Source organism: Pleomorphovibrio marinus (assembly GCF_003347495.1).
Taxonomy (GTDB): Bacteria; Bacteroidota; Bacteroidia; order Cytophagales; family Cyclobacteriaceae; genus Pleomorphovibrio; species Pleomorphovibrio marinus.
The window spans coordinates 57,672-173,014 of sequence record NZ_QCXY01000012.1 but is presented as its reverse complement, the minus strand read 5'-3'; the positions used below and the strand labels follow the sequence as shown (position 1 = coordinate 173,014).

99 protein-coding genes, 2 tRNA genes and 1 riboswitch (2 of these 102 cut by a window edge) are annotated in these 115,343 nt (G+C 44.5%); of the genes, 49 read left to right on the top strand and 52 right to left on the bottom strand.

The window, feature by feature from the left end; genetic code table 11:
* Positions 1 to 284 carry the 3' portion of a hypothetical protein gene (locus DB520_RS23385; RefSeq protein WP_114752200.1) on the top strand. The gene continues 211 nt to the left of window position 1, outside the view, so the window shows 284 of its 495 coding nt (coding positions 212–495); the start codon falls outside the window, past its left edge; it ends in the stop codon at positions 282 to 284.
* Positions 285 to 1,160: 876 nt separating this feature from the next.
* Positions 1,161 to 2,033 carry an ORF6N domain-containing protein gene (locus DB520_RS23380; RefSeq protein WP_114752199.1) on the top strand — a complete coding sequence of 291 codons (873 nt, stop codon included), beginning with the start codon at positions 1,161 to 1,163 and terminating at the stop codon, positions 2,031 to 2,033.
* Between the two features lie 350 nt (positions 2,034 to 2,383).
* On the opposite strand, the gene DB520_RS23375 is transcribed toward DB520_RS23380, so the two are convergent.
* Together DB520_RS23375 and DB520_RS23370 are read right to left on the bottom strand one after the other, a co-directional pair.
* Positions 2,384 to 2,467, bottom strand: a tRNA-Leu gene (locus DB520_RS23375).
* Positions 2,468 to 2,630: 163 nt separating this feature from the next.
* Entirely contained in the window at positions 2,631 to 3,401 is a 771-nt protein-coding gene (locus tag DB520_RS23370) for an SAM hydrolase/SAM-dependent halogenase family protein (RefSeq protein WP_114752198.1), read from the bottom strand.
* 106 nt (positions 3,402 to 3,507) lie between these two features.
* Between DB520_RS23370 and DB520_RS23365 the strand changes: the two genes are divergently transcribed.
* The 3 genes from DB520_RS23365 to DB520_RS23355 all read left to right on the top strand — a co-directional run bounded on the left by DB520_RS23365 (position 3,508) and on the right by DB520_RS23355 (position 5,613).
* Entirely contained in the window at positions 3,508 to 4,491 is a 984-nt protein-coding gene (locus DB520_RS23365) for a PhoH family protein (RefSeq protein WP_114752197.1), read from the top strand.
* The gene (locus DB520_RS23360) at positions 4,448 to 4,927 is read left to right on the top strand and encodes a GNAT family N-acetyltransferase (RefSeq protein WP_114752196.1); all 480 of its coding nucleotides are present in this window, start codon (positions 4,448 to 4,450) and stop codon (positions 4,925 to 4,927) included. Before DB520_RS23365 ends, DB520_RS23360 begins: the two co-directional genes overlap by 44 nt.
* Positions 4,928 to 5,064: 137 nt before the next feature.
* Positions 5,065 to 5,613 (top strand): DUF3575 domain-containing protein, encoded by a 549-nt coding sequence (locus DB520_RS23355; RefSeq protein WP_114752195.1) that lies wholly within the window; start codon positions 5,065 to 5,067, stop codon positions 5,611 to 5,613.
* Here DB520_RS23355 and DB520_RS23350 read toward each other — a convergent pair.
* A complete protein-coding gene (locus tag DB520_RS23350) occupies positions 5,610 to 6,611 on the bottom strand; it encodes a zinc-binding dehydrogenase (protein ID WP_114752194.1) in 1,002 nt (333 codons plus the stop codon). The two genes, DB520_RS23355 and DB520_RS23350, sit on opposite strands and share 4 nt — an antisense overlap.
* A gap of 27 nt (positions 6,612 to 6,638) precedes the next feature.
* On the bottom strand, positions 6,639 to 8,222 hold the full coding sequence (dnaB, locus tag DB520_RS23345) for a replicative DNA helicase (protein WP_114752193.1): 1,584 nt from the start codon (positions 8,220 to 8,222) through the stop codon (positions 6,639 to 6,641).
* A 238-nt stretch (positions 8,223 to 8,460) separates the two neighbouring features.
* Between dnaB and DB520_RS23340 the strand changes: the two genes are divergently transcribed.
* On the top strand, positions 8,461 to 9,267 hold the full coding sequence (locus DB520_RS23340; RefSeq protein ID WP_114752192.1) for a 3'-5' exonuclease: 807 nt from the start codon (positions 8,461 to 8,463) through the stop codon (positions 9,265 to 9,267).
* Between the two features lie 4 nt (positions 9,268 to 9,271).
* On the opposite strand, the gene DB520_RS23335 is transcribed toward DB520_RS23340, so the two are convergent.
* The 6 genes from DB520_RS23335 to DB520_RS23310 form a co-directional block, all read right to left on the bottom strand.
* Positions 9,272 to 10,528, bottom strand: coding sequence for a metallophosphoesterase (locus DB520_RS23335; RefSeq protein WP_114752191.1), 1,257 nt, complete (start codon positions 10,526 to 10,528; stop codon positions 9,272 to 9,274).
* Between the two features lie 54 nt (positions 10,529 to 10,582).
* Entirely contained in the window at positions 10,583 to 11,446 is an 864-nt protein-coding gene (locus tag DB520_RS23330; RefSeq protein ID WP_114752190.1) for a transglutaminase family protein, read from the bottom strand.
* Between the two features lies 1 nt (position 11,447).
* Entirely contained in the window at positions 11,448 to 12,200 is a 753-nt protein-coding gene (locus DB520_RS23325) for a peptidase (protein ID WP_114752189.1), read from the bottom strand.
* A complete protein-coding gene (locus tag DB520_RS23320; protein WP_114752188.1) occupies positions 12,197 to 13,177 on the bottom strand; it encodes an alpha-E domain-containing protein in 981 nt (326 codons plus the stop codon). Before DB520_RS23320 ends, DB520_RS23325 begins: the two co-directional genes overlap by 4 nt.
* A 12-nt stretch (positions 13,178 to 13,189) precedes the next feature.
* A complete protein-coding gene (locus DB520_RS23315; RefSeq protein WP_114752187.1) occupies positions 13,190 to 14,623 on the bottom strand; it encodes a circularly permuted type 2 ATP-grasp protein in 1,434 nt (477 codons plus the stop codon).
* A 323-nt stretch (positions 14,624 to 14,946) separates the two neighbouring features.
* The gene (locus DB520_RS23310; RefSeq protein ID WP_114752186.1) at positions 14,947 to 17,004 is read right to left on the bottom strand and encodes a S9 family peptidase; all 2,058 of its coding nucleotides are present in this window, start codon (positions 17,002 to 17,004) and stop codon (positions 14,947 to 14,949) included.
* A 143-nt stretch (positions 17,005 to 17,147) separates the two neighbouring features.
* On the opposite strand from DB520_RS23310, the gene mscL reads away from it, so the two are divergent.
* Positions 17,148 to 17,582: a large-conductance mechanosensitive channel protein MscL gene (gene mscL / locus DB520_RS23305; RefSeq protein WP_114752185.1), complete on the top strand. Its 435-nt coding sequence runs from the start codon at positions 17,148 to 17,150 to the stop codon at positions 17,580 to 17,582.
* 15 nt (positions 17,583 to 17,597) lie between these two features.
* Here mscL and DB520_RS23300 read toward each other — a convergent pair whose 3' ends face one another.
* The 3 genes from DB520_RS23300 to DB520_RS23290 all read right to left on the bottom strand — a co-directional run bounded on the left by DB520_RS23300 (position 17,598) and on the right by DB520_RS23290 (position 22,064).
* A complete protein-coding gene (locus tag DB520_RS23300; RefSeq protein WP_232835124.1) occupies positions 17,598 to 19,613 on the bottom strand; it encodes a helix-hairpin-helix domain-containing protein in 2,016 nt (671 codons plus the stop codon).
* Between the two features lie 83 nt (positions 19,614 to 19,696).
* On the bottom strand, positions 19,697 to 20,518 hold the full coding sequence (locus tag DB520_RS23295) for a PorV/PorQ family protein (protein WP_114752183.1): 822 nt from the start codon (positions 20,516 to 20,518) through the stop codon (positions 19,697 to 19,699).
* 82 nt (positions 20,519 to 20,600) lie between these two features.
* Positions 20,601 to 22,064 carry a BamA/TamA family outer membrane protein gene (locus DB520_RS23290; RefSeq protein ID WP_394340954.1) on the bottom strand — a complete coding sequence of 488 codons (1,464 nt, stop codon included), beginning with the start codon at positions 22,062 to 22,064 and terminating at the stop codon, positions 20,601 to 20,603.
* Between the two features lie 71 nt (positions 22,065 to 22,135).
* Between DB520_RS23290 and yidD the strand changes: the two genes are divergently transcribed.
* Positions 22,136 to 22,357: a membrane protein insertion efficiency factor YidD gene (gene yidD / locus DB520_RS23285; RefSeq protein ID WP_114752182.1), complete on the top strand. Its 222-nt coding sequence runs from the start codon at positions 22,136 to 22,138 to the stop codon at positions 22,355 to 22,357.
* A 43-nt stretch (positions 22,358 to 22,400) separates the two neighbouring features.
* On the opposite strand, the gene DB520_RS23280 is transcribed toward yidD, so the two are convergent.
* The 5 genes from DB520_RS23280 to DB520_RS23260 are packed head-to-tail and all read right to left on the bottom strand — an operon-like array spanning position 22,401 to position 27,692.
* Positions 22,401 to 23,516 (bottom strand): prolipoprotein diacylglyceryl transferase, encoded by a 1,116-nt coding sequence (locus tag DB520_RS23280; protein WP_114752181.1) that lies wholly within the window; start codon positions 23,514 to 23,516, stop codon positions 22,401 to 22,403.
* A gap of 30 nt (positions 23,517 to 23,546) precedes the next feature.
* On the bottom strand, positions 23,547 to 25,400 hold the full coding sequence (gene nadE / locus DB520_RS23275; protein ID WP_114752180.1) for an NAD(+) synthase: 1,854 nt from the start codon (positions 25,398 to 25,400) through the stop codon (positions 23,547 to 23,549).
* A gap of 35 nt (positions 25,401 to 25,435) precedes the next feature.
* Complete coding sequence (rnc, locus tag DB520_RS23270) at positions 25,436 to 26,179, bottom strand: ribonuclease III (protein WP_114752179.1); 744 nt, start codon at positions 26,177 to 26,179, stop codon at positions 25,436 to 25,438.
* 2 nt (positions 26,180 to 26,181) lie between these two features.
* Entirely contained in the window at positions 26,182 to 27,435 is a 1,254-nt protein-coding gene (gene fabF, locus DB520_RS23265; protein ID WP_114752178.1) for a beta-ketoacyl-ACP synthase II, read from the bottom strand.
* Positions 27,436 to 27,455: 20 nt separating this feature from the next.
* Complete coding sequence (locus DB520_RS23260) at positions 27,456 to 27,692, bottom strand: acyl carrier protein (protein WP_010855324.1); 237 nt, start codon at positions 27,690 to 27,692, stop codon at positions 27,456 to 27,458.
* A gap of 149 nt (positions 27,693 to 27,841) precedes the next feature.
* On the opposite strand from DB520_RS23260, the gene DB520_RS23255 reads away from it, so the two are divergent.
* Together DB520_RS23255 and pyk are read left to right on the top strand one after the other, a co-directional pair.
* On the top strand, positions 27,842 to 28,270 hold the full coding sequence (locus DB520_RS23255) for an IPExxxVDY family protein (protein WP_114752177.1): 429 nt from the start codon (positions 27,842 to 27,844) through the stop codon (positions 28,268 to 28,270).
* 16 nt (positions 28,271 to 28,286) lie between these two features.
* The gene (pyk, locus tag DB520_RS23250; protein WP_114752176.1) at positions 28,287 to 29,717 is read left to right on the top strand and encodes a pyruvate kinase; all 1,431 of its coding nucleotides are present in this window, start codon (positions 28,287 to 28,289) and stop codon (positions 29,715 to 29,717) included.
* A 76-nt stretch (positions 29,718 to 29,793) separates the two neighbouring features.
* On the opposite strand, the gene DB520_RS23245 is transcribed toward pyk, so the two are convergent.
* The 5 genes from DB520_RS23245 to DB520_RS23225 are packed head-to-tail and all read right to left on the bottom strand — an operon-like array spanning position 29,794 to position 33,537.
* A complete protein-coding gene (locus tag DB520_RS23245; RefSeq protein ID WP_114752175.1) occupies positions 29,794 to 31,362 on the bottom strand; it encodes an NFACT RNA binding domain-containing protein in 1,569 nt (522 codons plus the stop codon).
* A 3-nt stretch (positions 31,363 to 31,365) separates the two neighbouring features.
* Positions 31,366 to 32,127: an MBL fold metallo-hydrolase gene (locus DB520_RS23240; protein ID WP_114752174.1), complete on the bottom strand. Its 762-nt coding sequence runs from the start codon at positions 32,125 to 32,127 to the stop codon at positions 31,366 to 31,368.
* Complete coding sequence (locus DB520_RS23235; protein ID WP_114752173.1) at positions 32,124 to 32,402, bottom strand: hypothetical protein; 279 nt, start codon at positions 32,400 to 32,402, stop codon at positions 32,124 to 32,126. The genes DB520_RS23240 and DB520_RS23235 overlap by 4 nt, the downstream gene beginning before the upstream one ends.
* A 3-nt stretch (positions 32,403 to 32,405) precedes the next feature.
* The gene (locus DB520_RS23230) at positions 32,406 to 32,786 is read right to left on the bottom strand and encodes a response regulator (protein WP_114752172.1); all 381 of its coding nucleotides are present in this window, start codon (positions 32,784 to 32,786) and stop codon (positions 32,406 to 32,408) included.
* Positions 32,779 to 33,537, bottom strand: coding sequence for an Hpt domain-containing response regulator (locus DB520_RS23225; RefSeq protein ID WP_114752171.1), 759 nt, complete (start codon positions 33,535 to 33,537; stop codon positions 32,779 to 32,781). Before DB520_RS23225 ends, DB520_RS23230 begins: the two co-directional genes overlap by 8 nt.
* Before the next feature lie 53 nt (positions 33,538 to 33,590).
* Between DB520_RS23225 and miaA the strand changes: the two genes are divergently transcribed.
* Positions 33,591 to 34,505 carry a tRNA (adenosine(37)-N6)-dimethylallyltransferase MiaA gene (gene miaA / locus DB520_RS23220; protein WP_114752170.1) on the top strand — a complete coding sequence of 305 codons (915 nt, stop codon included), beginning with the start codon at positions 33,591 to 33,593 and terminating at the stop codon, positions 34,503 to 34,505.
* On the opposite strand, the gene DB520_RS23215 is transcribed toward miaA, so the two are convergent.
* The 4 genes from DB520_RS23215 to dinB all read right to left on the bottom strand — a co-directional run bounded on the left by DB520_RS23215 (position 34,490) and on the right by dinB (position 39,097).
* Positions 34,490 to 34,840 (bottom strand): hypothetical protein, encoded by a 351-nt coding sequence (locus tag DB520_RS23215; RefSeq protein WP_114752169.1) that lies wholly within the window; start codon positions 34,838 to 34,840, stop codon positions 34,490 to 34,492. The two genes, miaA and DB520_RS23215, sit on opposite strands and share 16 nt — an antisense overlap.
* 18 nt (positions 34,841 to 34,858) lie before the next feature.
* Positions 34,859 to 35,833, bottom strand: coding sequence for a 6-phosphofructokinase (gene pfkA / locus DB520_RS23210; protein ID WP_114752168.1), 975 nt, complete (start codon positions 35,831 to 35,833; stop codon positions 34,859 to 34,861).
* Between the two features lie 63 nt (positions 35,834 to 35,896).
* Entirely contained in the window at positions 35,897 to 37,708 is a 1,812-nt protein-coding gene (gene typA, locus DB520_RS23205) for a translational GTPase TypA (RefSeq protein ID WP_114752167.1), read from the bottom strand.
* 198 nt (positions 37,709 to 37,906) lie between these two features.
* Positions 37,907 to 39,097, bottom strand: coding sequence for a DNA polymerase IV (gene dinB, locus DB520_RS23200; RefSeq protein ID WP_114752244.1), 1,191 nt, complete (start codon positions 39,095 to 39,097; stop codon positions 37,907 to 37,909).
* A 141-nt stretch (positions 39,098 to 39,238) separates the two neighbouring features.
* On the opposite strand from dinB, the gene DB520_RS23195 reads away from it, so the two are divergent.
* From DB520_RS23195 to DB520_RS23160, 8 genes are all read left to right on the top strand, one after another.
* The gene (locus DB520_RS23195) at positions 39,239 to 39,934 is read left to right on the top strand and encodes an XRE family transcriptional regulator (protein ID WP_114752243.1); all 696 of its coding nucleotides are present in this window, start codon (positions 39,239 to 39,241) and stop codon (positions 39,932 to 39,934) included.
* 49 nt (positions 39,935 to 39,983) lie between these two features.
* Complete coding sequence (locus DB520_RS23190) at positions 39,984 to 40,469, top strand: methylated-DNA--[protein]-cysteine S-methyltransferase (RefSeq protein ID WP_114752166.1); 486 nt, start codon at positions 39,984 to 39,986, stop codon at positions 40,467 to 40,469.
* A gap of 47 nt (positions 40,470 to 40,516) precedes the next feature.
* Entirely contained in the window at positions 40,517 to 40,981 is a 465-nt protein-coding gene (locus DB520_RS23185) for a GNAT family N-acetyltransferase (RefSeq protein ID WP_114752165.1), read from the top strand.
* A 62-nt stretch (positions 40,982 to 41,043) separates the two neighbouring features.
* Positions 41,044 to 41,125, top strand: a tRNA-Leu gene (locus DB520_RS23180).
* 153 nt (positions 41,126 to 41,278) lie between these two features.
* The gene (locus DB520_RS23175; RefSeq protein ID WP_114752164.1) at positions 41,279 to 41,842 is read left to right on the top strand and encodes a type 1 glutamine amidotransferase domain-containing protein; all 564 of its coding nucleotides are present in this window, start codon (positions 41,279 to 41,281) and stop codon (positions 41,840 to 41,842) included.
* The gene (locus DB520_RS23170; protein WP_198675434.1) at positions 41,796 to 43,190 is read left to right on the top strand and encodes a M23 family metallopeptidase; all 1,395 of its coding nucleotides are present in this window, start codon (positions 41,796 to 41,798) and stop codon (positions 43,188 to 43,190) included. The genes DB520_RS23175 and DB520_RS23170 overlap by 47 nt, the downstream gene beginning before the upstream one ends.
* A 130-nt stretch (positions 43,191 to 43,320) precedes the next feature.
* The gene (locus DB520_RS23165) at positions 43,321 to 44,124 is read left to right on the top strand and encodes an FkbM family methyltransferase (protein ID WP_114752162.1); all 804 of its coding nucleotides are present in this window, start codon (positions 43,321 to 43,323) and stop codon (positions 44,122 to 44,124) included.
* 75 nt (positions 44,125 to 44,199) lie between these two features.
* On the top strand, positions 44,200 to 45,072 hold the full coding sequence (locus DB520_RS23160) for a glycosyltransferase (RefSeq protein ID WP_157972218.1): 873 nt from the start codon (positions 44,200 to 44,202) through the stop codon (positions 45,070 to 45,072).
* A 19-nt stretch (positions 45,073 to 45,091) separates the two neighbouring features.
* Here the strand turns inward: DB520_RS23160 and DB520_RS23155 are convergent, their stop codons facing one another.
* From DB520_RS23155 to DB520_RS23145, 3 genes are read right to left on the bottom strand one after another with little or no spacing between them, the layout of a single operon-like run.
* Positions 45,092 to 46,036, bottom strand: coding sequence for a glycosyltransferase family 2 protein (locus tag DB520_RS23155; RefSeq protein WP_114752160.1), 945 nt, complete (start codon positions 46,034 to 46,036; stop codon positions 45,092 to 45,094).
* 1 nt (position 46,037) lies between these two features.
* Entirely contained in the window at positions 46,038 to 47,855 is a 1,818-nt protein-coding gene (locus DB520_RS23150; RefSeq protein ID WP_114752159.1) for an ABC transporter ATP-binding protein, read from the bottom strand.
* 19 nt (positions 47,856 to 47,874) lie between these two features.
* Complete coding sequence (locus DB520_RS23145) at positions 47,875 to 48,858, bottom strand: glycosyltransferase family 2 protein (protein ID WP_114752242.1); 984 nt, start codon at positions 48,856 to 48,858, stop codon at positions 47,875 to 47,877.
* Positions 48,859 to 49,272: 414 nt separating this feature from the next.
* Here DB520_RS23145 and DB520_RS23140 point away from each other — a divergent pair, with 414 nt between their 5' ends.
* Positions 49,273 to 49,899, top strand: a complete 627-nt coding sequence (locus DB520_RS23140; protein ID WP_114752241.1) for a SprT family zinc-dependent metalloprotease — start codon at positions 49,273 to 49,275, stop codon at positions 49,897 to 49,899.
* Between the two features lie 239 nt (positions 49,900 to 50,138).
* Positions 50,139 to 50,348: a hypothetical protein gene (locus tag DB520_RS23135; RefSeq protein ID WP_114752158.1), complete on the top strand. Its 210-nt coding sequence runs from the start codon at positions 50,139 to 50,141 to the stop codon at positions 50,346 to 50,348.
* Between the two features lie 18 nt (positions 50,349 to 50,366).
* Here DB520_RS23135 and DB520_RS23130 read toward each other — a convergent pair whose 3' ends face one another.
* Positions 50,367 to 51,590 carry a Gfo/Idh/MocA family protein gene (locus tag DB520_RS23130; protein ID WP_114752157.1) on the bottom strand — a complete coding sequence of 408 codons (1,224 nt, stop codon included), beginning with the start codon at positions 51,588 to 51,590 and terminating at the stop codon, positions 50,367 to 50,369.
* A 157-nt stretch (positions 51,591 to 51,747) separates the two neighbouring features.
* The gene (hmpA, locus tag DB520_RS23125; protein WP_114752156.1) at positions 51,748 to 52,953 is read right to left on the bottom strand and encodes an NO-inducible flavohemoprotein; all 1,206 of its coding nucleotides are present in this window, start codon (positions 52,951 to 52,953) and stop codon (positions 51,748 to 51,750) included.
* Positions 52,954 to 53,032: 79 nt separating this feature from the next.
* Here hmpA and DB520_RS27100 point away from each other — a divergent pair, with 79 nt between their 5' ends.
* A complete protein-coding gene (locus DB520_RS27100) occupies positions 53,033 to 53,227 on the top strand; it encodes a hypothetical protein (RefSeq protein WP_114752155.1) in 195 nt (64 codons plus the stop codon).
* Positions 53,228 to 53,254: 27 nt separating this feature from the next.
* Here the strand turns inward: DB520_RS27100 and metF are convergent, their stop codons facing one another.
* From metF to DB520_RS23105, 3 genes are all read right to left on the bottom strand, one after another.
* On the bottom strand, positions 53,255 to 54,208 hold the full coding sequence (metF, locus tag DB520_RS23115; RefSeq protein ID WP_114752154.1) for a methylenetetrahydrofolate reductase [NAD(P)H]: 954 nt from the start codon (positions 54,206 to 54,208) through the stop codon (positions 53,255 to 53,257).
* 73 nt (positions 54,209 to 54,281) lie between these two features.
* The gene (gene metH, locus DB520_RS23110) at positions 54,282 to 57,002 is read right to left on the bottom strand and encodes a methionine synthase (RefSeq protein ID WP_114752153.1); all 2,721 of its coding nucleotides are present in this window, start codon (positions 57,000 to 57,002) and stop codon (positions 54,282 to 54,284) included.
* On the bottom strand, positions 56,999 to 58,042 hold the full coding sequence (locus tag DB520_RS23105; protein WP_114752152.1) for a homocysteine S-methyltransferase family protein: 1,044 nt from the start codon (positions 58,040 to 58,042) through the stop codon (positions 56,999 to 57,001). Before DB520_RS23105 ends, metH begins: the two co-directional genes overlap by 4 nt.
* Positions 58,043 to 58,114: 72 nt before the next feature.
* A riboswitch (SAM riboswitch) is annotated at positions 58,115 to 58,215 on the bottom strand.
* Between the two features lie 366 nt (positions 58,216 to 58,581).
* Here DB520_RS23105 and DB520_RS23100 point away from each other — a divergent pair.
* The 4 genes from DB520_RS23100 to DB520_RS23085 all read left to right on the top strand — a co-directional run bounded on the left by DB520_RS23100 (position 58,582) and on the right by DB520_RS23085 (position 65,461).
* Positions 58,582 to 58,974, top strand: coding sequence for a hypothetical protein (locus tag DB520_RS23100; RefSeq protein WP_114752151.1), 393 nt, complete (start codon positions 58,582 to 58,584; stop codon positions 58,972 to 58,974).
* A 501-nt stretch (positions 58,975 to 59,475) separates the two neighbouring features.
* Positions 59,476 to 60,933: an AGE family epimerase/isomerase gene (locus DB520_RS23095; protein WP_114752150.1), complete on the top strand. Its 1,458-nt coding sequence runs from the start codon at positions 59,476 to 59,478 to the stop codon at positions 60,931 to 60,933.
* Positions 60,934 to 61,499: 566 nt separating this feature from the next.
* Entirely contained in the window at positions 61,500 to 63,518 is a 2,019-nt protein-coding gene (locus DB520_RS23090; protein ID WP_157972217.1) for a hypothetical protein, read from the top strand.
* Entirely contained in the window at positions 63,515 to 65,461 is a 1,947-nt protein-coding gene (locus DB520_RS23085; protein ID WP_114752148.1) for a heparinase II/III domain-containing protein, read from the top strand. The genes DB520_RS23090 and DB520_RS23085 overlap by 4 nt, the downstream gene beginning before the upstream one ends.
* A 316-nt stretch (positions 65,462 to 65,777) precedes the next feature.
* Here the strand turns inward: DB520_RS23085 and DB520_RS23080 are convergent, their stop codons facing one another.
* The 5 genes from DB520_RS23080 to DB520_RS23060 all read right to left on the bottom strand — a co-directional run bounded on the left by DB520_RS23080 (position 65,778) and on the right by DB520_RS23060 (position 71,124).
* Positions 65,778 to 67,082, bottom strand: a complete 1,305-nt coding sequence (locus tag DB520_RS23080; RefSeq protein ID WP_114752147.1) for a D-alanyl-D-alanine carboxypeptidase/D-alanyl-D-alanine-endopeptidase — start codon at positions 67,080 to 67,082, stop codon at positions 65,778 to 65,780.
* Positions 67,079 to 68,059: a serine hydrolase gene (locus DB520_RS23075; RefSeq protein ID WP_232835123.1), complete on the bottom strand. Its 981-nt coding sequence runs from the start codon at positions 68,057 to 68,059 to the stop codon at positions 67,079 to 67,081. Before DB520_RS23075 ends, DB520_RS23080 begins: the two co-directional genes overlap by 4 nt.
* 67 nt (positions 68,060 to 68,126) lie before the next feature.
* A complete protein-coding gene (locus tag DB520_RS23070; RefSeq protein WP_114752146.1) occupies positions 68,127 to 69,008 on the bottom strand; it encodes an aldose 1-epimerase family protein in 882 nt (293 codons plus the stop codon).
* A gap of 90 nt (positions 69,009 to 69,098) precedes the next feature.
* Positions 69,099 to 69,701, bottom strand: a complete 603-nt coding sequence (locus DB520_RS23065) for an acetyltransferase (RefSeq protein WP_114752145.1) — start codon at positions 69,699 to 69,701, stop codon at positions 69,099 to 69,101.
* A 196-nt stretch (positions 69,702 to 69,897) separates the two neighbouring features.
* A complete protein-coding gene (locus tag DB520_RS23060) occupies positions 69,898 to 71,124 on the bottom strand; it encodes a DegT/DnrJ/EryC1/StrS family aminotransferase (RefSeq protein WP_114752144.1) in 1,227 nt (408 codons plus the stop codon).
* Positions 71,125 to 71,335: 211 nt separating this feature from the next.
* On the opposite strand from DB520_RS23060, the gene DB520_RS23055 reads away from it, so the two are divergent.
* Complete coding sequence (locus DB520_RS23055) at positions 71,336 to 71,869, top strand: gluconate 2-dehydrogenase subunit 3 family protein (protein WP_114752143.1); 534 nt, start codon at positions 71,336 to 71,338, stop codon at positions 71,867 to 71,869.
* A gap of 41 nt (positions 71,870 to 71,910) precedes the next feature.
* On the top strand, positions 71,911 to 73,620 hold the full coding sequence (locus DB520_RS23050) for a GMC oxidoreductase (RefSeq protein WP_114752142.1): 1,710 nt from the start codon (positions 71,911 to 71,913) through the stop codon (positions 73,618 to 73,620).
* Here DB520_RS23050 and DB520_RS23045 read toward each other — a convergent pair.
* Positions 73,617 to 74,348, bottom strand: a complete 732-nt coding sequence (locus tag DB520_RS23045; RefSeq protein ID WP_114752141.1) for a succinate dehydrogenase/fumarate reductase iron-sulfur subunit — start codon at positions 74,346 to 74,348, stop codon at positions 73,617 to 73,619. The two genes, DB520_RS23050 and DB520_RS23045, sit on opposite strands and share 4 nt — an antisense overlap.
* 247 nt (positions 74,349 to 74,595) lie before the next feature.
* Positions 74,596 to 76,539 (bottom strand): fumarate reductase/succinate dehydrogenase flavoprotein subunit, encoded by a 1,944-nt coding sequence (locus tag DB520_RS23040; RefSeq protein ID WP_114752140.1) that lies wholly within the window; start codon positions 76,537 to 76,539, stop codon positions 74,596 to 74,598.
* Positions 76,540 to 76,769: 230 nt separating this feature from the next.
* On the opposite strand from DB520_RS23040, the gene DB520_RS23035 reads away from it, so the two are divergent.
* The 7 genes from DB520_RS23035 (at position 76,770) to DB520_RS23005 (ending at position 83,735) form a co-directional block, all read left to right on the top strand.
* A complete protein-coding gene (locus DB520_RS23035; protein WP_114752139.1) occupies positions 76,770 to 78,110 on the top strand; it encodes an MBL fold metallo-hydrolase in 1,341 nt (446 codons plus the stop codon).
* Between the two features lie 133 nt (positions 78,111 to 78,243).
* Entirely contained in the window at positions 78,244 to 79,122 is an 879-nt protein-coding gene (locus DB520_RS23030) for a sterol desaturase family protein (RefSeq protein WP_114752239.1), read from the top strand.
* Between the two features lie 132 nt (positions 79,123 to 79,254).
* Positions 79,255 to 79,578: a rhodanese-like domain-containing protein gene (locus DB520_RS23025; protein WP_114752138.1), complete on the top strand. Its 324-nt coding sequence runs from the start codon at positions 79,255 to 79,257 to the stop codon at positions 79,576 to 79,578.
* A gap of 76 nt (positions 79,579 to 79,654) precedes the next feature.
* Positions 79,655 to 81,073: an MBL fold metallo-hydrolase gene (locus tag DB520_RS23020; RefSeq protein WP_114752137.1), complete on the top strand. Its 1,419-nt coding sequence runs from the start codon at positions 79,655 to 79,657 to the stop codon at positions 81,071 to 81,073.
* Positions 81,074 to 81,153: 80 nt separating this feature from the next.
* Positions 81,154 to 82,581, top strand: coding sequence for an OprD family outer membrane porin (locus DB520_RS23015; RefSeq protein ID WP_114752136.1), 1,428 nt, complete (start codon positions 81,154 to 81,156; stop codon positions 82,579 to 82,581).
* Positions 82,582 to 82,617: 36 nt separating this feature from the next.
* The gene (locus DB520_RS23010; RefSeq protein WP_114752135.1) at positions 82,618 to 83,199 is read left to right on the top strand and encodes a YeeE/YedE family protein; all 582 of its coding nucleotides are present in this window, start codon (positions 82,618 to 82,620) and stop codon (positions 83,197 to 83,199) included.
* 17 nt (positions 83,200 to 83,216) lie between these two features.
* Positions 83,217 to 83,735, top strand: a complete 519-nt coding sequence (locus tag DB520_RS23005) for a DUF6691 family protein (protein ID WP_114752134.1) — start codon at positions 83,217 to 83,219, stop codon at positions 83,733 to 83,735.
* A 7-nt stretch (positions 83,736 to 83,742) separates the two neighbouring features.
* On the opposite strand, the gene smc is transcribed toward DB520_RS23005, so the two are convergent.
* Entirely contained in the window at positions 83,743 to 87,300 is a 3,558-nt protein-coding gene (smc, locus tag DB520_RS23000) for a chromosome segregation protein SMC (RefSeq protein ID WP_114752133.1), read from the bottom strand.
* Positions 87,301 to 87,413: 113 nt separating this feature from the next.
* Complete coding sequence (locus tag DB520_RS22995) at positions 87,414 to 87,845, bottom strand: response regulator (protein ID WP_114752132.1); 432 nt, start codon at positions 87,843 to 87,845, stop codon at positions 87,414 to 87,416.
* A gap of 857 nt (positions 87,846 to 88,702) precedes the next feature.
* Here DB520_RS22995 and DB520_RS22990 point away from each other — a divergent pair.
* Entirely contained in the window at positions 88,703 to 89,191 is a 489-nt protein-coding gene (locus DB520_RS22990) for a bactofilin family protein (protein ID WP_114752131.1), read from the top strand.
* Positions 89,192 to 89,427: 236 nt separating this feature from the next.
* Here the strand turns inward: DB520_RS22990 and DB520_RS22985 are convergent, their stop codons facing one another.
* Entirely contained in the window at positions 89,428 to 89,958 is a 531-nt protein-coding gene (locus DB520_RS22985; protein WP_114752130.1) for a redoxin domain-containing protein, read from the bottom strand.
* Between the two features lie 309 nt (positions 89,959 to 90,267).
* Here DB520_RS22985 and DB520_RS22980 point away from each other — a divergent pair, with 309 nt between their 5' ends.
* The 5 genes from DB520_RS22980 (at position 90,268) to DB520_RS22960 (ending at position 95,417) form a co-directional block, all read left to right on the top strand.
* Positions 90,268 to 90,756 carry a hypothetical protein gene (locus tag DB520_RS22980; RefSeq protein WP_157972216.1) on the top strand — a complete coding sequence of 163 codons (489 nt, stop codon included), beginning with the start codon at positions 90,268 to 90,270 and terminating at the stop codon, positions 90,754 to 90,756.
* Between the two features lie 45 nt (positions 90,757 to 90,801).
* Positions 90,802 to 92,073, top strand: a complete 1,272-nt coding sequence (locus DB520_RS22975) for an alginate lyase family protein (protein WP_114752128.1) — start codon at positions 90,802 to 90,804, stop codon at positions 92,071 to 92,073.
* An 83-nt stretch (positions 92,074 to 92,156) separates the two neighbouring features.
* A complete protein-coding gene (locus DB520_RS22970; protein WP_232835122.1) occupies positions 92,157 to 93,317 on the top strand; it encodes an Nramp family divalent metal transporter in 1,161 nt (386 codons plus the stop codon).
* Between the two features lie 21 nt (positions 93,318 to 93,338).
* Positions 93,339 to 94,352 carry an NAD-dependent epimerase/dehydratase family protein gene (locus DB520_RS22965; RefSeq protein ID WP_114752126.1) on the top strand — a complete coding sequence of 338 codons (1,014 nt, stop codon included), beginning with the start codon at positions 93,339 to 93,341 and terminating at the stop codon, positions 94,350 to 94,352.
* A 3-nt stretch (positions 94,353 to 94,355) separates the two neighbouring features.
* Positions 94,356 to 95,417, top strand: coding sequence for a dihydrodipicolinate synthase family protein (locus DB520_RS22960; protein ID WP_114752125.1), 1,062 nt, complete (start codon positions 94,356 to 94,358; stop codon positions 95,415 to 95,417).
* Here the strand turns inward: DB520_RS22960 and DB520_RS22955 are convergent.
* Complete coding sequence (locus DB520_RS22955) at positions 95,414 to 97,102, bottom strand: GDSL-type esterase/lipase family protein (RefSeq protein ID WP_198675433.1); 1,689 nt, start codon at positions 97,100 to 97,102, stop codon at positions 95,414 to 95,416. The genes DB520_RS22960 and DB520_RS22955 overlap by 4 nt on opposite strands.
* 377 nt (positions 97,103 to 97,479) lie before the next feature.
* Between DB520_RS22955 and DB520_RS22950 the strand changes: the two genes are divergently transcribed.
* Positions 97,480 to 99,654 carry a hypothetical protein gene (locus DB520_RS22950; protein ID WP_198675432.1) on the top strand — a complete coding sequence of 725 codons (2,175 nt, stop codon included), beginning with the start codon at positions 97,480 to 97,482 and terminating at the stop codon, positions 99,652 to 99,654.
* Positions 99,655 to 99,710: 56 nt separating this feature from the next.
* Here the strand turns inward: DB520_RS22950 and DB520_RS22945 are convergent, their stop codons facing one another.
* From DB520_RS22945 to DB520_RS22925, 4 genes are all read right to left on the bottom strand, one after another.
* Positions 99,711 to 100,388 carry a 3-keto-disaccharide hydrolase gene (locus DB520_RS22945; protein ID WP_114752122.1) on the bottom strand — a complete coding sequence of 226 codons (678 nt, stop codon included), beginning with the start codon at positions 100,386 to 100,388 and terminating at the stop codon, positions 99,711 to 99,713.
* A gap of 67 nt (positions 100,389 to 100,455) precedes the next feature.
* Entirely contained in the window at positions 100,456 to 101,469 is a 1,014-nt protein-coding gene (locus DB520_RS22940; RefSeq protein WP_114752238.1) for a zinc-binding alcohol dehydrogenase family protein, read from the bottom strand.
* Positions 101,470 to 101,858: 389 nt separating this feature from the next.
* Entirely contained in the window at positions 101,859 to 103,823 is a 1,965-nt protein-coding gene (locus DB520_RS22930) for a DUF3857 domain-containing protein (RefSeq protein ID WP_114752120.1), read from the bottom strand.
* A 5-nt stretch (positions 103,824 to 103,828) separates the two neighbouring features.
* The gene (locus tag DB520_RS22925) at positions 103,829 to 105,655 is read right to left on the bottom strand and encodes a transglutaminase-like domain-containing protein (protein WP_198675431.1); all 1,827 of its coding nucleotides are present in this window, start codon (positions 105,653 to 105,655) and stop codon (positions 103,829 to 103,831) included.
* Positions 105,656 to 105,782: 127 nt separating this feature from the next.
* Between DB520_RS22925 and yiaK the strand changes: the two genes are divergently transcribed.
* From yiaK to DB520_RS22905, 4 genes are all read left to right on the top strand, one after another.
* Positions 105,783 to 106,793 carry a 3-dehydro-L-gulonate 2-dehydrogenase gene (gene yiaK / locus DB520_RS22920; RefSeq protein ID WP_232835121.1) on the top strand — a complete coding sequence of 337 codons (1,011 nt, stop codon included), beginning with the start codon at positions 105,783 to 105,785 and terminating at the stop codon, positions 106,791 to 106,793.
* Between the two features lie 212 nt (positions 106,794 to 107,005).
* The gene (locus DB520_RS22915) at positions 107,006 to 108,049 is read left to right on the top strand and encodes a hypothetical protein (RefSeq protein ID WP_157972215.1); all 1,044 of its coding nucleotides are present in this window, start codon (positions 107,006 to 107,008) and stop codon (positions 108,047 to 108,049) included.
* A 2-nt stretch (positions 108,050 to 108,051) separates the two neighbouring features.
* Positions 108,052 to 109,233: a hypothetical protein gene (locus tag DB520_RS22910; protein WP_114752116.1), complete on the top strand. Its 1,182-nt coding sequence runs from the start codon at positions 108,052 to 108,054 to the stop codon at positions 109,231 to 109,233.
* A 194-nt stretch (positions 109,234 to 109,427) separates the two neighbouring features.
* The gene (locus DB520_RS22905; protein WP_198675430.1) at positions 109,428 to 110,405 is read left to right on the top strand and encodes a DUF6340 family protein; all 978 of its coding nucleotides are present in this window, start codon (positions 109,428 to 109,430) and stop codon (positions 110,403 to 110,405) included.
* Positions 110,406 to 110,687: 282 nt separating this feature from the next.
* Here the strand turns inward: DB520_RS22905 and fdhA are convergent, their stop codons facing one another.
* The gene (gene fdhA, locus DB520_RS22900; RefSeq protein WP_114752114.1) at positions 110,688 to 111,878 is read right to left on the bottom strand and encodes a formaldehyde dehydrogenase, glutathione-independent; all 1,191 of its coding nucleotides are present in this window, start codon (positions 111,876 to 111,878) and stop codon (positions 110,688 to 110,690) included.
* A 90-nt stretch (positions 111,879 to 111,968) separates the two neighbouring features.
* A complete protein-coding gene (locus tag DB520_RS26840) occupies positions 111,969 to 112,112 on the bottom strand; it encodes a hypothetical protein (protein WP_157972214.1) in 144 nt (47 codons plus the stop codon).
* 580 nt (positions 112,113 to 112,692) lie between these two features.
* On the opposite strand from DB520_RS26840, the gene DB520_RS22895 reads away from it, so the two are divergent.
* The 3 genes from DB520_RS22895 to DB520_RS22885 form a co-directional block, all read left to right on the top strand.
* Complete coding sequence (locus tag DB520_RS22895) at positions 112,693 to 114,072, top strand: ABC transporter permease (RefSeq protein ID WP_114752113.1); 1,380 nt, start codon at positions 112,693 to 112,695, stop codon at positions 114,070 to 114,072.
* Positions 114,073 to 114,105: 33 nt separating this feature from the next.
* Positions 114,106 to 115,056: an ABC transporter permease gene (locus tag DB520_RS22890; protein WP_114752112.1), complete on the top strand. Its 951-nt coding sequence runs from the start codon at positions 114,106 to 114,108 to the stop codon at positions 115,054 to 115,056.
* A 77-nt stretch (positions 115,057 to 115,133) separates the two neighbouring features.
* Positions 115,134 to 115,343, top strand: the 5' end (the start) of a protein-coding gene (locus DB520_RS22885) for a Uma2 family endonuclease (RefSeq protein WP_114752111.1). 402 nt of this gene lie beyond the right edge of the window; the window shows 210 of its 612 coding nt (coding positions 1–210); the start codon lies at positions 115,134 to 115,136; the stop codon falls past the right edge of the window.

Below are 115,343 nucleotides of genomic sequence, written 5' to 3'. Positions count from 1 at the left end.
TGGCGATAGTTCGTAAAGCGTTCGATAAAATGATGTCGAGTTGGAACCTGGACATAGACCTGCCGGATGAGCTTCCCATGTCTATTGCGTATTCAATGACGGTGGACACGCTCAATCAAAAAACGGCTATCGTGAATAACGGTTTTATGACTTTTGATTACTGCTCTGGTGCTCCAGAAGAATGCGTTTTCAAGGAATATTGCCCCTGTCTTAAACGTATTGATGATATTCCGGACGAAATGGACATGGACATGGATGATGAAGATGGCGAGCTTCCTTATTGATGGGTTTTTTAAATTAATTGCCCATACTTTAATTGATAAATGTTCAATGGAATCCCTCTCTGAGGTTGAAATAATGTATCCAAAATTCTAGTGGATGTGGTTACTACAAAGTATCCAGTCCTGTCTTAAAAGAGGTAGTGCTAGAATTACCTAACCCGCTTAGCTATTTGGGTCAGAATTCTCCTCCGGTAATATATAATAAAGGCTCCTTCATAAAGGGAGCATTATTGAGGGAAAAGTTAAGGAGCTTAAAGTAGTGTCAATAGTTGGGAATAACATTTTTTTTGTATTTTTGCATTGACAGTACACACCACGCTACCCGTAAGAACAGCGTCCCAGGGTGTGTCTTTTGCTTTTATAGGGGTTTTGTTTTAATTTTTGAGCATGTTTGATAAGGAACCTACAACTTCAGCAATATTTCCTTTCAAATTATCTACAAGAGCTGAATCTGAATCTATTGCCAGGACACTTGTAGGGGAATAGGAATTTTGAATCTGAAAATGGTTTTAAACTATTTTAGTGTTTTTGTCAAAAAAATCTAAAAGTAAACCTGTGGGTTGATGTTTTATGGAAGTTTAACAGTTGAAAGTCTCGTTTTTCAGCAGTCTGTGTAGAGAGAACTTCTTTAAGGTCACAATTTGTGACCTTGATAGCATGAACTTCCAATTAGGCACCTCGAGATCGGTAACTTTTCCAAAGTTCAAAACTCTGGAAAAGGATTAGTTGGGTATATGGATATTGAGGTCACAAATAGTGATCTCAACCGGAATTAGAAAAAATAAAACTGGATTGGGCTGGCCACATTTTATGACTGGTTAGAGAATATAATGGGGGATTTATCATTTGTTATGCAGTAATCGGGTGTAGAAAACCTTAATGAAGCTGGTAAAGGAAAATATTGAAAATAAAATATTCACTATTAGGGGTGTACAGGTAATGCTTGATCGTGACTTAGCTGATATGTACCAGGTTGAAACTAGAATATTGAATCAAGCAGTCAAGCGGAATTTGGATAGATTTCCCGATTCATTCCGCTTTCAATTGACTGAAGTTGAAATTCAAAACTTGAGATCACAATCTGTGATCTCAAGTGAGGAGCATGGAGGAAGAAGGTTTTTACCCTACGCTTTCACGGAACAAGGGGTAGCTATGCTATCAGCTGTTCTGCGAAGTGAGATTGCTGTGAAAGTCAGCATCCAAATTATGCAGGCGTTCGTAGCCATGCGCAAGACCTTGGGGAATCTGCATGGGGTGATCCAACGATTGGAAGGAGTGGAGCTGAAACAGCTACAAACAGACAGCAAGCTGGAACAGATTTTCCAAGCCTTGGAAAAAGACATAAAACCAACACAAGGTATTTTCTTCGAAGGACAGCTTTTTGATGCCCTTGTATTTGCTTCGGGTCTGGTCAAAAAGGCCAAACAGTCTATTGTACTCCTAGATAACTATGTAGATGAAACTACCCTGCTGCTACTCAGCAAGCGGAAGAAGGGTGTCAGCTGCACTGTGCATACTCGGATCAATGTCGTATTGCAGAAGGACTTGGAGAAGCACAACAAACAATATGAACCTATCAAACTGGTAGAAAACAAAGGCAGCCATGACCGCTTTTTGATTTTGGACAATCAGGAGCTGTATCATATTGGTGCATCCCTGAAGGATCTTGGTAACAAGTGTTTTGCATTTTCCAGAATGGATGATCTCTTGGTTACTATCAGATTTAAATTATTGCATGATGGAGGAAACTAAGATGGCTCAAACCGAACAAAATAAGGTAATGCCTGGATATTAGCAGACAGTGGTTGGTGTTATTTCGGAGTATTGGGAGGTGAAGAAACTTGGGGAAATAGGGACGTTTAAAAATGGCATTATTAAGTCCGCATAAGACTCTGGATTTGGGCCTGCAATAAATCCCGAAGTCTTATATTGAAGCAGTACCCAACAACTCAAAAAAGTTTGCTTCCATTCCAAAAAGGTTTATGATTTGGGGTCCGGACTTCATGATATCCGCTTCGCTACGTCGGGATAAACTTCTCCTCCGGCCATTACATTCCATAAAAAAAGCTCCCTCAAGCAATTGAAGGAGCTGTTCCAAAATGTACCCAGAGCCGGAGTCGAACCGGCACGAGTGTTACCTCATTGGTGTTTGAGACCAACGCGTCTACCAATTCCGCCATCTGGGCATGTAGTTTTCCCGTTCCTTGATGAACGGGATGCAAATATGGGCAAAGAATTTTTGACTTACAATAGTTTGCCGCTCTCTAACCCTCTTTTTTTATTATTCACTAAGACAGTAGCCATCTTCAAAATGTGCTGTCCTTTTGTATGTTTTTAGCGTTCAAGCCATTAAGTCTCAAAAAAGATATTTATGGGACTGTCATGCCTTAATCCCAATAAATCGGCTCCATGGCCATGGTTGATGCCGATTTCCAGCAACCCCAGGCTGTTGAAAAAAGCAAAGCAGTCGCCGGGTTCCACCTCGTCGTAGGACTCATGAAGCCCTTCAAGTCTTTCCCGGCTAAAATTAATGGTGAAGCTTCCCGGGTTCAGTTGCTCAAATACCTGTTTGGGGATGTTGGTAATAAGGTTTCCGTAGTGATCCACACGCACCACATATCCTACGATCTGCTTTTTGCTGGCCTTGAATTGACGCGGCACCACTTTTTTGATGGATTTCAATGGCCCTCCAAAGTCATGGATGGCGGCCCCGCTGGCTACCTTGGCGGCTATGGGAGCCAGGATATCCTTTGCCGGAAATGTGCTGTTCTTGACATGGATGTCTGCAAATTTTACGATAATGCCAGGGTCATGATCCGCAAGCATGCTAAGTACCCCGTTGTTGGGGCCTATAAAAATATGTTCGTTCAGTTTTATGCCAATAAATCCATCGGTATGGCTACTGGTGCAATTCATGGCCATCAAATGAACAGTGCCTTTGGGAAAGTCGTTATACACAGACCTAAGGATAAAGGCAGCATTGGCGATATCATATTGCGACACCTGATGAGTGATGTCCACAATGGTGAGTTGGGGGTTTAAGGAAAGCATTTTGGCTTTTACCGAGGCACAGTAAAAGTCCTTGTCTCCAAAATCAGAAGTAAATGTTACCAATGCCATAGCATCCTAGTAAATTAAAAATTCGTACTTTTGTAACAGGTGTGAAACAAAAGTAGGAATTTTATCCTTGATACAAATAGAGAACCCATAAATTGAAGCTTAAGTATTGGTAGAAAAAGTAATAACATTAGAAAATGTCTCGCTGTTGGACTTCCTGGGAAGTGAAAACGAGAATATCAGGCAAATTGCCTCTGCTTTTCCACAAAGCAAGATCGTAAGTCGGGGAAATGAAATCAGGATAAAAGGACAGGCGCCGGAAATTTTACGCATCAATGATATTTTGAACATGCTGCTTGAACACCTCAACAGGTTTGGGCAGGTTACCCCCGAAAATGTCCAAGAGTATATTTCTTTGGAAAGCACCTCTCTCGAGACCCTGAAGACTAAGGAAGAAATCATTTTGTACGGCAACAAAGGCTTGGTGATTAAGGCAAAATCACCCAACCAGAGGAAGCTCGTGGAATCCTCCTATAGGAATGACCTTGTTTTTGCCTTAGGGCCTGCCGGAAGTGGTAAAACCTATATCGCTGTTGCGCTTGCCGTGAGAGCACTTAAAAACAGGGAAGTGAAAAGGATCATAATCACCAGGCCTGCAGTGGAGGCCGGTGAAAATCTCGGTTTTCTTCCCGGCGACTTACAGGAAAAGCTGGACCCTTACCTCAGGCCGATTTATGATGCCCTCGGGGATATGGTGCCATCGGAGAAGCTTAAGTTTTACCAGGATACTAGAGTGATAGAAATTGCTCCCTTGGCCTATATGAGGGGGAGGACCTTGCATGATGCTTTTATCCTACTCGACGAGGCACAAAACACCACCAGCGAACAAATCAAAATGTTTTTGACTAGAATGGGGCCAAACTCCAAGGTAATCGTTACCGGCGACCAGTCACAAGTGGACCTTCCATCCAAGCAAAAATCGGGATTGAGTGAGTCACTTCGTATCCTCCAAGATGTAAAGGGAATTGGGGTGGTGAAACTCACCGGCAAGGATGTGGTAAGGCATAAACTGGTAAAATCCATTATTTCTGCCTATGACAAGCACGAAGATGAAACAATCCCCACAAGAAAGCAAGGGCATTCAAATAGTTAAGGCTGAGTCAAATTTGCTCGCCACGGTATTTCATATCCGTCAAGAAGTATTTGTGAAAGAGCAAAAAGTAGCTCCCGAAGAAGAATACGATGAGTTTGAGGAAAGTGCTGTTCAGTTTTTGGCTTATTGGGAAGAAAAGCCAGTAGGAACCGCCAGATGGAGGTTTACCGACAATGGGGTGAAACTGGAAAGGTTTGCCGTGCTTCCCGATTTTAGGGGCAAGGGCGTTGGAGGGGCTCTGGTGAAGCAGGTTTTGCAGGATATAGAAACCCACCCTGAAGCCAAAAATAGGGTGAGATACCTTCATGCGCAACTTCCTGCAGTGTCTCTTTATGAACGATATGGGTTTGAAAAAGAAGGAGAAATTTTTGAGGAATGTAAGATTTTGCACTACTTGATGAAACATTTAGGCGAAAAGGGCAATTTAATAAAGTAAACATATATTTTAAACTTTCTTTTTAACAGCGATACGAGAAAACATGAAATCGAGCATGACATGAATAAAACCCAAACAGGGGTTTGATAATAATCAGGCAAGAGGCCATGTTTTCAGTAAAAAACAATTATAAACACATGAAAAAGGCGGTATTATTAGTGGGGGTGATGGTTATGGCTTTGACGGTTAAAGCCCAAGTTCAGCATCAATTGCCCAAAAACGAGGTAAAGTTAAATATTTTCAACACTATATTAATTGGTTCTTTAGAGCTGGGTTATGAACACTTCATTGACCAAAACCAGTCTCTTGGAGTGGAAGTGATGTTTTTTGACCGGTTTTCCTATTATTCCACCACTGCCGAGGGGAGGAGTTTTGATGCCAGCAGTGCAGTGATTTCCTACAACTACTATTTCGTGTCGGATATGGATCCTTCTGGTTTTTACCTTTCTCCATTCCTGAAGTACAGAGGAGGGACTTTTGAGGAGTTGGATGAATCGGGACAGCGCATGGAAACCAATATGAACAGCTTTATGATAGGCATTGGAGCTGGCTATAAATGGGTACACAATGAGAAATTTGCGGTAGGTCCCTATGTGAACATCGCCAGGGGGTTTAACAATGATGTTACCGACCGCTTCTCTGCGGTGGAATTCAATGCAGGATTTAGTATAGGCTTCAGGTTTTAGCGGATTTTAATAACTATTTTCCCCATTTGTGCGCCGGCCTTCATCCGGTCAAAGGCTTTAGCAGCTTCTTGTATGGGGAATTCCGCATCAATGATGGGAGTTATTTTATGGTGGTTGGTAAAGGCCAGCATATCCTCGAAGTCCTGATCACTTCCCATAGTGGTGCCCTGTAGTGTGACTTGGGACCAAAAGACTTTCCTTACGTTAAGTCCGCTGGGGTTGCCTAGAGTTGCACCAAAAAACACAATTTTTCCTCCAGGTTTTGCAACATGGAGAAGGTTGTCCAAGGTCTCCCCCATGGCACTGTCTATGATGATATCAAAGCCACCGGAGAGTGCCAAGGCCTCCCGGGTCCAGTTTGGGTCTTTATAGTCAAACCCTGCTTTTGCTCCAATCTCCTTGGCTTTGTAGAGTTTGGAAGGGTCACCACTGCTCACATAAGTGTCCGCTTGGGCAGCAATGGCGAACTGGGCGGCAAATTGGGCAACTCCGCCACCGAAACCCGTAACGAGCACTTTGGCTCCCTTACTCACCTTTGCATGATAAAAAAGGGCTCTATAGGCCGTAAGCCCTGCTAAGGGTAATGCAGCAGCCTGGTAAATATTTAAATGGTTTGGTTTATTATAAATGTTGTCAACAGGGATATGTAGGTATTCTGCAATTGTGCCATGATCTGGCATTCCTAGGATCCTGAAATTTTTGGACTGCGCCTTTTGTTCCTCGCCCCATTCCAGTGCTGGGTTTACCAGTACCTCCTGCCCCAACCAGGATTTGTCCACCTCGGCTCCAACCTCTTCCACCACTCCAGCACCATCGGAACCCAAAACTACCCCATCCTTGATATTTGGGTATTTGCCCTGTCGGCACCATTCGTCCCTATGGTTGAGGGCTGCAGCGTGGATCGCAATCCGGACTTCATCAGGTTTTAGTGGGGGTAATACCACTTCATTAAGAGAAATTTTGTCATCGTGGGTACTGTCTAAGGTTATGGCGTTCATGGTATTTAAGGGTTAAAGGTTAAAACGTCAAAAAGGTGCCTCCTCTCCACTATCCATGCCTCCCGGGAAGGGATCATCGCTGTCGGGCCCGTTGGCTTTACTGCCCAACCTAATCATGTTGTCCTGGTCAAACCCTTGGCCACTGGCTTGGCTGGGAAACCTGCCTCCATACAAGGCATCTTGCGCCTTATAAGGAGTATTGATGTCCAAATCCGTAAATTTGGTATATTTTCCAATAAAACGAAGTTTAACGTTTTCAAGGGAGCCGTTCCGGTGTTTGGCAATGATCACCTCACCCACACCTGCTGTGCTGTGTCCTTCCTCATCTTCTGTGATTCCGTAGTACTCTGGGCGGTAAAGAAACATCACGATGTCTGCATCCTGCTCTATGGCCCCAGATTCCCTAAGGTCAGAAAGTTGTGGTCGCTTGTCCCCACCCCTGGTTTCTACAGCCCTGGAAAGCTGGGAAAGAGCAATGACGGGCACGCTAAGTTCTTTTGCAATTTTTTTCAATGCCCTGGAAATACTCGATATTTCCTGTTCCCGGTTTCCGTTATTTCCGGATTTGGCTTCTCCAGACATAAGCTGAAGGTAGTCTATTACAATAAGCTGCACATCATTTTGGGCCTTCAATCTCCGGCACTTGGCACGAAGCTCCAGGATGGATAGGGCAGGGGTATCGTCCACGAAAATGGGGGCTGTGCTTAGCTTACTGGTTTTGTGCATAAGCTGCTGCCATTCGTATTCCGCTAAGTTGCCCTTTTTTATTTTTTCGGAATCCAGCTCTGCCTCAGAAGAAATTAACCTGTTGACCAATTGGATAGAGGACATTTCCAAAGAAAAGATGGCTACGGGACGACTATGGTCAACAGCTGCATTTCGCAGCACAGAAAGCACAAAGGCTGTTTTACCCATTGCCGGCCTTGCAGCAATGATAACCAGGTCTGACTTCTGCCATCCTGAGGTCACCCTGTCCAGGGAGGTAAAGCCACTGGGAACCCCTGTGAGACCATCTTTTTGCCCTTTTTTACTTTCCAGTTCTACGATCGCCTCCCTCATTATGGAGCGCATATCAGCATAATTTTTCTTGATGTTGTTTTCGGAAATTTCAAAAAGGGATTGCTCCATTTTGTCCAGTAGCTCAAAAACATCGGTGGTTTCCTCGTATGCCTCCTTTTGGATTTCCGAGGCTATGCGGATCATGTCCCTTTTCATAGCCTGTTCGGTGACTATCCTAGCATGATACTCTATATTTGCCGCTGAAGATACCTTGGAAGTAAGTTCGGTAATGTGATAGGCACCCCCGGCCAGTTCCAGATTCCCGTTTTTCCGGAGTTGGTTGGTTACAGTAAGCAGGTCAATGGGTTCTCCTTGGTTAAAGAGGTCAAGGATAGACTCATAGATTAATTTATGGGAGTCCTTGTAGAAACTATCAGGGGAAAGGATGTCCACCACCGTAGTGAGGGCTTCTTTTTCCAGCATCAAAGCCCCAAGTACCGCTTCTTCCAGGTCAAGTGCCTGAGGGGGCATTTTCCCTAATTGAGAGGTTCCCTCGCCGCCTCGGGGTGATTTCCAGTTTCTTGTTTTGTTTCCCGTATTATTTTCTGCCATACCCACAAATGTACCTGCTTTGCCACAAAGGTTTTGAACAATTTATACACGGTATTATCCACAACCCATTCTTTCTCTACATAACAGCATAAGCTACTGAATATTTCCCTTGAAAGCCAATTATTTGCAACTTGTCCAAGAAACTTGGATTTGGCGGTAATTTGGGTATAAACCTGTATATTTGCACCATACAATGATGCAGGTGCATTAGAATAGACACCTATATGAATCTTAAAAAATGAAGCTTAACCTTAGATCGCCATTGGCATTTTTTGACATTGAAGCAACGGGAGTCAATATTTCCACAGATAGAATTGTGGAAATTTCCATCCTAAAAATCCACCCTAGTGGGAAGGAGGAACTAAAGACTTGGAAAATCAACCCGACCATTCCCATTCCAAAAGAATCTTCCTTGATCCATGGCATTTATGATGAGGATGTAAAGGATTCCCCTTTTTTCAAGGAGGTGGCCAAAGATATCTACCAATTCCTTATTGATGCCGATTTGGCCGGGTTTAATGTGGTAAAGTACGATATTCCCTTGCTTGTGGAAGAATTTTTGCGCGCAGGGATAGATTTTGATGTGGACAAAAGGAACCTTTTGGACGCCCAAAAAATATTTTTCCTGATGGAAAAGAGAAATCTTTCCGCTGCATACAAGTTTTATTGTGGAAAGGTCCTGGAAAATGCGCACAGTGCAGAGGCAGATACCCTAGCCACTTATGAGGTGTTCAAAGCCCAAATAGAGCGTTACGAAGGGGAAGAAGTGGAGGATCTACAGGGAAACAGGATAGGTACCCTGGAAAACGACATGAAAAAAATCCATAGTTTGATCAATGAAAGGATGGTTGATTTGGCCGGTAGGTTTATTTTCAATGACGAAGGCCAAGAGGTGTTTAATTTCGGTAAATTAAAAGGTAAAACCATAGAACAAGTACTTGTGGAGGAGCCCGGTTATTACGATTGGATGATGAAAGGGGACTTCCCGCTGGATACCAAGAGGAAATTCACCCAGGTAAAGCTGAGAAGTTTCAATAAAAAATAGCCTCTCACGCCTTTCTCAACTCCAAAACGGTGATTTCTGGCCATATCCCAACCCTCCCAGAGAAGGCATGAAACCCGAATCCCCTGTTTACATATAGGAATTTTCCTGCATCCTCCGCCAGCCCAGCCCAGTTGGGATATCGGAGTTGGGCTGGACTCCATCTAACCAATGGAGTTTCTATACCCAATTGCATTCCGTGAGTATGCCCACTCAGGGTGAGCTGTACCTTTTTGGAATGATGAACCACTTCTCTGTCCCAATGTGAGGGGTCATGAGAAAGCAGAATTTTAAATTCTTCTTTTGGAACATTCGAGAGTGCCTTTTCCAAATCCCCCCTGGAGTGAAAGCCAACCCCCCAATTTTCAACACCGATCAGTCGTATCTGCTGACCATCCTTTTCTATGGTTACCTGTTCATCCAAGAGTAGCCTGAAACCCATTTTCTGGTGCTGAGCCTTTAGTCTTTCAAAGTTTTCCTCTTTGGCTTCCTGACTGGGCCAGGAGATATAATCCCCATAATCATGGTTGCCGAGTATGGAATACTGTCCATAGGTTGACTTGATTTCAGCAAAACTCTCTAAAAACGGGTTTATTTCTTCGGCTTTGTGGTTAACAAGGTCGCCGGTGAAGACGAAAAGGTCCGAGGCCTGTTTCTTTGCCAGGTCTATTCCTTTTTGTACAGCTTCCATATCGGTGAAGCTACCCGCATGAATATCGGAGAGTTGGGTAATGGTGAACCCGTCGAATGCCTCTGGTAAGTCCTCAAAGTAGACCGTTTGTCGAATCACCCGAAAATGGTATTTACCTTTCCATACCCCATATACGAACCCCGCAAATGGAATGGAGGCCACCGCAAATGCTATCTGACTGACGAATTTTCTCCTTTCAGGCATATATCCCTGTGGATCTTCTGAGGAGTTTTTCAGGAAATTAACCGCGGATGCCAAAGTCCTGTAAACGTCTTCACCAAACAAAAATAAGATAATGGTGAGTTGAGTTACCGTCAAAGTTAGCATGACATTAAGCACTTGCTGGGAGCTAGTACTGATTTGCCCATCTCTCATGATACGGATGAAGGCAGCAAGGATCCAAAGCATAATGCCACCCATAAGTAGCCAATAGCCGACTTTGACCCAAAGCCTTAACCTATCGCTCTCCCAGTCCGCTACCATTGTTTTAATGCCTTGGAAGGTATATCCGTTTAGCAAGCCCAAAACACAACATACAACCAGTAGAAAAATCACAGGGCCTAAAGTATTCATTATAAGGATGAAAGGTAATTGGAATAATAAACGAAAACGTGGAAAAAAGTTTGATCAATCCTCCAGTTTTTTTATCTGAACCTTGGTTTCCATTTTTGAAGTTACTTGGTGTTCTCCTCCAGTGGTACCGTGTACAGGTAGGGTGTTTTCAGGATGAAAACTACAGGCAAGTGGGATATAATGTTCATCCACAAGCAGGCCAAGGTTGGGATCTAGGCCCACCCATCCCGCTCCCGGAAGATAGACTTCTGTCCAGGCATGTAGTTCGTGACCACCTTTCAGTTCTGGGTTAAATGCGTATCCACTTACAAACCGACTTGCCATTCCTAGGCTTCGGGTGATATGCATCATCATCCAGGCCAAGTCCCTGCAGGATCCCTGCTTTTGGTCATAGGTAAAGGTGGGGTTCCAAAGGTTTTCCTCCTCCCGAATGATGTGTTCCCAGTTTTCATGAATTGCGGCGTTTAGGGAGGTGAGAATGGAAAGAGGATCCCTTTGGGATAAAAATTGCTTTCCGAAATCCATAAGATCGCCTGAAGCCTGATGCTGGAGATAGGGATGAAGAATGGGCATGTCCTTTTCTTCGTAACTGAAATGCGGTTCTTCAAGAAGGTTGAGCGTCCTTACAAAGGCGTTGGAAATGATAAAGCCAAAGGGGTTAAATGGCAAGCTAAGAATCCTTAAATTTATTTTAATGGATAATTCCTGATGTTGGCCGGAAAACCATGCCAGAAAGTAAGGGTTGCCTTCAATACTGTACCTCTCATTAAATCCATCAGGTTGAGGGTCGAAAAAAATTTCATAATTTTTTAAAATGAGGTTATGCCTTTGTAAAGGCCTAAGGAAAACCTGGTGAGGGTTAAACTGGACTTTTTCCTGGTACCTGTACAGGGTGAGGTGATCGATGTCTAAAAGCATTTCATTGGTTGGATCTTAGTGGTTCAATTAAGGGTTCATGGTAGAATGCCTTGTTTAACACATCCGCCGGGAGTTTGTTTATTGCCTCTTTCAGGCAATCGTTCCAGTATTCCGAAATGTGCTGAAGTTCCCCTTGATGAAACCTGTTTTCAATGATGTTGTAGGTGTCATTTTCCAGGACTACAGTATCTATGGGGTAGTCCACATCATTGGAGCTGATCCTTGTAGCGTCAAAGGCAAGAAATGCACTTTTTAGGGCAAATTCTAGGGGCTCGTCGAAAGTGAGGGAACGGCGGATCACGGGGTTTCCAAACCCGGTGTTTCCTATAATGACAAAAGGGGTCCCTTGCCTCACCTCTATCCAATTGCCTTGAGGATACAGAAGGTAGAGTTTTGGTTCCTTGTCTTCCTCTAGCTGCCCCCCGATGATGGAAAATAGGTTGAAAGTCAATCCCGATTCCTCCAAGGACGCCTTGTCCTCCCTGGCTACTTGCTTGACCTGGTCGGCAAACCCATTTACCGCCTTGTATAGTTTATCATAATTGGCATCCTCTTTCTCAATCAGCTCTCCGAAATAAGTGATAGCCTTGTCCCGAACGGAACGCAGCCCGGAGGTCATTATAAAGAATGAATGATTTTTCCTGTTTACGGTATAAACCTTTTTTGAGGTGGTGGTATCACTACCAGAGGTTATACGGGTGTCTGCTAACCCAATTATACCGTATCTGGTCTTAATTCCTATACAAAATGTCATCCCTGCCTATTCGATTGACTTACAAAGTTATCCTTTATTTGAAAATAATTGTCATCTATTTTGTTTGATATTGTATTAATTTTCCCAAGTAGGCTCTCTAGGTATTCATGCAGCCCGGTCCCTATCACGTCAGAAACATCGTCAAACTCCAGCTTCGAGCGTAGCTCACCCATGGCCTTCTCAGCACTATTGGAAAATCCTGTCCCATTAGATCCAGAAATCTTAAACAGACAGTTTTCCGCTTCCTTCATGCAATAAAACACGGATCGGGGAAAGTATTTGTTGAGCACAAGGAACTCCACCACACCTGAGGGGTCAATGTTTCCATATAGTCTTTTGTAGGTGTTGAAAGCAGTCACGGACTTAAGTAGGGCCATCCAGTGCAAAAAGTCCAGTGGAGAACCAATCTCTTCTACAGAAGGCAATAGAATGTGGTATTTCACGTCCAAAATCCTGGAGGTTTTATCCGCTCTTTCAAGGAAGAGTCCCAGTTGCCTGAAGTACCAACCTTCTGTTCTGGCCACGGTATTTTCCGCTAGCCCGTAAAGAAGGAGGATTTGGTTTTTCACACTCTCAAAAAAAGCCCTCGGGTCTTCTTTTTTCCATTCCTTTCTTTCGGCCCCCTTTTTGACGAAGTGGTAGGTTTCGTTTAGCTTTTCCCAGGTTTCCTTGGTGAGGTTTTCCCTTATGATTCGGGCATTTTCCCTGGCTGCGGTCACGGAAGAAATTATAGAGTTGGGGTTGTCGGTATCGAAGGCAAGAAAGTAGATGACTTCCTTTTTGTCAAAACGATCGAACTTGCTTCTAAAGATGGTGTCGTCACCTGTTGCCAAGATGAGAGGTTCCCACTGTTCTTGTAGGTCTCCGGGAAGATCCAGCATTAAGTTGAAATTCACATCGATAAACCGGGCGTAATTCTCGGTTCTTTCCAGGTATCTTCCCAGCCAATATATGGAATTTGCTACTCTACTTAACATGTATTAATTGATTTAGTCATTAAACAATACCCATGTGTCTTTGCTTCCCCCACCTTGGGAGCTATTTACCACTAAGGATCCTTTTTTCAACGCTACTCTGGTAAGTGCGCCTGGTACTACTTCTATATCGCTTCCATACAATATATATGGTCTCAGATCAACATGCCTTCCTTCCACACCTTGGTTGTCAATTAGGGTAGGAACGGTAGAAAGTGAAAGGGTAGGCTGTGCGATATAATTGTTGGGATTGCTTTGGATAAGCTTTCGGAATTTTTCGTGCTCCTCCTTCGTGGATTTTGGGCCTATCAGCATGCCATAACCCCCGGCTGCATTGGTTTCTTTTACCACTAGATCCTCAATATGCTCTAGAACGTATTTGCGGTCTTTTTCTTCCCGGCAGAGATAGGTAGGTACATTCTGCAAAATGGGATCCTGATCCAAATAGTATTTTATAATCCTAGGTACGTAAGCATATACGGCCTTGTCGTCAGCCACTCCCGTTCCGGGAGCATTGGCAATGGCAATGTTGCCCGCCTTATATGCCTCAAACAAGCCAGGTACCCCTAAAAGTGAGTCTGGGTTAAAAGAAAGGGGGTCAAGGAAAACATCGTCTATCCTTCTATATAAAACGTCGATTTGCTCCAAGCCCTTGGTAGTCTGCATGTATACGAATTTATCCTTGACAAGGAGATCCATCCCAGAGACAAGTTCTACACCCATTTGCTGGGCCAGATAGGAATGTTCAAAATAGGCGGAGTTATGTATGCCAGGAGTCAAAACACCTATCACTGGCTTACTCTTGTCAGAGAGATGTTGAAGCATATTGAAAAGGCGTGCAGGGTAATTAGAAACTGGCCTGACACCTAACCGATTGAAAAGATCGGGAAATGCCCTCTTAATTATTTCTCTACTCTCCAGCATGTAGCTTACACCGGAAGGGCACCTAAGGTTGTCCTCCAGGATAAAGTAAGCACCTGAGCTATCCCTTACCAGATCGGTTCCGGTGATGTGACACCATATGCCTTTGGGTGGGGTAAGTCCCTTACAGGGGCTTAGGTAATCCTTACTTCCCAAAATTAAATCCTCAGGGATGATTTTGTCTTTCAGGATTTTCCCTTCATTATAAATGTCTTGAAGAAAATGATTCAGTGCATCGATTCGTTGGATTAGTCCTTTTTCCAATAATTTCCATTCCGAACCAGGAATGATTCTAGGGATGATGTCAAGGTGAAGGATTTTCTCAATGCCCTGTTTGTCATGATAAACGTTAAATGTCATTCCCATAGCCATTTGAGCTTTGTCCGCTGCAAATTGCAGCCGACTCAGCTTCTTCTTAGGGCTATTTTTCAGCAAGTCGTCGAATTTTTGACAATGAGGTCTGACATTACCCTGTTCATCGTACATCTCGTCAAAGAAACCGTCTTGGATAGTGGGTTCAAATTTCATGCGTTAACGATTAAAGTTTTATTTCGAATACGCCTCAGCCAACTTCCACTATATTTTTAATTGATGTGTGTGTAGGTACTCCTCTGTAAACCAATGAATAAAACAAAGCTAATGGTAGTTATCAAAGGTTTATGGACTATAGGATGTTTAAACCAGATAATAAATTAATCAAAAAAAACAATACTTGCAAAAAAATCTTTGCGACCATAAAAAAACACCATCAAAACTAATTGAGCCTAAAATTTTTGGAATATACCCTTTTATTTAAAGTTGATTTGTTTAATATGGTAGCTTATTGACGTTAATCCTCTTTTCAGAAAACTTCAGGCAGATGGGTTAAGACCTGCCAAATCCAATAGAAAAGCATATTCCATTGCCAGTTCCTTCAAAGCCTTGAACCGACCACTTGCTCCCCCATGACCAGCATCCATGTTGGTGTAAAGCAACAGCAAATGGTCGTCCGTTTTCATTTCCCTAAGTTTGGCAACCCATTTTGTGGGTTCCCAGTATTGAACTTGGCTGTCGTGAAGCCCTGAGGTCACCAAAAGATGGGGGTATTCCTGGGCCTTCACATTATCATAGGGCGAATAGGAAAGCATGTAATCATAATAAGTCTTATCCTTCGGGTTTCCCCATTCGTCAAACTCTCCGGTCGTCAAAGGAATGGTTTCGTCCAGCATTGTTGTCACCACATCTACGAATGGCACAGCCGCTACCACCCCCTTGAATAAATCTGGCCTCCAATTTATCACTGTTCCCATAAGTAAGCCCCCTGCGCTTCCCCCCATACCAAACAGCTTATCCTTGGCCGCATACCGTTCCTTAATTAAGTGCTCTGCGCAGGCAATATAATCGGAAAAGGTGTTTTTTTTCTGCAGCATTTTGCCCTGCTCATACCAGTACCTTCCCATTTCCTGACCCCCTCGAATATGTGCAATGGCAAAGACCATCCCTCGGTCCAGTAAGCTAAGCCTGTGGGAGCTAAATGTGGGATCCATGCTCAATCCATACGAACCATAGCCATAGAGTAAGAGGGGAGCGGTCCCGTTTTTTTCGAACAAAGACTTTTTATACACCAGAGAAACGGGAATTTCTGTGCCGTCCTCAGCCCTTGCCCACAACCGTTCTGAGCAATATGCCGATGGATCATGGCCTCCTACTACCTCCTGTTGCTTCATCAAAACCCGTTCATGGCTGACCATATCATAATCAAAGACCGAACTGGGGGTGGTAAGGGAGTTGTACCCAAACCTTAATACTTGTGTGTAATATTCTGGGTTATTCCCTATCCAAACCGTGTATGCAGGGTCATCCATGCGAATAGTGTGTTTTTCCCTTCCTTCTGAATTTCTGACCTCAAGCCTGCTTTGTCCGTTAAACCTCTCTTGTAAAACCAGGTGATTCTTGAAGACTTCGAAACCCTCCAACAAAACATTTTCGTTGTGCGGAATAAAATCCACCCAGTTTTCAATACCAGGTTGGCCAATCGGCGCTTTTACCAATTTGAAGTTCTTGCTTGAATGAGCATTGGTAAGTATTAAAAAATCACCCTCCCCATGATCCACATCATACTCCAAATCCCTTTTTCGGGACTGGATCAGCGTGGGGGCTTTCTCCGGGGTGGAGGAAGGAATAAAACGGTACTCACTGGAAACTGTGCTTTGAGAAACCAGGAAAATATATTCCTTGGATTTGGATTTACTTACATGGCAGGTGAAGGTTTCGTCGGTTTCTTCATAGATCAATTGGTCATCTGCCTGGGAGGTGCCCAAAACATGTCTATATATCTGATATGCACGTAGGGTATTTGGGTCTTGTTTGCTGTAGAATATACTTTTGCCTTCACTGTCCCATACGAAATTGCCAGTAACTTCCCCGATTTCATCTCGCAGGATTTCGCCATCATTTAGCTTTTTGAAAGTCAACTGATAAATTCTCCTACCTACATTGTCAAAGGCAAAACAGAGCATGTTCTGATCCTCTGTGGTACCTAAGCCCCCAATTTGGAAAAACTCATGTCCCTTGGCCAATTCGTTAACGTTCAAAATCACCTCCTCCTCAGCCTCCAAAGTGCCCTTTTTTCTGCAATAAAGAGGGTATTCGCCTCCTTTTACATATTTATGAAAATAAAAATACCCTCCCTTGAAATAGGGGACACCTTCATCATCCTCTTTTATCCTGCTTTTCATTTCTTCATACAGGGAATGCTGTAGCCTGTCCGTGTACGCCAATTTGCTCTTATGGAAGGCGTTCTCCTCATTAAGATAAGCAATCACCTCAGGGTTGTCACGCTCCTTTAGCCAGTAATAGGGATCCTTTCTGGATTCCTCATGCGCAAAAATTTCACTGATTTTTTTTGTTGCAATGGGGGGTTGGTCCATTCTTTAATTTTTCAATAAGTGGTGTAGCCTACCTATTTAAAAAGAAATTAAATAGAACAATTTGCTAATTTCAATTAAATAAGGTAGTTTTTTAGAATTTTATGTTGCTGTTCGGAATCTTCACGCTTTAATCTTACAAATGTATGAGTTTACTTAAAGAATTCAAGGATTTTGCTGTCAGGGGTAATGTGGTAGATCTTGCAGTTGCAGTAATCATAGGTGCTGCATTTGGAAAAATCACAGCCTCACTTGTAGCGGATATTTTGATGCCTCCTATAGGGCTATTGATTGGAGGGGTGGATTTTTCGGATTTGGTGGTAGTTTTAAAGGAAGCATACATTTCACCCGCAGGTGACCAAATTAATGCCGTTACGATCAATTATGGCAAATTTATTCAGGTTTTAATTGACTTTATAATTATTGCCTTTTCCATTTTCTTGGTCGTTAAATTGATTAATAACCTAAAAAGAAAAGAGGAGATGGCAACAACCCCTCCTCCACCCACCGTAAACAAACAAGAAATCCTGTTGGAAGAAATTAGAGATTTGTTAAAGGGAAATTCCAAACCTGATCATTAATAGGCTTTGCACCTCTTATCTATTGAATTGATACCTAAGTTGCATGGTGGTCTCGCTGAGGAAACTTCCTTCAATTTGTTGTAGTCCGGTACCTATTTGTCTCCGGTCTGTAAAGGAAGTCCTTGCCCATCTCCCCCAAAAGGTGAGTTGTTGATTTATTCTCCACTGCCCCAGCAAATAATACCTTAGTCCTTGCCCATAGTAATTGGGTAAGGAAAATGCCCATAATACATTCTTTTCGTAGATGTATTGGCGATTTTCAAAGTCTTCTGTGTCAAAAAGGGCCATACGGCCGCTCAGTCTTATTTTACCCAAGTCTGCATTGAGGTCTTGAGCGAGCGCAAACCCCTTGGAGTACTGCGTTCCCAGAAGAAAGTCACTGGCTTGAACGCGCGATTTAATCTGCCAGGTGTTGTTTAGCTTATGCTCAAGACTAAACACCAAATTTCTTCTTCTTCCTGTACCCACCAAGTGGGAGACCCCATTCTGAGCCAGGTTAGGGAGGTTTCTTCCTTTGCTCTCATTTCTGGCCTGCAAAAACAGGAAGGTGTTCTTGGACGGGGAATAAGCTATACGGCTTAGCCATTCTGTGCCATGGGAAGGTTGGTAAACCCGGAACCGTAACCAAGGAAACCTAAATTGGTCATGGTAGATGGACCATGTAAATTTCCTGTTGGGCTTATATCGAAGCCCGAGGTATAAACCCGTTTCGTTGATGGGTCGGGTTCCTTCAGAAAAGGCATTTCCATACAAGGTGTGAAAATTCCTGTCAAATTGTCTCCAGAGCATAGAAAAGTCGACTTTGGGATGTAGACTACTCATTAAACCCAACACAGTACCATGCCCCCCACTTTTTGATCGGGCCGATTCACCAAAAAAGAAATAGTTGTGGAGGTTGTAAGAAAAATAGGTGCTGTAGATATGATTAGTACTTCCAGTGAATTCGAAGGCATTGTAAACCCTTGGGTTAGGCTGAAAAGGTTGGCTGAACTGCGTATGCAAAGCATTAGATCCCCATTGAAAATTTTTGTTTGGGCTGTTGAAATGTATATTCCCGCCCAAGTTTTGTTCCCTCGCCTGGGCTTTGGCCTCGATTTCTGAGGGGGTACGATGTAAACCACTTCTAAGCAGGGATGAAATATATGCCTCGGGTCTCTCCATGGTGTCATTTTCAACCTGGATACGTGCGTCTCTGGGTGCGTTGCTATACATGGCAGTAAATTCCCAGCCCCCTTTTCTATAGGTAGCAGCGCCTCCCCTGAAAAACCCGAATTCCAAAACGGATGTGTAGGGCCTTATCCCCACTGAACTCCTTCTTACTGTGGTAATGGTTTCCGCTCCTTTCCCTACGCTAAAACCAGCTCCAAAAACCAGTCCCTGTCCGAACTGGAGTTGATAATCTCCTAGGGATATGGTTTTCCAAGGTCCTTTGTCATAAAGTGTGGCATGATAAGAAATAAAATTAAAGCCATAACGCTGAGTTGCAGGATCCCAAGTGAATGTCTCACCTGGGTCTTTGTCCATGGTGAACCCCACGCTGAAATCGCGAACGTGTTGTATACGAAATCTCGCATAGAGGTCATTGGGGTCACCTTGGTACCTGGTACTTAAACTCCCCGAAGCAAGTGTGTCCGCCGGAAGAAACCCCCTTCTAGTTTCCCACACCCTTCGGTGTCTTAGTATCAAATAGGCGTCCCTTTCCGAGATAATCCGCTGAAATAGGGGTTGCTGACGTAAATGGGTGTTTTCGGCAAGCGTGACAAATGGCAATACCCTTTGAATGGTTTCCAAATCCCAATGAGGGATTGCTTGTAGCTCATAAAGGGAAAGAAGGGGGCCAAATGCCGCCCTGTAGGTCAAAAATGAGGTAATTTGAAGGGGTGTTAAAACAAAGAGAGACTGCAGCTCTTCGTTTCCTGCCCTATTCAGGGATATGGGGTTAAGTTGCATTTGAAGAAGGCCTTCGTATAAGTCCTCGTAATTGATTTCTTCTTCCTGGATGGCAAACAGTTCTTCTATATATGCTTCCATATCGATTTCTTTAAACCGATGCTGCTGGGCCCACAATGGCGAAAAAAGTGCCACAAGCGAAAAGAAAGAAAGCAAAGCGACTTTCAAGGGTTATTCCAAAGGTAGTTGAAAGAAAAATGATGGGTAAAGCCCAGCTGTATGTGCTGGCTCAAGGCATAGTCCACATGGAAGTTTTTTGGCCTGAAACCAATACCGAAAAAGATGTTTTTTGGTTGGGTATTGATACCGGTGCGTGCCCAAAGCTTTTCTTGGATGCCGTATTCCATCCCTGCCTTAAACTGGGGGGCCAACATTACCTCCTTTTCTGCTTCCAGGTTGATCAGGAGATAGGAAGCCGGTCTGTAGGAAAGCCCTGTTTTTACCACCATGGGCAGGTGTTCAAGGGTAAGCTTGCTTAATTTAGCTCGGGAGAGGTTATAAATATGGGCTCCGAAAACCAATTGAGGGCCAAGTTCGGCCACCCCTCCCAGTTCAAGAATTGGTGCTGCACTCCGCCCGAACCCTTCTATGTTGGTTTGGAAGTAGTTGACTTTCAGGCCTAGGCTGGCTAGACCCAACTGTCTTGCATACCCCACCCCAAGATTCTGCTGGTTAAAGAGTTCCCCTCCATAATTTGAAATCCCAATACCTATATTGCCCTCTTGACTGGAAAAAGCTAAACCTGCCGAAAGTGTGGTAAGCTCCTGTAGCCCTAACCTATGGTCGAATCCGGCAAAGGCTTGATTATTTTCTACCAATCCTAGTCCGCCAATATTGTTAAAAACACTCCAAGCGTCACCCAGGGTTACACTGGCATTTCCCATCCCAAGGCTTCTAGCACCTTTGGGGAGGACTTCGGTACCATTCTGCGCAAACGCAATAGGTATTATCCAAATAGTGATCCCTATCAAAAATAGCTTAACCATAAAAATACGGCTAGTGAAAAATTAAGAATACCTACGAAGTATAATACAAAAAAATGTATTTTAAAAACAAAAAAATGATTTTTTACAAAGGAGCCCTCACATTGATGAAGAAGTTACCAATACCTTGGTTGTTCAAGCTATATTCAAACCGGAAAACCGTATCGTACAAGGCTACCAAATCCAATCCTAATCCATAGCCAAAAAGGTATTTATTGGTAAGCATGAGGTTTTCCGGGATGCGATTTCGGTCATTGACATAGCCATGGTCGAAATTGCCACTGAGATATGCCCGGATAGGGAAAACCGAGAACTCCTCGATGGGCATGATGGCAGAAATATCAAAGGCTACATTTAGCAATTCGTACCTGAGGCTGTTTTTGTGTACCAATACCTGTTGGCCTTCTATCACATTTACCTCGTAGCCCCTGATGAAGTCAGGTTTATATCCAACGCCCCTTACCAAGGTGTAGGGTTGAAGGGGGCTGAAAAAGAGGTTGGCCGACAATCCGGACACGAAATGAAATTTCTTGCCTAAGGGTGTGTATTTGCTGGCGATAACTTCAAATTCCGTTTCGTGAATGTCATCACTGCCAAAAATCCCATATTGGGTTAGACTGAGGTTGAGCAGGGCTCCATCGGTAGCGTAGGCCACATTGTCCCGTCGGTCATGTCTATAGCTGTAGGATGCATAGAAATAGGATAGGTTTGTGTCCCCGTGTGGAAAGAAAACCGGGTTTTGACTGAAAACATCCTCATGGATTTGGGTGTTGTGGTAGCCAATATTGGCATAATGAAAATTATAAAAACTTCCGCGAAAGGTATAAGCCAGGTAAGTGTTTATTGTCCTGCGAAGCACATCCTCGTTTTCGTTGGTGTAAAACACCTGTCTATTTTGTGCCGATCTGACGGCGATGGTTTTATTGGTGAAGTAAGTAAACCTTGCTGAAAGACCATGCAATTGCTTTCGGTCTATATAAGGCTTGCTGTAGTGGAGGTCAAAGGCCTGAGTGAATCCCAGTTGGCCCAAAATACGGAATTTTTCATTTCTGCCACCCACATTGTTATGATCCAGTTTCAAGCCATAGTTTACCCTAGAGAAATCCCTGTCCTGGTTGATCCACCATTCTGAGAAGTTTCTGTCCGCCAGGTTGAAGATTACGCTTGGAAGGATATACCATCTCTCCCTTAAAGATACAAGTACCTCCACCTGGTCGTCTCCAGTAAATAGCGGGGTGACATCTACCGTAGTGAAAAGCTGTAAGTTGTATATTTTTTTTTGGTCTCCGATGATGAGCTCCACAAATTCCTGCCAATCGTAGGTAATGCCTTCCTTAATGTCCATTTCCCGAAGAATGATCCTTTTGCGGGTTTTTTCATTGCCAACCACAAAGATACTGTTCACCGTAACTTGTTCGGGTGCTTTGATATCCTCAAATTCCACATCTTCTTCAGGAGTATCCTGTGCATGTACCTTTTCAGCCGAGAAACTGATCCAGCAAAAGCAAAATGTCACTATTAGAAGAAATGGGCTAAACTTCAATTTCAAATCCTTACTTTTGTGGTACCTTCAAAGACTAAACTGCAAACCTCATCATTTTAGCTTACAAAACGCATAAGTTGAAGCAAATTGTAAAGAAAATAGCTATTTTCCCCATTTTGGTATATCAGTACCTGATATCCCCCTTGTTCCCACCAAGTTGCAGGTTTACCCCCACTTGTAGTCAGTACATGAAACAGGCCATACAAAAACACGGGGTAAGAAAGGGGCTTTGGCTAGGCATAAAACGGATAATCAGATGCCATCCCTGGGGAGGGCATGGCCATGACCCCGTTCCATAAAGAAGTTCAACTTCCCCAAAGACCTGCCTGAATTACTCTTCAATTACTCTTCCCCTATGTTTTTTGGGGCGGGGGAGCCATTTTTCATGGCATATAAAATCAAAAGAAACCCACCAATCACCAAAGGGATGCTCAGTGCTTGGCCCATGTTAAAGGTCAGGTTTTCTTCAAATTCCACCTGATTTTCCTTAAGAAACTCCCAGACAAAGCGCATACCAAAAACGGTAACCAAGAAAATCCCCAGATAAAGACCCTCCGGTATCCTGTGCTTGTACTTAATCCAACCCAAAAAGAGCAACAAGAAGATAAGAAAATAGGAAAGGGACTCGTAAATTTGGGTGGGATACCTGGCCACTCCAAAGGTCTTGATCACTGCCAAATAGTGGTCCCCCCTATCCTGAAGGTCATAGTTGAGGGGCGTATTTTCATCCTCTGCCAGGTACTTTTGTGAACTCCTAAAACGGGTAAGGGCGTATTTCACATCCCTTTCTATGGCCTCCCTCAAGTCGGCCTCTTCAAAGGCCCCTTTTTCAATTTTGATATCGAAATTAACGGGGACAATCCCGTTTCCTTGCAGTTCATCCGAACGTTCACTTGGTTTGTTGGCGCGGATGTCCATTATCGGTAGGCGGAGGGTCTCCAGTATTTCCTCGGATTCCCTGGCAAAAACGAAACCGGAATCCGAATCCGTTGGTTTACCCCCTATCTCAGAATTCATCAGGTTGCCGAATCGGATCATGGCACCAGTCATGGCCACTACAATCACTATCCGGTCTACTAACCACAAGTAGCTTTGATTAGGAGTTTTGCGCACATAGAGCCACAAGGCTATCAGGATGGCGATGGCAGCACCATGGCTGGCAAGACCCCCTTCCCACACTTTTAAAATATCGAGGGGGTTGCTGAGGTAGCGATCGGGCTCGTAAAAAAACACATGCCCCAGCCTGGCACCAAGGATGGTAGCTAATACCATGTAGATAGTGAGCTTGTCAACTAGCCTTTCGTCATGACCTTCTTTTTTAAAAATATAGATCATTATCTGCTGGGAAATGATAAAGCCCAGGGCAAATAGGAGGCTGTACCATCGTAAACGTTCAAAACCTGAAAAAACAGCCGGATTTGGGCTCCAGACCACGTAAGAAAGTAAGCTTTGTATCATGCTTTTCGTTTTTTTGCTAAAATAGCACTATTATTCTTCTAATTTTTCCATTTCGCGTAATTCAACTTCGTACCCGCCGGAAAGTATTGGGAACCTGTACCATGTTTTGGGATCCACATTGAATTCATCCAAGTGGAAGGAAGGGGAGAGGCGTTCCCGTTTCCATTGGTTTCGGGACCAAAGCCTGAAAAACTTATGGATATAAACCTTTAGTTGGGCTGCGGGGATGTTCAATTCTTCTTTAAGCAGCAGGTAAATGTCCGCAGGGGACCTTCTGTCCAAAATAGCAAGTCTCTCTATAGCCACTATCACCGGATAGGGCATAAGATCCTCTTCATCTGTCTGGTGTTGCTCCAGTGGGCGGAGTTCAGCTGTTGGCTGTAAGCTATTCACACCTTCCAGTCCCTGGTATCCCAACTCTTTTTGGGCCCACCTTAGCCACTGCAAAATAAAATGCTTGTCCACTGCTGCTATGGGGCTGATACTTCCACTGGTGTCACCATCCATAGTAGCATAACCTACGTCCCCTTCGCTGCGGTTGGAGGTGCTCAGCAGGAGGGCATTATTGATGTTGGCCAACATCCAGATGATGGGGGACCGGGCTCTGGCTTGAATGTTCTGCAAGGCGATATCGTCTTTTTCCCAGGTGAGTTTCCTCCCTAGGGCATTCTCAATTTTTCGAGTGTAGCCTTTAACCTCATCATCGATGGTCCAGTGATAGAATTTGGCACCTAGGCTTTCTGCAAGCATCCTCGCGCTGTCAAAGGTCTCCTGGGAGGAGTTTTCCGTACCTTGGTAAGCGGTAGCAAAAATGGCTTCGGTGATTTCTTTTAGAGAGGCAGTGGGGGAGAGGGTATTTTCAATCCGAAGTTTTTTCAAGAAGCTGGGTACCCCCAATTCCGAAACGCCCCTCCGGATCATTTCGGCCACAAGAATTGCTATAGAAGAAGAGTCTGCCCCACCACTTAAGGACAACACAAATCCTCTACTTTTACTTTTTCGGAGGTAATCGAAAAGGGCCAATGAGGAGGCCTTCACAAACTCCTCGTTTTTGATGTGCTTACTTGAAAGCGGCTCCCCTAAGGGCTGGTTACCCTCCATCTTAAAGGTGAGCAACTGAAAATCTGAGTAGGACAACAGCGTGTTTTTCAGCAACAGTTTACCACGAAAGGCAAGCATGACTTCTCCATCAAAAATCATGCGTCCACTCTCATTTCCCAAGAGGTTAACATAAAAATAAGAAGCAGCAAGGATTTTCGAACTGCTCTTTACCAGTTCCTCTCTTCTACGGCTTTTACCCATGGCAAAATGGCTCGCACTTGGGTTGAAGATGAGGTCCACCTTACGGTCTCTAAGCCTGTATCCGGGGCGTTCTGCCCCTCTCCATGCGTCTTCACAGATTTCAAAACCAAAGCGCAGCCCATTTGATTCGAAAACTTGGTCGCCGAAAGGGATGTTTTGGCCAAAGAAGTCAAATTGGATCAGCTCTCCAGCTTTCCAAGGGGTAAACCAACGGCATTCATAATGCACGCCGTCTATGGCCAAAAACTGCTTTGGGACAAACCCCTTTACCTGACCGTCCTCTACCAGAGCCATACAGTTGTACACCTTCCCCTGTATCCTAATAGGCAGACCCACAGCCACAGTGATTCCTTTTGCAAAGGGAAGGAGATTTTTGAGCATTTGAAGTGCCTTTTGAGGGTACCAAACGCTTAAAAAAAGATCTTCGCTTCCGTAACCCGTAATACTCAGTTCGGGCAGACAGAGGATATCCACCCCTTTCTGCCTAGCAGCCTCTATGGATGAGCGCAAGTGTGCAAGATTGTTTTCCCAATCCAATGGGGTCTGGTTTACGGTGGCTCCACCAATAATGATTTCGGACATGGTTGGTCGTTTAGCGTCTGAACGGGTGGGAAAAGTCAGATGGCCAATTTCAATTTTTCACAAGCAAATTTTGCGGCATCCTGTTCTGCCTTTTTCTTGGTGCTGCCTTTTCCTTCGGCAAAAGCTTCCCCATCCACATTCAGTTCAACAATAAATTCCTTAAAACGTTGCGTGCCGCTTACAGATTTTAGCACAAAATCTATTTCCCTATTGTCCTTTTGAGACCATTCAATGATTTTACTTTTAAAATTGGTAGTGGTATTGATAATGTCGTCAAGGTCAAAGAAAGGGGTGATGATCCTTTTGTAGACAAACCTGCGGCTGAAGCGGTAGCCCCGGTCCAGGTAAATGGCACCGATAAGGGCTTCTAGGGTATCCCCGTAGATGGACTTAAAAGAAAAGGGCCCTTTCTGGTTCATTTGGGATTCTACCAGGTTGGGAAGTCCCATTTTAATACCCACCTGGTTGAGGGCCTCACGATTAACAATGCGCGAACGAGTCTCTGTGAGAAAACCCTCGTCTCTATAGGGGAATTTCATGAAGAGGTACTCGGCCACAATGGTGCCCAAAACCGCATCACCTAGGTATTCCAGCCTTTCGTTGGAAATCCTTAATCCTGACAGGGTTTCCTGTGAGGCGGAGGCATGCCTGAGGGCAAGTTTATATAAGGATAAATTTAAAGGCTTGCTACCCACCATCAATTTGATGGAGGTGGCAAGCCTTCTGTCATGCTTATTGTAGGTGAGCTCTTGGAACCTTAGTAAACGAAATACTTTCAAATTTACTCCATTAGTTTTTTAAATATGATGGAGCAGTTATGCCCTCCAAATCCAAAGGTATTACTCAATGCCGCTTGTATTTTTCGGGGTTGGGCTTTGTTGAAAGTTAGGTTAAGTTCATTGTCTAGTTCTTCATCATCCGTAAAGTGGTTGATGGTGGGGGGCACCAGCTCATGCTGCATGGCCAAGATACAAGCAATAGCCTCCACAGCTCCCGCAGCTCCCAGCAGGTGGCCTGTCATGGATTTCGTGCTGCTGATGTTGAGCTTATAGGCATGTTCGCCAAAAATCTGCTGTATCGCTTTAACCTCACTAATGTCCCCTAAGGGTGTAGAAGTACCGTGAACGTTGATATAGTCGATATCACTAGGGTTAAGACCCGCATCTTCAAGTGCGAATTTCATCACGTTTGCAGCACCCCTGCCATCGGGGTGGGGTGCGGTCATGTGATAGGCGTCGCCTGTCATACCTCCTCCCACTAGCTCCGCATAGATTTTTGCCCCACGGGCCTTTGCGTGTTCATATTCTTCCAGGATGATGGCACCGGCCCCTTCACCCAATACAAACCCATCCCTGTCTTTGTCGAAGGGACGTGAGGCTGTAGCCGGGGAATCATTCCTTTGGGAAAGAGCCTTGAGGGCGTTGAATCCACCTACGCCGGCCTCCGTCACGGCTGCTTCCGAACCACCTGTGATAAAGATGTTGGCCTTTCCGAGGCGGATATAGTTAAACGCGTCGATAAGGGCGTTGGTGGCTGAGGCACAGGCCGACACAGTAGCGAAATTAGGCCCTTGAAAACCATACTTGATGGAAATAGACCCCGCCGCTATGTCTGCGATCATTTTTGGGATGAAAAAAGGGCTGAACCTGGGCGTACCGTCTCCAGTAGCAAAGGAGGTTACTTCATCCTGAAAAGTCCTCAGTCCCCCTATACCTGAACCCCAAATAACTCCAGCCCTTACCAGGTCAATGTTTTCCAGGTCAATTGCCGCGTCTTTCATGGCCTCTTCGGTGGCAATCATGGCATATTGAGCGTAGGGATCCAGTTTTCTGGCTTCCTTACGGTCAAGATGCGCTTCCACGTCAAGATCTTTTACTTCACAGGCAAATTGGGTCTTGAATTGGGATGCATCAAAACGAGTAATAGGCGCAGCACCGCTCATCCCTGTCGAAAGCCCCTCCCAATAGGAGGAAACGGTCTTGCCGATAGGGGTGAGGGCGCCGATACCCGTTACAACTACTCTTCTTAAATTCATAAAATGATTTTAAGTATGGATTATTTTACGTTAGCCTCCAAATAGCTAACAGCCTGACCAACTGTGCCAATTTGCTCAGCCTGGTCATCAGGAATGGAGATGTTAAATTCTTTTTCGAACTCCATGATAAGCTCGACAGTATCCAAAGAGTCTGCCCCAAGGTCGTTTGTGAAGCTAGCCTCAGGAGTTACTTCAGATTCTTCCACGCCTAACTTATCTACGATAATGGCTTTTACTTTTTGTGCAATTTCAGACATTTTGTGATCAGTTTAGTTAAAACACTCCGCAAAGAAAATTATTTAAAACCTTAATGTCAAAAAAAAAGGAGAACTAAATTTAAGAACTTACTTTGGCACATAGAAGTTGGAATAAAATTTTTAACTTTGTTTTTTTAAATTCTTCCTAAATGAAGAAAAATAAACTCCTAGTTGAGTCACCCTTTAATTTTGATCTTTTAGGCCTTATAGCCCCTTTAAAGGACTATAAAATGGCTTGGCTGATCAACAAGTGCCTTGGTTTGGAGCTTAAAAAAGCGAAGGATTTTCAAATGGAATTCATCAATAAACCCACTTTGATTATTTCTCAATTTATATTGGAAAAAGAACACGGGTTCGTACAATTATTGCGCAACAGGTCTTATCCGATGGGAAGTCAGGCAGGATACCTGGTGCCCGAGCTAAAGGCCATGGATTACTTCCTGCTCTTTCAGGACTATACCTGCGAAATAAATATTAATACGTATATTGACACCCTTTCTTCACTAGGGAGCATTCAAAACGTAGTGAAACTGGACATAAATAAAATAAAATCAAGGGACAACCTTTTAACATACTAAACCTATAAAAGTAAACATGAGAGTACCCATCTTCAACAAAACAAAGATTTTGGCCACAGTAGGACCAGCCAGCAACAATGAAGAAACCCTCACTGAACTGGTAATGGCAGGTGCAGACATCTTCAGGCTCAACTTTTCTCATGGGACACATGAAATACACGCCGAGGTCGTCAAATTGATAAGGAAAATCAATAAAGACCACAAACAAAATATTGGCATACTTCAAGATCTACAAGGCCCAAAAATCCGCGTGGGTGAAGTAGAAAACAATGGAGTTTTGATCAAACCGGGGGAACAGATTACTATCACCAGTGAGCCTGTCATGGGCAATGCCTCTTTGGTCAGCACGGTGTACCAGAACCTGCCCAATGATGTGGTATCCGGAGATAGAATACTTATTGACGATGGGAACCTAGAGCTTGTGGTACTCAAGACAGACGGCAAGAATGTAATATGTACGGTTGTTCACGGGGGCATACTTAAGTCTAGAAAGGGTATAAACCTACCTAACACTAAAATCAGCGCACCTTCGCTCACGGAAAAGGACCTGGAGGACTTGGAGTTTGGATTGGCAAACGATGTGGATTGGATAGCCCTTTCTTTTGTGAGATCGGCAGAGGACATCCTCGATTTGAGGGAGCGCATCGAAAGGGCAGGAAAACCCTGTAAAATAGTGGCCAAAATCGAAAAACCCGAGGCCCTAGAAAACATCGATGAGATCATCAAGGAAACGGACGCCATTATGGTGGCCAGGGGAGACCTGGGGGTAGAAGTACCCATGGAAGTGGTGCCCCTTTGGCAAAAGAAGATGGTGGAAAAGTGCAAATTGGCATGTAAGCCTGTAATCATTGCCACCCAAATGATGGAAAGTATGATCGTTAACCCCAGGCCTACCCGTGCCGAAACCAATGACGTTGCCACAGCAGTGTTGGACGGGGCAGACGCAGTGATGCTTTCCGCTGAGACTGCATCGGGCAAATTCCCCATTGCGGCAGTGAAGGCCATGAGCAGTGTGATCGATCATATAGAAAAAAATGCGGAAATCTACCATAACCTGTACAAGATCCCAGAGGATGCGGAAAGCTTTCTCAGCAACAATTTGCTGTTGATGGCCAGCAGGCTTTCCAGAAATGTGAAAGCGAGGGCAATCGTGGGAATTACCACCTCAGGGTTTACGGCATATAGAGTTTCATCCCATAGGCCATTGGCCAATATTTTTGTGTTTACCAGGAACAAGACGCTCATTACACAATTGAGTTTGGTCTGGGGGGTAAGGGCTTATTATTATGATAAGCAGACCTCGACTGACGGCACCTTCCAAGACATACAGGATATCCTGAAAAGAGAAAATCACGTAGGAGAAGGCGATATTATCATCAATACAGCAAGCATGCCCCTTAAGTCCAAAGGAAGAACGAACATGCTAAAAATACACCTTGTAACCTAAAATAGGATATAGAGACAAAACCACTAGAAACAGAAAGCCGGGCTCTTGAAGTCCGGCTTTTTTTATAGGGAGGAGTTTATTCTGAACTTGGCCCTACAGGCGGCACCATTAGGGTCTTTTCTCGGTCTATCATCACGGCACCAGGAGCCGTTCCCTTCACTTTCCTTACATATTTGGCGGGAGTATAGATGACCGCGCAGAGGGTCTCGTTACGGTTTTTGGAATAATAGGCAGCAAGGGAAGCGGCATGTTCCACTACCGTGGAGGGAAAGGTAAGCCCGGAACGGTGCTTCACTAGCACGTGGGAACCGGAAACGTCCTTGGCATGTAGCCAAAGGTCCTCTTTCCATGCATACCTTCTGAGCATTTCGTCATTTGCCTTGGCGGATTTACCGACGAGCACGTCGAAACCCTCAACCGCAAAATGCTTGAAAGGCAGAACCTCCTGAGTGGAGGATTTGGCAGGAAGAAGGTTGCGCTCCTTCACAAAACCCCTTAACTCTTTGAAGTGCTCCAGCCCATCGGCCAACTCAATATCCTGAAGTAGCAGCGACAGGTGAGCTTCTTTACTCGCCAGGTTTTCCTCCAATTGCTTCACTTCTTTCTTCCGGTTTTTGGCTTTGCGATAAAGGTTTTCGGCAAATTTGGCAGGGGAAACGTCCCGTTTTAATTTGACCTCCACTTCTTTATCCTGATAGAAGTCATACAGGGAAACCAGCTCTGCACCCTGTGGGATTTGATGCAAATTGGCCATGATGATATCCGCAAGCTGACCGGGGCTGTTGGAAGTTTCCAAGGCTTCCAATTTCTCGTAGGTTTTCTCAATATATGCCTTTGTTTTTTTGGCCTGCTCATTCAGAAGTTTGAGCAATTGTTTCTTTTCCGTTTCAAAGGACTGCCGCACCACCGCGTACTTATAATAGGTATTGGCAGCGGCTATAGGGTCACCGCTGCTGAAAAGGGACTGCCCACAAGGCAGCAAAGTGAGCCGATAACCCTCCTCTCCTTTGTAGACTGAGAATAGTGGGGATTCCAGCATGTCAAGCACCTCTTGAATAAGCTGAAACCGCTTGGGAAGGTCGGCAGTGAGGTATCCTGCATTCTTGAGCCAGGCTCTGGGAAGCTTTCCCAGGGTAGGGATAAACTGGGCTGCATTGCCTTCAAGAGTCACAAACCGCTCATACCCCAGGTCCAGGTCCCGGGACAAGTCCTCTAACCGTAGGTTAAGGTCTTCCCTGAGCGCATTCCTAAAAAGAAGGTGAGGTGTATCAGCACCGGGTTTAAATAAAAGCAGGTTGCTCCTGCTTCCGTGCATTTTAAAAAGCAATACATGGCCGGAATCAAACTGAAAAGTGAAAGCCCGCTCAAAGGAAAGCAGTTCTATACCCGAGAGCGTTTGGCCCAAGAGCTCAGAAAAAATGTCTACGTTGTTTTTTCGGCTTCTTTTGAAGTCTTCAGGAAAATACAAACAGGTGGAGGCAGGCACTAAATGAGCTACCACATGGAAGGCCCCCCCCTCGTACTTTTCGAATTCCATGACCAGTTCATCCTTGTTTTGCGAGAAACAGGAAGTCACCCTGCCCTTTAGGAGTTTGGGTTCAAGTGCAGGACAGAGAAAACGAAAATAGTGATAATTCAAATGCATGGCTCAAAGCACTACTTGCAATCCGTCATAGGCCAGAAAGACATTCTCAGGTAGCTTGGGCTCAATTTCGTTATGAGTCCCCAATCGGTGGCTGATATGTGTGAAATAAGCCCTCTCAGGTTGGATTTTGTTTACGACATCCAAGGCCTCTTCCAAGGTGAAGTGGGAAATGTGGGGCTTGATTTGCAAGGCGTTGAGTACTAAGATACGGCTTCCCTTGACCTTTTCCAATTCTTTTTCGGAGATGCTGTTGGCATCTGTGATGTAGGTAAAGTCCTCCACCCTGTATCCGAAAACAGGCAGTTTGTGGTGAAAAACCTGTATGGGGCGGAAAAGTATGCCGTTGACAGAAAAAGGCTCGTTGTCAATTTCATGGATATCCACACCAGGGGCACCTGGATATTTGTGGGCTGCAAAAACATAGGAAAACTCCCTTTCCAGTTGGCTTAGCACCGGGGAAGTCCCATAAATTGGGATGTCTTTTTTTTGGCGGAAATTGTAGGGGCGTATGTCATCCATGCCCGCTGTGTGGTCTTTGTGTTCGTGGGTATAGATAATGGCATCCAGGTGTTCAATGTTTTCGCGGAGCATTTGCTGCCTGAAATCCGGTCCTGTGTCAACCACGAAGCTGTGGCCGTTTACCTCCAAATGAATGGAGGACCGGAGGCGCTTGTCCCTGAAGTCTAATGAACTGCATACCTCACAGGAGCAGCCGATAACGGGCACACCTTGAGAAGTACCAGTGCCAAGAAAAGTAATTTTCAAAGCTTAAGTTCGGTTTGTTGTAATTCAATAAGGAAATCCTGGGACTTTTTGTTTGAAAAGGATTTGGGATTAAACTGCAATTCCTTAATGATATCCAAAAGCGCATTGATTTTTCCCTCTTGGGTAAAATACTTGTTGACAATTACAATTTTGGTGCTTTTCAGAATACAGTAGCCGGACTTAAAACTGCCTTTTTCATACCTCAGGTGATAGTCCGATTCGGCAAAGAGATTCTCTATTTTATCCAGGAAGCTTTTGGTGTACTTAATGGCCATTGGCTACTTGAAGGCATGTTTTTTTACGGTGGAAAGTAAAAGGTCATAATCCAGTGGCTTCTGAACATAATCATCCATACCCACTTGGATGAAATCGTCCAAAGTGAAGTTTTTATAATTACCCGTGATGGCAATGATGGGGATGTTTGCTTTTTTCTTATCGGTTAATGCCCTTATGGCCTGCGTGCAGGCAATCCCATCCATCACGGGCATATTAATGTCCATCAGTATCACGTCAAAATCTTCCTTTTGAAGTTTTTCTAGTACCTGTTTGCCATTTTTCACAGGGGTGATCTGAAAATTGTCAAACAACAGCACGTTTTTGGTCAAGTTAATGATCACCGAGCTATCTTCTGCCACCAACACTTTCTTGGTCTCACTCATATCTTTTAAATAGGTTCTTATTGCTTACCCTTTCCTTAAATTCACTCAACGAATTTTCGAGCTTGGTGTAATTTTCATCCATAAGCTCAAAATTTGAATTTTTAACATCCGATTCGTATTTTGAGGATACATTAAAAAGCATTTTGATCCCTAAGGTACCGGAATTCCCTTTAATTATATGAAGTTTCTCCCCAATTTCTGAATATTTCTTTAAAATTACTAAATTTTTTATTTCGTTCACCAAGTTTTCGGTTTCCTCCAGGAAATCATTGTATACCTCCTTGATGTTTTCCAGGGAGTGGTACTTCAGAAGCTGGCTGATCACCAAATGGTCGATAAAGTCATCCTGGCCTGCCAATGGCTCCGAGATGTCGGTAGTCTCCACCTTGTGGTCAAGATGGTGCTGAAGGGTTTCCAATAGGTCTTTGGGCTTTACGGGTTTAGCGATAAAGTCATCAAACCCGGTAGACAAAAAATATTCCCGGTCGGTTTGGTTACTGTAAGCGGAAATGGCAATGATGGGAATATCGGTTAGGTTATCCTCTTTGATGATCTTTAAAGCGGATATCCCGTCCAATTTAGGCATCTGAATGTCCATCAAAACGATGTCAATACCCCCTTGCTTGATTTTGTCAATTGCCTCAAGACCATCCCTGGCAATGTCATGTTGGAAACTATGCCCTATAATATTCTCAAAAACCTTCCGATTCAGCGCATTATCATCTACTATAAGGACTTTTTTGTTTTTCATGCCTAAAATTCATTAATTTCGATTTCATCTCCTAAACAGAAACCACTTAAAATTTGGTTAATCACAAAAACATACTTCTAGTCATATCAGGTCCAACAGCAGTTGGAAAGTCAGATTTATGCATAAAATTAGCCAAAAAATTTAATACTTCTATCATATCCTCAGATAGCAGACAATTTTTTAAGGAAATGAATATAGGTACTTCAAAACCCTCCGAGGAAGAATTGGCTAAAGTGCCCCACTTTTTCATCAATAGCCTTTCGATATTTGAGGGGTATGATGTGCGCAAATTCGAAACAGATGTGATCAATATGCTAAACTGGCTCTTCAAAATGCGCCGAATGGTGATCATGACAGGTGGGTCGGGCCTTTATATTGATGCCGTAACGAAGGGATTGGATGAAATCCCAGCAGTGGAGGAGGTGGTACGGGAGGAACTCAACGTCTTGTACAGGCAAGAGGGGATAGGGGTATTGCAACAAAAGCTGAGTGCGTTGGATCCCGAGTATTACGAAAAAGTGGACCTCCAAAACCCCCAGCGATTGATAAGAGCCCTAGAGGTGACCATAGGGACGGGAAAGCCCTACAGTAGCTACAGGTTGGAAAAACGAGCCAGCAGGCCCTTCAGCGTGATAAAAATAGGGTTAGAGAGGGACAGGGAAGAACTGTACCAACGCGTCAACGAAAGGATGGACGCCATGATTGAGATGGGGCTGTTTGAAGAGGCAGCCAGCCTTTTTCACCTTCGCCATCTGAATGCCTTACAGACAGTGGGCTACAAGGAAATCTTCGACTACATGGCAGGAAAGTACGATAAAGAGGAAGCCATACGCCTATTGAAAAGAAATTCAAGGAGATATGCCAAGAGACAACTAACCTGGCTAAGGCGAGACGGTGAGTATACTTGGTTTCGTCCAGACGAGGAGGACATAATCACCAGCTTTATAGTAGATCAAATGGCCGAATGACCCAAAAGCTGAGCGACAAAGGAATAGGGTTTGGTGTTCCTGAGTTCCTGGTATTGGTGACGGAGCAACTTGGCTTCCTTGATCAACATGCCGGCGCGTTGTAGGTCCTCGGGTGGGGTAGATTGCCCGGTTTCCCTAAGTGCTAGTAGATGTTGCTCCAGCCCTTTTAAGTTGGGGTGAGCCGCATCCACATTTTTACCCGGGAAAAGCAATGCCTCTATTTCCCCCAATATCCTGAAATAAAGTCGCTTTTTACCCTTAAAATGTTGATGAACCACCATCATGAAAAGAAAAACAAACCCTCCCAGGGTGATGAAAATCGGAATGAAGCCCATATCTCAGTATTATACAGATTATATACTCAACATTTCCTGAAGTCTCAGGTAATCGGATTTGAGCGGTTTGTCCTTCGTAATGCAATCTGCAAAGGGGGTATAAACGACAGTATCGTTGATCACACCGGCCATGCAGTTGGATTCCCCCTTTATAAGCCCTTCCACAGCCGCCATCCCGCAGCGGCTTCCCAGCAGCCTGTCCATGGCAGTGGGGTTGCCTCCCCGTTGTATATGGCCAAGTGTGGTGACCTTGAATTCCTTTTCATCCTCCTTGAAGTGTTGCTTCACCTTATTCATGATTTGAGAGGCATCCCCCTCCTCCTCACCTTCAGCTACAATCACAATACTGGAGGTTTTGCTTTTGCGGAGACTCTTGAATGAGCGAACCACATCATCTATGGTGGTTTTCGTCTCGGGTACCAATACCATCTCGGCACCGCCACCTATACCGCATTCAATACCTATATATCCGCTGTCCCTGCCCATGACTTCAATGAAAAAGATCCTGTCATGCGCAGCAGCAGTGTCCCTGATCTTGTCAATGGCTTCCAATGCGGTGTTTACTGCCGTATCGAAACCTATGGTGTAGTCAGTACCATATATATCGTTGTCTATGGTGCCTGGACAACCCAAAATGGGGACACCGAATTCTTCAAAGAATACCTTGGCACCGGTAAAGGTTCCGTCTCCCCCTATGGCCACCAAGCCTTCGATCCCGAATTTTTGCAACTGGTCATAGGCTTTTTTCCGGCCTTCTTTGGTGAGGAATTCCTCGCTACGGGCAGATTTGAGAATGGTGCCTCCACGCTGTACAATATTACTCACCGAGTGAGACTGCATCTTTTTTATATCCCCATTGATCATTCCGTCATACCCATACATGATACTATACACGTCCAACCCGTGATAGATGCCGGTGCGTACTACGGACCTGATGCAGGCATTCATGCCGGGAGAATCACCACCTGAAGTGAAAACTGCTATTTTCTTCATTAGAAACTGAATTTACACGTCCAAGGTTTATACTAAATAGAATAAAAACAAAAGGAACAGGCACTAAACGGCCTGATGTTCCTTGGCTTTTCTGTTTCTCTCATTTTCGTCCAGATAGATTTTCCTCATCCGGATGTTTTTGGGAGTGATCTCCAAGTACTCATCCTTCTGAATGTATTCCATGGCCTCTTCCAGGGAGAATTTTTTGGCAGGTGCAATCCTGGTGTTGTCATCAGACCCAGAAGCCCTCATGTTAGTGAGTTTTTTGCCTTTCTGCACGTTGATCACGATATCGTTGTCACGGTTATGCTCGCCGATCACCTGTCCCCCGTAGAGTTCTTCTCCTGGATCCACAAAGAAGTTGCCCCTGTCCTGCAATTTGTCGATGGCATAGGCGGTACAGGGTCCGCCCTCCATAGAGATCAGAGAGCCGTTGATCCTACCGGGAATGGCACCTTTGAAAGGTTCGTAGGCAGAGAACCTATGGTTCATGATGGCTTCTCCCTGGGTTGCAGTGAGCACATTGTTTCTCAGTCCAATCAACCCCCTAGAGGGTATCTTAAATTCCAAGTGCTGCAGATCACCCTTGGGCTCCATGACCAGAAGTTCGCCCTTACGTTGGGTAGCCAATTCAATCACTTTACCCGAGGTGGTTTCCGGCACATCCACCACCAATGTTTCGATAGGTTCATGCCTTACCCCATCTATGGTCTTGTAAATTACCTGAGGCTGACCCACTTGCAGTTCGTACCCTTCCCGTCTCATGGTCTCAATCAGTACGGACAAGTGAAGAATGCCCCGGCCATATACCAGAAACTTGTCCTCATTGTCTGTAGGCTCCACTCTTAAGGCCAGGTTTTTCTCTGTCTCCTTCATCAACCGATCCCTCAAATGCCTGGAGGTGACAAACTTGCCCTCCTTGCCGAAAAAGGGAGAGTTATTGATGGTGAAAAGCATGTTCATGGTGGGCTCGTCAATGGATATCCTGGGTAGGGCCTCAGGCTTTTCCAGATCCGCCAGGGTATCGCCGATTTCGAAGTCCTCTATACCGGTTACAGCACAGATGTCGCCGGCAGTCACCTCTTCGGCTTTGATTTTCCCAAGCCCCTCAAAGACGTGCAATTCTTTTACTTTCACTTTTTTTATCAGTCCTTCAGCCTTGCAGAGCGAAAGCTGGGCATTTTCCCTGATACTACCCCGTTTCACCCTTCCTATGGCAATACGCCCAACGAAGCTGGAATAGTCCAGGGAAGTGATCTGAAGCTGAAGGCTGCCCTCCTCTATTTTAGGGGCAGGGATGTGTTCTAGAATGGCATCCAGCAAGGGAAGTATGGAATCTGTGGGGTTTTTCCAGTCCGGTCCCATCCAGTTTTGTTTGGCAGAACCATAGAGGGTTTGGAATCCTAGTTGTTCCTCGGTGGCATCTAGGTTAAACATAAGGTCAAACACTGCCTCATGTACCTCGTCTGGGCGACAGTTTTCCTTGTCCACCTTGTTTACCACCACGATGGGGGTCAAACCCAGGGAAAGAGCCTTGCCCAACACAAAGCGTGTTTGGGGCATAGGGCCTTCAAAGGCGTCCACTAGGAGTATGACTCCATCGGCCATTTTAAGCACCCGCTCAACTTCCCCGCCGAAATCGGCGTGACCGGGGGTGTCTATGATATTTATCTTAGTGTCTTTGTATCTTACGGACACATTTTTGGAAAGGATAGTGATCCCTCTTTCCCTTTCCAAGTCGTTGTTGTCCAGGATAAGGTCGTCAAATTGCTGGTTTTCACGAAAGATCTTAGAGACGTGTATGATCTTGTCCACCAGGGTGGTTTTCCCGTGATCTACGTGTGCGATGATCGCAATGTTACGGATACTCTGCATGATGAATTTAAATTAAGGTGCAAAAGTAAGCATAAAATCTCGAACTAAGCAGCGTCCTTAGCATCTTTAACATTTTGTTGATGAAGTAGGGATCACCTACTCAGCCTACATAGGGTCCAACTTATAGAGGCCTTTCCCCATCAAGGCGTGTAAAATCAGTTTCAAAGGTCAAAAGTTTTTCGTATGGCACCCTGCCTATCAAAGCTCCTTCCCGTTGAAGGGGTTGAAGCTGCGCCGGGCCACCTGCATCCCCACGGCCCTGCACACGGTCTTGTCCCCGTACTTGTGGTTGATGTGGTCCAGGGCCTGGTACAGGGAAATGCGTTCTTCGGTATCTTCAAAGAGGTTGATCTGGTAGTTGCCGTGTACCAGCCCGCCGAAGCGTACTCCAATGAGGCGTATGAGCAGGCGGCGCTGGTAAAGCTTCCTGAAGAGCTCCTTGACCACGGGGAGCAGGCTGTGGTCTGCAGACGTGTAGGCCACCCTTTGCTGGGCGGTGTGGGTGTCAAAGTCCGAATACCGGATTTTTACCCCCACCACGGAGGTGAGCTGTTGTTGCTGCCTTAGCTTGGAAGAGAGCTGCTCGGTCATCGCCACCAAGGTGGCTTCCAGCATACGGGTGTCTATGGTGTCCTGCTCGAAGGTGTTTTCCGAGGAGATGGACTTGGCTTCGGAGTAGGCTGTCACCAGAGAGCGGTCTATGCCGTTGGCTTTTTCCCAGATCAGCCGTCCGTTTTTGCCAAAGGCGGATTCCAGCAGGTCCGCAGGCATGTGTTGGAGAGTCTTGATTTTTTTTACCCCCATATTATGGAGGGTCTGGGAGGTTTTCGGCCCTATCATCGGGATCTTTCGTACCGAAAGGGGGGCCAGAAAGGGGCGCTCCTCCCCATGGGGCACCTGCCTTTCGTTGTTGGGCTTGGCCTCTCCGGTGGCTATCTTAGACACGGTCTTGTTGGCCGACAGTCCCAGTGAGATAGGCAGCCCGCTTTCATTCATTATCCGCTGGCGCAGCTCCTTGGCCATTTTGAAGCAGCCGAAGAAGCGATCCATGCCCGTATAGTCCACATAAAACTCGTCTATGGAGGATTTTTCGAAGAGGGGCACGCTTTCTTGTATGATTTGCGTCACCTCTTGGGATTTCTGGCTGTATTTCCCGAAGTCCCCCCTGATGAGCAGTGCCTCCGGGCAAAGCTGCCTTGCCGTACGCATGGGCATGGCCGAGTGTATGCCAAACCGCCTGGCCTCGTAGCTGCAGGAAGCCACTACGCCCCTGTCGCTGGACCCGCCTATCAGTATGGGCTTGTCGTTGAGCCGCTTGTCATACAGCCGCTCTACCGACACAAAAAACGTATCCAAATCCAAGTGTACGATGTTTCGTTCTGCTTCCATCTTGCTCAATCCTTTCTCTCCCCGTGTTGGTGTCCGGTATAATGTTGGTTTTTTCCTTAATGTTTATTTAATAAACATTTTTTGGTTAAAAATATAAACATTATTTTTTATATTTACGACAAGTTCGTCAAAAAAGACAGTATGCATGTACACGCCAACATCAAGTTTCTCCGCAAACGAAAGGGGGTGACCCAAGCCATGATGGCCGAGGCAGTGGGTATCAGCAGGTCTAAGCTGGCCGGGTATGAGCTGAACGTAAACCCTCCTTTAGAGACGGTGATTGTCATTTCTGAGTATTTGGAGGTGTCGGTAGACTTGTTGCTTAAGGAAAATCTTTCCGCCTATTCTCCCCACAGGCTGGGGGAGGTACTGGAGACCAACCGTTTTCTCAGGGGCAGGGATTTGAGGGTGCTTGCCACCACGGTGGACGCGGAGGGGAAGGAGTTTATAGAAGTGGTTTCCCAGCGGGCAAAGGCCAGCTACTTGGCTGGTTTTTCGGATCCGGATTTTATCGGTGACCTTCCCCGCTTTTCCCTGCCCTTTCTGCCTGCCGATAAGAAGCACCGTGTGTTTCAGGTAGATGGGGATAGTATGGAGCCCATTCCCGATGGGGCATGGATTGTCTGTTCCTATTTGGAAGACTGGATGGCCATCAGGGATGGCGAAAAATACGTGATTGTGACCGGGCAGGATGGCGTCACGTTTAAATTGGCCTATAACCTGATCGCCGAGCAGCGGAAGTTGTTGCTTTGTTCCTCGAATCCCGCCTACAGGCCTTTTGAGGTGTGTGTGGAGGATATAAGGGAAGTGTGGAAGTACCGCATGATGATGATGTGAGCGGGAAGCAGTTGTTTGAACTTTGAGTTAATTTTAGCGTTATGAGGATATGGAGGATACGATGGTCATGAATTCGCCCCTTGGCAATGTACGCCTGCGTGCCCTTGATGGGTACCTTTTGTCTGTGCAGTTCACCGAAGACGCGGAAGACCCGGGTAACCACGACCTTCTGCTTTTGGACGTGAAATCCCAACTGCAGGCCTACTTCCGTGGTGCACTTAAGGTCTTTGACATTCCTGTGGGCCTGGGGGGAACGACTTTTCAGCGACAGGTTTGGCTGGAAGTGAACAAGGTGCCTTATGGGCAAACGGTGTCCTACCAAAAAGTGGCCTGTTCCCTCCGAAAGCCAGAGGCAGTACGGGCTGTAGGAGCTGCCAATGGAGCAAACCCCTTGCTGATGGTGATCCCCTGTCACCGGGTAATTGCCAATACCGGAGAACTCACCGGCTACGCGGGCGGGCTGTGGCGCAAGCTTAAGCTCCTACAGATGGAGGCTAGGGATCAGCCTGGAAGGCAGTACAGCCTGGGTTTTTGAGACAAATCAAGGGTTGTCCGTTCTTCCTTTTTCCTTATTTTTGTTCCATGGACGCAACTCCGCTCATCCTTCCCTATTCTCATGAATTGGCGCCTTATTTCCTGTCGGTAAACCGGCAATGGATTGAGCACTATTTTTTTCTGGAGCCTTTTGACAAGGAGCAGTTGGAGCAGCCTCATGAAAGCATCATTGCCAAAGGAGGACAGGTCTGGTTTGCCAAATGGCAGGACGAGGTGGTGGGGACTGTTGCCGTGAAGAAAGTGAACGTCCATACCTTCGAACTTATAAAAATGGGGGTGCTCCCGCATGTTCGGGGTAAGAAGATAGGGTTTAACCTGGGCATGGAGGCATTGGGGTGGGCAAAGGAGCAAGGAGCCGATAGGGTGGTACTCTACACCAATTCCATACTCAGTACAGCCATTCACCTTTACCGGAAAATGGGGTTTTGTGAAGTGCCCATAGAGCCAGGCAAGTACAGGCGCTGTGACGTGAAGATGCAGGTGGCCTTGTAGTTTTTTATTTCCCGCTTGCAGGTCATTAAAATCCTTTCTACTTTTGCAGACCTAAAATCACTGCGCACGTGGTGAAACTGGTAGACACGCCATCTTGAGGGGGTGGTGCCTTCGGGTGTGGAAGTTCGAATCTTCTCGTGCGCACTTGGCCTTTCTTCATTTCTGGGAGAAAGGCTTTTTTGTGTCTTTTTTTTGTAAATATCTCCCTTTTTCTTACATGATTTTAAGCTTTGTGAGACTTTGCATTTTTTTTGATGCAGGTATTGCTAAACTATTTTGTCATAAACTCTTGTTCAGATGAAGAAGTTATCTCAAAAAAAAGTAGCCATCATCACCGAGGATGGATTTGAAGAGGTTGAATTGACCAGCCCCAGGGAAGCCTTGCTAAATGAAGGAGCCCTGGTGCATGTCGTTTCTCCAAAAAAGGACCATGTGACCAGTTGGAAAGATAATAACTGGGGGACATCATTTTCTGTGGACAGGCATGTGTCGGAAGCAAGGGCGACGGACTATGATGCCGTTGTGATTCCCGGAGGGACTATTAACCCTGACCGGCTGCGCAGGTGTAGGATGTCGGTAGATTTCATTACCGACTTTTTCAAACAGGGCAAACCAGTGGCTGCCATTTGTCATGGCCCCCAGGTGTTGATCGAAACTGACACCATTGAAGGGAGGGAGCTTACCTCTTTTCATTCCATCAAGACCGACCTTATCAATGCAGGGGCGATCTGGGTAGACGAGGCTTGCGTGTGTGAGCAGGGGCTGGTGACGTCCAGAACCCCAGATGATTTACCTGCATTTAACCGGAAACTCATTGAAGAAATCAAGGAAGGAATACACCAAAAACAGAAAATTGTCTAATCATCCCCCTGCCTTTTTGCAGGTCGAAAAGATGGCGCTGCCTCCATTCTCCGGAGTGTGGCTAATCCTTCTATGTGCTTTTTTCCTTCATGCCTGTAATGGCTTCAGGGTGGACAAAGTGCTTAAAAAGCGCACTCCTTATGAGTCCTATTTGGATGCTTTGGAAGATTCCCCCCTCCAAAATTCCAGCATGGTCAGGGCATGGAGGGAGGCGGGGGAAATCAATGGGGACTCTTTGCAGGTTGATTTGCCGCATTCGGAACACTTCTATTTTGACCCTCAGCGTCCCTCTGCTGTATTTGTGCACTTCTTTGCCAGGGAAGGAGAGGAGATATTGGTCTCCGGAGAGGCGCTTCCACCAAACCTACCGTATTTTATGGATGTGTTTGCCTGGGAAGGGGATAGCTACAAACGCTTAGTCTCAACGGACAGTACCCAAAGGGTCAGTTATGCCGTCAAACAACCTGGAAAGCAGGTGCTCCGCATACAACCGGAGCTGTTGGTAGGTGGCGTGGTACAGATTAAAGTGGAGACCCGGGGCTTGCTGGCTTTTCCCATTCCAGATAAAACAAGTGCCAATATTGGCAGTTTTTGGGGAGATCCCAGGGATGGTGGGGGAAGAAGGCATGAAGGGGTGGATGTTTTTGCCCCTAGGGGAACTCCCGTCCTGGCCGCATCGGACGGGAGGGTAAGGAGAGTGGGAACCAACCGGCTTGGCGGAAAGGTGGTGTGGCTTTATGACCCTGACTTAAATCACTCCCAGTACTATGCCCATTTGGACAGTCAGGCTGTTCGACTTGGTCAACGAATCGCCCAAGGAGACACCTTGGGGTTCGTGGGGAATACTGGCAACGCTATTACCACCCCTCCCCATTTGCACTTTGGAATTTACCGTTCTGGCCGTGGCGCAGTAGACCCCCTCCCTTTTTTGAGTCCGTTTAACCCAGCCCCTGATAGGCCGGTGGAGGATGCCGAAACTTTGGAGGCCCACGCTTTGGTAAGCGTTGATAAAGCCAACCTTCGCGCTTCTCCCAACCTTCAGGGGGACAGATTGGCCAGTTTGGAGAGGCACACCCCGCTGAAGGTGCTTGGAAAATCTGGGGATTGGCTGAGGGTCGTTCTTCCCGATAGAAGTGAGGGGTTTATTTTCGGGGGGTTGCTGGATATGCACCCCGAACCCCTCGATGAAGTGGTGCTTGGGGCAGAGGATGGCATTCAATTGGAATGGGATTGGCCTTATAGAGTGTCTGGTGAACTGGTACAGGGCACTGCAAGAGTACTTGGTGAATACCAAGGCCGGGTTTTTATTTCCACATATACAGGTATTCAGGGGTGGTTGGTGAATTGATTATTCGTTTTTACTTATTTGCTTGTGGAGTAAGAATTATTATTCTTTTTTTGGTTTAGCCGATGGTTTTAATTTTGTTTCTTAAATTGTGAAATCAACCTTTTATTTTAGCTTTTGATTATAGATTAGAATGAAATTTTCCGAAATTTTTTCCTCAAAAGGGAAGCGCAATAAGGCTGCTAACCTCATACTTAGGGAATTGGACAGGATCAACTCCCTCCCAGCCGACCAGGGTGGTGTTGCACAGGTTTTTGATAAGCCCTTCAGGTTTCACCATGCTTCCAGTTTTATCCATACTCATAGGAGGCTTTTTCAGGACGGAATGTACATGTTCAGCCCCCAACAGAACAAAGGGGGAGTGATTTTGGATGGGGGTGCCAACATGGGGCTTAGCGTATTGTATTTTTCCCAGCACTATCCTGATCACCATATCATTGCCTTTGAGCCGGAAAAGTCAGTTTTTGACATTTTGGAGGAAAATGTCAGGACCTTTGGGCTTAAAAATGTTGAATTATACCAAAAGGCCTTATGGACAGAGAAGAAGGAATTGCTGTTTCATTCCGATGGAGGGATGGGGGGTAGGGTCAATAACCTGTATTTCAACATCGATAGGCCCATCCAAAAAGTAGAAGCTGTTCCGCTGGTGGATTTTTTGGATTCCCATGTGGACTTTTTGAAATTGGACATAGAGGGTGCGGAGGAGGAGGTGTTGATGTCTTGTAGAGGTAAACTCTCCCAGGTCAGGCACCTGTTTTTTGAGTACCACAACCATTTGAAGAAGCCTCAATCCTTGCACCGCTTACTTTCTTTGGTTGAAGAAGAGGGCTTTCGCTATTATATCAAGGAATCCAGTTTCAGGAGTAGGCCCTTTCTGGATGAATCCCTGTTTTGTGAATGTTTTGATATGGCCATTACCGTTTTTTGCTATAAATAGTTAATTTTTTTTGAGACATTTAGCATTTTGTTTGCGTTTGGGAATAGTATCAACAGACAACCTACCTTTATCCCCATGATTAGTATTGTGATTTGTTCTGTAAGCCCCGAGCAGTTGAGCAGGGTGAAAGCAAATATTCAGGAGACCATTGGCCTACCCTATGAGATAGTGGCGATTGACAACCGCAGAAACCCCAGGGGGATTACCACTGTGTATAATGAAGGTGCTAGAAAATCTCAATACGAACAGGTTTGTTTTGTACATGAGGATGTGCAGTTTAATACGGCAGGTTGGGGGAAAGTACTTCTGGATCACTTCAAGGACCCGGAACTGGGCCTTGTGGGGGTGGCGGGAGCAACACACAAACCGAAAATGCTCTCTGGCTGGGGTGCGCAGGGGCTAGCCCTTAGGTATGCTAAAATGAATTTTATCCAACATTTTCCTGCATCAGGATTGGCCCCGGCACATCAATATCAAAATTCGGAAAATGAGGAACTTGCCCAAGTGGCCTGTTTGGACGGCTTGTTTTTGGCCACAAAAAAAAGCATAATTGAAGAAATCCCCTTTGATGAAAACCTGCTTAAGGGTTTTCATGGTTATGATATGGATATCTCTATCGCTATCGGCAGGAAGTACAAGGTGGCGGTGACCTACTGCATTTTGGTGGAACATTTTTCGGGAGGCTCCTTGAATAAGGAATGGCTGGAAAGTGCCTTGCTTATCCATCGAAAGTGGAGACATGTTTTGCCTGTTTCCCTAAGTGCCATCAGTAAGAAAGAAAAGGCTATTTGTGAAAAGGAAACGTTCAGGTTTGTATTGAATATCCTTTTTCCCCATTTCTCTGTGAAAAAAGCTTTACGTGTCTTGCACATGGGTGAGTTACGCTCCCTGGACTTTTTCACTTACATGAAGATGTATTTGAGTATAGGGAAAGCATACTTTTCTTAGCAGGTTGCTGGATTTCTTATTACTTTCTCTTCCATAAGGCTTTGGCCTTGGCTCCCCAAATTTGTCTTATGGCGAAACTTATGGTCTTGAAACTTTTGTTTTTTGGGATGTACATGAGACGGTCCTGATGCTTATACACCAAATACCCAAACCTGATATTGATAAAATTATCTGTTCTTTGTCTTGCTGCTTCGTAAAGTTCGGCGGCCAATTTACTTGTCTCGTGTAGGTTTTTGTCCGCACATATTTTTAACCAATGGTTTTCCCTTTGCATCCTTTCCAAGGTTACATTTATCTTGCTCTTTACTTTTTTTCTTCCCAGTATGTCAGTGGCATTTCCCTCGTGTTGTCTGTGCATGACCAGTGCTTTAGGGATGAATTTTATTTTTCCTGTTGAAGTCGCGATGAAGGAGATATAATGGTCATACACCCCATATGGAGGCAGTGGAAGGATGTGTGTCAGGAGTTTTCGGTGAAACATCATGCTGTGTCCAGACACGCAATTAAAGAACAAAAATGGGGTTGGGTCCTTTCCCTCTACCATGTTGAGTTTGTCGGACATTTTCAGACCTATAAGTTCTCCCCTGGCTGAGACAAACGCTGAATCATGATAGATGAGCAGATGATCCCCTATTTCTTCCACCATCAGGGCGACCTTGTTGGGCATCCAGATATCGTCTTGGTCTGAGGGGCAAATGTACTCCCCCTTGCATAAAGCGAATGCCTTTTCGAAATTTTTTTGGTAACCTAAGTTTTCTGGATTGACCGTCAAGTGGATATGAGGATGTTTTTTCTGGTATTGTTCCACTATTTTCACGGTGTTGTCATTGGACTGGTCGTCCACCACTATGATTTCCACCTGTGTATAGGTCTGGTTGACCAGTGAATCCAACTGCTCAGTAAGGTGGTTTTGGCCATTATAAGTGCATAAGGCTATGGAAACGAGAGGACTGTGGGTGTTCATGCTATGCGGTGGTGAATTCCTGCATTTCTACCAGTTTTCTATAAACCCCCTCGTTGAGCAACAGGCTTTGGTGGGTGCCTTCCTCTACTACCTTGCCGTCATCCAACACTATGATCCAATCCGCACTTTGTATAGTACTTAGACGGTGTGCGATGACCAGTGTGGTACGGTTTTTCATCAGTCGGTTCAAGGCGTCTTGCACCAGTTTTTCGGACTCGGTGTCCAGGGCCGAGGTGGCTTCGTCGAGAAGCAGGATGGCCGGGTTTTTTAATATGGCCCTCGCTATGCAGATACGTTGTTTCTGGCCACCGGAGAACTTTAAGCCCCTGTCCCCCATGTTGGTGTCATAACCCTTCGGGGTTTTCACGATAAAATCATGGGCGTTGGCGATCTTGGCGGCTTTTTCCACATCCCCCATACTGGCATCGGGGTTGCCAAATGCGATGTTGTTCCGGATGCTTTCGTTAAAAAGGATGGATTCCTGGTTAACGATCCCTATATGAGACCTTAAAGAATCCATTCGTATTTTTTTAATGTCGTGTCCATCAAACAAAAGCCGCCCTTCGTTTATCTCCAAAAACCTTGGTATGAGGTCCATGAGGGTGGATTTTCCTCCTCCTGAAGGACCCACCAAGGCAATCGTTTTTCCTTTTGGAACCACGAAGCTGATGTCTTTAAGAACATCCTTATCACCGTAGGTAAAGCGCACCTTTTTGAAGGTAATGCCTTCCTCGAAATTTTTTAATTCTACTGAATCCGAATTGTCAGTAATGGTGGGTTTCTCATCTATGAGTTTAAGTACCCTGTCTCCAGCGGCAATTCCTGAATGTATTGTACTAAAGGATTCCGTCAGGGCTTTGGCAGGTCTCATGATTTGAGAAAATATGGCAATGTAGGTTATAAATTCTGCCGCTGATAGTTCGGATTGGTTTTGCATTACCAGTGACCCCCCATAAAGTACAATCAGAGCCACCATCATTACCCCAAGGGTTTCTGACACAGGGGAGGCCAGCTGCTGTCTATAGGCCATTTTGCGGCCCAGTGCGGAATACTCCTTGTTTTCCTGATTGAATCTGTCTTTTACCCTTTCTGTAGCGTTGAATGCCTTTATGATTTTTATCCCTGAAAGTGCTTCATCCAGCAAGCTGATCATCATTCCGTACCTTTCTTGCGCTTCCGAAGCCTGTGCCCTTAGTCTTTTTACGATTCGGGATATGGCAAAACCGGAGATAGGGATCACCAACATGGCAAAGAGGGTGAGTTTATACGATATGGCAAACAGGATAAACAGATATGCCATTAGCTGTAGTGGTTCCTTGAACAACACTTGCAAAGTACTGGTGACGCTGAATTGTACTACTTGGACATCCGAGGAGATTTTTGAGATGATATTTCCCTTTCGCTGGTTGTTGAAATATTCCACCTGAAGATCCATTACATTATCGAATACCCTCTTCCGCAAATTGAGCAAGGTGTGGATGCGCAGGTTCTCCATGACCCTTTGTGACAGGTACCGGAATAAGTTACTAAATACCACAGAAAGCACTATTACCAAGCATACCACTTTTAGCGCCTCATAGGGGCCAAACTCCTGGTGCATGTAGTTGGTGTAATAATTGAAGTGGCCCATGATGTCCAGGCTTTTTTCCGGGGCCACCACCTCACCTCCACCTTCATTAAATAGGGTATTTAACAGTGGTGCCAACAGTGCCAGGTTCAACGTATTGAATAGTACTGCCAAAAGTGTAAACAGTACGTAGGGGATGGCGTATTTTTCTATAGGCTTCGCAAAGGATAACAGCCTGAAATAAGTATGCATGAAATTGTAACGCTTTTTCTTATAGCCAAACCAAATTTTTCTGAGAAAGGTCCTTGTCCACCCTTCTTTTGAGGTCAAAAAGGGAAATGCTACTGTTCCTTTCTTTCATGAGGTAAGTTAGCCTTTTTTTGGAATTCTTTATGGCTTCCGACTGCTTTAAAAATGAAATGTAGCTGTTGAGGTACCAATGTTTGCCCATCAAAAGTTTCGGGATGACTTCAAACAGCAACACCTGTACAAACCACAATTTTAAATAATGCCCATCCAGATGTATGGCGTGCACTACAAAGCGATTCCTGAAATAAATTTGTTTCACCTGTGTTTTCTTACACTGCGTTTTGGTGGTATAGGAGCCCCTGTGGTAGCAGGTGGATTCATGGTCATAGAAGCATTTCCATCCTACCCGCCACGCCCTAAGGCCCAAATCCAGGTCCTCGCTATAGTAGGGAGAGAAAATCTCGTCGAAGCCACCAAGTGTCCTTAATTTTTCGGCATCAATTAGCGCATTTGCACCAGAAAGGAATGCCGTAGGGGTATAATCTTCGTTGCCTTTCTGATAAAAGAGCTTGTCGGTCTTAAACTTAAACCCGATATGGTTCAAGGATCTGGCGGCCACCTCTATTTTCTCGCTCTTCATTTCCAGTATCTTACCCATCACGCCAAAAGTGTCCTCCCTTTCAAAGTATTTCCATAAGCCCTCAAAATAATTCTCATTCAGCATCACGTCCGAATTCAGGAAAAACAGCAATTCGTGTTTTGCTCCGTACATGCCCCGGTTACAAGAAAAGGAAAAGCCTTTGTTAACAGGATTTTTAAGGATGCGTACACTTGGGTAATTTGTCTCCAGAAAGGCGATAGAGTCGTCCTTTGAAGCATCATCTACCACAATAACCTCAAATTTCACAGCGGCATGTACCAACGCCTTAAAAGTATAAGGGAGGTATTCCTCCAAGAGAGACCTCCCGTTGAAATTAGGAATAATAACCGATATTGATTTCTTCATGATCATGGTGTTAAACATTGGCTTTTCTTTCAGGACGAGTCTTTTTCCAAAAGTGAGACAAGGCTGTATTGAAATTTTCCTAAATGAAAGGTTCACCTTGATGGTAAGCCTTTATATTTAACTAGTTGATTTTGCTGTTATGACGACAAGATTTCTTTTATTTCTTACTACCAAAAACTTGCCAATTATTCTTTTATAGCTTTATAAATGGGAATTTTTAAAAAAAAGTTTGGCAAAATCGCTTTTTTTGATAGATGGCTGGTGTTCCTGGTGTATTATTACCTCCTCTGCTTAAGGGGGATGGGCTATGTTTGTTGCTTTTTGAAGTACCTTCACCCTTTAGGTAGTCAACAACTTTCTGCCAGTCTGTCAAAAAATCCTATCTTTGGCAAGAAATTCTTATTTATCCAATCCGTGAATAAAGAAATCTTTACGGGGGCTTTAAGAGGAAGGGTTCCTGAAAGTTCCCTTGACTATTGTTATGAAGTATGGAAGGCGGATCCTTTTCGGCTCCATATCACCAGTTCTAGAAGCACAAAACTTGGTGACTTCAGCTTTCAAAGGAGTAGGTCCCTACAGAGAATTAGTATCAATCACGATCTCAATATTTATCAGTTTCTCATCACTTATCTTCATGAAGTTGCCCATCATCGGGTCTATTCCAAATATGGTATGGGCAAGAAACCCCATGGAGTGGAATGGAAACTGGCATTTAGGTCTGTCATGGCTCCCGTATTGACAGGAAAGGTCTTTCCACTTGACGTGTTGATTCCTCTTAAAAGGCATATGACCAACCCAAAGGCAAGTGCCGGTGCGGATTTTTTCCTGGCAAAGGAGCTGAAGAAATACGATACTGTAAAACCTGGTGTGGACTTGGTTTTTCTGGGAGATGTCAAGGTGGGTAGTGCTTTTGAAATAAAGGCCAGGGTATTCAAAAAGCTGGAAACCAGAAGGACCAGGGTGCTTTGTCAGGAACTTAGCAATGGGAAAAAGTATTTGATCTCCAGCCATGCAGAGGTGGCCCTGGTGGATGCCCCTTAATTATTGTAGTCTAAGTGCTATCAGCCGAAAAAATCATCTGTTTCCAAAACCCTTTCATGGATTTCCAAGAGCCCTTCTAAATGCAGCACTAAAATGAACGAGTGGAGTGACGATAAACCGACTCCTCTGCAATTTCCGGAATTCTAAAAGCCTTTATATCTAAACAGGGACCGTCTAGTTGAATTTTTGAATATGTAGGATTTTTTGTAACTTAAAAAGTGACCAATTAAACCCTAGTTATGTTTGAAAAGTATTATGTCAATACCAAGGCTCAATCCAATGGGGATCATGAAGTACATTCCGAAAGCTGTGAATATCTTCCCGAAGATGACAATAGGGGCTTTTTGGGGAGGTTTTCTAGGTGCCAAGATGCCCTGCAAAAAGCTAAGGAAGCCTTTAAGAATGCAGATGGGTGCTATTATTGCTGTGGACCATGCCACAGCAGTTGAGCAGGAAATAAGGTTAAACTATCCATCGAAGGTCGGAATCTTCATGCTTTCTCCTCCTTTTAAGGCAGATTGGTGAGCCACTATCCCAGGTACAGTGTAGGCAAGGGCCTCATGGATATCCACCTGGGGTCTTCGATTGTTTATGATGGCATCTACAAATTCATGGGTGATAAATGTGTGGGAGCCATCATGGCCGCTACTGTGCCTTAGCGTTAAGGGCAACATATCCGTTTCGTACCACCTAGTCTGCTTGTATTCCTCCATTTCCGCTTTTTTAAAAACAAAGCCTCCGTCATCCTTAGCCAATTCCTGAGCGGCATTTATTTTCACCTCCGGGAGCCCATTGGGGTCCTTTCCGTAAAGGCTCATCTTATTGCCATGCCATTCCCCCCTTTCTGTCCCCATCAAGGCCCCTCTCCAGCAGATGGAGATGTTGCTGGCATTGCCCCTGTTGGTCTTGAAAAGGGCCGTTTCATTCCAGAAGGGGTTTTGGTAGGGGTTGCCCTTGAGTGCTTCGCTTTGGTCCCCCCAACCTAGGCAACTTACCTGTGTGAACCGCTCTCCGGTTACCGAAATATGGTAGGAAGTACAGTGGGTGGGGTACAGCATGGGGGGTAACCCATGTCTCCAAGTGGGCTTTCCATCTTCAAAATAGAGTTCTTCCAACCCGGGGTGGTGGTATTGAGCTTCTACCCGGAAGATATCCCCAAATTTACCTTCACGGTAAAATTTTTGTGCCGACAATACCACTTGGTGAAAGGTACTCGTTTCTGCCATCATATAGGTAAGGCCAGACCTTTTTACCGCTTCCATCAACTTTTGACAATCCTCTAGGTCCAATGCGGCAGGAACAGCACAGAGTACATGTTTGCCTGCTTCCAGACTTGCTATGGTATGGCTCACATGGTCAGGTGCAGGGGTTGCTAAGAATACTGCCTCCACAGCTGGGTCCTTCAGGAGGGTATCCAAGGAATCATAGCTTTTGGAACAGCCATAAACCTTCATTAAATGTTCCCTTCTGTCTTTACGCAGGTCGCTTACTGCCTCCACTTCACAATTCGGGTGTTCATGGAAATAGAAGCTGGCACCGAACCTTCCACCTACCACCCCTATTCTGACTTTTTTGTCACTTTTGGGTTCTCCTGCGAAAGCAAACCGGGAACCAATCAATAATGATGTTCCCAGTAAACTGGAGGTTTTTAGGAATTTTCTTCGGTCTTGTTTACCGTCTTTTTTGGGCATTATATTTTTGATTAATAGTAATGGAGCAAAAATGCTGCTTGATCTCCTATTTTTTAGGAGCAAAGTCAAACCTTGGGAAGCATGATCAAAAGTTAACCAAAAATAATCAAAAAGGCCACCCTTTTGGAGGCAGCCTTTCCGGTAATTTTCAAAGCAATTAATTCAGGTGCAACAGTTGCGGTCCGAATTCCTCAAATTCAATAGAGGCCGCAGGAACGCCTAATTCCACTAGTTCATTCCGGTGCTTTTTGATAAAACCAGCAGGCCCGCAAATATAGTATTTACCATCTTTTGGGAGTTCGGCTATATCCCTTAGGTTCAAGGGGCCCATATTTATTCCCTCTTTTTGGTTCCCTTCCCTTAGTTCATCATAAAAGACATGACTGCTAATTTGTGGATGACCTTCAAAGATTTTCTGTACCGGTTCCTTGAAGGCATGTACCTGCTCATTTCTGCATGCATGGATCCAAGTCAAGGAATGATCGGGATTCTGTTGAGAAGCACTTAACAGCATGCTTATTAGTGGGGTTAAGCCCACTCCACCGCTGATGAAAGTGGTGGGCGAATCCAGTTTTTTCCCAAGGGTAAAGTTTCCTGCGGGAGCCGTTAGCTCTATCACATCTCCTTCCTTGATGTTTAGGTGAAGGTGATTGCTAATCAAACCGTCAATATTGAGGTGTTGATCCTTTTCTTTTTTTACGGAGATCCTATAGATGGAAGGATCAGGAATACTTGAAATGCTGTATTGGCGGGCTTGGTTCAGACCCAGTCCTGGCAGATGTAGCCTCAAGCTAATAAACTGCCCTGGAATATGCTCGAGCACCTGTCCGCCGTCCTTAGGTTTGAGGTAGAACGAGGTTATCTCTTCTGATTCCTTTTTCTTTTTGGTGACAACAAAAGGCCTCCATCCTGCCCAACCACCTGGACTGTTCCTTGCCTTTTCATACATTCCCCCTTCTACCTTGATCATCAGGTCTGCCAGTTGGTTATAGGCGGCCTCCCAGGCATCTAGTATATCCGTAGTGGCTGCCTCTCCCAATACCTCCTTAATGGATGCCAAAAGATGGTTTCCCACTATGGGATAATGTTCAGGACGAATGTCCAGGCTTACGTGTTTGTGACCGATTCTTTCCAACTCAGGAAGCAGTACCGCTGGATTGGAAATGTGCTCCGCATAGGCCAGCACCGCCAAGGCCAAGGCTTGCTGTTGTTTTCCGTTTTTTTGGTTAGAAAGGTTGAAAATGTTTTTCAAAGAGGGATGGTGTAAAAACATCCGCTTATAAAAGTGAGTCGTTAATGTGACTCCATGCTCCCTTAGCACCGGAACCGTGGCCGTGATGATGTTTTTTTGGTCTTCTGTCATGATTATAAAGTAGGATTTGTTGAAAGAGCCACAAAGGTATAAAAAGAATAATAGATAAAAAAATCCTTTTATATTCTATTTGATCTTAAATTTAACTCTGGATAGGGATAGGCTATCCTACAGAAGGGGACTTGATGAAATCGAGCCTGCCTGGATGGCAGTCAGGCATGACGAGCACGTCACACACCGGGATGATTATGGTTGCGAGATTCCCCCGAAGCAAGTTCCCCGAAACGAGTTCGGGGCAGGCAGGGGCAGGCTATATGACCGCTAAAAAGAAATTATAAACATATGAAATAGGTTAAAAAACCTCCTTAGCCACTCGATAGGTGGCGTCAGCCTTGCTCATGGTATAGTAGTGCAGGGAAGGTGCCCCGGCTTGGATCAGTTCCTTACTTTGGTGAATGGCCCATTCTATTCCAACTTGCTTTACATCCGCATTGGTCTTGCACTTTTCCAGCTCCACCATCAATTCCTTTGGAAAATCCAAGTAAAAAATTCTTGGGAGATTTTTGATTTGTGAAAGGGTGGTAATAGGTTTAAGGCCGGGGATGATAGGTATTTCTATACCGGCCTCTCTTACCATCTTCACAAATTGGAAATAGCGCTGATTGTCAAAAAACATTTGGGTGACGATGTATTCTGCACCCGCCTCTACCTTGGCTTTCAGGTGTTTCAGGTCCAATGTTAAACTTGGGGCTTCAAAATGCTTTTCGGGATAGCCGGCTACCCCGATGCAAAAGTCGGTTTGAAAACCAATTTCTGTCTCATCGTGAAGATAAATTCCCCGGTTCATGTTATGGATCTGTTGCACAAGTTGCCAGGCATAGCTATGCCCCCCATCCTCCGGCGTAAACCTCCCTTCTGCCTTGGGGGCGTCCCCCCTTAGTGCCAGTACATTTTTGACACCTATAAACTCAAGGTCAATCAACACGTTCTCGGTTTCCTCCATCGTAAAGCCACCACAGAGTATATGGGGAACAGGTTCCACATGGAAGCGGTTGATTAGTGCAGCACAGATTCCCACGGTTCCTGGCCGTTTTTGAGTACTCACCTTCTGCATGTGTCCGTTTTCATGCTTGCGAAAAATATATTCCTCCCTATGGTAGGTGACGTCCACGAAGGGTGGGTTGAATTCCATCAGCGGGGAAATACCCTCCAGCATGGCCTTAAGGCTTTGCCCCTTTAGGGGTGGTAGTATCTCAAATGAAAATAAGGTTCGATCTGCTTTCGCTATAAATTCAGTGACTTTCATATTATTTATTGCATGGGCTCCCCATGAACTTCTACTATTCCTACCTGTTTTTCGAATGATTAAAAATGTTGGATTATCCGCCTATGGGTTGAAGGACTTTGGGGGTATAGGCCAAATTAGGCGACAACCACTTCTCTGCCTGTTCCTTGCTTACCCCTTTTCTTTCGGCATAATCCTGTACCTGGTCTTCCCCTATCTTGCCCAGACCAAAATACTTGCTTTCTGGATGTGCGAAATAGTACCCGCATACCGCAGATGTTGGATACATGGCAAAGCTTTCCGTCAAGTTCAGTCCTATACGTCTTTCGGCCTGAAGCAGGTCAAAAAGGGTTCTTTTCTCCGAATGCTCCGGGCAAGCAGGATAGCCTGGTGCAGGCCGGATTCCTTGATAGTTTTCGGCAATAAGGTCTTGGTTGTTGAGAGATTCCTCGCTAGCATATCCCCAAAGGTCTCTCCTTACTAGCTCGTGCAGGTATTCTGCACCCGCCTCCGCCAGCCTGTCCGCCAAGGCTTTTAGCATGATATCCTTGTAGTCATCATCATCCTCTTGGAAAATGGCCAGTCGGTCCTCAATCCCAATACCAGTGGTGACGGCAAATGTACCAATATAGTCCTGCTTTTCGGGATGCAGGTAGTCTGCCAGGCAGCGGTTTGGAACCCCCTTGCCTTTCTTCCCTTGTTGGCGAAGAAAATGGAATCTAAATTCTTTATTACCAGTAGCCTGGGGATCCAAAAGGATGTCGTCCCCATCCCTTTGAATAGAAAAAAGCCCCACCACAGCTTTGGCTTTAAGCCACTTTTCGGAAATCAGTTGATCCAGCATCTGGTTGGCATCGTCAAATACGCGTTTGGCTTCCTTGCCCACTTGAGGGTGGTCAAATATTTTTGGGTACTTTCCCGAAAGCATCCAGGTACTAAAAAAGGGCGTCCAGTCTATATATTTCCTGAGCAAGGCCAAATCTAGCTCTTGGATTTCGGTAATACCTGGTTGCTTGGGCGCATGGGGAGTGAAATTTTGCCAGTCCAAAATAACAGGGTTGGCCTTTGCTTCCGCATAGGTAGCCATCTGCTTTATTTGTTGCTTGGCCTCATGAGCCTCCCTCAACTCCTTGTAGGTGGCTTTTATCTTCTTCTTATAAACCTCCTTGGTACCCTCATGAATGGCCTCTCCAGCGATAGGCACTGATTTGGAGGCATCTGTCACATGCACCACGATACCACTGTAAACAGGGTCTATCTTTACGGCCGTATGGATACGGGAAGTGGTGGCACCTCCTATCAGCAGGGGTATTTGCAAGCCTCTTCTTTCCAGTTCTGCGGCCACGTTTACCATTTCGTCCAGCGAAGGGGTGATAAGCCCACTCAGGCCTATAATGTCCACATTCTTGTCCAGTGCTTCTTCAATGATTTTTTCGGTTTCCACCATCACCCCCAAATCGATGATATGGTAACTGTTACAGGCCAAGACGACACCCACGATATTTTTGCCGATATCGTGGACATCCCCTTTTACCGTGGCCAACAGGATTTTCTTTACCTTGGAGGATTTGTTGTCATCAAGACTTGCCTCCAAGGCTTTGGGCATATAAGGTTCCAGGTAAGCCACTGCTTTTTTCATCACCCTTGCGCTTTTTACCACCTGTGGCAAAAACATCTTTCCTTCTCCAAAAAGGTCACCCACCACATTCATCCCATCCATCAATGGGCCTTCTATTACCTTGAGCGGATCCCCAAAATGAAGGCGTGCTTCTTCGGTATCTTCGATTACGTAGTCTATGATGCCTTTTACCAAGGCATGCTCAATTCGCTTTTCTATAGGTTCCTTACGCCAGGCATCGTCCACCTTAACCTTCTTTCCCTGTGACTTCACCGTTTCCGCAAAATCCAATAGCCTTTCGGTGGCATCCTCCCGGCGGTTCCAGATTACATCCTCTACGTGTTCCAGGAGGTCTTTGGGAATATCGTCATATACCTCCAGCATGCTGGGGTTTACAATCCCCATATCCATGCCGTGCTTGATGGCGTGGTAAAGAAATACGGCATGCATGGCTTCCCTTACGGGGTTGTTTCCCCTAAAGCTAAAGCTCACATTACTTACACCACCACTCACCTTTGCCCCAGGCAGATTTGCCTTTATCCATTGGGTGGCCCTGAAAAAGTCGATAGCATTGTTTTTATGCTCGTCCATACCCGTGGCCACAGGGAAAATATTGGGGTCAAAGATGATGTCCTGGGGATTGAACTTCACCGTTTGGGTGAGTATATCATAGCTGCGCTGGCAGATTTCTATCCTGCGTTCGTAGGTATCCGCCTGGCCTTTTTCGTCAAAGGCCATGACCACTACTGCGGCACCGAACTTCTTGACCTGTTTGGCCTGGTGGATAAACTCTTCCTCCCCATTTTTTAGGGAGATGGAATTTACGATTCCCTTGCCCTGTATACATTTTAATCCAGCCAGGATGATTTTCCATTTGGAGCTGTCCACCATAATGGGGATACGGCTGATCTCCGGTTCAGAGGCAATGAGGTTAAGGTATTTCACCATCGCCGCTTCTCCGTCCAGCATGGCTTCATCCATACAGACGTCCAGCACCTGTGCTCCGCCCCTGACCTGATCCAGGGCTACTTCTAGCGCCTCATCGTAATTCTCGTTGAGAATAAGCCTGGCGAATTTTTTGGAACCTGTCACGTTGGCTCTTTCCCCTATATTCACAAAGTTGATCTCAGGAGTAAAAACCAGGGGTTCCAGTCCGGAAAGTTTTAGGGGTTGTGGGTCAGTAGTGTATTTACTCATAGCGTGTCCTCCAATTCCAGTTCAAGTTTACGGGGTGAATAGTGGGATGAAAGTGCTGCCAGGGTTTTAATATGTTCGGGGGTGGTACCACAACAGCCACCCAGGATGTTCACCCATCCTTGCTCCAAAAAGTCCTTTACCTGACTTCCCATTTCATCGGGTCCCTGGTCGTAGTTGCCAAATTCATTGGGCAGCCCCGCGTTGGGATACACGGACACCAGAAAGGGGGCTTTTTCCGCTAGCACCTTTAAATAGGGTCTTAACTCCTTTGCCCCTAAGGCGCAGTTTAATCCGACGGAAAAAAGAGGCACGTGGGAAATGGATATCAGGAAGGCTTCTGTGGTTTGTCCGGATAGGGTCCTTCCTGAGGCATCGGTGATGGTACCGGAAACCATGATGGGGATCCCCCCTTCCTCTGGCTCCAAGGGAATATCCCGTTGCTCATATACTTCCTGAATGGCATATAGGGCAGCCTTGGCATTCAAGGTGTCAAAAACGGTTTCCACCAATAACATATCTGCTCCTCCATCCAATAACCCATTTACCTGTTCCATATAGGCTTCTACCAATTGGTCAAAGTTGATGGCCCTGAATCCCGGGTCGTTTACGTCTGGGGATAGGGAGGCTGTCCTATTGGTGGGGCCTATGGCACCAGCCACAAAACGGGGCTGATCCGGGGTTTTTTGGGTATAAGCATCTGCCACTTCCCTGGCAATTTGTGCAGATTTAAGGTTGAGTTCATAGGCAAGCCTTTGTAGGCCGTAATCTTCCTGGGCAATAGAGGTGCTGCTAAAGGTATTGGTTTCTACAATATCCGCCCCGGCCTCAAAGTAAGCCGCGTGGATTTCCTTGATGATGTCCGGTCTGCTTAGGGAAAGCAGATCGTTGTTTCCCTTCAAGGATTTAGAGGTATTCTTCAGTTCAGCCGGCCTGAAATCAGCCTCTTCCAGTTTATACCTTTGGATCATGGTGCCCATGGCACCATCCAAGAGTAGAATTTTTTGCTGGGATTGTCGAATGAGTAACTCGGTTCTGTTCATATCTGTATGGATAGTGAAAAAGCTTAGCCAAGAAAGAACCGGGTAAAATATTTGCTATGGGAAACATTTTTCGGCTCATCTTTATCCGGCATTTCCGGAACGGGAATTAGCACCTTGTCATTCAGGTTGCTAAGACTTCACAGGGCCCTACCCTCTGTCTTTCTTGATAAGCGGTCACAAAATTAACAGGATTAGCGGAAAAAAATTCCATTTTGGGAGAAAAGTTTTAAGCGGGGGATGTTAGAGGGATATTGATTGGAGGGGGATTTTAGCTGATAGCTGTTTGCTTCAAGCTGTTTGGGGCAAATACCGATCACTCGAACACCATTCACCTCGCGGCTTATCCCCAATCCAAAATTAAACACTATCTAAAAAAAAACATGCAATTGTAGCGTTTGGCAGTTTTTATGCGTATTGAATGTATCCATTCAAAAATTAATGGGTTTAATATTGCTGTTGTTCAAAATAATTTTCGATTTTAAATGGGGAATTAATGGGGTTGATTTTAGTAAAATATACAGATTTAAAAAATAAGGAAAATGAAAATTGAACAGGGTTTTCTGATGGTGTTTTTCCCAATGATTTTTTGCTTATCCTGCATGGAAGAGGAACCTCAAGGGGTTAAAGCACTTGAATTTAGCTTGGTCGCTATTGACGGGGAAGGTTTGGAAAGAACCGTTTTCGAAGAAGGAGAAAGGATTGGATTAGGGGTAAAGATGAAAAACCGTTCTTCGCAAGACTTGAGTATTAAAACGCGTTTATCTTGTTGGTTTTACCAATTCGGCCAGTTTTCAGTAGTTTATAGCTGCCCTGACAATGGACAAATGGTACGGGTAGGAGATGTGTTAAATATAACAGTTGCGTGTGATTTATTGCCTATTCCTCTTACTTACCCTGCCGGAATGGAGGAATTTGCTGCAAAACGCTTCTGAGATGAAAACCCCGAAAACGATCCCCTCCCTGTAGGTAAATACTGTTCTTTTGTACAGGGAGAGGGCTATATTGATGGGGTTCTGGTAAAGGTGGACATGGAAGTGAGCTTTGAGGTCAGGTAGAGTTGTCGCGCCTTCAATCGAAATAACCATTCAGTTTGGTTTGATTTATTAACCATTTAGAAGTTAAGGGTCATTAAGGTTTTTTTTGGTTTTATTGTGTCGTGTGGCGGGACATTTCTTCTGCCTCATTGGTGCATTGGTGGCCTTTTAGTTTTTAACCATTAAGGAGTTAAGGGACATTAAGGGAGCATTCGTAATCCGTAATTAAACCATTCGTAACTCATCAATTTTCAACTTTCCACTTTCAATTAATATTACTCATCACCAAATCACCCGCTCTCCCCATCACCAAATCACCGCTCACCCGATTAAAATTCTCCTCAATTCTCCCTATATTTCCAAAACTAGACCCAAAAACTAGAAATTGACCCTATAACCATGAAACGCTATTTATTTCCAGCCTTACTCTTAATCTTCGCTTTTGAATCATCCTTATATCCACAGCAGGAAACAGATTACTTGCACTATGTAAAGGCCTATGCCGATGCCATGCTGGAAAATGGGAGGGACAGGTATGGGAAAGAACACACGCCCCTGTTTGCTGCCGCATTGGATAGGAGGGAGATGCGTCTGGGGAGCAAGGAGGATTTTGGGAGCATACCCGATATCCGGGAAACAGATCGGTCTTTGGGGGGCGCCAATCCCTTGTGGGAGATAGGGCTGTATGAAATTTTATATGCCCTCACCGAACATACCGGACAGGAGAAATATGCAGAAGCCGCTGACCAATCCCTGACCTATTTCTTTGATCATTGCCAAAGCCCTGCCACAGGCTTGATGGCCTGGGGGGAGCACTTGTTCTGGGATTTTGAGCAGGAGGCAGTAGGATACGTGAAAAACGACTACCATGAAGCCAATGCCTGGCCTTTCTGGGAGAAGTGCTACGCGCTTTCCCCGGAGGCATGCTGGAAATTTGCCTTGGGAGAGTGGGACCATCAGGTGGCGGATCAGCATACCGGGGACTTTTCCCGGCATGCCCGTTATTTGAAGCATGGGCCGGAGACAGGTTCGGATTTCCCCCGCTATGCCGGGCAGATGATTGAACGATGGGCTTTTGCCTATGGAAGGCCGGAAAACAAAGACCGAGAGAGAAGGGAGGAGCTGCTAGAGGCCATAGCGGTGATGGTGGGCCGAATGGAAGGCAATATGGAGGAGACCGAAACGGGTTACCTGCCTGCATTAAAAGGAGCGGATTATGTGTGGGTGACCAGCAACCTGGAACTTGCCCGCTGTCTTACCGAGGCCTTAGCCGTAGTGGAAGGAGAACTGGCAGAAAGGATGAAGCGGCTGGCACTTGCGCAAGACAGGAACTTTTTGAAGGCCCCACACGAGATTACCGAGGGGGGAGGCTTTGCCGTGACGCTTCATGCCCATACGGGTGAGCCAAGGCACAGGTCCATGAACAAGCCCTATTCCGCCACTTGGGCCACGGGCTATGGATTTGGTACCCATGCTGGAGTGGCCAATTTATTAAAAGAAAGAATGGGTCAACTTGAGGTAGGGCATCAGGATATAGCAGCAGCGTACCAAAATTTGATCCTGCAAGCCGCCGATCAGTATCTGGACACGGAACCGGACACCACCCAGCCCCAAAACCCCGATGCCTTTTCGGATGTGATGGAATCGATGCTTTCAGCTCATCAGCTTACCGGGGAGGACAAGTATTTACAAAGAGCCAGGTATTTCGCAGACATGGGTATAAGCCTGTTTTTGGACGACGGGTTCCCCCTACCCAAGGCCACAAGCCAGCATGTGCATTATGAAACCATCACCGGGGGGCCAGCATTTATGCATGCGCTTTTGCAGTTGGCTTTTGTTTTAGAGGGTTGGGACTAGAGGGGCTTGGTTTCTGGCTTCAAGTTTTTAGCTGCTAGTTTCTAGCTGGTTTCGCTCGAATGGTTAGAAAGGTGTGCCGTAATTAGATCACCCTATCACCAAATCACGCGATCACAGATATGAGCCTTTAGCTGCTAGCTTCAAGCTGATTTCGTGAGATTTTTTAGTTGATAGGATCAATTAATTCCGCAATTTAGATCGCCCGATCGCTAAATCACCCCCTCACAAAATTACAGATCACAAAATCAACTATACCCATAAATATGCTCAATTTCCCTTCGACATAATTTTCATCCTAATTGGAAGAAATCATTTTAAGAATATGGAATTAGATCCCCATATTTAAGTTATATTGTTATGTGATAATCTCGTATAACAACGGCCGCTTCACCCCTTGTTTAATTAATCGGGCTTCACGGTCTATTTAATCAACCCAAAATAACCCAGTCGTAGCTATGCGGAGCTTCCAGCATTTTTTTATACCTTCCTTACCTTTATGGGTTGCCTTATCCGGCATCCTGATTTTTAATTTTCCCCTTATTGCCCAAGAACATCCCTTCTTAATCATGAAAAGGGAACAATTTTCCTACCATAGGGATAAATCGGAATCGGAACCTTGGAAGGCCATGAAGCAGGACGCCTTGAGGACAGTGGCGGAAGGGTTAACCACCGAAGGTAATCCTGCTTATGCCCTTCAGGAATTTATAGGAGCGGTGGCATTGGCCTATATCCTGGAACCCCACAAAAGTAAAGAACATGCTCAACTCGTAAGGAAAATGATTATAGAGGAATACAGTCGGCTGGTTCTCGACGAGGCGAGGGCCTGGGGCGGGGTGGTTCCTCCTTTGGGATCTTTTTTTGTGGCCATACTTTCCCTGGACATCGTAAGGGATGGTTTATCTGCCGATGAGGTCAAGGCTTGTGAAGAGGTTATCGAATCACAAATTTTCAAACTGGATCGGGAGGGGAGTTGGGTGGATGTCAGGTATGGTACCCATGGCACCTGGGACATTTACAAGGGAACCCGAAAGGAGCCGGACGATGCCTACTATGAAAACATCATGAGACAAATTACGCCGGATGGGGTTTCACCTGTCACCATCCACTATGCCTGGGAAAGGGTAGGGGGTGGGGACAGCCGTATTTCCAAGGCTGGATATATGGACGTGCTTGAGTTTACCGGTGTGGATAGACGGTACTACGCCAACGAAAGACTTCAACGTTTTCACCGGTGGCTTTTTGGTGCGAGTGTAAACAACAATCGAGAAATGGCACTGATTGGGGACATGCTCCCCAACCAACCCCTAAGAAATGACATGCTCCATAGAAGGGTAGGGAATTTTGACGAGGAGGCCGCAGCCTATGCGGCATGGCTGCATAAGGACCGGCCTGCCAAAGGGCATATCATTTCCTACTTGCTTCCAAAAGCCCCTTTGCCCACTCCTAAAGCCCCCAAAAGCAGCTATTATAAGGACGGGGGAGCCTTTTTTCGTGAAGATGGAAATGACCCTTTGGGTATTCATGCAGTGCTCTATAACATAAAAGGACAGGATGAATGGCATACCCACCAAGAGACGAATGGATTGGCACTGTCTGGTCTTGGCAACAGGCTTTTGGTGAATGGTGGAAGGTTGGGAGCCCCTACTAGACCGGCTTCTTTAAACAATACCTTGACTGTAGATGGAGAGGAACACCAGGCCAGGATAGGAAAGGGGATTGTGGAGGCCATAATAGGAGAATCGTTCGATTATTCCTCTGGGGATGCAGGGGAAGCATTTCCCCATGGAAAGCATCTCAGAAACTTGATCCTTGTACACGGAATTGGAGAAACTCCTGGGTATTGTTTGGTATATGACCAGGTAATGGCTAAGGGGAAAAGCCGCATACAAACCTTCTGGCATCCTGCAAACGAAACCGGGGTGAAGGAAATATCCCCAAACTTTCATTATCAGGCTTTGATAGACCACCAATCCACTATTCCAGGTACCACCCTTTCCCTGCAATTTTTAAGTGCTCCCGAAAAGGTGGTCTGGCAAATGGTTCCATCTGCGGTACCGGACAGGTATCCCTATTACCCAGATCACAGTAGGTTAGAAGCTATTCAAGTCCTGGATGAAAGTGGTCATGCAAGCAGCCTCACCTTATTGCAACCCTTGAAAGCTGGCCAAGATGCCATTCAGGTGAACTCAAAGGAAATCACTACCCGCTTAAAGATCGGTGAAGGCATTGAGGACTTAGTTTTGGAGGGGAATGGGGAAAAATTGCTCGAATGGGAAGCAGGAAAATTTCAAGGCCAACTCCTGCTTCAAAGGGACAATGAGTCCAATTCCCCCTTTATCTTCTTAAAGTCATGTTCAGTGTATGAAAAAGAGGGGTTTTTGATGCAAGCCTCCCATCCGGTAACCTTGTTTAAATCTGGAGAAAATGGGGAGTTGCTGGCTTCCCGGGACACCGAAATGGTTTTTTCCCTTCCAGGAATAGCTCTTTTTCTTTTGGATGGAAAACCAGTGAAATCAACAACAAACCAGAAGGACGAGTATCGTTTTTCTATTAAAAAAGGAAATCACAAAATAACCATAAAATGATCATACTAAAAAAGTTACTGTTGTTCCTTTTCCCCTTATGCTGGGTGATTCAAAGCAACGCCCAAGACCTGGTAAGTGGCAAGTATACCGAAGAAGAACTACATGAGAAGTTGATACCCCTGGAAGATTGGACTCCCTTTCCAAGGCTTCTGGACAGGGAGGCTTGGAAGGCTGCGGATGAGGAAATGTTAATAGGTTTTCTTGAAATGGCCTCGGAAAAGATTGATTATGAGTGGCCCTATATCCCTGCCACCAAATCCCTGCTGATCCATAGGACGGGCGATAGGAATGAATACCAGGCGGTATCCTTCGAGAAGCGCCAGGTGTTGGGCACTATGATGCTAGCAGAGATCTATGAAAACAAGGGAAGGTTTATAGACCCCATTATCAATGGAATTTGGTCTATCTGTGAGGAATCCTTCTGGGGAGTGCCGGCCCACCTACCCAAAACGGATGAATATTCAGGATTAATGGATGTTTCAAAGCCATTTGTAGATCTTTTCGCTGCTGAAACTGCTACCTTTTTGGCCTGGGCAGACTATTTCTTTGGAGAGCAATTTGACGAGGTAAGCCCCCAAATCAGGAAACGGATTCGGCATGAAACCCAAAACCGGATTTTTCAGCCATTGATGAATCAGCACCATGGATGGATGACGGCCAATGCCAACGGGCGGCCACCCAACAACTGGAACCCCTGGATCTGCAGCAACTGGATCAATGCGGCATTATTGCTGGAAGATGACCCCAAGGAGCGTACTGCCCTTGTGCATAAGGCCATGGAGGTTTTGGACAATTTCCTGAACCCTTATCCTCAGGATGGGGGCTGCGATGAGGGACCCAGCTATTGGGGTGCTGCCGCTGCCTCCCTTTTTGATAATATTTCCTTACTTAATGAGGCTTCTGATGGGGCTTTCCAATATGTCTTTGAGGATGAAAAGGTGAAAAACATGGGGAAGTTCATCTATAGGGCCAATATTAGTGAGGACTATTTCCTCAATTTTGCGGATGCGGATCCACAGCCCACTATGTCTGCTGCCATGATATACAGGTATGGGGAAGCCATTGATGATCCCGACATGATGCGTTTTGGGGCATTTTATAGGGAGCCTTCTGAGGGTTCCTTGGCCAGGTTCCATTATTTCAGGGTCTTTTTTGAGCTCTTTATGAGGGAGGAATTCGAAAAGGCCGAAAAGGGGTTGCCCCTTCCCAAGGACGTGTGGCTTCCCGATGTGCAGGTGATGGTGGCCAGGGATCAGGAGGGCAGTACCGATGGTTTTTTTCTTGCCGGAAAAGGGGGACATAATGACGAAAGCCATAACCATAACGACATAGGCAATTACGTGGTGTTTTATGACGGGAACCCCCTGTTGATCGATGTGGGGAGGGGTACCTATACGCGGAAAACTTTCAGCGATGAACGATACACTATCTGGTACAACCGATCCGATTACCACAATCTTCCCACCGTAAATGGCTATACCCAGGAGGTTGGGAGAAAATATGAGGCAAGTGAGGTGTCCCATCAGGCAAGAAACAACAGGTCCCAACTCAACCTTGATATTGCCAAGTCCTACCCGGAGGATGCAGGAATCAAGTCCTGGAAACGAAGCCTCACCCTGCAACGGGGTAGGGAAGTAGTAATAGAAGATAGCTATGAATTGGAGAGAGCGGAAAGCATCACCCAGCATCTGATGACCATTTATCCGGTAAATGTAGATGAGAAGGGCAAAATAATCATCGCCTATGAAGGAAAGGACGGTAAGGCAAGGCCCTTTACCATTTCTTATGACAAGGACAAGTTGGAAGCAAGTGTGGAAAAAATCAACCTTGAAGCCCCCGAGGACCAGGGCATCCTTACCAAATGGGGGGACAATATCTATAGGGTCAACCTTGAGGTCATTGCTCCAAAAACGAAGGATAGGGTTAGGTTTGTTGTGTTTTAGCTTTAAGTGTTGAGCCTCTAGCTGTTAGCTGGTTCCGATCGAAAGGGTGAGAATAGTAATAAAGTCGATGCAACAAAAACAAAAACAAAATCACAAATCACTCTATCACTTCATCACTAAATCACAGCTAAAAAAAGAAAAACCTGTAGCCTAACATAATTAAGTTCATATCTAAACCTCAGAACATGAACAAGTTATTGATTTTACTTTGCGCTGGCCTAATCGTTTCCTGCCAGCTTGGGGTAGTTAATGGGAAGTTTTTTGCCACGAATGCACTAATTTACACTAAGTTCTATTGATTTTACGCGTTGAGACTTCAAAACCGCCTATAAATTTCCTTTAAAACCCTTTCCATTTCCTTTTTAAGTTCATCCGAGGGCAAGGTATAATTGTTATGCATAAAACTGAAAATTAACCTTTTACCAGAACTGGTAAACACATAACCGCTAAGACAATGGCTATTGCTCAAGGTACCGGTCTTTGCATATACAAAAGGCGGCCCCCCATCCTCGGCCGCATACCAGGAGCGGATGGTGCCCGATTTACCACCGGAGGGGAAAAAGGCCAAAATCTTCTCCTCTGGGGTCTCTTCCCAAATCATGTCAAGGAGACGTACAACGCTCCGTGGCGTAAACTTGTTGTAACTACTTAAACCTGATCCATCTTCCCATTCCGGTTCATCCGGTAATTCGGCCAGCCACTCCTTTTTGGCATGGGAAATTGCCCCTTCCATATTCAGGCTGTCAAAAAGCTGATCGGATACCAACAGCATCAGTTGTTCGGCAAGGAAGTTATCACTATCGGTCATCATTTGCCGAAACAGGCTATCTCTGGGCATTCCCAGCCATTTCTGGGGTTTGATGTCCTTAATGTAGGCATAATCCATAAACTCCACCTCCCTTTTCAGGGTATCCTTTAGCAGCGCTAAGGCAAGCTGTGGGGAAGTGATGATGGGTTTGTCATAGCTCTGGAAAGAGGAGGCAGGCAATGGAAGGGAAACTTGAAATAAGTTCTTTCTAAAATCCCTTCTGGCCGTGGAGGAATATCCTGTTTGGGGCAAAAGGCTATGCTTAAAATAAGCAGGGCTTATCATTGACCTTTGGCTTAAGGTGTCAAAGCTGAACCTTACCACGTTGCCGTAAAGAGGAAATGCCGACCTTTCCGCCCCAAAATAATAATTAAACCAGCTCCATGACCAACCTGGGCCATTGGGGGTAACTTGGTCAAAGTTATCCACCAGAAACAAACGTTTATCCGAATGCATTTCCAAAAAATCCAATGTACTCCTGTCCCCAAAATCCGGATGTAAGAAAGAGGGATCACCGGTGCCCCAAAACAAGAGGCTGTCGCCCATAATATGATAATTCAGTGCATTTACCCGCTCCCCCAAAACCTTTTGTGCGGTGTAAAAAGTAAATAGCTTCGTATTGGAGGCGGGCACAAAATAGCGGTCTTCATTTATAGCGTGTATGGTGCTGGATTCTTCCGGGTCATAAAGCATAAACCCAGTAAACCCCCCACGGTTAAAGACCTGGGATTCGGAAATCGTTTTACTGATTTTTTGTGTGGTGCAGCTAAGACCCAGAAAGGCGGTCAGAAGCAGGGATAGGGTGTGTTTCATAACTCTGATATGTACTGGTAAATCTGCCTACTGATATCGGCAATGGCCTCTTTTCCCTCTTCCACATCCTTAAGTTCCTTGCTTAGGATCACCAACACATAGCGCTTCCCATCCGGAAGCTCAAGGATCGCCGCGTCATGCTGCACACCGGTTATGGACCCGGTTTTGTGGGCAACCTTTACCTCCTCGGGAAGTTTTTTGGGGATCAGATCCTTGTAATACTGGTCATATAAGATATCCATCATTTGGAGGGAGGCTTCCTGGTTTACAGCTTTTCCTGTGGCAATCGCTTCCATGATCAACATCATGTCCAGTGCAGTGGTGGTGTTGTTTAGTCCGGCCTCAAAGGCCTTCAGATCTTCTACGCCCCTTAGCACCTGTATGTCGTTGGCACCTATTTCTCTCATAAACTCGTTTACGTTGGAGGCTCCTATCAGATCGATCAGGATGTTGGTGGCCAGGTTGCTGCTTTTGATGATCATTTGGTACATCAGCTCGTAGATGGTTTCCTTTTGTCCGATCATATGGTAGAGCCCTTCCTGGCTGTCCACGTCCAGGTCCATGCTGAATGGAGAACCATCCACTATACTGGAGAACTCATTTACCACCGGAATAGAATCCGAAAGCGAAAATTTCCCTTGCTCTGCTTGTCTGTAAATCTCCATCATTACAGGGGTTTTCATGGTGCTGGCGGCATGGAAAACTTCCCTTTCATGGATAAAAAGGGTTTCTTTACCTCCTTCCAACACCTTTAAAGCCACTGCGATGGTTCCGTCTACTTGGGTGACCCTTTCCTCCAATTTTGATTTTAATTCTTCTATGGAGGAATCATTGGAAGCCTCACAGCCTACCAAGACCAGAACTAGAAGGAAGGGAAGCAAAGGGGGAATATTCCTGAGATAAAAATGTACCCGTAATTGAGTAAGGAAAGCGATAAATTGCTGCATAAGGAGGATAGAGAGGATAGGTTTTTTCATAACTATAACCAAATATGCATTTTTTGGTTAAAATTCATACCAAACCTTAGGAATAATCTTGTAAAAGCTAGATTAAGGCAATGCTATAGGTTCTTGAAAAAGCATCATTGGGCTTAAGATGGCGAATGCCTAATTTTTCGGTGAGCTCTTGGTTATGGCTTACCGTATCGGCTATTCCGCACCAGGGTTCTATGCAAAGGAAACCGGCATTCTTTTCTTTGGTCCATACCCCAACCCATTCGAAACCCGTAAAATCCAAACTTACCCCCTTACCCGTTGTCTTGTTTCTGAGCACCAGCTTTTCCACGTCCTTGGTTTCAAAAATCAAAGCGTCCTTCTCGAAAAGGGGATAAGAAAGTTCCTTTTTACCATGATTCAAGGACAGCATACTTTTGTCATTGGCGATTAGACCCTGCTCCAAAACCAAGAGAGGGATGGAATCGAGTTCTGGTTTCCCAAAGTCTAATTCATAGTCCACGAAATTTTCTGAGCTTGGATGTAAGGGGCAATTGAACCCAGGGTGGGCACCGATACTGAACCAAAGATCCTGAGAACTTGAGGGGTTTTCCACGGTATAAGTAACCTTTAAGGAATTACCTTCCAAATCATAGCCTATCTTAAGTCGGAAATCAAAGGGATATACGGCAAGGGTGGCTTCGCTGGATGAAAGCTCAAAAAGTGCCTTTTGTTTGTACTGTTCAACCAACGAGAAAACACTATCCCTGGCAAAACCATGCTGGGACATGGAATAGCTTTTTCCCTGATATGCATAGGTGTTGCTTTTTAAACGCCCTACAATGGGGAAAAGGACAGGTGCATGCCTATTCCATACGGCAGGGGATGCCTGCCACAAATATTCCAATCCGCTTTTTTTGAAACTTGACAGCTCCGCCCCTTTAAGTTGGATGGTAGCTTGGGTTCCGTTGTCTTCTAGGGTTATACTTTCCATTTCTGAATATATTTAACAATCGAGAAATGGGCAAGCGCATACCTCCAAAAGAGACGTTTTGGGCATTATTTTTTTTAGACAAGCATGACCTTATTTCAAGACTTTTTCTCGCTTTAGACCTCTGTCTATCCAAGTAGTCCCTTCCGGAACGTCGGCATTGACAATGCTACCTGCACCAATCGTTGACCATGCTCCAATTTTTACCCTGGGCAAAATAATGGTGTTTGCCCCTACCATAGCCCCTTCGCCTACGGTAATTCCCCCGCACAGAGTGGCTTGCGGAGCAATGTGGACAAAGTCACCTATGGTACAATCATGGTCTATGGAAGCTCCTGTGTTTACAATCACCTGTCTTCCAATAGTACAATTGACTTTCACGATTGCACCCTCCATTACCACACAACCTTCTTCCAAATTAGCCCTTTTGCTAAAAATGGCAGATTCATGGATGATGGTCGCGTATTTTGCCCTATCTGCATAGCGAAGAGTCAATCGCCTTCTCACCCTATTGTCTCCGATGGCGATAAATAATTGGTGATCAAACACAAAATCATCGGGGACTTTTCCCAACACCGGATAGCCTAAAACCTCTTTGATAAAAAGGTTGTCGTCAAATACCCCGTGAATTTTCTCATACCTGTCTATGAGGTCAATTACAACCCTTCCCTGATCTGAGGCACCGTAGATATACATATGCTAAAAATGTTTATTAATGATTCAAAGTAAATACTATTTTCACTTTATACAATTATTACCCAAAAATGTTTTGGATACTACAATTATACCCGTATTAACTAACAGCAATTTTAATAATATGAAAATATTTTATTGATTTTGAAATTAATTTTTTCGCCTTTGAAAAACGAAAATCTGGGTTTAAATAATTTTTTTAGTGTTTAAAAATAATTCTAAGATTTCTTAAAATTCTTTCTATATCCTCTTGGTTCATGTTTGAACCACTGGGCAAACAGAGCCCATTTTCAAAGAGAGAATCAGAAATACCGTTTCCCACATAAGGGAAAGAGCAAAAAACAGGTTGAAGATGCATGGGCTTCCAGAGAGGGCGGCTTTCGATGTTTTCGGTGGCCAACTCCAGCCTTATATTTTCCCTACTTATTCCACCCGTTTGATTTGGGTTAACCAATATGGTGCTCAACCAACGGTTGGAAATGAAACCCTGCGGTTCCTCCAACCATGATATTCCCTTTACCCCTCGGAAAAATTCCCTGTAAATTCCGAAGATTTCCCTTCGTCTATCTACTCGGTCACGAAGTACCTGCATCTGGCCCCTTCCTATGCCCGCACAGATATTGCTCAGCCTGTAGTTATATCCCAAAGTGGTATGTTCATAATGCGGGGCATCTTCTCTGGCCTGGGTAGAAAGAAACCGAGCCCTCTCCACATATTTCCTGTTTTGACTTACTAGGGCTCCACCCCCACTGGTGGTGATAATCTTGTTCCCATTAAAAGAATAGATGCCTATATCCCCAAATGTTCCGCATTGCTTTTGGTCAATAGAGGATCCCAGGGCTTCTGCGGCATCTTCTATCACTGGAATGCCGAATTTCTTGGCAATGCCATTGATTTGCTCCATCTTGGCGGGCATCCCGTACAAGTCTACCGGGATAATTGCTTTGGGTAACTGACCTTCTTTCCGCAAGTCAAGGTGGGGGTATTTGGTGGCAATTGTTCCATCTATACAAGACTGAATTGCAATCAACAAAGCATCTGGACACATGTTCCAGGTTTCTTCCTCCGAGTCCACAAAAACGGGTATGGCACCCATATACCTGATGGGGTTCGCAGAGGCCGAAAAAGTGAAACTCTGGCAAATAACAAAGTCTCCTGGTTGAACATCCAGCATGGCTAGTGCCAAATGGATTGCTCCTGTTCCGGAAGTAAGTGCAGCCGCATGACCGCAATGGGTATAATGGACAATATCTTCCTCAAACCCATTCACGTTTGGGCCTAAAGGAGCTACCCAGTTGCTTTCAAATGCCTGGTCTACAAACTTTTTTTCGTTGTCACCCATATGTGGAGAAGAAAGCCAAATCTTTTTATCGGTAATTTCTTCCCCCTTAGGGTGCGTTTTTTTTAAGTCTGCAATCTTTTTCATCTAGGCAATTTTTAGGCTAATATAACTATTAGGAAGCATTTTAGGTATTTCGCAAACCAATATTTAAGGATTTTGTCATATTATGTAAATAAGTTGTTATTAACATCATTTTCTTAGTTTAACTTTTCTTCTTAATTGAGGAAAACAAAGGAATTTTACCGTCTGGCTGAATAAGGTATGATATATTTGAAAAAATAACTTTATTGCCAATATGGAAAGAAGAGATGCATTGAGAACCATGGCTTTGAGTGTATGGGGGTTGGTATTACTTCCAGGATGTGAGCCAGGCACCCAGGATGGAGAAGCGGAAAAACCCCACAAGCTATTGGATTTGGATCAAATACAAGGGCAAAACCTCGAGTCCATTGTGGATACTTTTTTACCTGAAACCGACACCAAGGGAGCAGTTGAGTTGCAAGTGCACCATTTTATTAATCGATTGATAGCAAATTGCTACAGTGAGCAGGATGTGAGTGAATTCGTGGGCTACTTGAATATGGTAGAAGACATGTCCAGAAAAGAAAAAGAAAACAGTTTTCATACCTTGTCCCGGACAAACAGAGAGCAGATTTTGACTCTTATGGATGATAAGAATCAGCCGGAACAGCAAAGGGCCTATCAGGAATTGAAAGAATATTGCATTCTGGGATATACCACCTCCGAATATTACCTGACCAATTTCACCAATTATGAAATGGCACCAGGAGGATATCAAGGATGCGTTCCGGTACAAGCCGGGACATAGTGAATGAAGTAAACCTATTAGACTAAATAAGTAAGAAGAGAATGGCACACTTAGGGATTAAGGGCAGAAAGGAAGTAACGTACGATGCCATCGTGATCGGTTCTGGTATCAGTGGTGGCTGGGCAGCCAAGGAACTTTGCGAAAAGGGGCTCAAGACATTGGTGTTGGAAAGGGGCCGGGACGTAAAGCATATCCAAGACTACCCCACTGCCAACAAACACCCATGGGAGTTTGAGTTCGGAGGTAAGATACCCTATGACAAACAACAGGAATACGGCCATAGGGGCCCCAGGATGCATGAGAGTACGGCTCACTTTTTTGTTAAGGAAAAAGAACAAGAAACAATAGAGGAGAAACCTTTCCGATGGACAAGGGGCTATCAAGTAGGAGGTAAATCGCTTCTTTGGGCAAGGCAAACCCAGCGCTGGTCGGAATTTGACTTTGAGGGACCTTCCCGGGACGGGTTTGCAGTGGATTGGCCCATAAGGTATAAAGACATTGCGCCCTGGTACAGCCACGTGGAGAAGTTTTCCGGAATTTCGGGAAACAGGGACGGTGTACCCCAGTTACCCGATGGGGAGTTTTTGCCTCCTATAGAGTTGAGTTGCGTGGAAAAACATTTTCAACAGGTGCTGAAAAACAACTATTCTGATCGGCAGCTTATTCAGGGGAGATGTGCCCATATTACTGAGCAAAAAGGAATATACGAGGAACAAGGAAGGCAGAAGTGCCTGCACAGAAGTCTATGCAACAGGGGCTGCCCACTTGGTGGGTATTTTAGCAGCAATGCCTCCACACTTCCTTGGGCTGAAAAGACGGGTAACCTGAGCCTGAGGCCCCATGCAGTGGTACATAGCATCATCTTTGACGAAGAGAAAGGAAAGGCAACCGGAGTGAGGGTCATAGATGCCCAATCCAGTGAAACGGTAGAATATTATGCAAATGTTATTTTCTTGAATGCTTCAGCACTCAACTCCAATCTCATTCTATTGAATTCCACCTCCTCCCGTTTTCCAAATGGATTGGGAAACGACAGTGGTACTCTTGGAAAGTATATCATTTGGCACAATTTCCGTGGAAGGGTTTCGGCACGAAGTGAGGAATTCAAAGATGTGATGAGCAAGGGAAAAAATCCCAGTCACAGCTATATTCCACGATTCCGAAATGTACATAAGCAAGAAACAGATTTTTTGAGGGGATATGCAGTCGGTTTTGGGTCTTCTTCCCGAAGCACTCAGTTTAGTAGGGAGGGAGTAGGAGCCAGTTTGAAGGCCAATCTGGTAGACAGAAAGCTAGGCCCTTGGTGGGTGAGCTCTTGGATGATGGGTGAGGTGGTGCCTATTGAGGAAAACCACGTGAGGATACACCCTGACAAAACCGATAAGTATGGTATCCCCCAATTGGTTCTCTCATGTGATTGGACGGAAAATGATGACAAGATGGTAAAGGACTACGAGGAACAGCTTTCGGAAATGTTTGAAAAGGCAGGGTTTCAAGACATACAGGCTTCAGACAGCCATTCACCCCCAGGTTCGGATATCCACGAAATGGGTGGGGTTCGAATGGGAAAGGACCCCGGTTCCTCTATGTTAAACGAATGGAACCAGTTGCATGCCTGCAAAAACGTTTATGTGACAGACGGTGCTTGCATGACCTCCTCAGGCACACAAAATCCCTCGCTTACTTATATGGCCCTTACTGCCAGGGCAGTCAACCACGCTGTAGAGACACTAAAAAAAGGCGAAATTTAGGATCGGAAATAGAGTTTGTTCATATGTGCGATGTGGCTGATGCTTATTCCTTGTGGGCATTCCACTTCGCAGGCTCCGGTATTACTACAGGATCCAAAACCCATTTTGTCCATGGCCTGAACCATGCGCTTGGTACGGGAGTTCCGCTCCAGTTGTCCCTGTGGGAGTTTGCTGAGATGGCTGATTTTTGCGGCGGTAAAAAGGGCGACGCTGGCATTCTTACAACTAGCCACACAGGCTCCACAACCTATGCAGGAGGCAGCGTCAAAGGCTTCCTCTACCTGTTCAGAACCAATAAGAATAGTGTTGGCTTCCGGTGCCTGACCGGTTTCCACACTGATGAAACCACCCTCCGCAATAATACTGTCCAAGGCAGAGCGATCCACTTTTAGATCCTTTTTGACAGGAAAAGCTGCAGCCCTAAAGGGCTCTATTGTTATGGTCTTTTCCTCTGAAAAAGACCTCATATGCAACTGGCAAGTGGAAGTTTGATCCAAGGGGCCATGGGCCCGGCCATTAATTACTACTCCACATTGCCCACAGATTCCCTCCCGACAATCATGGTCAAAGGCAACCGGGGGATCACCCTTCAGGATTAGCTCCTCATTGAGCGTGTCGAGCATTTCCAGAAAAGACATGTCCGGGGAAATGTCTTTTACCGAATACTTCTGGAAGGCCCCCTTAGCATCGGGGTTTGGCTGTCTCCAAATTTTCAGTTCGAATTTCATCTGTTTATAATTGTTTTTTTAAGGCCAGATGGAATGCCCTAGATAATCATCCCCCTGTGTGAGAATTTTTTTTCATGGGCATTTCATATGTTTATAATTGTCTTTTCAGCGGTCATATAGCTTCCCCCTGCCTGCCCCGAACTTGCTTCGGGGAACTCGATTCGGGGGAATCTCGCAGTCTATAATCATCCTAGTGTGTGACGTGCTCGTCATGCCCTGACTGCCGTCAGGACAGGCTCGATTTCATTTATTTGTAACTTCTTTCTGATGGTGTGACAAATTCAAAATTAAGAGCCTCTTTTACCAGGGAAGGCCTTTCTTTATCGTATTTCCAGCAGGACACGAACCTGAATTGTTTATCGTCCCTTAATGCTTCACCATCGGCAGTTTGGTATTCCTCTCTAAAGTGAGCACCGCAGGATTCCTCCCTGCTGAGCGCATCTATGCACATTTGCCTTCCGATCTCCAGGTAATCGGCCACCCTTCCCGCTTTTTCCAATTCATCGTTCATTTCATTTTGCTTACCCGGAACTTTTACGTCCCTATAAAATAGGGCCATTAGCTCGTCAATTTCCTGAATGGCTTTTGAAAGCTCTTCTGCTGACCTGCTCAGTCCACATTTATCATAGAGGATTTTTCCGAGTTGCCTGTGGAAATCGTCCACCGTTCGCTTGCCCCGTATGTCCAATAGTTGCTGAAGGGAGTTTCTGATTTTCTCCTCGGCGGCATCGAATTCAGGTGATTCCACAACAGGCAGCTTTTTATCGTCCATGGATGCCAGGTATTGGGGAAGTGTATTGGGGAGTATGTAATAACCGTCCACGCAAGCTTGCAACAAAGAATTGGCTCCCAGCCTATTGGCGCCGTGGTCGGAAAAGTTGGCCTCTCCTATGGCAAATAGTCCGGGAATGTTGGTGCCTAGTTCATAATCCACCCAAAGCCCACCCATCGAAAAGTGCGCCGCAGGCGATATCAACATGGGTTCTTCATAAGCATTCACATCGGTGATTTTTTTGTACATATCAAAAAGGTTCCCGTATTTCCTTTTGATAACTTCTAGCCCTTGGACTGCTATGGCATCCTTGAAATCAAGGTAAACGGCATTTTTCATTTTCCCCACTCCATATCCCGCATCGATTCTTTCTTTCGCCGCCCTGGAGGAAATATCCCTAGGTGCCAGGTTTCCAAAAGAAGGATATCTCCTCTCCAGGTAGTAGTCCCTTTCTTCTTCTGGAATGTCCTTTGCCTGCCTGGTTTCATTTTTTTGTTTAGGAACCCAAATTCTGCCATCGTTTCTTAAGGACTCCGACATCAGGGTGAGTTTGGATTGGTGAGTGCCCGACTGTGGCAGACAAGTGGGGTGTATTTGTGTCCAACTGGGACATGCAGTAAGTGCCCCCCTTTTGTGAGCTCTCCAAATGGCAGTCCCGTTACAACCCATAGCCAAAGTGGACAAATAATAGATTTTACCAAAACCCCCTGTAGCCAGCACCACCGCATGTGCGGCAAACCTGCTGATCATCCCAGTATCCAAATTCCGTACGATAATGCCCTTGGCGCTGCCATCCTCTACCACTAGGTCGAGCATTTCGTGTCTGCTGTAGCTTTTGATTTTTCCTAGGCCTACCTGCCTCATCATGGCTTGGTAGGCTCCCAGCAGTAATTGTTGTCCGGTTTGCCCTCTGGCATAAAAGGTCCTGCTCACCTGTACACCCCCGAAAGACCTATTGGCCAGGTAACCACTATATTCTCTAGCAAAGGGAACCCCTTGGGCCACAGCTTGGTCAATAAGGTGTGCGGAACATTCCGCAAGCCTATAAACATTAGCCTCCCTCGACCTGAAATCACCACCTTTTAATGTGTCATAAAACATTCTGAACACACTGTCGCCATCGTTTTGGTAATTTTTCATGGCATTCACACCACCCTGTGCTGCTACAGAATGTGCTCTTCTTGGACTATCTTGGAAACAGAATGTGCTGACTTTATACCCTTGTTCTGCTAAGGATGCCGCAGCGGATGCCCCTGCCAAGCCAGTGCCTACCACGATGATGTGGTAGTTCTTTCTATTCGAAGGGCTTACCAACCGGGAATTGTTTTTGAAATGACTCCATTTATTCTCCAATGGGCCAAGAGGCACTTTAGGATCTAGGGAGGTAAAAGTGTCAATGGTGAAAGGACGGTCCGGCATAGTTAGATAATAAAATTTTTGCTTGGTAAGTTTGGTACGAATTGCCAGTTGGGAAGGTTTAATTTGTAATGTTATTAAATTATTGGAAGACAATCAAGTCCTTGTAGCAAGGGTTTCGGATCTTTCATTGTAACATTAGTCACTTTATCTCTATGACTTTGGACTTACTTTTGTGTTAATTCCCAAAGGGAAATTTATTGTAACCTGTAGAAAATTAACCTTATCTAGACATGAATAAGTATTATATAGAACAATTTGAGGATAAAGGACTTGCCCATTTCTCCTATGCGATTTTGGTAGGTGAAAGGGTGTATGTAATTGATCCGGGTAGAGATCCCAAACCCTATTTGAACTTTGCGAAAAAAAATAAAGCAGTACTGGAAGGGATAGTAGAAACGCATCCCCATGCAGATTTTATCAGTTCCCACTTGGAGTTGCACCAAAAGACCGGAGCTACCATTTATGTAAGTGAAAAGGTAGGTGCAGATTATCCTCATCAGGTATTTGATGATGGGGATGAAATCGATCTTGGAGAAGAGGTGAGGCTAAAGGCCATATATACCCCAGGCCACAGTCCGGACAGCATAAGCATCTTGCTCGAGGAAATGGGAAAACAAAAAGCGGTTTTCACCGGGGATACCTTATTTATAGGGGATGTGGGAAGACCGGATTTGCGTGAGAATGCTGGTAACCAAAAAGCCAAAAGGAGGGAACTGGCAGAGATGATGTATGATAGTACCAGGAATAAGCTGATGAAACTGGCAGATGAAGTATTGGTATACCCTGCTCATGGAGCCGGCTCGCTTTGTGGTAAGGGCATGAGTGAAGCGAATTCCAGCAGCATAGGTGCCGAAAAGGCAGGCAACTATGCCCTGCAGCAAATGAGCAAGGCCGAGTTCGTGGACTTGCTACTGAAAGACCAGCCGTTTATCCCTAAATACTTCCCCTATGACGTGGACCTCAACAAGCAGGGGGCTCCTGCCTATGAAGAAAGTATCTCAGCCGTGAATTTTATAAAAAAGAACCATGTCCCTGAAAAGGGTGCTGTAATAGTGGATACTAGGCCCTCTGATAAGTTCAAGAGCTCCCACCTGCCCGGGGCAATCAACATCATGGATGGGGACAAGTTTGAAACTTGGCTGGGAAGTATTGTAGACCCTTCGGAAGCCTATTATTTGATAGCAGAGGATGAGGATGCTCTTCAGAAAATGATAAAAAAAGCTGCAAAGATTGGCTATGAACTGAATATCAAAGCAGCATTTGTCTTTGACCTGGATGATGGAGAAGGATTTGATGAGTTTGACAAAAATAAGTTTGAATCAAATAAGGAAGCCTTTACCATTTTAGATGTCAGGAACTCCCCAGAAGTAAAAGACAGTAAGGTGTTTGAAGCTGCCATTAATATACCCCTTCCCGAGCTGAGAGAACGGGCAAAGGAATTGCCGAGGGATAAGCCCATAGCGGTCCATTGTGCCGGGGGGTACCGATCTGCTGCAGGAAGTAGTATAGTCAAAGCCAAGCTAGAAGGTGTTCAGGTCTTGGACATGAGTGAAGCTGTCAATGATTTTTAAGAACCCCGATTTCAACAGTAGTTATGAATGGACTTCACCTTTTTTTGGTGAAGTCCCCCTTTTCCTGTTGGCCGCCTTATTTTCAATATGGCATAGGGAACAATTGTAAGAAAGATCGCATTATTGAATTATGATTGAGAAATACTTTCAGATTTTTGTGGATGGCTATTATGGTTATTTCACCTATTTGTTGGATGAAATCATGTATCCTTCATGGGGTAATTACTTTTGGTGGCTGGTAGGCCTATCGCTTGGGGTGTGGTTGTTGGAACTGGTATTCCCCTGGAGAAAGTCTCAACCCCTAATTCGAAAGGATTTTTGGCTTGACGGGTTTTATATGTTTTTCAACTTTTTCCTTTTTTCGTTGATTGCTTACAATGCTATTTCCAATGTGGCAGTGGAGGCCTTCAATGACTTCTTAGGGCTGTTTGGAGTCACAAACCTTGTGGCAATAGAGGTAGCAAGCCTGCCCACTTGGTCACAACTGTTGATCCTTTTTGTTCTGGCGGACTTTATCCAATGGAACGTGCATCGTTTTTTGCACAGGATTCCTGCTTTGTGGGAATTTCACAAGTTGCATCATTCGGTGGAACAAATGGGATTTGCGGCTCATTTGCGGTTTCACTGGATGGAAACCATTGTATATAAGACTGCACAATACATACCCTTGGCCATGATAGGGTTTGGGTTGGAGGAATTTTTTCTAGTGCATATTTTTGCTACTGCCATAGGGCACCTTAATCATGCCAATATAAGGGTGACCTACGGGCCATTAAAGTATGTGCTCAATAATCCGGTAATGCATACCTGGCATCATGCCAAACAACTTCCTAAAGGGTCCTCTGGTGTCAATTATGGGATTACCTTGAGTTTATGGGACTACCTATTCCGTACTGCATACATTCCTAATGATGGGCGGGATGAGCCCCTAGGTTTTGATGGGATGGAGAAATATCCCAAAACCTTTTGGCAACAGATAAGCTATCCATTCTGGAAAAACAAAGGGGATTGACCCAGTCAAAAAAAACCTGCCTAAAGACAACCTCATAATGTCGTAAAAGTGGAGGATAATGTGACTTTCATTACAGAATTTGGGCATTCCTTACCCCTATCTTTGGGTTATTATCAAAATAATTAATCAAAGATGTGGAACTGGTTTAGAATTAAAGGAAAAAAATACACTGACTTATCCTCACTGGACTTTGTCCGTAGCTCTTCCCACAAAGGTGCTGTATTAATGGATGTACGTACCTTGGGAGAATACCGATCGGGACATTTAAAGGGAGCAAAACATGTAGATTTCTTTGACGCAACCTTTAGGGCACACTTGGACAAACTACCTAGAGATAAGACCTATTATGTGTATTGCAGAAGTGGCAACCGAAGTGCCAAAGCCTGTAAGTTGATGAGTGAAATGGGGTTTGACAAAGTGAACAATTTGTCAGGCGGGGTAATGGGTCTTGTGTGATAAAAGTCCTATAGAACCCTCTATTTAATCACTAGTTTTGAGTAAATAAATTAAAAATTTAAAAAATTTCGAAAAGATGATAGTAGAACAAATATATACGGGATGTTTGGCACAAGGAGCCTATTATATAGAGTCAGATGGAGAGGCGGCCATCATTGACCCATTGAGGGAAGTGCAGCCCTACATTGAGAAAGCAGAAAGAAACGGTGCAAAGATCAAGTATATTTTCGAAACGCATTTCCATGCCGACTTTGTTTCTGGCCACAAGGACTTGGCTGCAAAGACAGGAGCAACCATCGTTTTTGGGCCTACCTCCATGGAGCTGGGCTTCAAAGCTGAAATTGCCCAGGATGGACAGGTGTTTAAGTTGGGGAACGTAAGCATGGAGGTAATTCATACTCCAGGACATACCATGGAAAGCACGGTTTATTTGCTTAGGGATGAAAATGGAAAAGAACAGGCTCTATTTACCGGAGACACCCTCTTTATTGGGGATGTGGGCAGGCCTGACTTAGCGCAAAAAGTGATTGCGGATCTCACCCAGGATAAATTGGCGGGTCATTTATATGATTCGCTTAGAAATAAAATTATGCCCTTGGCTGATGATCTTATCGTATATCCTGCCCATGGTGCTGGAAGTGCCTGTGGCAAAAACATGAGCAAAGAGACCTCCGATACCTTAGGCAACCAGAAAAAGACCAATTATGCGCTCCAGGAAATGAGTAAGGAGCAGTTTATAAAGGAGGTAACACAGGGACTCACTCCCCCTCCTTCCTACTTCCCCCAAAATGTGATGATGAATATCCAAGGCTATGACAGTATTGATGAGGTGCTGGATAGGGGGCAAAGGGCACTTACTCCCGAAGAGTTTGAGGTAGCCGCCAATGAGACAGGAGCCATTGTCCTGGATACCAGGAAAGCGAAGGAATTTGCCAAGGGCTTTATCCCAAATTCGATCAATATTGGTATAGATGGCAGCTTTGCCGTCTGGGTGGGTACGCTTATTCCGGATGTGAAGCAGGAAATTTTGGTAGTTGCTGAAGCGGGAAGAGAGGAAGAAATCATCACCCGGCTTGCAAGGGTAGGCTATGACAGGGCATTGGGTTATCTGAAGGGAGGCTTTGAAAGCTGGAAAAGTGCAGGCAAGGAAATTGACACCATCACCTCTATACCTGTGGAAGAGCTGTTTGCCAAAAAGTCTCGGGAAAAGCTTCAACTGCTAGATGTTAGAAAGGCCAGTGAGCACCAAAGTGAGCATGTACTTGGTTCCGAAAACGTGCCCTTGGATTACATCAACCAAAACATGGCACAACTGGATAAGGAAAAGCCGTACTACGTGCACTGCGCAGGGGGGTATAGGTCTATGATTTTTGCCTCTATCCTGAAGGCTAGGGGGTATGACAATCTTATAGACATTGAAGGAGGATTTGATGCGATTAAGGCTTCAGGAAAGTTTGAGGTAAGTGACTACATATGTCCTTCTACGCTTCTTTAAGGGGTGAACTTATAGGTTGATGTAAATGGTAAAGTGGCAAGGAGGGTTTCCTTGCCATTTTCGCAAACTAATCCTGACAGATGAAGGAGCTTTGGAAAAAGGGAAAAGAAAGGATTGGGTTTATTTGGAGACCAGCTCTGCTTTTATCGCTGATTTGGTGGATAAGTAGCCCTGTTGCCGCTTCAGTTTTTCAGGACTCATTAGGGCGTACCTCTCCTAGATTAGCGGATTCCTTGAAGGCAGGCACTATTGATTTCCACTTAAGGACCTTTGTAATGGGAACTTCAAACTGGAGGGCATTGACCGATTATTTCACCACAGCCACGGGAGGTGGAGTGGCTTATGCCAGTCCACGCTTTAAGGGCTTTCAGGTTGGTTTCAGTGGTTTTTTTGTTTTCCAGTTGTTTGAGCACAACCTTCGAGTACCTGACCCCACTACTGGAAATGTAAACCGATATGAAATCCTACTCTATGATATGAACGATTTTCAAAACTCAAAAGACCTGGATCGTTTGGAGCATCTTTATATTAGTTATAAGAATGGTGGGCTTACAACGACTTTTGGGAGACAAAGGGTGAACAGCCCTTTCTTGAATGAGCAGGACAACAGAATGCGACCGAATGTATTTAGTGGCCTGACAATTGACTACCAAAAGCAAAACTGGGAATTTATGGGTGGCTGGTACAATCATGTTACCATGAGAGGAACGGTGGATTGGTATACCGTCTCCGATTCCTATGGGGTCTATCCCTTTGGGAGAAATGTTTTCGGTTCCTCATCCTCCTATCATGGAAATGTAGACTCTAGGGGGTTGGGTCTGCTTGGAGTTAATTACCATAAAGAGAAGGGAATAGATTTGCAAATCTGGAACTATTTAGCCGAAAATGTATTTAGCCTACATTACATGAAACTTGAAAAAAGTTGGCGTAAAGGAAAGGTGGGCCTGCTTTCAGGTTTGGAGGGGTTTAGGCAATATAGCATAAACAAAGGAGGCAACCCTGACCCGGGAAAAGCCTACATTGTACCAGGTGAAAACGCATGGGGAGTGGGAGCTAGGATTGGACTTTCCAGTAGGGGGCATGAATTCACCTTCAATAACCTTTTCCATTCTTCCTCCGGAAGATTCTTGTTTCCGAGGGAGTGGGGCAGGGAGAGCTTCTACGCTAGCCTACCCAGAGAGAGGTTTGAGGGAAATGGAGGCGTAAGGGCATACGTACTAAAATATCGAAAAAGCTGGCAAAAGCCAAGCTTAATTACCAATTTGGGAATAGGAAGTATCGCCCAACCTAGTGTTGAAAATTACCAACTCAATAAATATGGTGTCCCCTCCTATTACCATTTTACCGGAGATGTGGGTTATGCCTTTAAAGGCAATCTAGAAGGGTTGGAATTAAGGTTCTTGCTGGTCAATAAGACCTCAAAGGGTAGAGCAGAGGTAAGTGACAAGTATAGAATAAACCGAGTGGATCTATGGAATGCTAATCTTGTCATGGATTACCGGTTTTAATATGTGAAAATTATTGGACAAATAAATTTATATAAGATGGATCAATTCATTGAATGGATAAAACAGCCATGGCCTTGGTATGTGGCAGGACCCTTGATAGGGCTTACGGTGCCTGCACTGTTGCTGTTGGGGAATAAATCATTTGGGATTTCTTCTTCGTTGCGGCACATGTGTGCGGCTTGCATGCCGGCAAATATCCCTTTTTTTACCTATAACTGGAAAAAGGAGGTGTGGAATCTGGTTTTTGTGCTGGGTATATTACTGGGTGGAGTTGTGGCCTCCCTTTGGTTGAGCAATCCGGAAAGCATAGTAGTTGCGGAGAGCACCCAAGAAGATTTAAGGGCACTTGGTATCAGTGATTTTAGACAGCTGCTCCCTGCGGAGATCTTTCACTGGGGGAATTTACTCACGATGAAAGGGTTGTTTTTCTTTGTGATTGGAGGGTTCTTGGTAGGCTTTGGGACCCGATATGCAGGTGGATGTACCTCTGGTCACGCTATCATGGGTATCAGCAACTTGCAATGGCCCTCTTTGGTGGCCACCATTTTCTTTATGTTGGGGGGCTTTGCTATGACGCATTTCTTGTTGCCCCTGATTATGAATTGGGTTGGAATTTAATTTAGAGAAGAATAGCTATGAAAGTAAAGGAAGAAAAAATAAATAAAAATGAAAATCAAAGTGCAGGTTTGGATTCTCCTGTTAATTGCGAGGCTCCAAATATGCAGCAAGTTCCTGAATCCAGTACGCAACTATTGAAATATCTGGTTGTGGGCATCCTTTTCGGGATAGTTTTTGTAAAGGCTGAAATTATTTCTTGGTTTAGGATACAGGAGATGTTTCGCCTTCAGTCCTTCTTTATGTACGGGGTGATTGGTTCTGCCATTTTGGTGGGCATATTGTCCATACAATTGATTAAGCGTTTCCAAGTCAAGACTTTCGATGGGGAGCCTATAAAGATAGCGGACAAGGAGTTTAGAAAAGGGCAGGTCATTGGCGGGTTTATCTTTGGGCTAGGCTGGGCCTTGACTGGAGCTTGTCCCGGGCCATTGTTTGCGCAGATTGGCACCGGCTTTACCGTGGTTGCCGTCACCCTTCTCAGTGCTGTTTTCGGAACCTGGGTATATGGAAGGTTTGCCGACAAGCTCCCTAATTAAGAGGTGTTCATGAGGATGGGCTGTCGTCCACCAACTCTCTGAGGTCCACAGGGACTACTCTGGAAATCCCAGCTTCTATCATGGTGATGCCATAAATGATATCTGTGCTGGCCATGGTTCGCTTATTATGAGTAACTATGATGAACTGGGATTCCTCGGAGAAGGTTTGGATGATCTGGTTAAACTTATCGATGTTGGCATCATCCAAAGGGGCATCCACCTCATCGAAAATGCAAAAGGGTGCAGGCTTAAGGAGGTAAATGGAGAATAATAAGGATGTTGCGGTAAGGGTTTTCTCTCCCCCAGACAATTGATTGATGGTCAGCGGTCGTTTGCCTTTTGGTTTGGCGATGATTTCAATGGTGCTTTCTAGGGGGTTGTCAGGATCCGTCAGCTTCAAATCACAATCGTCCTCCGCCGTGAACAATGAGCGGAAGACCTTCACAAAATTTTCTTTGATTTTGTCAAAGGCATCCAAGAAGGTTTCCCTGGCCACTTCGTCAATTTCTTTAATGGTGTTGATCAGGGAATCTTTTGCATTGACCAGGTCTTCCTTTTGTGTGGTGATGAAGGTGTGCCTCTCCTTGATTTCATCATAAGCCTCCATGGCCATGGGGTTGATGGGGCCTATCCTTTCTAACCTGTCCTTGGCTTTTCGGACTTCATCTCTGATCTGTTCTTCTGTATGGTTTTGGAAGGTCTCATCAATGGATTCATCCTCTTCCATAAGTTTTTCCAGATCCAGTTCAAATTCCACACTCAGCCGTTCTTTGATGGAGCTGAGCCTTAGCTTTACCTCATTCAGGGAGTTTTGGAGTTCCATAGATAGGGTATCAATGTTTCCCAACATTTTCTGCGTTTCCCGGATGGATTTGTCCAATTCGTCTATGGTGCCCCTATGGGCATAGTATTCTTTCTCTGCCTCACTCACCCCAGATTCAATGGACTCTTTTTCGGTATATAATTCGATGAGTTCATCGTCCTTTATTTCATTGCTGGAGATGAGAGTTTTGATTTCCTGGTCGATTTGGCTTAGCTCTGTCTGCCCTTTTGCAATCCTTTCCTGGCTGCTTTCAAAGGTACTTTCCTTAAATGAAATTTCCTGTGTCAAGCTGTTTAACCTGTTGGATTGCTGATGGAAGGCTATGTTTTCCTCGTTGTAGCGTTGGGAATGTCCGGATAATTCGTCCGAGGCAAGCTGAAGCTGCTCATTGATTAGTTCCAATTCCTCATCCATACCGTCGAAGAATTTTTTCTCATCGGCTAATTTCGGGCTGACCTCTTTGATTTCCTCCGTTAAAAACTGAATCCTTTCGCTTATGTCCTCTTTTTTGTTGGCATTTGAGTTGAGAATTTGGCTAAGCTGTTCCTTTTTGGTTTTTACGGAAACCCATTCTTCATTCACGCCATTTATTTCCTCCTGAAGTACCTCAATGGGTTGCCTGAAGGATTTCTCTTTCAATTTGGCTAGCCCACTCAAATTGTTGTCTAAGTTGGCCCTCACGCCACTGATTTTTTTGTTGAGGTCCTTAATTTCTTTCTCAAGCTTTTCCAGATTTTTGGCTCGCCCAATTCTTTTGCCCTCAAAAAGTCCCACCGAACCACCTGATAGGCTAAACTTTCTTTTAATGAATTTGGCGTTCTCGGTAATGAACACTGCATCTTCGCCTTCCGGAACATCCTGCAAGCTGCCTCTAAGGATGTAGACATCATCAAGGATATAAGCAATAAGCCTGGCATATTTTCCATCATATTCCACAATTTCCGTTGCAGGTACCGCATTTGGGTAAATTTTGTTGTGGGAGGGCTTGAATTTCTCGAAATGCTCCAGGATAAAAAAGTTTGCCTTGCCCTTGGCTGCATCGCTCAATAAGTTGATGGCAGTAACGGCTTGCTCCTGGGTATCCACCACATAATAATTCATGTAGTTTTCCAGGTAATTTTCTATACTGATCCGGTATTTTTCGTCTGTGGTCAGGATATCCGAAAGTAGAGGAACTTCCTTCCCCCACTTGGTTTGTTTTCTGAGGAATTTAATGGCCTCAGGAAAGCCCTCCAGATTTTCTACTAGTGATTTGGTGAGGCTATATTCGTTTTGCCTTGCATCTGCCTTTCTGCTGAGCTGCGTGAGTTCCTCGCGGATCAGATCCACACGTTGGTTGGCTTCTTCCAATGCCTGTAAATGGCTGGTTTCATCGTTTTTCACTTTGGTGAGGGCACGGTTTCTCTGATCCAGTATCTCCCGCACTTCTACCATTTTTTCTTCAAACTCTGCAAGGCTTTCTTCCTGGCTGTGATCGTCGGAGGCAGTTTTTTCCAATTCCTGTTTTAGGGTGGAAAGCTGCATTTGCTTTATTTCTAAGGACTTACTCAGCTGGTAAATGTTGTCTTTTTTCAGTGCATAATCCCGGTTCAGTACTTTTTGCTTTTCCTGGGTGGCATTATGTATTGTCTTTTTCTCCTCAAATACTTCTTTTAGTTCCTTAACTACAGCTTCCTTTTCTGCCAAAAGTTTTTCAGCAGCTTCTTTTTCCAACTTCAGGGATTGCAGGCTAAAGGCTGCCCTTTCATTACTTTTTTTGTCTTGGTTGATTTGTTCCCGTAGGTCTTGGGCTCGGTTTTCCAGGAATCTTAGTCTTTCGTTTTTGATCTTTTTGTCACTCTCAAACTGCCTGATTTTATTCACGTGTTCGTTAAGAGCTTTTTGACGGGATGCAAGAATTTTCTCTTTTTGGATCAGATCAGCTTTCAAATTTTCCAAAAAGGCTTCCTTTTCATTGATCTGCGTCTGAAGGCTTAGTTTTTTATCCTGTTCTTCTTCGATTTTTTTGTTCAGGGCTAGTAGGGTTTCCCTTTGCTGTATTACGCTCTTTTTTGCCAAGGCAATGCTTGCTTCCTTGTAGGTTTTTTTGATTTCGAAATACTTGGCTGTCTGTTTGGCTTGTTTTTCCAGGGATTTTAGGTTTTTCTCTATTTCGTAAAGCAAGTCTTCCACCCTGGCCAGATCCGCATCCGTATCCTCAAGCTTCCTCAGGGTTTCCTTTTTTCTGGTTTTGAATTTGGAGATGCCAGCCGCTTCCTCAAAAAGTTCTCTTCTCGAATTGTTTTTGTCGTTTAGCAGCTCATCGATCATTTTCAGCTCTATGATTGCGTAGCTGTTGGAGTTGATCCCGGTATCCATGAATAGGTTGGTGATGTCTTTCAACCTACAGGTAATGCCATTTAAAAGGTATTCGCTTTCTCCTGACCTGTAATACCTCCTGGAAATGGTAACTTGGGTGTATTCTGTGGGTAGGAGGTTTTTGGTGTTTTCGAAGGTGAGCGAAACCTCGGCCATGTTGAGGGGTTTCCTGGTCTTAGTTCCATTGAAGATCACGTTTTCCATCTTATCGGAACGGAGCAAACGGGTTTTCTGCTCCCCCAACACCCACCTGATGGCGTCCACTACATTTGATTTTCCGCATCCATTTGGCCCTACAATTCCTGTTATCCCTTTGTCGAAATGGATTACTATTTTTTCGCCAAAGCTTTTGAATCCCCGAATTTCTAGTTTGGATAGCAGCATGAATCTTAGGGTTTGAAGCAGACAAAAATAAGGAGACTTGCCCGATAAACAATAGGTATCAGGTAGGCACAGTCAAAGTTAAAAGTTCACCGGAAAAAACATTCCGGCTTTCCTTATTTGTTGTTGGAAGAAGGATTGGTTTTAATAACGATATTGGAGTCGAAAAGGTCAAAGATTTCCACGAATACATTAGGAGACACGGGCTTTTCCAAAAACCCCATCACTTGAGGATAATCGTTAGATTTTTCCTTGTCGGCTGGATCCTTGGAGGAAGAGACGATCACCACCTGGATTTTTTCCTTGTATTCTTTTTCTTGGAGTTTATCCAGAAACACCCAACCGTCCATTACCGGCATATTGATGTCCAATAACACCAATACTTTTTCGCTGCTATCTTTTGCATTCTCCAAAATCTCTAAGGCCTCTTTCCCATTGGTTGAGGTTTTCACAGGACCTTCCAACTTTGATTCTTTCACTATGTTTTGGATATAATGTAGCGTGAGTTTATCATCATCCACTATCAAAGTTTCCAGATTAGTCTTCATGGTATAAATCTTTCAGTAAAATATAAAGTTAAACGAATGGTTTTCCTCTGTTTATAATTGTTTTTCAATAGTCAGATAGCCTGCCCCTGCCTGCCCCGAACTCATTTCGGGGAATTCACTTCGGGAGAATCTCGCCACCATAATCATGCTCCGTGTGAGGTACTCTCCATGCCTGACTGCCGTCCAGGCAGGCTCGATTTCAGGTTGAAATAATAGTTTGGAATAGGATAGCTGCTAAACCAGTTTCCAATTTAGGTGTAAAAAACCGAAAATGAAAAATGATCTCCTGCAAGCGAGGCCTTAGACCTTAAATTGAGGTAAATCTACAATAAATTTGAATAAAAGAATAATAAATATAAAATAATTAACATATATTCTGGCTCTCTAATAAAACCCCCCAAATATCTCAGGATAAGGGTAATTGCCTATTCCAAAAAAACGGAAATGATTTTTGGTTTTTAATGCAATATCAGGTTGATAGGGAAAAAAAAGTATTTCCTATAAAACATTTTGTAAGAGGATTTCATAAAAAAATTATGATGAAATTAATACTTGGTAAAGTTATATTTTATCCTAAAATGATTTAGTAAACTTGCTAGTGCTTCCATCCCGTTATTTCCAGTAAGGCTTGCCGCAGAAAATCAATCCATTTAACTGGAGGGCTTAGGATCACATATACAGATATTTTATATACATATTACCCAAAATGCTTTGTAAAAATTTATTTTGTTTCTTTCAAATTTTAATTCTTAATTCAGCCATCAGAAAGATATAAACTGTTAGGTATTTTATCAAAGCCAGGGGATCCTTTCTTAAGATTTACTAAATTTATTTATCATTTTATAACTAGGTTTACCATGTGGAGTAAAGAAAAAAGTTCGACAGATCAGATCAAAATGGCAGCAAACACTTCATTTTTTGCAGCTGGTTTCAAGATTTTGGGAGACATTGAATCTGAAAACGACATTTGTGTGGAAGGGGAAATCCATGGGAACGTTAAGACCACCAAAAAAGTGGTAGTTGGGAAAACAGGGAAAATTCTGGGTAACATTAATGCCAAGGATCTGTGTGTTCACGGCCTAGTAGAAGGAGAGGTAACCATTTCTGACTTAGCCAAGATTACTCCTACAGGTGTGGTTTCTGGTATCATTGTCACCAAAAGCATCCAGATTGAGCCAGGAGCGGACGTGGAGGCAACCTTAAAAAAGATTAGTGGAAATAAGAGAGGTGAAGCAAATAGCCCTGATCAAGCTAATGAGAAAAAAGAATCCAATGAAAACACCCCTATGATAATGAAAGGGAAAAAAGGCAACTTTCAGTATAAAATGGGTGTAAATGCACTTTGATGACAGCTTATGTATGCATCAAAAAGTAAGGCAATAGCAAACAGCTATTGCCTTACTTTAAAGTGTTTATGTTTTTTGGCGGTCAGTAGACCGGGATAGCCTGCCCAGTTTTGCTGGTTGTCGAGATTCGTGGGGATCTCGATAAGCCGGTAGCTATGCTATAGGCCATCGGTCCTGGTGACTTTTAATCCTGCTTGATTTCGTTTGACCAATGTTAAGATTTTTTGCTGTTAATATTAAGCAGTCACAGGATTGCTCATGGAGTGGGTTCCTATAGCCCTACTTGCCCAGTCCAAAACTTTTTCAATTTTTCTATTATCATCATCCAAACCATTTAGAACCACCCTGGTCATTCCATCTTTATCCACCAAGTAAACTGGGTCTATGATTGGATGTTGCATTTCCATGGACTCCTCGCCTAAGTCCCTTTCTAATATCCCTTCCGTGTGATAGAAGATAGGAAAAACCAATTCATCATTCAAGTAGGAATTCACCCAATTGGTGATGACTAGATGTTCCTTAAATCCTCTCGTGCTAAATCCCATCAATTCACAATTGATGGATTTCAGTTCTTTGAGGTGTTGTACAAGTTGCTTTTTTTCCTCCAGGTTGCGGGGCATCAAATCTGACGGGTTGCTGTACACTATCATCCATTTATCCCTTATCAGGTTGTTAAGAAAAACGTTGCCATGGTAAGTTTTTACTAACAAGTTAGGGAATACTTTGTTTACCAATAAAATCTGGTTGTGACCGCTAGATAATCTCATTTTTTTAAGGAATTTTAATATAATTGGGTTATGGTAAGTTTTATTTTTTAAAAATAAATATAATTAAATTAAAAACAACAAACTGATGCTTATTTTTTACGGAAATATGACGTAAATCATTAATTTAATGCACTACATATCATTAATAAATTAGTTTAATGCGATAAAAGTTCTACTCTTGCCAGTTAACACTAAGGCAAGCTCCAGGTGTAAAGAAAGCTGGATGACCCTTTTTTAGCCCCAATTGTCCCGATTAAAGTGGCATTGGTGGTTTTTCTTTACTATATTTCCCAATCAAGCGTCGAAAACATGGAGTCAGGAACTATATTCTATATCATAGCGGTAATCATTTACTTTATTTACTCTTTTTTAGCCCAGAAAAAGGCACAAAATCAAGAGACCGGACCAATAGAGGGGGAGGATAATCCCGAGGAGGCCCCCAGCAGGAAATCTTTTGAGGAATTATTGGAAGACATAAGATCCGAACAAGGGGAAAGGGAAAGAGACCTTGTAGTAACGGGAGAGAAAGCTACCCAGAAAAAGGAGAGTACCCCCGTCCCTCCGCCTGAACCTTCGGAAAGAAGAAAACAGGATATATACCAGGATTTGAATCAGGGGCAGCCTTTGGTTAAGTTGGATGATCAAGTCGATATTCATGATGATGAAAAAATATTGGGAGAGGTGGAGTCAGATACCTCGGTGGCTGGATTTAATCCCTACGGTAGGATGCTCAAGAATCCAAAGTCCCTAAGGGAAGCCATTGTCTTATCGGAAATACTGCAAAAAAGGCACTTCTAGTTAACCTTTCAGACTTAATTCTCTACACATTAAACCCAGCTTGTGATGATTAAAATTCCCAGGACAGCCTTTCGATGGTCCTTCCTATGGGGCTGTCAACTTATCTTTTTATTCTCCAAATGCCATGCACCGGTTCCCATGGATTTCTTATTGGAAAACGGTCAGGTTCTGCATCATATACAGCTTACTTATCTGGGTGATATACAAGAAGGGAACCTTCCGGAGATGGAGAGACTGGTAAATTCTGCCGATAATATGCTAAATGAAGGCCCCTATTCGGTTACCAAAAAATCAGCCCCTCCTCCAAGTGGGGACATCCATGACTATACCAGCATGGGACCCTATTGGTGGCCGGACCCGGAAAAGGAAGATGGCTTGCCCTATATCAGAAGGGATGGAGAGGTGAATCCTGAGAGCAGGACCTATACCGATAAGGAAGAATTGGGTAGTCTCATGAGTGCCCTCCCGGTCTTAGCAGAAGCTTATTTCTTTACCGGGGAGGAGAGGTATGCAGAGCACTGTGCTAAATTGGTTAGGGCTTGGTTTTTGGATGCCTCCACCAAGATGAATCCTAACTTGAATTTTGCACAGCGAATTCCCGGCAGGACGGAGGGTAGAGGGATAGGGATCATAGACACCAGAAAGTTTGCACATTTGCCGGACATAGTCACAATGATAAGCCCCTCCATGCATTGGAAAAAGGAGGACCAGGAAGGCCTGGAAGCCTGGTTAAAGGAGTATTTGGATTGGTTGGTAAACAGCGAACATGGGCAGGATGAGGCTGTACATGGCAACAACCATACCACCTGGTATTTTGCCCAGGCTATCCCGCTTTCCATTTTTGTCGGAAACGATAACAGGGCGGATAGTCTGGCAGAAGCTGGAATTCCCCTTATCTTAGAAGAAATGATTGAAGAGGACGGATCCCAGCCAAAGGAGCTGGCTAGAACCCGCTCATGGGATTACAGTGCAATGAATCTTGCAGGAATCACTACTTTTGCCCTTGGATTGGAAGAACTCGGTAAACCTGTTTGGGAATACCAAAACGAAAAAGGTGCAAGCATAAGAGATGCCCTGGAGTTTTTGATCCCCTACACCCAAGGCCAAAAAGCATGGGAGTACGAACAAATCAACGAAATAGACTTCAGCAAGCTGAAATTCAGCCTGCACGTGGCGGCCATTGCCTATGAAAATCCAGACTATCAAGATTTGGCTAATTCCCTAAAAGGGGAGGATGGAGGATCCGTTTTTGTGTATCGAAATCTTTTGAACCCAAGTGAGGTGATGACAATAAGTAACTATGCTGCCCATTTTTAACCCTTTAAAACCAACACAAGCTGGAAGCAAATAAAACCTCCGCATTTTCGCTCCTCAGGTTTCTAAGATCCTTAGGGCCCGGTTTGATAACAGCGGCCTTGGTCTTCGGGCCGGGTAGCCTTACGGTAACTTCCAAGTTGGGAGCTGCTTTCGGCTTTGACTTGTTATGGGTAATTCCCCCTACTGTGCTGTTGATGATATGTTTTACCCTGATGAGTACTAAAATAGGGGTTAAAAGCCCCATATCCCTCCTTCAACTCTTTAGGAAAAAGTGGGGGAAATGGGCGGCTATTGCCTGTGGTTTTGCACTTTTTTTTGTCACCGCTTCCTTTCAGGCAGGAAATACCATAGGGGCAGGAATAGCTTTTGCTGAATCACTCCAAACCCCCGCATGGCCTTGGATAGTGTTGGTGTCCTTCTCTGCCATTGGTCTTCTGTTTTTCAAGTCATTTTATAAAATTTTGGAAAGGGTGATGATACTCATGGTAAGTGTGATGTTGGTTTCTTTCCTTTTTACCCTTTTTCTTTCAAACCCGGATTGGGGCATGGTGTTGGAAGGCCTGAGTCCTAAGGTTCCTGAGGGAGCTCTTTTATTGCTGGTGGCCTTGGTGGCATCCAGTTTTTCGATTGGAGGGGCATTTTATCAGTCCTATCTGGTACAGGAGAAAGGGTGGAAATCGAATGAGTCTAAACCTGCCATGGTAGAGGGAGTATCGGGAATATTGGTTTTGGGGGTCATTACGGGTACCATTATGATGAGTGCTGCGGCCATCCTTCGGCCTCAAGGTGTAGAAGTGACGTCTGCCGGGGATATGGGCATAGCACTTGCTCCTTTGTATGGCAATTGGGCTGGAGTGGTGTTTATGATAGGTTTGTTTGGTGCATCATTTTCCTCATTGGTGGGTAATGCCACCATTGGAGGGACCCTATGCTCGGATGCATTGAATTATGGGAGATCCCTAAACGGACTTCCCGTTAAATTGTTTATATCACTGGTCATTTTCATTGGAGCCTTCGTGGCCTTGGCTTTTGGCAGACTACCTTTGGAGTTGATTGTGTTTGCACAGGGAATTACCATTTTCGCAGTCCCATTTATTGGATTAGGCATTTTGCTGGTGGCAAATGATAAGGCAATAATGGGGGAATCCATAAATGGACGCCTGCTGAATATTATGGGGATACTGGGGATTTTGGTGCTGTTTTTTCTGGCAGGAACCAATTTCTATCAATTGTTTATAAAGTAGCAACGATTTTCTTTATTGAATATGACAGAAGAACAACTTGATGAATTATTAAGCACACCTTCAGACTTGCTTATTCAAGATTTGCAGAGTCTAAAAGGGGATATATTGATATTGGGTGTTGGGGGCAAGATGGGGCCTAGCTTGGCAAGGCTAGCCGTAAAGGCCGTAAAGGAGAGTGGGCAGCACAAAAAGGTCTTTGGGGTTTCCAGGTTTTCGGATACCCAACTCAGGAAAGATTTGGAAGCTACGGGAGTGATAACCATAGAGGCAGATATTCTGGAGGATAATGCTCTGGAGGGGCTGCCTGATGCAAGTAATGTCATTTATATGGTTGGGAGGAAGTTCGGTACTTCCGGCCAAGAACACCTTACCTGGGCCATGAATGCTTACCTGCCGGGTAAGGTGGCCGAAAGATATAAGAATTCCAAAATTGTCGTTTTTTCCTCCGGGAATATCTACCCAATGGTCCCGGTGGTCTCCGGAGGAGCCACAGAAAACACCAATCCCTCCCCAATCGGGGAATATGCACAGTCCTGCTTGGGAAGGGAGAGGGTGTTTCAGTATTTCAGCCACCTCAATAAAACGCCTATGTTAATCTACAGGCTTAATTATGCCGTAGATTTAAGGTATGGCAATCTTCTGGAAATTGGGGAGATGGTAAAGAGCAACATGCCTATAGACTTGAAGGTAGGACATATGAATGTGATTTGGCAGGGAGATGCCAACGAGATTGCCCTGCGGGCATTGAACAAATGCAATTTCCCCCCTGAAATCCTCAATGTCACCGGCCCCGAAACCGTTTCCATTAAATGGGTGGCGAAGGAGTTTGGCAGGCTTTTCAAAACAACTCCCCGGTTTTTGGATACTATTTCCGGAGATTGTCTTCTGAACAATGCCTCCAAATGCCATCATTGGTTTGGTTATCCGAAAGTTTCCATTTTGGAAATGATAAACATGACTGCTAAGTGGATCAATGAGGGAGGTTCAAAACTAAACAAACCCACACATTTTCAAGAAACTAAAGGAAACTATTAGCCCATGCACACGCTTGAACCAAACATACTTCAGCTTCTCCACAGGGGAACAGTAATACCTGCCCATCCTTTGGCCTTGGATGACAAAAGAAGATTGGACGAGAGGAGACAAAGAGCCTTGATGCGATATTATCTTGCTGCGGGAGCAGGAGGGATTGCTGTTGGCGTTCATTCTACCCAATTTGCAATCAGGGATAAAAAAATTGGCCTCTTTGAACCTGTTTTAAGGATTGCGATGGAAGAGATAGTGAAGCAAGGGAGAAAGGGGGATTTTATCAAGGTAGCAGGAGTAGTGGGGCCTACAGAACAGGCAAAGGAGGAAGCCGCCCTTGCCCGGGATTTAGGATATGATTTTGGATTACTCAGTGCCGGGGGATTGGGCAACTGGTCAGAAAGGGAGCTAATCAAAAGAGCCGAAATAGTAGGAGAGAGCATCCCCATTTTTGGGTTTTACCTACAACCTTCTGCGGGGGGCAGGCTTTTGAGCTATGAATTTTGGAGAGACTTTGTGGACATCCCCTCTGTAATGGCCATTAAAGTGGCACCTTTTAACCGGTATCAAACCCTAGATGTGGTAAGGGCAATCTGTTCCTCCAAGCGATCGGATGAAATCGCTCTTTATACTGGAAACGACGATAACATTGTTGGCGATTTGCTTACCGAATACAGGTTTGTCATAGATGGAGTGGAAAAGGAAAAGTCTTTTGTCGGTGGCCTTCTAGGGCATTGGGCGGTGTGGACAAAAAGGGCTGTGGAACACTTACAAATGATCAAAGATTACAAGGAACACCAAAAAGGCTCCTTGGGTGAACTTTTGAGCCTAGGAATACAGATTACGGACACCAATGCTGCTATCTTTGATCCGGCACATCAATTTCACGGATGCATACCCGGAATTCATGAGGTGCTGAGAAGACAGGGCTTACTGGAGGGCAGGTGGTGTCTGGATCCGGAAGAGAATCTCAGTCCCGGACAAATGGAGGAAATAGACAGGGTTTGCTCCTCCTATCCCCATTTGTTGGATGACGATTTCGTAAAGGATCATTTAATGGATTTTCTACTTTAAGGCTCCAAGAAATACTCAAAAAAGGTAAAAATTGCCTCGTTGGATGCTTGGTCAGGGGCATGTTCGGGCCTGTTAGACATACCTACCCGATTCTCAAAACCATATAGGGAATTCACCTCAATGCTGTGGTTTAATACTACCCACCTCTCCTCGGGGTCCTCTGAGCCCCCGGATACAAAAAATGGCCTAGGCGCCATCAGGGCATGGAGTTCATGAAGGTCTTTGCCTTTTTCCAGTAATTCGGGATAAAGGCCTTTGGCAGGATTTTCATCGGTTGGCATTCCCCTTTTTCTCCATGGCGGAGGGTGGTAACCTAAGTACCAGGGCTCCCAATAGTTCACCGATGGTTTATCTTCTTCAAACACAATACCCGGATCGGACCAAGCGGCAGCGGCAAATTTATCAAAGAGGCAGGAGGCAAACATGGCCCATTTGCCCCCATAGGAATGTCCCATAATACCTATTTTGTCTTCATTCACTTCCTCCAAGCTAGCCAACAAGTGCCATGCATTTGCGGCAGCATAGGCCAACATGGACAATGGCTGAACCGTGGCGCTATCTATATGGGGGTAATAAATGGAATAAGTTTCGTTTTCGGTTGTTTCAGTAGTACCAAGGGATAGTGTTACAAAGCCCCGCTCTACTAATTTTTTTGCAAAGTCACGATCTGGTTTGCCCTCCCCTATGGCAGTTTCTGGTTCATAATAAACGGTAATCACGGCTGGTTTATCCTTAGACTGAAAGGGAACCAACAAATATCCGGTGGTAGGCTGTCCGGTCACCCATTCAAACTGGATTTTTTTCTGCACATACCCATCCATATTTGTTTCTTCTAACACTTCCATTTCGGGATCGGTGATAAGTTCAGGCCATTCTCCCATTAGATCGTGCCACTCTTTCAAGATCTCCTCTCTTCGTTTTTCCCACATCTCCACAGTACTTGCTACTTCCCCATCTTCAAATAAGAGGGGCGATTTGTAATCTCCCATTATCATTTCATAGTCAAAGGGAGTGGAAAAATAAGGAACCAAATAATCCCAGAGGATCATTTTTCTTAGGAGCCCTGGATAGGTGTCACCGGAATTGGTGCCTGCACCTACCACATGCGCCCCGTAGGTGATATTGTCCCCAAAACACACGAACTTTTTTCCGGTTTGCAATTTCTTGTTTTGCAATAAAAAGTTAAAAATCTTCTGTGCAATGACCTTGTATCCATCCTTGGTGGGATGTACCCCATCATCCACTCCTGAATTTTCCTGATTCATAATCAAAGTGCCTTTTAACTCACTTGAGGTATTGGCAGCAACAAATGCTTCAAAAAGGTCTAGAAGCGGTAAGCCATTTGAGTTGGCCAGGTCCTTTATGATCTCATTTGCCTTTCGGACTTTTATTGCTGCCTTTTCTTGAAAGATACCCTCATTGTACCAACTACTAATGGCCAGGGTGTCCACAGGAACCAAGTTTAGTAAGACCGTTTCAATATTTTCATCTGCAAGGGTCTGAATGATCCTTTGGTAGTTTTTCCTGAAGGTGTCGTAGTCCACGAATTTGTCTAAATTAAGCATGTCGTTCATCCCCACGGAAAGAAAAACCAGGTCCGGCTTTTCCATAATCACGTCATTTCTCAACCTTCTTATCAAATCGAAACTACTGTCTCCACCCGATCCTTTATTAACTATTAACAAAGGTTTATAGGCTTCCTCCGGCAATTTGGGATCCTCAGTTGTAGTATTTCCCTCCCCACACCAAAATAAAAATGGTAGTATGTAAATAATTTTTTGTAAGCTGAAATGCATTTTTATGTATTTAAAAATAGATAATAACTCAAATCTAAAAATTTGTATTTAAAAATCCAGCATTAAATACACATAATTTGTTGAACCAGGGCTATTTATACCTGAATAAGGGAGGAGAGGTAGGATTTTCTATTTGCACTTTCAACATTTACGATTAAAAATTGGTAAAACTAAACCATTTTTTAAATTTGTTGCTTCTCTTAAACTCACCTATTGGTTCTTGACAGAAAAGTTCAAATGGTATTTAAATAACTCCTAACATGATTATGCGTAGTCACTTTTATTGCATTGCAAATGTAGCCAATATGAACCGTGGGGTTTTGGCACTTTTTATGGTTTTCTACCTTTTCATTTCTTGCAATGCAGATGGAGATAGACCTATCCTACACGTAATTGGAGAAGCCGATGGGGACCTGGCCACTTGGCTTTCGGGAGAGGGTTTCAAGCTCATAAACCACAGCAATCCCGCTATTGCCATGGAAAGCATAGAAGAAGGAGGGGTTTTATTTGTCTTGGCTGAGGGATACCCCTACCAGCGCGTTGAATTGTCAGAGGCCTTTTTTGAAGATGCGGAGATTAAGGGGCTGAGACTTTATGTGGAGTACCCTGATTTCATTCCCGGTGTGAACTTGCAAGAAGAAGCCCTGCAGACAAGGTTGGAAAGAGGAGTGGTTAATACGGATGTTTTTGGCCTTGAAATGCAAATGATGAGTATTTTGGGAATAAATGATTGCCACGTTATTCCCTCAGATGCTACCAACCCCTTATTGGTTTTGGCTAAGGTAGCAGGCTTGGACAAGGCTGAATATGGTATTGATGATGTGGAAACACACCCATTATTGATAGAGGAAAATGGCGGTTTCTATTCTCTAACTCGATTATCCAATTTCGCAGAAGGCAGGTATGGCCCAGAAGATCATTGGAAGGCACTTTGGGGTTATATGATTCGGAACCTAACAGGGAAAACAGACCTACATTTTGAAACATGGCCAAGGTATCTTTCTCCCACCTTGGACCAAGGGGAGGAGGTGACAGAAGACCATAAGAAGGAAAGTGTGAAAAGGGGCATAGACTGGTTTTATAAGGGTAGGTTTTTTATTCATCCTGATTGGGAGGATATGTGGCAGAAATACCAAGATGATGGCACCAATCCCGTAGGACCTCCAGTTTCCAGAGATTTGCCCAATGGTGATGGCAGCCTCGGCCTACTGGAAGGGCACTCTTCCAATATCTATCACGATGGTTCCCAGCAATACCGGTACTGGATTAGGGCGGATGTTCAGGGAGAAGGGGCTTATGCTATGGCAGCAGCAGCGAAGATTCTGGGAAATGAGTCTTACCGGGCACCGGCAAAGAGGTTAGTTGACTATATTTTTAACTCAAAATTGAGAGGAGGGCCCAGAAGCGAACAGGACGCCCCAACTTATGGCTTGATAGGTTGGTCAGATACCCATCCTGGGGTGTATTACGGAGACGATAACGCTAGGGCAATCCTAGGGGTCTTGGGAGCTTCCGCCCATTTAGCAACCAATGAATGGGACAAAGAGATGATGGAAGCAATTCTAGCAAATTTCAGGACCACAGGAACCATGGGATTTAGGGATAGGAGGTTGGAGCATAGGGACATTATCAAAAATGGGTGGAGGTACTATTTTGATCGGGAAGTAATCAACCCAGCCCCGCATTTTGAATCCTGGATGTGGGCACTTTACCTTTGGCTTTATGACAAGACGGGCCATGAGCCACTATTGGACAGGGCAAAATTGGCTATTGGGAAGACCATGGACATGTATCCAGAGGAGTGGCTTTGGACCAATGGGATACAGCAGGAACGAGCCCGCATGATATTGCCATTGGCATGGCTGGTACAAGTGGAGGATACCCCTGAACATAGAGAATGGCTCGATAAGGTGGTAAGTGCCTTATTAGAAAACCAAATGGAAAGTGGGGCCATTCGGGAAGAACTTGGGGGAACCGAAAAAGGTAGATATGGGCGTACCAAGACGAACGCTGAATATGGGTTGCATGAGGCTCCTTTGATTTTCGAAAACGGTGATCCAATTGCGGATATGCTTTACACCAGTAATTTCGCCTTTTTTAGTCTCAATGAAGCTGCCCATGCCACTGGAGACGAGCGATATTTTCAGGCTTTGCATCGCCTTTCGGATTTTCTTACCCGTATTCAGGTGAAAAGTGAAAGGTTTGAGGATTTGGATGGAGCCTGGTTTAGGGCATTTGATTATGACCGATGGGAATTTTGGGCCAGCAATGCGGACGTAGGCTGGGGAGCCTGGGGTACACTTACGGGGTGGACCCAGAGTTGGATTGTGGCCACCCAGGTACTTGTATTACAGGAAAATAGTTATTGGGACCTTACCAAACAATCAGATATAGAAAAGCATTTTGAAAACACCTTTACCTTGATGTTTGCGGGAAATTAGCAACCTAAAAACCATGTTGGGTGAAAACTTCTTGAACTTCTCATTCATTTAAGGGGTTAAAGCCTACGTATTTTTATGTTTCTGAAATAGACCTTATCGTTATGGTCGGTAAGTAGTATATGGCCTTCCTCAAACTCACCATAGTTCCTGTCGTTTTTGAATTTGGTGTCGGCTTTCCTTTTGTGAAAATCCTTGCTGCCCCTTTTGTAGGACACCACTTTCACACCATTTAGCCAATGTTCCACCTTTTTGCCTTTGGCCACTATTTTTCCTGTATTCCATTCACCAGGAGGGTTAAGCTGCTTGTTTTTTGGGGAATAAAGTAGATAAGCTGAAGCGGTGGAACTCAGTCCATCCTGGTCATCCATGATGGCGGGGTGTTTAAAGTCATCAATGATTTGGTATTCCGGGCCGTTGATCATGGTTTCCCCGGTTTCCTCGTTTAGGACTTCATCCACAAAATACTTGATACCAGAGTTGGCTTTTTCGGTCAGGTTGAATTCGAATGCCAACTCAAAATCCCCATATTTTTCCCGGGTAATGATATCGCCGCCCTTACCCTCTAGATAAAGTTGGTTATCAGCTATTTTCCACCCTTGAGGAGGGGATTCCGGCCCTGTTTTGCTTCGCCATTTATCCAGGTTGCTTCCGTCGAAGAGTACTTGCCAACCCCCTTGCGCAAAGATTAAATGAGGTAAGTATATTAATGCCAGTATTAGAAGGAGTTTTTTCATGGGTTTGTGCGTTTTTTTGTAATACGGAAATCGCCTGCTCATAGGCTATTGAATTAGTTTTTGGAGTTCAGGATAATTGTACCATCCCCTTGATAACCATGTTTTCTGGTTGAGTCAAGGAAGCAAATTCATTCACCACTTTGTCAAAGGAGAGGTGATGGGTGATAAATGCATCAGTAGGGAAATCCCCGGATTTCAAAACCGCTATCACTTCTTGAAAGTCTCCTGCAGTGGCGTTTCTACTGCATAGGATACTCGACTCCTTGGCATGAATGGCCGGGTGGTTAAATACCAAGTCTCCCTTCGAGAGGCCCACCAGCAGAAACCTTCCTCCATGAGACATGTATTCCGGCCCAGACTCCAAGGCCAGTTTATGGCCGGTCGCGTCGAAGACCGCATTGAAAAGTTTGCCTTTGGTGATTTTTTCAATGTCCTGATGTAGACTTTCGGAGGGTAAAACGGTGTTTTTAATTCCGATTTGTTTCCTTACAAACTTGAGTCGGCTTTCATTGATATCCAGTGCGGTCACTTCTGCACCGGCAAGCTTGGCAAAAACCATAATGCCAATACCTATGGGGCCGCAGCCCATTACCAATACTTGTTCCCCCTTTTCTACCTTTGCCCTTTTTACGGCATGTGCCGCCACAGCCAGGGGTTCTACAATGGCCATTTCCTCAAAGCTGAGGTTTTCGGCAGGAAGCAGTAATTCCTCCGACAAGGCGAAATATTCCTGCATCCCTCCATCGGTATGCACACCAAGTACTTGTAGTCGGGTACAACAGTTGGTTTTGCCTTGCAGGCAGGCCACGCATTTCCCACAGTGAATGTAAGGTATTACCACCACCTTGTCTCCTTTCTTCCATGTGGAAGACCCATTGGGATCCTCGATTACCGCTGCCAATTCATGTCCCAGTATACGGGGATAGGTAAAATAAGCCTGATTACCGGCAAAAGCATGCAGATCCGTGCCACATACTCCGATGCGCTTAATTCTCAGCAGCACCTCACCCTGCCTAGGTTGGGGAGTAGTGGTGTCTTTTTGGGTAAAAAGGCCTGGTTTTTCGCAGATTATCGTTTTCATGTGTTTATAATTGATTTTTATTTGCCACATAGCCTGCCCCGGACTCGCTTCGGGGGAATCTCGCAAAGGATAATCATCCCAGTGTGTGACGTGCTCGTCATGCCCTGACTGCCGTCAGGACAGGCTCGAATTCATGTGTTTATATTTTCTTTTCAATGGCCACCTAGCCTGCCCCTGCCTGCCCCGAACTTGATTCGGGGGAATCTCGCATTTCCAATAATCATCCTGGTGTGTGAAGCGCTCGTCATGCCTGACTGCCGTCCAGGCAGGCTCGATTTCATGAAGGCAGTATAATTGGTTTTCAAACATTCTAATACACGAAATTACAAATTTTAGGCTCCCTTGAGGGCTTAAATTCTAAAAATCGATAAGGCCCTTACCTCCCTAACTTATTCAACTTGGGAGTTAGCTCTTTGCTGGGCCAGATTTTCCATCACTTTAATGACCACAGGTTCATTAAGCTTACTGGTGATAATTTCCATAAAATACTTAAGATCAGCATAAGAAACCGCCGGTATCAGTGTTTCCTTCAAAGAGACGCTTGCCGTTACGGTTAACACACGATCCATTTGGGTAATCGCATAGGAAAATGATAATGCCCCGTTTGGTAAAGCTGCAGAAATACTCTCAGGGAAGTCATCTACTTCATAGCCTTCCGGAATATTAATTTTGGCACTGTACCTGTCATTAAAGGTGTAATTGAAATCCACCGGGAAGGTACGGTCTGTGGCTTGGAAAGGGTTATTATCCCATCTTTTCAGGGCAAAGGGGGTAATAAACATCTTTTCGGTATCGGTTAGGGGCTTTTGTTCGGAATAGGAAATGTCTAAAATTTCCCTCCCATCGTTTTTTCTGTTTACTACCAATAATTTTTCCGATGGGACTTCAGGTGATTCACCCGTATTATTAGTCAATCGCTTTTGTAATTCTTTTTCTTCTAATCGCCCCCATTCCACAGCATCATAATCAAGAAGGCGAAGATGTGTTTCTGTGACCAAGCTCCCTATATCCATCCCTATGGTTGTAAACAGATTGAAACCTGATCGATGGGGGTGGGAAAGATTGACCAGGTCACTATTTTTGGCAAGTAATGGAAACCCCTGATTGACATGAAAGTCCAAAGGTAGGAAATTGATAGGGACTCCTGACCTATTGGCATCTACAAGTAGGGTTTCATCTTGTAGCTTCACCATCAGAATCATATGGTTAAACTGGTCGGCGAATGGATAGTGGATGAGCGTGGACCTCCCATTTCCTTTACTACTGATTAACAAAGGTACTGCCTCGATTTCATTTTCCCTCAACAAGGCCAATAGTAGGAGATTTATCTCTGCCCTATTGCCAGATTTAGTTTCAAGTACGTTTTTTATGGGTTCTTTAGGCAGTACTCCTTCCTTTCCATCGTATCGATAATGGTGTGTTACATGTTTGTATAGGGTGTACAAAAGCTCTTTTTTATCCAACTTATCCCCGCTTTCCCAAATTAATTTTTCCCTGATCGATTTGGAAGGACTCAGGAAACTCTTGAATTCACTTTTTTCCATGAATAGGTTGGCAAGGTCCTGCCAAGAACCAAACATAATTTTTCTTTCCTCCTTTTTTTCCCCCCATTCATTGGTGCTTTGGCTTTCATAGGCGTATAATTGAAATTCCACTTTTTCCAGGTAATCTTTGTAATGGTTCATGTAGGGCTCTGGTTTGAAAGCCCTGAGGTCGGTCAGTTCCCAGTGGTACTTTCCTCTAGTGGAGGTTTGGTGGTTGGTTTTAAAGATCTTTTCTCCTTGTTTCAGCATTTTATAATCAAAATGTGAGGGTATATCAATACTATAAATTGACTTTAAGGTGGGAATTTCATTTTGAAAAACCCAACCTTCTAGAAAGACAATGGATTTATCCAACTTCACATAAGAGTACTCAAAAATACTACCCTCCTGTACATCTGGAAAGCTAAACCGGATTTCTCGGTACCCATCTCCAGTATCCACTTCAAAGAAGTCTTTTTTGGAGAGTTTGGAAACTTTTTCAGATCCATTTTCAAAATTGACAATTTGGGCTTTAAGACGCTGAATACTTTCAATGTTGTCATTTCCTTTGTACATGCGGAGCACAACGTCTCCAAGTTCTTTTCCAGATTCTTTTAGCACTTTTACTCTACGGTGGATCTGATTGTGGATTGTAACACCTAGAAATAAACTGACGCAGCTTTCCTCCAACACAACCGCTGCTGCATCGGGCTCAAAGTCCACGGTCTGGAGGGCAAACTCCTCAGGCTGATATTTCCCATACTTGGTTTCTTGGCCTATTACTATACCATGGTACAATAAGCCTGTGATAATAAGAACTAAAAGTTTCATTGGAATCAGTTTTTGATAAAAGATAGTTGTTGATTTAATGCTTTTTTAATTTCCCGGAAAACCGAATTTCGTTTGTCGGCAGTTATGTCTTCCGGAAAATGGATATCTAATTTTTTTTCTATAGTAAGTCGATCATCTTTCAAATCGGCTAATATATCCAGAGAGTAGTATTCGCAAGAATAGGAGAGTTGTGGAGGGGATATATCCCATTCTAGATCCTGGTTAAGTTGGATTATAAGCATTTCCTTTAACTCCCCTGCTCCAGTAGTGATTTCCTCCAGGTCCCAGGTTGTCCAGGATAAGGGGATAAGGACCCTCTTGGAGGTAGATTGGTAAAATCGCTGCACATCTCCTTGGTACTTTAAGTTTACCAAGGGGACTTTTCCCTCATTTTCTGTGGCCATGGAAAATTCTTGTATCACCAGACCTCCCCCTGTATGACTGTTTAAGAATGTGGTAAACTCTTTTTCAGAGGTATTTTTGTGCAGATGGGTAAATGTGCTGGCTGGAAATCCCTCTATTACTTTTGTGCCATGGAGGTGAGCATTTCCCTGGGGCAACAATTCTAAATGTAGGTTGTGGTTTATCCTGTGATAATTGGATTGGGAATAGCTGGGGGTACGGTCTATAACTCCTCCATTTTCTGTGACCACCAGCACGTGCCGGTCCATGGTGCTTTTCCCCAAAAACCCGGCTGGTAGTGTAGTGGAAGTGCATTCTATCCAAATAGTTTCTTCCTCTAGAGGCACACGTAAAATGGCATGATTAAATTGATTGGAAGGGAAATCCAAATCAATGGGTTTTGCTTCTGACCCACTTCTTACCAAGGTATAGTCAGAGGGGATTCCAGCTTCCTGAAGCATGGCCTTTAAAAGCATGGTAAGTCCCTTGCAGTCCCCGAATTTTGACTGGACAACCGAGTTGGCATTTTCAGGCATCCAGCCACCTAATCCCAGTTGTATACTTACATATCGGTAATTTTTTTGAAGGTATTTATATAACCTGTCTATTTTTTCATAGGGATCCATTAAACTGTCCACCAAGGTGTGAACAAGGGCCTTGCTACCCTCAGAAAGATCCCCCTTCCCATGGTTAAGCAGGTGCATCCATTTGCCAAAATCCTCCCAGGTTTGCATGTTTCCCCTATACCCCTGCATGGAAAAATGTACAGGGGCAGTTGCGACCTCAGGCAGATCATCCGCACTTTCTGTTAGCGAGGGTAAATCACTCAATTCCCAGAATAAAGACACCTTGCCCTCTTTTTGTATTTCTGTTGGCGGAAGTAAAGACACATTGCTTTTGTACCTTAAACCAATCTCTTCAGGATACGCTATTTCAAAAGTTGCTTTCTTTATAAGTTGGTTGAAATAATGGTAGGGATGCCATCGTGGAAGATGAAAATTTCCTGAAACATGCCTTTTCCACCTATATTCTATTTTTATGGGATACTGCTGTGGGGTCGGGAGAAAAAAGAGGAGCTTATTGTCCCCGTATAAGGTGCCATCCGAAACTAAATTCTTTTCTTTTAGCTGTTTACGCTTTATTGTTTGTAGGGTTTTTCCGGAAAGGGGGTTGATGATTTTTGCCTCGAAGTCAAGAAGCTTGGTAAAACTGTTGATTAGGCATTCAAATTGAGCATGGTCCAATGCGCTGGAGGAAAGCAACAAAAGGGATTGATCTACCTCTTCAACATAACCAAAATCCTCTTCAAGTGTCACTTTAATGTTTTCCTCCAAGATAGAGTAGGTCTCAGGCAAAACTCCGATAGGCCCGGATGCTAAAAGCAATGGACAATAAACCATTGATGCTAAAAGTGATAAAAAAAGCTTCATGCTTATAAAAAGGTTAGAAAAAACACCGCAATGTAACGGAATTTTTAAAAGGTGGAACATAATTGAGGATTTTTTTTTATCATGCCTATTCATTGAAACATTAAAATTTTCAGTAAACAATAAAAAGATGAAGGTCGATTATAAAAGGTTGTGTAAAGTTTTCCATGTTGTATTAGTCTCCAAAGGTTTCGACGACAGAAAGGCAGAAAAATGTGCCACCCTATTTGCGGATGCCAGTTTGGACGGGGTGGCTTCGCATGGATTGAACCGTTTTCCGGAATTTATCCGGCTGCTGGATGCGGGATACGTAAACTCCAAGGCAGAACCAAGCTTGGATTTTTCGCTTCCCGTGTTTGAGCGTTGGAATGGGAATCTGGGTGCTGGGCCATTGAACGCCGGGTTTGCGATGGACAGGGCAATAAGTATGGCCAAGGAGCAGGGGATTGGAGTGGTGGCCCTTCACCGCACCAACCATTGGAAAAGGGGTGGGAACTTTGGTTGGCAAGCGGGTAAAGCTGGCTGCATCGCCATTTGTTTTACCAATACCCTTCCCAATATGCCAGCTTGGGGGGCAAAAGAGCCTAAGCTGGGAAACAACCCCTTGGTCATTGCCCTGCCCAAGAAACCAGCGCCCATGGTATTGGACATGGCAATGACCCAATTTTCTTATGGTAAAATGTTGGCCTACCTCAGGCAAGGCAAGGAGATGCCCTATCCCGCGGGATTTGACCAAAACGGCGAAATGACCAAAAACCCCGAACCCATTTTAGCCCATAACCTTGCCCTTCCCATGGGGATGTGGAAAGGGGCGGGATTGGCCATGATGTTGGATCTGATCGCCTCTTTGCTTTCTGGTGGCTTGTCCACTCATGAGATTGGCAAATTAGAGGAGGAACACGCCATTTCCCAATTTTTCCTTTGCCTGTACCCACCCAAACTTGGTATGAACGAAGGTGAGATGCAGCAAAAGCTGGAGGCTTGGGTAGAGGATTTGAAGGAGGCCAACACTTTCTCAGACGGCCCATCGGTATTTCCTGGGGAGAATTCCCTGAAAAACAGAGCACACAATTTAAAACACGGGGTGCCCGTGGACAAGGTAATCTGGGAAGAGGTTGTAGGGATGTTAGATCAAAAATAGGTTCCAAGTAATTGTTTGCTAATTTTAGATAAATCCATCATCCATTTGGAATCAGGCTTTGACCATATATTAAAATTTTGTCTTTTATTTCTGGTTTTTTTAAACTAAAATTGTCGGATAACCATTTAAGCATGAATTTTTATTCCTTATTATTCCTATTATTAATTCCAGGAATTATTAGCTGTACTTCTGAATCTCAGAATGCTGTCCACATGGAATATAAATTGGAAATTATTGATTCTATCCAAGTGGATTATATGGGAAATCCAACTATAGGAGAATTTTATCAGGGAAGAGGTGTTATCTATGACCACAAATCCGCTACAATTATCGCTTTCGATACACTAGGAAATATCCTGAGCAGCAATCAATTTCCCAAGGAAGGGCCAGGCTCCCTTTCCTGGATAGGTGGCATGCGTATTCATTCAGATGGCAAGGTGTTCGTGAACACCCTTATAGGTGAGATTGGGGTGTTGGATGAAAATTTAGAACTGGAAAAAAAGATCCAAATGCCTTTTCCCCCCGAATTGAGAGACATGTGGGGAAACTCCAAGGTATTTGACTTCTGGAAGGACTACCTATACATCTATTATCCGGGTAGAGATGGACAAAATCCCTATTTAAGAGATTTTTGGAAGGAAAACACCCTTTTGGAGCAAATTGAAGTGTCCACAGGCGACACCAAAGGCGTCTTGAAGCTCCCCAGTCAAAGCAAGCACCAATCAGATCTGTTTTTTGAACAGCCATCTCCTAAGGTTGGAATTCAGGGGGAAAAACTTTATTTACATCTTGATACTGAGAATTTGATTTTCGTTTATGATTTGGGGAATGATGGGGAAATCATGGAGGTATTGGATTTTCAGCCCTCAAAATACGTACAATTGGAGGGACAAACAGAAAGAGTTGGGTATGCGTCTGGAAATTATATGTCCAGGGGCCGATCCAATAATCTATTTCCAATCAGGGAAGGCCTAATTATTTATTATAGCGAAGGAATTGCCAAGGATGATTTTGTGAATGCTGGACTGAATAAAAAAGAAAACTGGTATAAAAGACCTGACATGGAAAGGAAGGTGCTGAAAATTTACAGTGATAAATCCGGGTGGTCCAATGAAATTATTTTGCCTCCAAAAGTAGGTGAGATTCTCAATATAGAGGCCTTGGACAAATCCTTTTTCGGGTTTAGGAATGACGAGTACCTGGGTGTGGAACAGGATTTTGTCACATTTTATAAATTGAAATTAAATGCCTATTAAATATGATCAACAATTTCACCAAAACTCTGAAAGTGTTCATTTATTTTTCTATAGCTTTTTTGATTTCGGTATCCTGCAGCAGTCCAAACTCCCAAACCGAAGTCAGTGAATCTACCAGGGAATCCTATGGGCTCGAAATCCTGGACTCTATGGTTGTGGACTTTATCGGTGTGATGGCATGGTCACATATCAGTCCTGACGGGGATAATTTTTTGGCTATTGACCAGCAAAAATCCAATGTGCTCCTAATCGGGAAAGATGGTGAAATCCGGGCAACTTTACATAAAACTGGAGATCAACCTGATGCGATCGGACAAAATCTGTCGGCAAGGCCACAGTTTAGAAACAATGCTGAAATAGCCCTTTTGGGAAGCAAGGGGTTGTTTATTTTTGGATTTGATGGAAATTTGAAAAAAAGCATCAAACCCAGTTTTGACCCTTTTTCGAGTTTTTTCATTCAAAATACAGATCAATTTCAGTTTATGGATGAAAACCATGCTGTAGCAGTATATGGTGCAAGAAATCCAGAAGGCTCTGGGTTTTATACCGAGGCATCCGGCACTAAACTCGAATCTATTGATGTTGAAAACGGTACATTTACCGGAATCCTACCTTATCCTTTTTCGTCCAGGTATAATTCCTCAGAAACCTTTCCCATCACCAATTCCACACCTGTTTTCAGGGCCAGTGAAAAGGGAATTTATCTGGCTTTCAAAAATGAAGCAAAAATCTTCCATTATGATTGGGAAAATACAGAGAACCCCAAAGATGAAATCCACTTAAAAATTGAACCTTTTCATCTGATGAAGGGTAAAGATCCAAAATCAGTTGACAAGAAAGCCATCCACATTGATGTCCGCGATTTTTCCTACGGTTCAATAAATAATATATATTTGGCTGGAGATGAACTACTTGTTTCCTATACACATGGTCTTTCTGACGAGGAATTCGATCAAGTTACAGAAGGCATCAGCGGTTTTCAAGAATCCCTCCGGTTAATAGAAGAAAATAACAGGTCAAAACTGGCTGTCCTTCTAAGTGATGGACTCCCCATACCGATAGAGACCCCGGATGTTTTTGGAACATTGGAATTTGTGGACAAGGAGGGAAACCTGTGGTTTTCTCCCAATAAAAATGAAGTGGAAAGAGACTATGAGGTTTTATATAAATCCACCATCAAATAAGTAACATTTTGGATAATTGGGATTCCTATGAAATTATTTTTCCTTATCTCTGGATGCATGCAACCTTTGTTGTCCAATAATAATCCTTTCATTTATTGAACTGTACGCTATTGAAAACGAAATTCTTTTCACTCTTGCTTTTAACTGTCTCCATGCTGCTAAATTCATGTAGCAAGACAGTGACCTTAAACCGGATGGTTCCAGCAGAAATAAGTGTTCCCACTTATGTCCAACGGTTATTACTTGTTGACAGGACGGCACCCCAAAGGGAGGGAATAGCCATCTTAGAAGGCATTCTTAGCGGGGAAGCTCCATTTGAGGTTAAAAATGCCGCAGAAGCTACCCTTACCACTGTGCAACAGGAATTGAATACTTCACCTAGATATGAAGTCATCAGAGCAAGGGAAAGGTTAAGGGGAGGACTTTTTGCACAGACTTTTCCCGCACCACTGATGTGGGAACAAATAGATGGGCTTTGTTCCGAATATGGAGTAGATGCTGTATTGGTATTAGAAAAGTTTTCCTCTGACTTTGTGATCACGGACAAAAAGAAGATGATAAAGAAAACGGTGGGAACGGGAAAAGATGCCAAAGAGATTGAGGTGCAGGGGATCTACCTGGAGGGCCTAGCCGCTGTCAGTGCCGGTTTTAGGTTATATGATCCCCAAACCAGAAATATTTTTGATCAGGCAAATTATGATAAAACCAACCTTTGGTCGGCGGAAGCAGAAACCAGAACACAAGCCGTAGCCTTGCTCATTGATAAGGTACGTGCCACACAATATGTAGGAAGAATGGCGGGGGCTAGTTATGCACATAGAATTGCACCTATGCATGTAACAATCAACCGGACCATGTACGATAAGCCAAAATCCAATCCTGCCCTTGCCAAAGGCTCAAGATTGGCTCAAGTGGGCCAATGGGAGGAGGCACTTGACTCTTGGCATCAGGGTTTGAATCAAATCAATGACAGGAAAACAGGAGGAAGGTTATGTCATAATATTGCCTTGGCCTATGAAGTGTTGAATGACCTGGAGGATGCGAGAATTTGGGCGGGAAGGGCCTTTACTGATTATGGCTTTAAGAAAGGCAGATCTTATGCCCAAGAGATTTCCGTTATAATGAGGCAGGAAGAAATTGTCAGAGAGCAATTGGCGAGGGATACTAATTGAGGCGTTATTTTTTTGTAAGTCACTAAAAACATGCCTTAGATTGTAATTTGGTAGGACCTGTTATGAGAAGAATAGGATTTTGCCTTACCTCTACGCAACAGGTTGGATGTGTAGGGAGTAATTTTTTTGGTGTTCAGGATATTTATCCTTGTACAATAGGGTGTTTTACCTAACAAAAGGATTGCTATTTAATTTAGAAAACCAGTAAATATCGGTAGAAGTCTTAGGGTGGTTTATAAAAAAGCCCCCCAATAATTGGAGGGCTAAAATTAGGTTAATCAATCAATTGGGAATCATTCCATGAGGGTCTATAACAAATTTCTTTGCCGCTCCACCGTCAAAGTCCTTATATCCCTGTACAGAATCCTGGAGGGAGATTACCTTTACATTTACAGCCTTGGCAATTTGTACTTTGTCGTACAGAATGGCATTCATCAGTTGCCGGTGGTATTTCATCACAGGGCATTGTCCGGTGTGAAAGTGGTGGGATTTGGCCCATCCCAATCCCAATCTAATGCTTAGGCTTCCTTTTTTAGCAGCCTCGTCCACTGCACCGGGATCCCCAGTGACATACAGTCCTGGAATGCCAATTCCTCCACCAGCCCTGGTGACATCCATTACCGAATTAAGGACTGTCGCAGGCATTTCCTTATCGGCATCGGCACCATGGCCTTTGGCTTCAAAACCTACGCAATCTATGGCACAATCCACTTCGGGAATGCCAATGATGTCTTCTATGGCATCGGCCAGGCTTACATCTTTTCTTAAATCTACAGTTTCGCATCCAAAGCTTCTGGCTTGCTCCAAGCGCTCGGGTATCATATCCCCCACGATGACAACAGCAGCACCCAAGAGGTGGCAGGAAACTGCACACGCCAAACCTACAGGCCCAGCCCCGGCCACATACACAAATGCCCCTGGACCTACTCCTGCAGTTACAGCTCCATGATAGCCGGTAGGAAAGATATCCGAAAGTAGTGTTAGATCCTTGATTTTTTCCATGGCCTGGTCCTTATCCGGAAACTTAAGTAAGTTGAAATCTGCGTAGGGCACCATCACGTATTCTGCCTGTCCACCTACCCAGCCCCCCATGTCCACATATCCGTATGCAGCACCTGGGCGCTCCGGATTTACGTTGAGACAGATACCTGTTTTTCCTTCCTTGCAGTTCCTGCATCTACCGCAGGCGATGTTGAAGGGCACAGAAACAAGATCACCTTCCTTAATAAATTCCACGTCCCTGCCCGCCTCTATGACCAATCCAGTAATTTCATGGCCAAGAACAAGTCCTTCAGGGGCAGTGGTCCGGCCTCGTACCATATGCTGGTCGCTTCCGCAGATATTGGTGGATACGATTTTTAGAATAACGCCATGGTGACATTTTCGTTCACCTAGAGCAAGTTTTGGGTATTCAATTTCCCGGACTTCTACTTCTCCGGGTTTAATGTAGGCTACGCCGTGGTTTTTACACATAATTGAAAGAAATTTTGGTTGACAGTTGGGTTTACGACAAGTAGAATGATTGGACGCTGCCGAAAAATCTATTGTCATAGAATCTTTAAGTTAGCCATTGTCAGGCAGAAATGCAATGGAATGTGGAGGTATTGTTTTAATAGCAATATATCTTTCTTCATACTTACCGCATTTTCTCTTTGTTGAAAATATCCAGTTTTCCGCTGCTAAAACAGGGGTTAAAATTTCATACATGCTATTCCACCCGCAAGAAATCCTAATGTACTTAGGAAGCTTGAATCATTTTCTATTTTCTTTAAAATCCTGCTTGAAATCTATTCACACATCACTAAAGAGGATATCTTGGCATGTATAAGCTATAAAGTAAGACGCTGACGAATTTGAAAGAGGCAAGTAGCCAAACGGACCTGCTGTTGGTCTATGAAAAATACTTAGAAACAGATTTTTCTATCAAATACAACTACCTATATCAGCTGGTGTTTTGGATTATATTTTTCAAAATGTAGCATAGTATATAATTAAACTTTGGGGAGCATTGGGAGAAAGGGGGATTTATCTTTTACTAAAACTGGAAGTAACATGGAAACCGGGGCTTATTTAATGAACCAAGGATTGAAACCTAGTCCAATGTTTTAAAATCGCCCGTCACCGAACAATTTTGTCCGCTACGTTTATATGCGTTGAACGCAATGTTACTTTTATGGTCAAAATAAGGGTTTTGGCGTGGCATGAAAGTGGAATTATCCCCCTGAAATCGAGCGTTTAAAGATTACAATACATAGTTTTTTCCTGATCAAACAAGACCTTGCGTAATATGTTAAAAAACTACTTAAAAATCGCGTGGAGAACCTTGTTAAGCAACCCTTTTAACAGCCTTGTCAGCATTTTGGGACTAGTGCTTGGGATGAGCTGTTGCTTGGTAATAGCACTTTGGGCCTCTCAGGAACTCAGCTTCAATGAATTTTTTCCGGAAGGCAAGCGAATTTTCAAGGTGAGAACCAATTACCTTTTTAACGGAGAGGTGATGACCAATAATCTTACTCCCGCACCGTTGGCTGAGGCATTGAAAAGTGAGGTGTCACAGATCGAATATGCCGCAAAATATGCAGATTGGGGGCCACAACTTTTGGTCAAAGACGACTACAATGCTATCAGGGAAAAAGGAATTTTCGCGTCTGACGACTTTTTCAATATTTTTCCTTTGAAAGTGATAGCAGGAAACCTCATAGATGCCCATATTTCGAATGAGCAGGTGGTCATTTCCAAAAGTGCAGCCGAAAGGTTATTTAACGGCAGTCCTGCAATAGGGGAAATCCTGATGATGGAAAACCAAGAAGGAAAGCTGAAATCCTATCTGGTCGGTGCGGTCGTTGAGGATCTGCCGGTAAACAGCTCCATTCAGTTTGACTGGGTCATTAATTTCAAAGAAATAGAGCAGCCTTGGATGAGTTGGGGGAATACGTCCTATTATTCCTATGTGAAATCGGTTCCTAATACCACAAGGGAAGACATGGAATTGGCTGCTAGTGCAATTTTTGCCAAGCATAGTGATTATGGGAAGGACAGCTATCCAGTATTTCAACCGTTGGCAGACATTCATTTATATGATGTATTTGAAAATGGGAAGGCAGCTGGTGGCAGGATTGCTCTGGTCAGAAACCTAATGCTGATAGGATTGCTTATTTTACTGGTTTCCTGCATCAACTTTGTGAGTTTGGTTACCGCAAAGGCAAGTATAAGGGGAAAGGAAATTGGGATCCGAAAAGTAATTGGTGCGAATAAAAATGCGTTATTGGCACAGTTTGGAAGCGAGTCTTTATTGGTTGCTACCCTAGCCCTTATGCTGACACTGCTGACCATAAGCCTACTATTACCCCTATTTAATTCCTATTTGGGTACCCAGCTGACGTTAGCGTGGCAAAATACCGGATTTTGGGGCTTACTATTAGCCGTTTGGGTGTTGGCATCGTTAATGTCATCTCTGTATCCTTCCTTTTTTCTGGCCAGTTTGCCGGTGTTCAATGCCCTAAAAAATCAGCTGAAGCCAGGGGTGAGCGGGGCTTATTTTAGAAAGGCGTTGATTGTATGCCAGTTTTTTATTTCTTCTTTATTTTTAGTGAGCATCTTGGTAGTTTATAGCCAGCAGGAATATCTACGCAAAAAGCACCTTGGTCTAGATAGGGAGAACGTGTAGTTCTTGCCGTTGGGAGGGGAGCTTTACCACAATATGGAAGTGCTGCAACAGGAAGTCATTAAATCATCCGCTATAAAATCCGCAACTGTCTCCACCTTTCTGCCAATCAACATACAGGCATACTCAGGAGACCTTTCTTGGCCTGGAAAAGATCCAGATCTCCAGTCAAAGGTTTCTGCGGCCTGGGTAGGGTATGACTTCGCAACTACAATGGGTATTCCGCTGAAAGAAGGAAGAGAATTTTCCCCTTTGCATCCAAGTGATACCCTTGCATATCTGGTGAATCAAAAGGCGTTGGATCTAATGGGCATTGAAGAAGATCCTATAGGGAGAGAAATTACATTTTGGAATGGTACCGGCCCAATAGTTGGTGTGATGGAAAATTTTCATTTGCAGTCATTGCACACCCCCATCACTCCGCTGATCCTTGTTCTGCAACCAGAAAATGCTTCCTATCTCTTAGTAAGGTCTGCTGATGGGCAACTGGAAAATGCTATAGCCGATCTGAGGAAGGTCACGGAAGCCATAAATCCGTTATATCCCTTTGAATATCATTTTTTGGATGAGGAACACGAAAGGCTTTATCTGTCCGAACAGATGATTAGCAGATTGGTTCTCATCTTTGGAGTGATCGCTATTTTTATTTCATGCCTGGGATTGTTGGGGTTGACTGCCTTTACCGTTTCAAGAATGGTAAAAGAAATAGGCATACGCAAAGTGTTGGGGGCTTCCGTGGTTGAGATTACGACCTTGCTTTCAAAAAGCTATTTAGGACTGATCCTAATCGGATGGCTGATAGCCCTGCCTGTTTCATGGATATTGCTGAATAGCTGGCTGGACAATTTCGCCTATAAAATAGACCTGGAATGGTGGTTTTTTATAGGTGCTGGGGTATTGACCATGCTGATTGCCTTGCTGACGGTGAGTTTCCAGTCGGTGAAGGCTGCCCTTATAAATCCTATTGAGTCTCTACGCAGCGAATAGGTGCGTAAAGACGAAATCCTGAGGAATTTAGGGTTGAATCTTTTTCCACGTTAACTTCCAATTGATTATATTTAGGTATGGAAAAAGAGGACAGCAAATCTCTGGCAAAAGAACCCGATTTGAGCTACGGGAACTATTCCTATGCGGATTACCTGACATGGGATATGGAGGAGATGGTTGAATTGATCAAAGGGAAAGTCTTCAGAAAAGCCGCCGCTGCTCCAAGGAGGATTCACCAATGGTGGGCTGGGAATTTATACACCGAATTGAACGTGTTTTTGAAAGGG

Bases quoted from the DNA above. Each gene is read 5' to 3' on its own strand.
- DB520_RS23195 (WP_114752243.1), top strand. From the start codon at position 39,239: ATGCATGTACACGCCAACATCAAGTTTCTCCGCAAACGAAAGGGGGTG.
- DB520_RS22990 (WP_114752131.1), top strand. From the start codon at position 88,703: ATGTGGAGTAAAGAAAAAAGTTCGACAGATCAGATCAAAATGGCAGCA.
- DB520_RS23135 (WP_114752158.1), top strand. From the start codon at position 50,139: ATGTTTGAAAAGTATTATGTCAATACCAAGGCTCAATCCAATGGGGAT.
- DB520_RS23010 (WP_114752135.1), top strand. From the start codon at position 82,618: ATGGATCAATTCATTGAATGGATAAAACAGCCATGGCCTTGGTATGTG.
- smc (WP_114752133.1), bottom strand. From the start codon at position 87,300: ATGCTGCTATCCAAACTAGAAATTCGGGGATTCAAAAGCTTTGGCGAA.
- fdhA (WP_114752114.1), bottom strand. From the start codon at position 111,878: ATGTGTAAAAACCACGGCGTAGCCTACATTAAACCCGGAGAAGTAGAA.
- DB520_RS23045 (WP_114752141.1), bottom strand. From the start codon at position 74,348: ATGAAATTCGAACTGAAAATTTGGAGACAGCCAAACCCCGATGCTAAG.
- DB520_RS23245 (WP_114752175.1), bottom strand. From the start codon at position 31,362: ATGCATTTGAATTATCACTATTTTCGTTTTCTCTGTCCTGCACTTGAA.
- DB520_RS23105 (WP_114752152.1), bottom strand. From the start codon at position 58,042: ATGAACAGAACCGAGTTACTCATTCGACAATCCCAGCAAAAAATTCTA.
- DB520_RS22965 (WP_114752126.1), top strand. From the start codon at position 93,339: ATGACAGAAGAACAACTTGATGAATTATTAAGCACACCTTCAGACTTG.
- DB520_RS23350 (WP_114752194.1), bottom strand. From the start codon at position 6,611: ATGAACGCCATAACCTTAGACAGTACCCACGATGACAAAATTTCTCTT.
- DB520_RS23150 (WP_114752159.1), bottom strand. From the start codon at position 47,855: ATGCATACTTATTTCAGGCTGTTATCCTTTGCGAAGCCTATAGAAAAA.
- DB520_RS23070 (WP_114752146.1), bottom strand. From the start codon at position 69,008: ATGGAAAGTATAACCCTAGAAGACAACGGAACCCAAGCTACCATCCAA.
- DB520_RS22975 (WP_114752128.1), top strand. From the start codon at position 90,802: ATGATTAAAATTCCCAGGACAGCCTTTCGATGGTCCTTCCTATGGGGC.
- DB520_RS23320 (WP_114752188.1), bottom strand. From the start codon at position 13,177: ATGTTAAGTAGAGTAGCAAATTCCATATATTGGCTGGGAAGATACCTG.
- DB520_RS23165 (WP_114752162.1), top strand. From the start codon at position 43,321: ATGAAATTTTCCGAAATTTTTTCCTCAAAAGGGAAGCGCAATAAGGCT.
- DB520_RS23330 (WP_114752190.1), bottom strand. From the start codon at position 11,446: ATGCTTTTAGACATCGATCACCTCACCCTGTACAGGTACCAGGAAAAA.
- DB520_RS23050 (WP_114752142.1), top strand. From the start codon at position 71,911: ATGGCACACTTAGGGATTAAGGGCAGAAAGGAAGTAACGTACGATGCC.
- DB520_RS23095 (WP_114752150.1), top strand. From the start codon at position 59,476: ATGAAACGCTATTTATTTCCAGCCTTACTCTTAATCTTCGCTTTTGAA.
- DB520_RS23085 (WP_114752148.1), top strand. From the start codon at position 63,515: ATGATCATACTAAAAAAGTTACTGTTGTTCCTTTTCCCCTTATGCTGG.
- DB520_RS22950 (WP_198675432.1), top strand. From the start codon at position 97,480: ATGCGTAGTCACTTTTATTGCATTGCAAATGTAGCCAATATGAACCGT.
- DB520_RS23255 (WP_114752177.1), top strand. From the start codon at position 27,842: ATGAAGAAAAATAAACTCCTAGTTGAGTCACCCTTTAATTTTGATCTT.
- DB520_RS23235 (WP_114752173.1), bottom strand. From the start codon at position 32,402: ATGGCCATTAAGTACACCAAAAGCTTCCTGGATAAAATAGAGAATCTC.
- metF (WP_114752154.1), bottom strand. From the start codon at position 54,208: ATGAAAGTCACTGAATTTATAGCGAAAGCAGATCGAACCTTATTTTCA.
- typA (WP_114752167.1), bottom strand. From the start codon at position 37,708: ATGCAGAGTATCCGTAACATTGCGATCATCGCACACGTAGATCACGGG.
- DB520_RS23335 (WP_114752191.1), bottom strand. From the start codon at position 10,528: ATGAATACTTTAGGCCCTGTGATTTTTCTACTGGTTGTATGTTGTGTT.
- DB520_RS23145 (WP_114752242.1), bottom strand. From the start codon at position 48,858: ATGAAGAAATCAATATCGGTTATTATTCCTAATTTCAACGGGAGGTCT.
- DB520_RS23225 (WP_114752171.1), bottom strand. From the start codon at position 33,537: ATGAAAAACAAAAAAGTCCTTATAGTAGATGATAATGCGCTGAATCGG.
- DB520_RS23185 (WP_114752165.1), top strand. From the start codon at position 40,517: ATGGACGCAACTCCGCTCATCCTTCCCTATTCTCATGAATTGGCGCCT.
- pyk (WP_114752176.1), top strand. From the start codon at position 28,287: ATGAGAGTACCCATCTTCAACAAAACAAAGATTTTGGCCACAGTAGGA.
- dnaB (WP_114752193.1), bottom strand. From the start codon at position 8,222: ATGGCAGAAAATAATACGGGAAACAAAACAAGAAACTGGAAATCACCC.
- DB520_RS23080 (WP_114752147.1), bottom strand. From the start codon at position 67,082: ATGAAACACACCCTATCCCTGCTTCTGACCGCCTTTCTGGGTCTTAGC.
- DB520_RS22925 (WP_198675431.1), bottom strand. From the start codon at position 105,655: ATGAAGCTTTTTTTATCACTTTTAGCATCAATGGTTTATTGTCCATTG.
- DB520_RS23075 (WP_232835123.1), bottom strand. From the start codon at position 68,059: ATGAAAAAACCTATCCTCTCTATCCTCCTTATGCAGCAATTTATCGCT.
- DB520_RS23020 (WP_114752137.1), top strand. From the start codon at position 79,655: ATGATAGTAGAACAAATATATACGGGATGTTTGGCACAAGGAGCCTAT.
- mscL (WP_114752185.1), top strand. From the start codon at position 17,148: ATGAGTTTACTTAAAGAATTCAAGGATTTTGCTGTCAGGGGTAATGTG.
- DB520_RS22915 (WP_157972215.1), top strand. From the start codon at position 107,006: ATGGAATATAAATTGGAAATTATTGATTCTATCCAAGTGGATTATATG.
- DB520_RS23230 (WP_114752172.1), bottom strand. From the start codon at position 32,786: ATGAGTGAGACCAAGAAAGTGTTGGTGGCAGAAGATAGCTCGGTGATC.
- DB520_RS23260 (WP_010855324.1), bottom strand. From the start codon at position 27,692: ATGTCTGAAATTGCACAAAAAGTAAAAGCCATTATCGTAGATAAGTTA.
- DB520_RS23175 (WP_114752164.1), top strand. From the start codon at position 41,279: ATGAAGAAGTTATCTCAAAAAAAAGTAGCCATCATCACCGAGGATGGA.
- DB520_RS23065 (WP_114752145.1), bottom strand. From the start codon at position 69,701: ATGTATATCTACGGTGCCTCAGATCAGGGAAGGGTTGTAATTGACCTC.
- DB520_RS23130 (WP_114752157.1), bottom strand. From the start codon at position 51,590: ATGCCCAAAAAAGACGGTAAACAAGACCGAAGAAAATTCCTAAAAACC.
- DB520_RS22985 (WP_114752130.1), bottom strand. From the start codon at position 89,958: ATGAGATTATCTAGCGGTCACAACCAGATTTTATTGGTAAACAAAGTA.
- DB520_RS23055 (WP_114752143.1), top strand. From the start codon at position 71,336: ATGGAAAGAAGAGATGCATTGAGAACCATGGCTTTGAGTGTATGGGGG.
- DB520_RS22980 (WP_157972216.1), top strand. From the start codon at position 90,268: ATGGAGTCAGGAACTATATTCTATATCATAGCGGTAATCATTTACTTT.
- DB520_RS23215 (WP_114752169.1), bottom strand. From the start codon at position 34,840: ATGGGCTTCATTCCGATTTTCATCACCCTGGGAGGGTTTGTTTTTCTT.
- DB520_RS23155 (WP_114752160.1), bottom strand. From the start codon at position 46,036: ATGAACACCCACAGTCCTCTCGTTTCCATAGCCTTATGCACTTATAAT.
- DB520_RS23040 (WP_114752140.1), bottom strand. From the start codon at position 76,539: ATGCCGGACCGTCCTTTCACCATTGACACTTTTACCTCCCTAGATCCT.
- dinB (WP_114752244.1), bottom strand. From the start codon at position 39,097: ATGGAAGCAGAACGAAACATCGTACACTTGGATTTGGATACGTTTTTT.
- DB520_RS23060 (WP_114752144.1), bottom strand. From the start codon at position 71,124: ATGAAAAAGATTGCAGACTTAAAAAAAACGCACCCTAAGGGGGAAGAA.
- DB520_RS22890 (WP_114752112.1), top strand. From the start codon at position 114,106: ATGGAAGTGCTGCAACAGGAAGTCATTAAATCATCCGCTATAAAATCC.
- DB520_RS22895 (WP_114752113.1), top strand. From the start codon at position 112,693: ATGTTAAAAAACTACTTAAAAATCGCGTGGAGAACCTTGTTAAGCAAC.
- DB520_RS22960 (WP_114752125.1), top strand. From the start codon at position 94,356: ATGCACACGCTTGAACCAAACATACTTCAGCTTCTCCACAGGGGAACA.
- DB520_RS26840 (WP_157972214.1), bottom strand. From the start codon at position 112,112: ATGTATGAAATTTTAACCCCTGTTTTAGCAGCGGAAAACTGGATATTT.
- DB520_RS23310 (WP_114752186.1), bottom strand. From the start codon at position 17,004: ATGGACCAACCCCCCATTGCAACAAAAAAAATCAGTGAAATTTTTGCG.
- DB520_RS23300 (WP_232835124.1), bottom strand. From the start codon at position 19,613: ATGGAAGCATATATAGAAGAACTGTTTGCCATCCAGGAAGAAGAAATC.
- DB520_RS23340 (WP_114752192.1), top strand. From the start codon at position 8,461: ATGAAGCTTAACCTTAGATCGCCATTGGCATTTTTTGACATTGAAGCA.
- metH (WP_114752153.1), bottom strand. From the start codon at position 57,002: ATGAGTAAATACACTACTGACCCACAACCCCTAAAACTTTCCGGACTG.
- DB520_RS23090 (WP_157972217.1), top strand. From the start codon at position 61,500: ATGAAAAGGGAACAATTTTCCTACCATAGGGATAAATCGGAATCGGAA.
- DB520_RS23035 (WP_114752139.1), top strand. From the start codon at position 76,770: ATGAATAAGTATTATATAGAACAATTTGAGGATAAAGGACTTGCCCAT.
- hmpA (WP_114752156.1), bottom strand. From the start codon at position 52,953: ATGACAGAAGACCAAAAAAACATCATCACGGCCACGGTTCCGGTGCTA.
- DB520_RS23295 (WP_114752183.1), bottom strand. From the start codon at position 20,518: ATGGTTAAGCTATTTTTGATAGGGATCACTATTTGGATAATACCTATT.
- DB520_RS23015 (WP_114752136.1), top strand. From the start codon at position 81,154: ATGAAGGAGCTTTGGAAAAAGGGAAAAGAAAGGATTGGGTTTATTTGG.
- DB520_RS23160 (WP_157972218.1), top strand. From the start codon at position 44,200: ATGATTAGTATTGTGATTTGTTCTGTAAGCCCCGAGCAGTTGAGCAGG.
- nadE (WP_114752180.1), bottom strand. From the start codon at position 25,400: ATGTCCGAAATCATTATTGGTGGAGCCACCGTAAACCAGACCCCATTG.
- yiaK (WP_232835121.1), top strand. From the start codon at position 105,783: ATGAAGGTCGATTATAAAAGGTTGTGTAAAGTTTTCCATGTTGTATTA.
- DB520_RS22905 (WP_198675430.1), top strand. From the start codon at position 109,428: ATGGTTCCAGCAGAAATAAGTGTTCCCACTTATGTCCAACGGTTATTA.
- DB520_RS23025 (WP_114752138.1), top strand. From the start codon at position 79,255: ATGTGGAACTGGTTTAGAATTAAAGGAAAAAAATACACTGACTTATCC.
- DB520_RS22930 (WP_114752120.1), bottom strand. From the start codon at position 103,823: ATGAAACTTTTAGTTCTTATTATCACAGGCTTATTGTACCATGGTATA.
- pfkA (WP_114752168.1), bottom strand. From the start codon at position 35,833: ATGAAGAAAATAGCAGTTTTCACTTCAGGTGGTGATTCTCCCGGCATG.
- DB520_RS23360 (WP_114752196.1), top strand. From the start codon at position 4,448: ATGAAACAATCCCCACAAGAAAGCAAGGGCATTCAAATAGTTAAGGCT.
- DB520_RS23190 (WP_114752166.1), top strand. From the start codon at position 39,984: ATGGAGGATACGATGGTCATGAATTCGCCCCTTGGCAATGTACGCCTG.
- DB520_RS23280 (WP_114752181.1), bottom strand. From the start codon at position 23,516: ATGATACAAAGCTTACTTTCTTACGTGGTCTGGAGCCCAAATCCGGCT.
- DB520_RS22910 (WP_114752116.1), top strand. From the start codon at position 108,052: ATGATCAACAATTTCACCAAAACTCTGAAAGTGTTCATTTATTTTTCT.
- DB520_RS23355 (WP_114752195.1), top strand. From the start codon at position 5,065: ATGAAAAAGGCGGTATTATTAGTGGGGGTGATGGTTATGGCTTTGACG.
- DB520_RS22945 (WP_114752122.1), bottom strand. From the start codon at position 100,388: ATGAAAAAACTCCTTCTAATACTGGCATTAATATACTTACCTCATTTA.
- DB520_RS23325 (WP_114752189.1), bottom strand. From the start codon at position 12,200: ATGACATTTTGTATAGGAATTAAGACCAGATACGGTATAATTGGGTTA.
- DB520_RS23100 (WP_114752151.1), top strand. From the start codon at position 58,582: ATGAAAATTGAACAGGGTTTTCTGATGGTGTTTTTCCCAATGATTTTT.
- DB520_RS23370 (WP_114752198.1), bottom strand. From the start codon at position 3,401: ATGGCATTGGTAACATTTACTTCTGATTTTGGAGACAAGGACTTTTAC.
- DB520_RS22940 (WP_114752238.1), bottom strand. From the start codon at position 101,469: ATGAAAACGATAATCTGCGAAAAACCAGGCCTTTTTACCCAAAAAGAC.
- DB520_RS22995 (WP_114752132.1), bottom strand. From the start codon at position 87,845: ATGAAGACTAATCTGGAAACTTTGATAGTGGATGATGATAAACTCACG.
- fabF (WP_114752178.1), bottom strand. From the start codon at position 27,435: ATGAATTTAAGAAGAGTAGTTGTAACGGGTATCGGCGCCCTCACCCCT.
- DB520_RS23380 (WP_114752199.1), top strand. From the start codon at position 1,161: ATGAAGCTGGTAAAGGAAAATATTGAAAATAAAATATTCACTATTAGG.
- DB520_RS23005 (WP_114752134.1), top strand. From the start codon at position 83,217: ATGAAAGTAAAGGAAGAAAAAATAAATAAAAATGAAAATCAAAGTGCA.
- DB520_RS23315 (WP_114752187.1), bottom strand. From the start codon at position 14,623: ATGAAATTTGAACCCACTATCCAAGACGGTTTCTTTGACGAGATGTAC.